The organism is Mesorhizobium sp. USDA 3734 (genome assembly GCF_056279665.1).
In genome coordinates, this window is record NZ_JBWCCW010000001.1 from 3,057,531 (window position 1) to 3,167,883 (window position 110,353).

A 110,353-nucleotide genomic window follows, 5' to 3' on the forward strand; every position below is an offset into this window, starting at 1 on the left:
ACGTTGGTCAGGAAGAACAGCGCGTAGAACTGGCCGTTGTACCAGACCACGGCCTGGCCGGCGGTGAGGCCGAGCAGCGCCAGGATGGCGATCTTGGCATTCTTCCACTGGCCAAAGGCTTCCGAAAGTGGCGCCTTGGAGCCCTTGCCTTCGTCCTTCATCTTCTGGAAGGTCGGGGACTCGGAGAGAGACAGCCGGATCCAGACTGAAACGGCGAGCAGCAGGAAGGAGACGATGAAAGGAATGCGCCAACCCCAGGCGGCGTAGCTTTCCTTGCTCAGTGATGCCTGCACGATCAGGATGACGATCAGTGACAGGAACAGGCCGAGCGTCGCCGTCGTCTGGATCCATGACGTGTAGAAGCCGCGGCGGTCGTTGGGAGCATGCTCTGCGACATAGGTCGCCGCGCCACCATATTCACCACCGAGCGCCAGGCCCTGCAGCATGCGCAGGATAATCAGGATCACGGGAGCAGCGATGCCCAAGGTCGCATAACCAGGCAGCAAGCCGACCAGGAAGGTCGACAGGCCCATGATCGTCATGGTGACGAGGAAGGTATATTTACGGCCGACAAGGTCGCCGATGCGGCCGAACAGCAGCGCGCCGAACGGACGCACCAGGAAGCCTGCGGCGAAAGCCAGCAGCGCGAAGATGTTGCGAGTCGCTTCCGGGATGGTTGGACTGAAAAACGTCGAACCAATGAACACTGCCAGCGAGCCGTAGAGATAGAAATCATACCATTCGAAAACGGTGCCGAGCGAGGAAGCGAAGATGACTTTCTTCTCCTCCCGCGTCATGCCGCGGCTTGCTCCGCCGGCGGTCGATGCGATTGCCATTGAGTTGTCCTCCCGTGAGACCCTTGTCCTCGATGCTGCGGGTCAATGTCCGTGTTCTCCTCCGAACGCGGACTCAAGCAGCCATCACGGAAAAAATGACAGAAAGCGCCCGGCAAAGGCAGCGCGTCTTTGGGATTATGACTTTGGTATTAGGTGCGCTGCGGGATGAAGCGAGCGAGCGGCAAAACCCGTCAGCCCTTGAGCGCTTCGAGCACGCCGATGGCGGCCATCATGTCGCGCTTGCGAGCCGCGCGGCGCGCGACGGCCTCGGCGTCCTGCCCCCAATGCTCGATCTGCCAGTCCTCGTCGACATGAGCAGCGGCCCAGGCAACCTCAACGTCGAGTTCGCCAAAATCGACAGCCAGCGCCAGCAGCGCCGAGCCGGTCAGCGAGGTCATCACATGGATGGCGGCGAGCCGAAGCGGGTCGGCGCGCTGGGCAAGATGGCTGCCCAGCACGGCGATGCTTTCGCGTGGCTGCTCGACATGGATGATCCCCTCGGCGAGATTGAAGCGAGCCCCGAGCGCCGCCCTCGCCCAGTCGATCACCGGGTCCCAATGCTGGTTCTGCCGCTCCACCAGCCCCTGCGGCGCGTCGGCGCGGTAACAGAGCAGATCGGATGAGGCGAAGCGCAGAATGTCTTCCAGCACCGCCTGCGGGTCGCTGGCGACGCCATCGATGGCGGTGTTCACAAGCCGCATCACCGGCATGGTCACCGGATCAATGGTCTCGCCCTGTGCGGCGAACTCGTCGGCGACGAGCGCTGCCGCAGCCTCGGTCGGCAGTGCCAGCAGCGCCTTGCCCGGCGTGCGCACCGGCTTGCCGTCGAGATGCACGGCAAAGCCATCGTCCACCGGCGCGACCGAGACGGTCTTGTAGAAGCGCTTAGGCAGATGCGTCTTCATCTGGATCTGGGCGCGACGCACCGGATCCGGATCGGAAAGATATTTGCCCGCTTCGAGGTCGTTGAGGATATCACGCATAAAAGTCTCTCTCACACCGGCGTCAGCTTGCGCACCGGCCGGTTGACGATGATCAGGCCGGCGGCAATCAGTCCAAGTGCCAGAAAAATGCGCATGGTCAGTGGCTCATTCAAGAACATGGCGCCGCACAAAACGCCGAAAACCGGCGACAGGAAGGTGAAACTGGACAGGCCTGACGCCGGATAGCGCCGCAGCAGCCAGAACCACAGCACATAGGTGAAGGCGACAATGTAGACCGCCTGGAAAAGCAGAGCCAAAGTCGGCAGCACGGTCGGGTCGCGAACAGGCGGACCGGCGAGAGGCAGCACCAATATGCCGACGATTGCAGCACCGGCGAGCTGATAGAGCAGAAGTTTTTCAGCACTCGCCTCGACCAGCTTCGAGCGCTTGATGAGAATGTTGGTCAAGGCCCAGAAAAATCCGGAGCCAAGACTCAGGAGATCGCCGAACAACATGTCTCCGCCACCACCGAGCTTGTCGGAAAAAACCGCGGCAAGGCCGGCAAACGCCAGCAGCAGGCCAAGGAACTTGCGCAGGGTGATCTGCTCGCCGAGCAGGAAATGGCCGCCGAGCAGCATCCAGAACGGCATTGTGTTGACCAGCAGCGTGTTGCGGGCAACGGTGGTGTGCTCCAGACCGACATAAAGGCAAAGGAACTCGATGCCGAAAAGCGCGCCCACCACGATGCCGGCGAGCAATGTTCCATCACGGGTGAAAAGCGCTATGCCGCGCCACCGGCACCAGCCGAAGACGCAAAGACCGCCGATGATCGAGCGCGCGATCGACAGGAAGACCGGATCGTAGCCGGCGTAGGAGATCTTGGCGGCGACGTAGTTCAGCCCCCAGGAAAAGGTCAGGCCGACCATGATGGCGGCGGCCGCCAGGTCAACCGTGTCGCGGCGATCAAGCGTATCGGTGGCGAGCGTGTCGGCGACGCCGCTCACGATCAATCCTCCGCGCTGGCGTCGTCGAAGCCGATCAGGTTCCAGCTCTGGCGCATATGCGGCGGCATTGGCGCGGTGACATCGATGACGCCCTTGTCGGGATGCGGAATGATGATGCGGCGCGCATGCAGGTGCAGGCGGTTTTGAATGCCGCCGGGGAAATCCCAGTTGGTGTCGGCCTCGAAATACTTCGGATCGCCCAGGATCGGGCAGCCGATGTAAGCGGCATGGACACGAAGCTGGTGCGTGCGGCCCGTGTAGGGCTCCATTTCCAGCCAGGTCATCGTCTGCGCCGCCTGTTCGATGATACGGTAATAGGAGACGGCGTGGTCGGCGCCCTTTTCGCCATGCGCGGCGACACGGACGCGGTCACCGTCTGGCGTCGGCTCCTTGATCAGCCAGGTCGAGATCTTGTCCTCGCGCTTGGGCGGCACGCCTTTTACCAGCGCCCAGTAGGTCTTCTTGGTCTCGCGGGCGCGAAACGCTTCCGAGAGCTTCATGGCGGCCAGCCTGGTGCGAGCAACGACCAGCACGCCCGAAGTGTCGCGATCGAGGCGGTGGACCAGCCGCGGCTTCTCGCCCTTCTGGTTGCGCCAGGCTTCCAGCATGTCGTCGACATTGCGGGTGACGCCCGAGCCGCCCTGCACCGCAAGGCCCGCCGGCTTGTTGAAGACGAAAACCTTGGGATCTTCGTGGATCAGCATTTTCGCCAGGACGTCGGCATCGCCCTGGTTGCGGATCGAGTGGCCGGTCAGCGCGCTCTCGCCCTTCTTGTCCACCTCGAGCGGCGGAACGCGGACCATCTGGCCCGGCTCGACGCGGGTGTCGGCCTTGACCCGGCCGCCGTCGACGCGGATCTGGCCGGAGCGCAGCAGCTTTTGCAGATGGCCAAAACCAAGGCCCGGGAAGTGGGTCTTGAACCAGCGATCGAGCCGCATGCCCGCCTCGCCGGCCTCCACCGTAATCTGTTCAACGCCTGCCATATCTTTTCGCTTATCCGTTTCCGGCAGGCTCGGCCTGCTCTCGGCGCGGCAATAGCACTATGAAACGGTTCTTGCGAGCCAAAGTCCCAGAAACAGGGCGATAATGGCGCCAATGACGCTGGCAAGGGCATATCCAAACGCCGGCAGCGTGGCTCCCCGCTCCCAAAGCGTCGCGAAATCGAGCGAGAATGCGGAAAAGGTAGTGAAGCCGCCGAGGATGCCGGTGGCAACGAACAGCCTAAGCTCGTTCGATCCGCCGCGGCGCGCCAAAATGGCGATGAACAGGCCCATGGCAAAGGAACCGACGATGTTGATGGCCATCGTGCCCCAGGGATAGTTGGAGCCGACAAGGCGCAGCGCGCCTATGTTGGTCAGGTGGCGGATACCGGCGCCGATGCCGCCACCGACCACAACGAGAAGCAGATTGAACATGACCGTTTCTGCCCCTGCCGGGGTGGCGAGGTCAATCCCCTGTGTGCGTAGGTGCTGGCACCGCGCAAACAGTTGAACGCGTCAGGAACCGCCTCTCACGCCCGTTGTCGAGCGAGAACATGCCGCCCCTGCCTGGCACGACGTCGATGATGAGATCGGTGTGCTTCCACACCTCATATTGTGAAGCGCTGATGTAGACAGGCGTCTCGCCGATCTCGCCGAGCATGACGTCGTTGTCGCCGACGATGAAATCCCCTAGCGGATAGCACATGGGCGATGATCCGTCGCAGCAGCCCCCGGACTGGTGAAACAGCACCGGACCGCACTCGGCGACGATTTCGGCCAGGAAGCTCCTGGCCTCCGGCGTGGCCAAGACTTTTCCCATCGACACCTTATCGAGCATGACAATCCTCCCAAAGGCCAATGCGGCGGCGCGGCCTGTTGGCCGCACCGCCTGGGATAGCGCCTTTGCGGGCGATCAGAAGAAGCCGAGTTTCTTCGGGCTGTAGCTGACCAGCATGTTCTTGGTCTGCTGATAGTGGTCGAGCATCATCTTGTGGTTCTCGCGGCCGATGCCCGACTGCTTGTAACCGCCGAACGCGGCGTGCGCCGGATAGGCATGGTAGCAGTTGGTCCAGACGCGTCCGGCCTGGATGGCGCGGCCGAAACGGTAACAGCGGTTCGCGTCGCGGCTCCAGATGCCGGCGCCGAGGCCGTAGAGCGTGTCATTGGCGATCGACAGCGCTTCGTCATCATCCTTGAAGGTGGTGACAGAAACCACCGGCCCAAAGATCTCCTCCTGGAAGACGCGCATCTTGTTGTGGCCCCTGAACACGGTCGGCTTGACGTAATAGCCGCCCGCCAGATCGCCTGGCAGATGGTTCTGTTCGCCACCGATCAGCACTTCGGCTCCTTCCTGCCGGCCGATGTCGAAATAGCTCAGGATCTTTTCCAGCTGTTCGCTCGACGCCTGCGCGCCGATCATCGTTGCCGGATCGAGCGGATCGCCCTGGACGATTGCCTCGACCCGCTTCAGAGCCTTTTCCATGAACTTGTCGTAGATCTTCTCATGCACCAGCGCCCGGCTCGGACAGGTGCAGACCTCGCCCTGATTGAGCGCGAACATGACGAAGCCTTCGATCGCCTTGTCGAAGAAGTCGTCATCCTCCGATGTCACGTCCTGGAAGAAGATGTTGGGCGACTTGCCGCCGAGCTCGAGCGTCACCGGGATGAGGTTCTGGCTCGCATATTGCGAGATCAGCCGGCCGGTCGTCGTCTCGCCAGTGAAGGCGATCTTGGCGATGCGGTTCGACGAAGCGAGCGGCTTGCCGGCCTCGAGGCCAAAGCCGTTGACGATGTTGAGCACGCCGTCGGGCAAGAGGTCACCAACAAGGTCAGCCCACAGCATGATGGTGGCGGGCGTCTGTTCGGCCGGCTTCAGCACGACGCAGTTGCCGGCGGCAAGTGCCGGCGCCAACTTCCACACCGCCATCAGCAGCGGGAAGTTCCAGGGAATGATCTGACCCACGACTCCGAGCGGTTCGTGGAAATGGTAGGCGACCGTGTCATGGTCGATCTCGGAGATGCCGCCTTCCTGGCTGCGCACGGCGCCAGCAAAATAGCGGAAATGATCGATGGCCAGCGGCAGATCGGCGGCGGTCGTCTCGCGGATCGGCTTGCCATTGTCCCAGGTCTCGCCGAGGGCCAGCAGATCGAGATTGTCCTCCATACGGTCGGCGATGCGGTTGAGGATCAGCGCGCGGGCGGCGGCACTTGTCCTGCCCCAGGCATCCTTGGCCTTGTGCGCGGCGTCGAGCGCTGCCTCGATGTCCCTGGCGTCGGACCGAGCGACCTCGCCCAGCGGCCGGCCGTTCACCGGCGAGATGTTCTCGAAATATTTTCCGGACAGCGGTGCCACCCATTTGCCGCCGATAAAGTTGTCATAGCGCTTGGCGAAGGGAACCTTGGCCGTGCGGGAAAATTCCACCTTGTTCATTGTCTTCCTCCCAGTATGCAGCGCCACGGGATGTGACGTGTCACTGGGAAGAGTTGCGGATGGGGTCGGACTTGTCAGCCCATGCCCAGCATTCGACCGGTGCCGAGTGTCGCAGATCTGCGACAGCTCTGCCCCTCAAAGCTCAGTGCGGACGGCGGATGCCGAAGCGGGCCAGCTTGCGATGCAAGGTGGCCCGAGAAATTCCAAGATTGCTGGCGGCGGCCGAAACATTGCCTTCGGCGCGCGCGATGGCGCGCTGCACCACGCCGCGCTCTGCTTCGCCCAGGTCCTCAGCGGCCCCCGCCGGGCCGCCAAGAATGTCGGCGGCCGGCAACCCCTTGGCCAAGGTCTGTTGGGTGATGCCGAGAGCCAGGCGCGCCGAGCGCGTCGCGCCCACCACCAGATCGTCGGCATCGACAGCAATCAGCGCGCCGGCGCTGCGCTCGGCGACCGGCGCCAGCAAGATACGGGCATTGGAAAACGCCAGACGGAAATTCTCGGCCTCGATGCGGCGCGCGGCATCGCCAACGGCGATGGCGATCAGGTTGACAAAGCCTTCGGTCAGGTCCGACCGGCATGACGAGACATCGAGTGCCGCCGCCAGATTGCCTTCGTGGTCGAAGATCGGCGCGGTGGTGCAGCTGAGCAGTGTGTTGCGCGCGAAGAAATGCTGGTCGCGATGAATGGTGAGCGCGCGCTGATCGGCAAGGCATGTGCCGATGCCGTTGGTGCCCTCGGAGTCCTCACTCCAGACGGTGCCCGTCCACAGTCCCCACTCGTCGAACGTGTCGTCGTCGGCGACAGCGCCGCGGCGGTCGACAGGGATGCCTTCACTGTCGGCAAGCAGCACGCAGCAACCAACCCCGCCGACAGCCATGTATAGCCGGTCGAGGCTGGCATCGGCGGCACGGCGCAACGGTTCCATACGCTGCCTGGCTTGCCTCAGTTCGCCTTCGGTCAAGCGTCGTGGCGCCTGGCGCTCGGCCGGATCGAGACCGTGCAATGTGAGCGAACGCCGCCATGAGGCGACCAACGCCGAGCGTGCCGCATCGTTGCTGGCGATTGAGGCCTGGATAAAATCCGAATGATGACCGATCGGCTGCCGTCCGCTCACCTTATCCTCCCAAGGCGACTGTCGCTTCCAACTCAACAGCAGCGTTATATCCTCCCAGATATATCCGCTGCATCAAGTTGTAGAGGAACGAGGCTCGACGACGCTATAGGACGATGGTGTAACAACAGCCGTGCAGAGTAGCTGGGAGCCCCGCCCAAACGCTGTCGTCACCACTCAGGTGTTGTCCAGCCCGGGTATTTCTTCCTGAGTTCGGTGTAGAGGCCATCTATTTCCGTTTTGCTGACCGGGCGCACCTGTTCGTAGAGATAGCCCATGACGCTGCCGGACAACTGATATGCCGCAATGCGCTTATAGGCTGCGCCGATGCCTTTGCCTTCGACAATATATTGGTCCGGTATCGTGACACAGAGCTGCGCACCCGACTGCAAATGGGTGACAGGCGGATCGGTTACGACGACATATCTGGATTTCAACGCTCCCGGTCTGAATTGATCGCGACTGTCGACCTGACAGGTCCACTCGATGCGAGCGTAAAGGTCTTTATCCATTTCATACAACAACGAGTCGCTCATGACCGCGCCGGAGGCAAACACCGAAAACCGGTCCTCGGCTCCCATCTTGGCAACGAGATCATCGATAAGGCGTCTGTATTCAGGAAGATTGTCGAGGTGAAGAGGGAGCGTAGCTTCCCTGGCAAAGACGTAGCTGATCGGTGACAGCACCTGGCGGCCAATCGGAAAAAAGGTGCCCCAAAAAGCAAACCCAGCGGCAACGGCTATCGCGGCTGTCGACCATCGCGATCTCAGCGCCGGCATAGAAACGATCGCAACGATTGCCTGGGCATATGCGGGAAAGAGCCAAAGAAACATCGGCATCGAATGATGACGGTCCGGATCCTGCGTCCGGGTAAAGAGGAAAAAGGTGAGTGCCGAGGCAACGGCACAGAACAAGGAAAATCTGTTCCGGCGTACAACAGAGATATAAAGGCCAGACATGATCAACAGCCAGTTCACATAGCTGAGCCGGGATCCTACCTGGTCGATCTGCGAAACGAAGTTCGTCTTGTATCCACTGTAAATGTCGCCATAGCTGGTTCCCAGTATCTTGAGGACCAGGGGTTGCTGGAGGGCCAATGCAGCCCCGGCAACAACGAGAATCGCACACACACCCCCGATGACGGCATTGCGGAGTGCCGGAAAGTCCCGGTCTTTGGCGACCTGCAACAAGCAAAAGAAGGCCGCGGAGAGCCCGAGCCCTATGACGGGATAGGCATACCAGCGGCGTAGCACGAACGCCAACCACAGGCATACGCCGACGCGTATTCCGCCGATCACCGGCTCATGGGTCAGGAACCTCGATTTCCAAAGAAAATAGGTTGCCGCGGAAAGCGCGAGGCAGCCGGCAATATCAGGCAATCCACGAAGCGTCGCCGCCCAGAACGGCGTGTAGAGAAAGGCCGCAATCCAGACAGCGAGCCAGCTTCGCGATGACGATGTCTCGGTGGCCGCCTCCAGATAGCTCATTCTGCCTATGAAAAGAGCGGTCGGGATCAGGTAAACCGCGACTATCCCGGCGGTGTATGAAAGCCTCGAATCGCCAAAAAGGATGTGAAACGGCATCAGGGGCACAAGAATTGCCACACTGTAATCATCCGTTGCGATTGAGGTCCTCAATTGGCCGAGCCACTGGAGAGGGCTCTCGGCCAAGAGCGCGCCCTGCCGATTGAACGTGTCGAAATAGGCAGCGAAGTCCCAATAGTAGACTGGCTCTTCAAGGCTTATGTAGATGACTGCAAGAGCAACTCCCAGCAAGACGGTGCACAGATACGCCCCTGTCCAGAATCCGAGAGATTTGTTGTTCGTCACTTGAGGCCGCCAGGAGGAGAAGAGGCAGAACTGTCGAAGCCAACCCGGGACTGCCGTTTATGCAGCCAAAGAGCCGTTCCGGCACATGAGCGGCCAACAAACATGGCCAAGTCTCACACACGCAGAGCACCCAGATGCTGCCGGCAGAACCGGCAGCCCTGACCTTAAAGCTCAGGTCGTCCCGGCCTTCTTCGGCTTGGTCGAACCAATCATCTTCCAGTTCTTGTAGAACATGGAATTGATGCGCTCGACGCTCACCGAGACGACGGCAAGCATGCCCGCGATCAGCCCCGGAACCGGGGACGGACGGATGATGTCCATGAACACGCAGTAGCGGCGACCGTCATACTCGTTGACCGAGCGATGCAGCAGCGTGTCGTCGAAGATGAACAGCGGATTGTCGTACCAGTAATTCTTGACGTTGCCGCACTCGACGAAAATCTCCGATTTCACCGGGATCAGGTTGTAGAGAATGCGCAGGCTGAGCCGCAGCGGGCCGAAGTGCCAGGAGGTCGATTCGCGCTTGCTGAACACGGAAACGGCGATGGTCTTGATGTATTTGAAATCCTTGTTGAACTCGGCGACGTTGTCGATCTTGTGCTTGCCGTACCACTGGTAGACATACATGCCGCGCCGGCCGGCGCCGAAATTGGCGTCGATGTCGGCAATGATCTCGTCCTTGCGCGCCTTGAAGATGTCCAGGACCTCATTGACCTCGCGCTGATAGTCGGCGGGAAACTGCTCCAGCTTCCAGACGCCAGGATTTCTGTAGCACAGCAGGTCGACCAGCAGATTGAACGGCGAAAGCAGCCAGGTGAACAGGCCGTTGCCGAGGAAATACCCGCTGAACAGTGACAGATCCTTGCGGTCGTTGCGCAGCACGTCGATCAAGCCGCAAACAATGAAGATCGTCGTCAGGATGGGGATGAAATAGAAGCCAAGAGCAAGAAGCGGGATGGCAATGGCGAATTTGCGAAGGGATTTGCGAAGGGTTTTTGTCATTTTTCCACGCGCGAAGCGCGATCCTGTTGCGAATGAGGTGCCCAAATCACGGCAACGACCACCGCCCGGCCGTGCGCCTTGATAAGGTTTTTTGGGTCACCACACAACGGCCGCGGTATCGCGGCCGGCTGGCTGCCTGATGAAGCCTGCCGGTCTTAGTCAATGCACCGCCGGCAGGCCAAGCTCGTCCCATTTTTCCCTGGGAACCAGATCCCCAACCAGAAATTCGAAGCCGACGACGCTTTCGCCGTCGCCAGCCAGTTGGCACCTGAATTTCAGACCATACCAGTTTCTGCGACTGCGGAAAGCAGCACCATTCGCGGCGATCATCGTTCCAGTGATTTTTTCCTGCGCCGTTGCGTAGGGTACGACCCGCTCCGGCTGATAATCCGTGTGCCATCGGCGGATCTGATCCATCGCTTCGAGATTGCACAATTGCACCATGCGCTCGTCGGACGCGAAGGTGGCGAGATCGGCGCGTGCCTGCCGGCTGCGCGGATCGGCCAGCGTCTTGGCCGACAGCATTTCGGTCGGCCGGATCATGACCGGCGCGGTGGGCGGTTGGGGTACGGGCGGGCTCGCAGCGGGCGGTGGCACCGCTGCCGGCGCCTCCTCTGGCAGTGCTGGCGGCACGAGAGCAGGTGGCGGCCTGGTTGAGGCCTCGAACTGTTGCCGCGTCAGGATATCGACCGACACCCGCTCCTCCTCCAGCCGTTTCGGCGGCTTCGGTGACGGCATCAAGGCCAGTGTGGCAGCCAGCAGCGCGTGGAGAACGACCGCGGCGGAAATGCCCCAAGGCGAAGCCTCGTTTCGAAGCGTGACGACGACCGGGTCACGCAAGCCTGCTATTCCCGCTCTTTGCGCAGCTTCGCCCAATAATCGAGCCGCTTCCTGATGTCGCGCTCGAAGCCGCGCTCGGGCGGATCATAGAAGGTCTGGCGGCCCATCTTCTCGGGAAAATAATCCTGCCCAGAAAAGGCATCCGGCTCGTCATGGTCGTAACGATAGCCGGCGCCGTAATCCTCCTCTTTCATCAGCTTGGTCGGCGCGTTGAGGATGTGCTTGGGCGGCAGCAGCGAGCCATGTTCTTTCGCGGCACGGGTGGCCGCTTTGAAAGCATTGTAGACAGCGTTGGATTTGGGCGCGGTGGCGAGATAGACGGTGGCCTCGGCAAAGGCGAGTTCGCCCTCGGGCGAACCCAGATAGTCGTAAGCATCCTTGGCGGCGTTGGCGACGACCAGCGCCTGCGGGTCGGCAAGGCCGATGTCCTCCATTGCCATGCGCACCAGCCGGCGGCCGAGATAGAGCGGATCCTCGCCGGCATCGAACATGCGCGCAAGATAGTAGAGAGCCGCATCGGGGTCAGAACCACGCACCGATTTGTGCAGCGCCGAGATCAGGTTGTAGTGGCCGTCCTGGCCCTTGTCGTAGATTGGCGCGCGGCGCTGGACGATGCGCTGCAGTCCCTCCTGATCGAAGACCTCGCCGGGCTTTGCTGCCCGCCAGACTTCCTCCGCGAGGGTAAGAGACGCGCGGCCGTCGCCATCGCTCATGCGGATCAGCATGGCCCGCGCCTCGTCGTCGAGCGGCAGCGCCCTGCCCTCGGTCTCCTCCGCCCGCGCCATCAGCTTGGCGATGCTTTCCTCGCCCAGCGAGTGGAAGACCAGAACGCGCGCGCGCGACAGCAAAGCAGCATTCAGTTCGAAGGACGGGTTTTCGGTTGTGGCACCAACCAGCACGACGGTTCCGTCCTCCATGACAGGGAGGAAACTGTCCTGCTGGGCGCGGTTGAAGCGATGGATCTCGTCGACGAACAGCAAGGTCTGGCGGCCATTGGCGCGGCGCAATTTGGCTGCCTCGAACACCTTCTTCAGATCGGCGACGCCGGAAAAGACAGCCGATATCTGCTCGAAGGCCAGGCTGGTTTCGCCGGCGAGCAGCCGCGCCACCGTGGTCTTGCCGGTGCCAGGCGGGCCCCAGAAGATCATCGAGCCGAGCGAACCGGAACCGATCAGCCGGGTCAGCGCGCCGTCAGGGCCGGTCAGATGCTCCTGGCCGACGACCTCGCCAAGATTCTTCGGCCGCAGCCTGTCGGCCAGCGGCCGCCCGGGCGGCGCCTTTTCCGGTTCATCGACGCTGAACAGATCGGCCATGCACTTCTTTTTCGTTGGAGCATGAGCCCGTTTGCGCGGGGCCGTACTCTAATAACGCAACACTTGGCGCAGTATCTGCCCGCCACGCTCGACGGTAAAGCGCCACCAGCGTGTATCCGTCTTGGCCGCCTGCTCCAGGGTCGCGGCGGTATCGATGGCGGTGCCGTTCACCTCGCGCACGATATCGCCCGGCTGGAAACCGAAATCGGCGGCCGGCGAATCGCGATTGATGTCGACCACGGTGACCCCCTTGATGTCGGTGCGCAGGCCAAGCCGCTGCGCGAGCCGTGGCGACAGTTCCGCTACTTTGGCGCCTGAGAACGGGCTGCGGCCGTGCAGCGTCACTTCGGCAGCCTTCATGCCTTCCGGAGCGCGCTCCAGTGCGATGTCCATCGCCGCTTGCTGGCCTTTGGTCAGAACCGCGAAATTCGCGGTGGTGCCGATCGACAGCGTCGCCATCCGGTAGTCCAGCGCTTCGATGCTCTCGACCGGCTTGCCGTTGAGCTGCAGAACGACGTCGCCGGGCTTGAGCCCTGCCTTGGCGGCCGGTCCTGTCGCCTCGACCGACGAGACCAGCGCACCGGTCGGCTTCTCCATGCCGAGCGACTCGGCGATCTGCGGCGTCACCGCTTCGAATTCGGCGCCGATATAGGGCCGTTCGAAGAAGTCGAGCCCGGCCTTGGCCGCATCGGCAAAGGCGCGAACCATGTTCGAGGGAATGGCGAAGCCAATGCCGATCGAGCCGCCGCTGCGGCTGTAGATGGCGGTGTTGATGCCGACCAGCTGGCCGCCCATGTTGATCAGCGCCCCACCCGAATTGCCGGGATTGATGGCGGCATCGGTCTGGATGAAGAAGCTTGAGTCGGAAACGCCGATATGGCTGCGGGCAAGTGCCGAGACGATGCCGCTGGTGGTGGTCTGGCCGACGCCGAAGGGGTTGCCGATGGCCAGCAGCAGATCGCCGACCTCGAGCGCGTCGGAATCGCCTATGGCAATGACCGGAAACGGCTTGTCCGAGGTGATCTTGAGCACGGCAAGGTCGAGCGTCTCGTCCTTGAGCAGCACCTTGCTGTCGAACTCACGCCCGTCCGCGGTCGCCACCTTGACCTGATCGGCATCCTTGATGACGTGGTAATTGGTGACCACGACGCCGGTCGGGTCGACCAGCACACCGGAGCCGAGAGACGACTGCGCCCGTGGCTGCGAACGACCGAAGAATTCCTCGAAGAAGGGATCGCCATCGAAGGGCGACGTCACCTTGGCGGTCTGCGAGGCATAGACGTTGACCACGGCCGGCGCCGTCTGCTTGACCAGCGGCGCGAACGAGAGCTGCACCTCCTCGCGGCCGAAGGGTACGCGCTTGTCGGGACCGGAGGTGGCGTTCTCGCCTTCCACGCCATGCAGCAGGTCGGTCAGCACATCGGACAGGCCGGGATCGGTCTTGGTCTCCTCGGCCAATGCCTGCCTGACCACCGGTGCGGCCGCAAACGCCATCATGGCGAAGAGCAGAACAAGGGACAGTCGGTTGGCGCGCATTCGCGAATCCTCCAAGGCAAGTTCGGGGGCATTGTCCCGACGATTGTGCAAAATGAAAGGCTAAGCCGCTGAAATCCGATTATTTTGGGCAAACACCGTTGGTTCTGGCCGGAAGATCGGCTTTGGCCGCAATTTACTGCTTCCAGAAAACAAAAAGGGGCCCGCAGGCCCCTTTGAATTCAATCCGGAAAACCGAGCCTTATGCGGCTGCGGCGTCCGCGTCGGTGCTTTCGGCTTCGATGCGAGCGCGGTCGCCGGCGCCCTTGGCCGAGGTGTCGCGATCGACGAACTCGATGACGGCCATCGCGGCGTTGTCACCGTGGCGGAAGCCTGCCTTCATGATGCGCAGATAGCCGCCGTTGCGGGTGGCGTAGCGCGGGGGCGATGGTGTCGAACAGGCGCTTGACGACGCCTTCATTGCCGATCTGCGCGATCACCTGGCGGCGGGCGTGCAGGTCGCCGCGCTTGCCGAGCGTCACCAGCTTCTCGACGATCGGACGCAAATCCTTCGCCTTCGGCAGGGTGGTGACGATCTGCTCATGCTCGAGCAGCGACACGGCGAGGTTGGCGAACATCGACTTGCGATGGCTAATGCTTCGGGCGAAGCGACGGCCTTTGAAACCGTGGCGCATGGCTCTTTTCCTTCTTCAGTTGTTCAAGAGGCCGCGGCCTCTGATGGTTTTCCGCATGACCGTCGGATCGAGCGGCCCACGCCGCCGATCCTTGGAATTCATGCTCAATATTGATCTTCGTAACGCTTGGCGAGGTCTTCGATGTTTTCCGGCGGCCAGTCCGGCACTTCCATGCCGAGGTGCAGGCCCATCGCCGCCAGGACTTCCTTGATCTCGTTCAGCGACTTGCGGCCGAAGTTCGGGGTGCGCAGCATCTCGGCTTCGGTCTTCTGGATCAGGTCGCCGATATAGACGATGTTGTCGTTCTTCAGGCAGTTGGCCGAACGCACCGAAAGCTCGAGTTCGTCGACCTTCTTGAGCAGCGCCGGGTTGAAGGCAAGCTCGGTGACGGCTTCGGCGGCGACTTCCTTCTGCGGCTCGTCAAAGTTGACGAACAGGCCGAGCTGGTCCTGCAGGATGCGGGCGGCGAAAGCCACCGCGTCCTCGCCGGTGATCGAACCATCGGTCTCGATCGTCATGGTCAGCTTGTCATAGTCGAGAACCTGGCCCTCACGGGTGTTTTCGACCTTGTAGGAGACCTTCTTGACCGGCGAATAGAGGCTGTCGACCGGGATGAGGCCGATCGGCGCGTCTTCAGCGCGGTTGCGGTCGGCCGGCACGTAACCCTTGCCGGTGTCGACGGTGAATTCCATGCGGATTTCAGCGCCTTCGTCCAGCGTGCAGATGACGTGGTCGGGGTTGAGGATCTCGACGTCGCCAACCGTCTGGATGTCGCCGGCAAGAACCGCACCAGGTCCCTGCTTGCGAACGACCATGCGCTTGGGGCCATCGCCTTCCATGCGGATGGCGATTTCCTTGATATTCAAGACGATGTCGGTCACGTCCTCGCGCACACCGGCGATGGACGAGAATTCATGCAGAACGCCGTCGATCTGCACGGCGGTAACAGCCGCACCGCGCAGCGAAGACAGAAGCACGCGGCGCAGCGCGTTGCCCAGCGTCAGGCCAAAGCCACGCTCGAGTGGCTCGGCGACCAGCGTGGTCAGCGTCTTCTTCTTCGACGAGAACTCGATCTTGTTCGGCTTGATCAGTTCCTGCCAATTTTTCTGGATCATGATGCTTTCCTTCCGTTGACCCGCCACCATCCAATCGTGGCGGGCGACCTGGAATGCCGTGGAGGAGCGCCCCTAAGGGCGCTCGCGCGACGTTCGGTAAATTGCTTAGACGCGACGCTTCTTGCGCGGGCGGCAGCCATTGTGCGGGATCGGCGTCACATCACGGATCGAGGTGATGGTGAAGCCGGCCGCCTGAAGGGCGCGCAGTGCCGATTCACGACCGGAGCCTGGTCCGCAGACCTCGACTTCGAGCATGCGCATGCCGTGTTCCTGGGCCTTCTTGGCAACATCCTCGGCAGCCATCTGGGCAGCGAACGGGGTCGACTTGCGCGACCCCTTGAAGCCCTGGGCACCGGCCGACGACCAGGCAATCGAATTGCCCTGCGCGTCGGTGATGGTGATCATCGTGTTGTTGAAGGTCGAATTGACGTGGGCAACGCCCGACGAGATGTTCTTGCGTTCGCGACGGCGAACACGAGCGGCTTCCTTGGCCATGATAGTCCTTTCAGTTGATCTCTACACCGCCGTAATGCCAGCGGCTCCACCAGGGAGAAGGCAGTAAGGGAATATGGCAGTAGGGCAGTATGTCTGCCGATCCTATTGCCTTACTGCCCTACTCCCTTACTGCCCTAAGTTACTTCTTCTTGCCGGCGATCGACTTGGCCGGGCCCTTGCGGGTGCGCGCATTGGTATGCGTGCGCTGGCCGCGGACCGGCAGCGAGCGGCGGTGACGCAGGCCGCGGTAGCAGCCGAGGTCCATGAGCCGCTTGATGTTCATCGAGACTTCGCGACGCAGGTCGCCTTCGACCTGGTAGTCGCGGTCGATGGTCTCGCGGATCTGCAGCACTTCCGCGTCGGTCAGCTGGTTGACGCGACGCTCGGCCGGGATGCCGACCTTGTCGACGATCTCCTGGGCGAACTTCTTGCCAATGCCGTGAATGTACTGAAGCGCAATGACAACGCGCTTGTTGGTCGGAATGTTGACGCCGGCTATACGAGCCATGTTCTTCCCTTCTCCATGTGGGCCGGCCAATCCTCAAAAACAAGGCAGGCACGGCGCTATCTTAAGTTGCCCCGCGTCCGGTGGAGGCCGGCCCATGCGGGAGTTTCCAGTTCAAAGCGGCTGCCTTGCCCTTGCGGACAAGCAAAGCCCATGCCTGATAGGAAGACGGGCCGCCATACCGCAGCGAACCGCTTCCGTCAAGTGCAATCGTTAATTTCCCCGCACTGCGTCCTTGAGCACCGCTTCGATCTGCTCCGTCACGGCATCGATATCGGCCATGCCGTCGACACTCCGGAGTTTGCCCTTGGCGTAGTAGTAGCCAATCAGCGGCGACGTCTTCTTGTAGTATTCCCTCAGACGCTCCTCGAACACGATCGGATTGTCGTCCTTGCGAACGGGCAGGCCGGCGGCCTGTGCCTCGTTGGCGCGCTTGACTATACGCCCAACCAGCGCCTTGTCGTCGACGACAAGTTCAATGACGGCATCGAGGCCCTGGGAGCGATCCGAAAGCATCTGCTCGACCGCGTCCGCCTGCACCAGGGTCCGCGGATATCCGTCGAGGATGAACCCCTTGGCGCAATCCGCCTGATCGATACGCTCGGCGACGATCGCATTGACGATGGCGTCGGACACCAGCTCACCGGCATCCATCACCGCCTTGGCACGCTTGCCGACTTCGGTGCCTGCCTGGACGGCAGCACGCAGCATATCGCCCGTCGAAAGCTGGGGTATGCCGTGTTCTTCTACCAGTCTTTGTGCTTGTGTCCCCTTGCCCGCTCCTGGCGGCCCAAGCAATATCAACCTCATCTGGCTTTCTTCCCCCCGCGCAGCTTCGACTTCTTGATCAGGCCTTCATACTGGTGCGCAATCAGGTGACCCTGAATCTGCGCAACCGTATCGAGCGTGACACTGACCACGATCAGAAGCGATGTGCCACCAAGGTAGAATGGTACGCCAGTCGCCGAGATCAGGAACTCCGGCAGCAGGCACACCAGCACCAGATAGATGGCGCCGACGACGGTGATGCGGGTGAGAACGTAATCGATGTAATCGGCGGTGCGCTCGCCCGGACGATAGCCCGGGATGAAGCCCGAATGCTTCTTGAGCTGGTCGGCGGTGTCCTTCGGGTTGAAGACAATCGCGGTGTAGAAGAAGGCGAAGAACACGATCATCGCAGCATAAAACAGCATGTAGAGCGGCTGGCCGTGGCCGAGCGAGGCGAGCACGGTGCTTGCCCAGGCCGGCATGTTGGTCGTCTGCGAGAAGCCGGCGACGGTGGCCGGCAGCAATAGCAGCGACGAGGCGAAGATCGGCGGAATGACGCCCGACGTGTTGAGCTTCAGCGGCAGGTGCGAGGTATCGCCCTGGAACATGCGGTTGCCGACCTGGCGCTTCGGATACTGGATCAGCAAGCGGCGCTGGGCGCGCTCGAAGAACACGATGAGCGCAATGACGACGATGGCCAGCACGATGATCGCCAGGATCAGGCCGGTCGACAGCGCGCCGGTGCGGCCAAGTTCCAGCGTGCCGGAGATGGCGTGCGGCAGGCCGGCGACGATGCCGGAGAAGATGATCAGCGAAATGCCGTTGCCGATGCCGCGGGCGGTGATCTGCTCGCCCAGCCACATCAGGAACATGGTGCCGCCGACCAGCGTGACGACGGTCGAGATGCGGAAGAACATGCCGGGGTCGCTGACGATGCCATTGCCGCCTTCGAGGCCGACCGAAATACCATAGGCCTGAACCAGCGCCAAAAGCACGGTGCCGTAGCGCGTGTACTGGTTGATGACCTTGCGGCCCTGTTCGCCTTCCTTCTTCAGCGCTTCCAGCGACGGGATGACCGAGGTCATCAGCTGCATGATGATGGAGGCGGAGATGTAGGGCATGATGCCGAGCGCAAAGATCGCCATGCGCTGCACGGCGCCGCCGGCGAACATGTTGAACATGCCGAGCACGCCCTTGCTCTGCGAGGAGAAGGCCTGGGCGAAGGCGTCGGGATTGATGCCGGGAAGCGGGATGTAGGTGCCGAGGCGGTAGACGAGCAGCGCGCCGATCGTGAACCAGATGCGTTTCTTCAGATCCTCCGCCTTGGCGAAGGCCGAGAAATTCAGATTCGAGGCTAATTGTTCAGCAGCCGAAGCCATGCCTGATTCTCCGCTTGGTAACGCTTGATGGCCCTTGAGGTCAGGCGGCGCGTTTCACCGAAGCTCACGAGATAAGCTCCGGGCTCTAAACATGCAAGCGGCCGCGTTGACGCGGCCGCCTCGTCGAGCAGATCAAAGCGCAATCGTGAGCAAAAACGGATCCCACTCTTGCCGATCGCGCTTCAAATTGCCGTTACTCGGCAGCTGCCTTTTCCTGCGGCAGCTTGACCGAACCGCCGGCCTTTTCGATCTTCTCGATCGCGGCCTTGGAGGCGCCGGCAACGTCAAAGGCGAGCTTCGCCTTGATCTCGCCGTCCGAGAGGATGCGCACGCCGTCCTTGACGCGGCGGATGACGCCGGCGGCAACGAGCGATTCAGCCGTCACGGTTGCCTTGGCGTCGAGCTTCTTGGCGTCGATGGCCACCTGGATGCGGGCCAGCGACACGACGGTGAAGCTCTTGGCGAAGATGTTGTTGAAGCCACGCTTCGGCAGGCGCCGGTAGAGCGGCATCTGGCCACCCTCGAAGCCGTTGATGGCGACGCCGGAGCGTGCCTTCTGGCCCTTGACGCCGCGACCGCCGGTCTTGCCGGAGCCGGAGCCGATACCACGGCCGAGACGCTTCTTGGAGTGCGTCGCGCCGTCCTTGTCACGCAGATCGTTGAGTTTCATCTGAGTTCTCCTGCGCTCTGGCTCAGCCCTCGTCCACGACGCGGACGAGATGCTGGACGGCAGCGATCATGCCGCGCACGGAGGGCGTATCTTCCAGCGTGCGCTGCTTGTGCATCTTGTTGAGGCCGAGGCCGACCAGCGTCGCGCGCTGTTCCTTCGGGCGGCGGATCGGCGAACCGATCTGCTCAACGGTGATGGTCTTGGTTGCTTTCTTGGCCATGGTCAAAATCCCTGGTCAGATCGACTATTCTTCAGCCGCAACGGCGGTGCCGCGGCGGGCCTGAAGGGTCGAATACTTGATGCCACGAGCAGCAGCCACATCCTTGGGATGCATCTGGCTCTTCAGCGCGTCGAAGGTGGCGCGAACCATGTTGTATGGGTTCGACGAACCCATCGACTTGGCGACCACGTCATGCATGCCGAGCGTCTCGAAGACAGCGCGCATCGGGCCACCGGCGATAATGCCGGTACCTTGCTTGGCAGCGCGCAGCAGCACGCGTCCGGCGCCCCAGCGTCCTTCGACGTCGTGATGCAGCGTACGACCCGAGCGCAGCGGCACGAAGATCATGTCGCGCTTGGCCGATTCAGTTGCCTTGCGGATAGCTTCCGGCACTTCACGCGCCTTGCCGTGACCAAAGCCGACGCGGCCCTTCTGGTCGCCGACGACGACGAGTGCTGCAAAACCGAAGCGACGGCCGCCCTTGACGACCTTGGCGACGCGGTTGATGTGGACGAGCTTGTCCACCATGCCGTCATCGCGTTCTTCACGATCGCGGCCGCGGCCGCCATCCCTACGTTCCTGTGCCATATCCTGTTCCTTGTTTTTTTCCGGAAGCACGGTTGCTGATAAGATCCGGCGCCTCTGTGGGTCACCGGGGGCGAAATCATTTCCTTCGCATAATCTTTATCCGAAAAGTCTGCAACTTTTCGGGATCATGCTTAGAAGCTCAAGCCACCTTCGCGGGCAGCCTCGGCAAGCGCCTTGACGCGGCCGTGATAGATGTAGGCGCCGCGGTCGAAGACGACTTCCTTGACGCCAGCCTTGGTGGCGCGCTCGGCGATCAGCTTGCCGATCGCGGCGGCGGCGGCGGTGTCGGCGCCGGTCTTGAGCGAACCCTTGAGGTCCTTCTCGAGCGTCGAAGCGGCGGCGATGGTGTGGCCCTTGGCGTCGTCGATGACCTGCACGTAGATGTTCTTCGACGTGCGGTGAACCGACAGACGCGGACGCTCGCCGGCGACCTTCTTGATCTGACGACGGACGCGCTGCGCGCGGCGCTGCGTGGATTCCTTGGTACCCATGATGGTCTTCCTTGCCTTCAAAAAACGGGGGCCGCCATATGCGGTAGGCGAAAGCGCCTCCCGCGACCGCTCCCCGCGGCGTTACACTTCTTTGCCTTGGCCCTTTCCGAAAAGTCTGCGACTTTTCGGGGCCAGGCCCACTACTTCTTCTTGCCTTCCTTGCGGACGATCTTCTCGCCAGCATAGCGGACGCCCTTGCCCTTGTAGGGCTCGGGACCACGATACTCGCGGATCTCGGCCGCAACCTGGCCAACCTGCTGCTTGTCGATGCCGGCCACGGTGATTTCAGTCGGCTTCGGCACCGTGATGGTGATGCCCTGCGGCGTCTCGTAGACGACGTCGTGGCTGAAGCCAAGTGCCAGCTGCAGGTTCTTGCCCTGAAGTGCCGCACGATAGCCGACGCCGGTGATCTCGAGCTTCTTTTCGAAACCGTCCTTGACGCCCTGCAGGATGTTGACGATCTGCGTGCGCGACATGCCCCACTTGGAGCGGGCGGTCTTGGTCTGGTCGCGCGGCTGGACAGCGATCTCGCTGCCTTCCATCTTGACCAGGACTTCGTCGTTCACCACGAACTTCAGCTCACCCTTGGGGCCCTTCGCCGTCACGGTCTGGCCGTTGACGGTCGCGGTCACGCCCTGCGGCAGCGAAACGGGTTTCTTTCCAATACGAGACATTTTGTTGTCCTCGTCACTTCTCTTGTTTCAGGTCTCTGTCTTCGGGAACGATCCGAAGACCGGATTCCACTTTGCGGTCAACTGCCAGATCAGAAGATCTGGCAGAGGATTTCACCGCCGACGTTCTGTTCACGTGCTTCGTGGTCGGCCATCACGCCCTTCGGTGTCGAAAGGATGGCGATGCCGAGGCCGTTGGCGACCTGCGGAATCGACTTGGCCGAAACATAGACGCGGCGGCCTGGCTTCGAGACGCGGGCGATTTCGCGCACGACCGGCGCGCCGTCGAAATACTTCAGCTCGATCTCGATTTCGGACTTGCCGTTGTCGAAGTCGGTCTGGCTGTAATCGCGGATATAGCCTTCAGCCTTCAGCACGTCGAGGACGCGGGTGCGCAGACGCGAAGCCGGCGTCGAAACGCTCGACTTCTTGCGGCCATACGCGTTGCGGATGCGGGTCAGCATATCGCCGAGAGGATCGCTCAATGACATGTTATGTCCTCCTTACCAGCTCGACTTGACCAGGCCCGGGATCTGGCCGTTATTGCCGAGATCACGAAGCGCGATGCGCGATACTTTGAGCTTGCGATAGTAGGCGCGCGGACGGCCGGTGACTTCGCAGCGGTTGCGGATGCGGATCTTGGCCGAGTTGCGCGGCATGGCAGCAAGCTTGAGCTGAGCGCGGAAGCGCTCTTCCATCGGCTTGGACTGATCCATGATGATCGCCTTCAGGGCAGCGCGCTTGGGACCGTACTGGTCGGCAAGCTTGCGGCGCCTGTTGTTCTTCTCGACTGAGCTGGTCTTTGCCATTTCAGATTTTTCCTTTTCTCGCTGCCGTTACTGGCGGAAGGGGAAGTTGAAGGCCTTGAGCAATGCCCTGGCTTCGTCGTCCGTCTTCGCAGTCGTACAAACGATGACGTCCATGCCCCAGATCTGATCAACCTTGTCGTAGTTGATCTCCGGGAACACGATGTGTTCCTTGATGCCCATGGCGTAGTTGCCACGGCCATCGAAGCTCTTCGGATTCAGTCCGCGAAAGTCGCGGACGCGCGGCAGTGCGATGTTCACGAGGCGGTCGAGGAACTCGTACATGCGTTCCTTGCGCAGCGTGACCTTGGCGCCGATCGGCATCTTCTCGCGGACCTTGAAGCCGGCAATCGAATTGCGCGCGCGGGTGACGACGGCCTTCTGGCCGGCGATCATCGCCAGGTCTTCGGCCGCGATCGAAGGCTTCTTCGAATCGGCGGTCGCTTCGCCGACGCCCATGTTCAGCACGATCTTGTCGATGCGCGGAACCTGCATCTCGTTGTCGTAGCCGAACTGTTCCTGCAGCGCCTTGCGGATGGTCTCGTTGTAGACCTGCTTGAGGCGCGGCGTGTTCTGAGCCTTGGACTGTTTGCTTTCAGCCTTGGGCTTCGTGGTTTGAGCCTTAGCCATTGATGACTTCTCCCGAGCGCTTGGCGACGCGCACCTTCTTGCCGTCCTTCTGGAAGATGAAACCGACGCGGGTCGGCTTGCCATCCTTGGGGTCGGCCAGCGCGATGTTCGACAGCTGGATCGGCGCTTCCTTGGTGATGATCCCGCCCTCTTGGGACTGGGACTGCTTCTGGTGACGACGGATCATGTTGACGCCGCGCACCAGCGCGGTGTCTTCCTTCGGCTGTACCGAGAGGACTTCGCCCGAACGGCCCTTGTCCTTGCCGGCCAGCACGACGACCTTGTCGCCTTTTCTAATCTTTTGCATTGGTCCGGCTCCTTACAGCACTTCAGGCGCGAGCGAGATGATCTTCATGTGGTTCTTGGCGCGGAGTTCGCGCGGAACCGGTCCGAAGATACGCGTGCCGATCGGCTCTTTCTTGTTGTCGACGAGAACGGCCGCGTTCTTGTCGAAACGGATCACGCTGCCGTCCGGGCGGCGGATGTCCTTGGCCGTGCGAACCACGACCGCCTTCATCACATCGCCCTTCTTCACGCGGCCGCGCGGAATGGCTTCCTTGATCGACACCACGATGATGTCGCCCACGGAAGCGTATTTCCGCTTCGAGCCGCCCAGCACCTTGATGCACATGACACGACGGGCGCCGGAATTATCCGCGACGTCGAGGTTTGTTTGCATCTGAATCATGACTGGCCGCCTTCTTCTTTTCTAACGGGATGGGCTCAAAGCCCCTCCCCGGTCTGTCCAAAATTCGTTGTTTACGCCTGGTCCGAAGACACGACGATCCAGCGCTTATCCTTGGAAATCGGCTTCGATTCCTGGATGAACACCTGATCGCCTACCTTGTGGGCGTTGTTCTCGTCGTGCGCCTTGTACTTCTTGGTCATGCGCACGGTCTTCTTCATCACGGGATGCGTGAAGCGCCGTTCGACCTTGACGACAACCGTCTTCTCGTTCTTGTCGCTGACGACGGTGCCCTGCAGAATGCGCTTTGGCATGGTTTTCGTCCTTAAGCCTTCTTAGCCGCGGACTTTTCCGCAGCGATGGTCTTGATACGCGCAATGTCCTTACGGACCTGTCTCACGCGCGCGGTCTTCTCGAGCTGGCCGGTGGCCTTCTGGAAGCGCAGGTTGAACTGCTCCTTCTTCAGGCTGGCCAGGTCGTCGGTCAGCTGGTCCTGGGTCTTGGTCCGGATGTCTTCGGCTTTCATGATCAGCCCGTCCTTATTCTGCGATGCGCTGCACGAAGCGCGTCTTGACCGAGAGCTTGGCCGCGCCGAGACGCAGTGCCTCACGGGCGGTTTCTTCATTGACGCCGTCGATCTCGAACATGATGCGGCCCGGCTTGACGCGCGCCGCCCAGTAATCGACCGCGCCCTTGCCCTTACCCATGCGGACTTCGGTCGGCTTCGAAGTGACCGGCACGTCCGGGAAAATACGGATCCAGACGCGACCGGCGCGCTTCATTTCACGCGTGATCGCGCGGCGGGCCGCCTCGATCTCACGTGCGGTGACGCGGTTCGGCTCAAGCGCCTTCAGCCCGAAACCACCGAAATCCAGGTTGGTGCCGCCCTTTGCGGTACCATGGATACGGCCCTTGAACTGCTTGCGGAACTTTGTGCGCTTTGGCTGCAGCATCGTTCTAACTCCAAATTCCTAAATGTCTCAGGCGTTTTCGCGACGACGACCGCGTTCGCGATCACCACCACCGCCATGCGCTGCATCGCTTTCGCTGGCCCGACGCTCCGAAGCCATCGGGTCATGCTCAAGGATCTCGCCCTTGAACACCCAGACCTTGACGCCGCAGATGCCATAAGCGGTGTGCGCTTCGGCCGTGCCGTAGTCGACGTCCGCACGCAGCGTATGCAGCGGCACGCGGCCTTCGCGATACCATTCCATGCGCGCGATCTCGGCGCCGCCGAGACGGCCGGCGCAGTTGATGCGGATGCCTTCGGCACCGAGGCGCATCGCCGACTGAACGGCACGCTTCATGGCGCGGCGGAACGCGATACGACGCTCGAGCTGCTGGGCGATCGACTGAGCGACCAGGGTCGCGTCGATTTCCGGCTTGCGCACTTCAACGATGTTGAGGTGCGTCTCGGACTTCGTCATCTCCATCAGCTTCTTGCGAAGCTTCTCGATGTCGGCGCCCTTCTTGCCGATGATCAGACCCGGGCGCGCGGCGTGGATGGTGACGCGGCACTTCTTGTGCGGACGCTCGATCACGACCTTCGAGATGGCAGCCTGCTTGAGTTCCTTCTCGAGATACTTGCGGATCTTGATGTCCTCATGCAGCAGCTTGCCGTACTCGCCGGTGTTCGCGAACCAGCGCGAATCCCAGGTGCGGTTGATGCCGAGGCGAAGACCGATCGGATTGACTTTCTGGCCCATTATGCGGCCTCCCCTTTTTCTTCGACTTCACGAACAACGATCGTGAGGTGCGAGAACGGCTTCTCGATACGGCTGGCGCGACCACGGCCACGGGCATGGAACCGCTTCATGACGATCGACTTGCCGACATAGGCTTCCGCCACGATCAGTGCATCGACATCCAGGTCGTGGTTGTTTTCAGCGTTGGCGATTGCCGATTCCAGCGTCTTCTTGACCGTGCCGGAAATCCGCTTGGCCGAGAATTCGAGATCGGAAAGCGCTGTCGCGACCTTCTTGCCGCGGATCAGCGCGGCAACCAGGTTCAGCTTCTGCGGGCTGATACGGATCGTGCGCAATACGGCGCGCGCTTCGTTATCAGCAAGCCTGCGCGGAGCTTTGGCCTTGCCCATGATTATTTCCTCTTCGCCTTCTTATCCGCGCCGTGACCGTAATAGGTCCGGGTCGGAGCGAATTCACCGAACTTGTGACCGACCATGTCCTCGTTCACCGAGACGGGAACATGCTTCTGGCCGTTGTAGACACCGAAGGTGAAGCCGACGAACTGCGGCAGGATGGTGGAACGACGGCTCCACATCTTGATCACCTCATTGCGACCACCTTCACGAACCTTGTCCACCTTCTTGAGAAGGTAGCCGTCAATGAAGGGGCCTTTCCAAATCGAACGAGTCACTTGGCGTTACCTCTTCTTAGCTCTTGCGCTGATGGCGCGAGCGCAGGATGAACTTGTCGGTCGCCTTGTTGGACCGCGTCTTCTTGCCCTTGGTCGGCTTGCCCCAGGGCGAAACCGGATGGCGGCCACCCGAGGTGCGGCCTTCGCCGCCGCCGTGCGGATGGTCGACCGGGTTCATGGTCACGCCGCGATTGTGCGGGCGCTTGCCACGCCAAACCGTGCGACCGGCCTTGCCGTCATTGATGTTGCCGTGGTCCGGATTGGACACGGCGCCGACAGTAGCCATGCAGGAGCCGTGAACGACACGCTGCTCGCCCGAGTTGAGGCGCAAGATCGCCATGCCCTGGTCACGACCGACCAACTGACCATAACCACCTGCCGAACGGGCGACCTGAGCGCCCTTGCCCGGCTTCAGCTCAATGTTGTGGACGATGGTGCCGACCGGCATCGAAGCCAGCGGCATCGCATTGCCCGGCTTCACGTCGACCGATTCACCGGACACGATCTTGTCGCCGGGAGCCAGCCGCTGCGGAGCAATGATGTAGGACAGCTCGCCATCGTCATACTTGATCAGCGCGATGAAGGCGGTGCGGTTCGGATCGTATTCGATGCGCTCGACCGTGCCGACGACGTCGAACTTGCGGCGCTTGAAGTCGATGATGCGGTACGAACGCTTATGACCACCGCCGATGAAGCGGGCGGTGATGCGGCCGTGGTTGTTGCGGCCGCCCGACTTGGTCAGGCCTTCGGTCAGACCCTTGACGGGCTTGCCCTTGTAGAGGCCCGAGCGGTCGACGATGACCAGCTGACGGGTGCTGGGCGTTACCGGGTTGAATTTTTTCAGTGCCATGTTTCTGTCCTCGCGGCCTTGCTCAGAGACCCGTCGCGACGTCGATCGACTGGCCATCGGCCAGCGTCACAATCGCCTTCTTGACGTCGCTCTGGCGGCCAACCGTGCCACGGAAGCGCTTGATCTTGCCCTTGCGGACAAGCGTGTTCACGGCCATCACCTTGACGCCGAACAGCGCTTCGACGGCGGCCTTGATTTCCGGCTTCGACGCCTTCTTGGCGACGTTGAAGACGACCTGGTTCTGCTCGGAGGCCATGGTCGACTTTTCGGTGATCGCCGGCGAGACGATCACGTCGTAGTGACGAAGGTCGGTCATTTAAAGCGCTCCTCGAGAGCCTCGACGGCGGCCTTCGAAAGGACCAGCGTGCCGCGGCGAAGAATGTCGTAGACGTTGATGCCCTGGATGGGCAGCACGTCGATGTTGGGGATGTTCGTCGCCGCCAGCTTGAAGTTCTTGTCAAGCTCGGCGCCGCCGATCAACAGGGCGTTGGTCAGGCCCAGCGTCGCGAAATTCGCGATCAGCGCCTTCGTCTTGGCCTCGGTCAGCTTCAGCTCGTCGATGATGATGATCGACGCGCTCTTGGCCTTGGCCGAGAGAGCATGCTTGAGGCCGAGCGCACGAACCTTCTTCGGCAGTTCGTGCTCGTGGCTGCGAACGACCGGGCCGTGGGCCTTGCCGCCGCCGCGGAACTGCGGAGCGCGTGCCGAATGGTGACGGGCGCGGCCCGTACCCTTCTGCTTGTACATCTTGGCGCCGGTGCGCGCGATCTCGGCGCGGCCCTTGGCCTTGTGCGTGCCCTGCTGCTTCTTGGCAAGCTGCCAGCGCACGACGCGCTGCAGGATGTCTTCGCGCGGATCAAGGCCGAAAATCTCGTCGGAGAGTTCCACCTTGCCGGCGTCCTTGCCGCCCAGCGTTGTGATCTTGAGATCCATTATTCCGCTCCCTCTGTGGCCGGAGCCTCGTTCTTGGCGCCACTTTCGGCAGCAACGGCGCGGATCGCGGCAGGCTTCGGCGCATTGGCCGGCAGTGCCACCTTGGCCGCATCGCGGACCAGGATCCAGGCGCCCTTCGATCCGGGAACCGCACCGCGGATCAGGATCAGGCCGCGGTCGGCGTCGGTCGATACGATCTCGACATTCTGCGTGGTGACGCGGGTGTCGCCCATGTGGCCAGCCATATGCTTGCCCTTGAACACCTTGCCCGGGTCCTGGCGCTGGCCGGTCGAACCGTGCGTACGGTGCGAAACCGAGTTACCGTGCGTTGCACGGCCACCGCCCATGTGGTGGCGCTTGATGACGCCCTGGAAACCCTTGCCGATCGTCGTGCCCGTCACATCGACCTTCTGGCCGGGGACGAAGTGCTCGACGGTGATCTCGGCGCCGACATCGATCATGTTGTCGGCGGAGACGCGGAACTCGGCGACCTTCGCCTTCGGCTCGACGGAAGCGGTCGCGAAATGGCCGCGCATCGCCTTCGACGTGTTCTTCACCTTGGCAAGGCCAACGCCGAGCTGAACGGCAGTGTAGCCATTCTTCTCTTGCGTGCGCTGGGCCACGACCTGGCAGTTCTCCATCTGGAGAACGGTGACGGGAACATGTTCCCCGGCATCGTTGTAGATGCGGGTCATTCCCACCTTCTTTGCAATCACACCTGAACGCATCGGTTCAATTCCTTTAGAGTTCCGGGCCAGGGGCACCGCCCCTTACCGCGCTCTCATTCCCTTAGAGCTTGATCTCGACGTCGACGCCGGCGGCCAGATCGAGCTTCATCAAAGCATCGACCGTCTGCGGGGTCGGATCGACGATGTCGAGCAGACGCTTGTGCGTGCGCATCTCGAACTGCTCGCGGCTCTTCTTGTCGACGTGAGGCGACCGGTTGACCGTAAACTTTTCGATCCGCGTCGGCAGCGGAATGGGGCCGCGGACGTTGGCACCGGTACGCTTGGCCGTCGACACGATTTCCTTCGTCGAGGCGTCGAGCACGCGGTGGTCAAACGCCTTCAGGCGGATGCGGATATTCTGTCCGTTCATGCGTCACTTCCTTGTTCTGGCGCGGCGCGGGCAACTCCCGCGCCCGCGACAGATCGGTTTAAGTCCAAATTACTCTTTGATGGTGACGACGATGCCGGCACCGACGGTGCGGCCGCCTTCACGGATAGCAAAGCGCAGCTTCTCTTCCATGGCGATCGGCACGATCAGCTCGACATCGACGGTGATGTTGTCGCCCGGCATCACCATCTCGGTGCCTTCCGGCAGCGACACGATGCCGGTCACGTCGGTCGTGCGGAAGTAGAACTGCGGACGGTAGTTGGTGAAGAACGGCGTGTGACGGCCACCTTCGTCCTTGGTCAGGATGTAGGCTTCAGCCACGAACTTCTTGTGCGGCTTCACCGTGCCGGGCTTGGCCAGAACCTGGCCGCGCTCGACACCTTCACGATCAACGCCGCGCAGCAGCGCGCCGATGTTGTCGCCAGCCTGGCCCTGATCGAGCAGCTTGCGGAACATCTCGACGCCCGTGCAGGTCGTCTTGGTCGTCGGACGGATGCCGATGATCTCCAGCTCCTCGCCGACCTTGACCACGCCGCGCTCGACGCGACCCGTGACGACCGTGCCGCGGCCCGAGATCGAGAACACGTCTTCGATCGGCATCAGGAACGGCTTGTCGAGCGGACGAACCGGCGTCGGGATGTAGGCATCGACCGCAGCCATCAGCTCGCGGATCGCGTCTTCACCGATCTTCTTGTCCGAGTCTTCGAGAGCAGCCAGAGCCGAACCCTTGACGATCGGAATGTCGTCGCCGGGGAACTCGTTCTTGGTCAGAAGCTCGCGAACCTCAAGCTCGACCAGTTCGAGCAGCTCGGCGTCGTCGACCTGGTCGACCTTGTTCAAAAACACCACGATCGACGGCACGCCGACCTGACGGGCAAGCAGGATGTGCTCGCGGGTCTGCGGCATCGGGCCGTCGGCAGCCGACACGACCAGGATCGCGCCGTCCATCTGCGCGGCACCGGTGATCATGTTCTTAACATAGTCGGCGTGGCCGGGGCAGTCGACGTGAGCATAGTGGCGGTTGGCCGTCTCGTATTCGACATGCGCCGTCGAGATCGTGATGCCGCGCGCCTTTTCCTCAGGGGCAGCGTCGATCTGGTCGTAGCGCTTGTATTCGCCAAAATACTTGGTGATCGCCGCCGTCAGCGACGTCTTGCCATGGTCGACGTGGCCAATCGTGCCGATGTTAACGTGAGGCTTGTTACGCTCGAATTTACCTTTGGCCATAATCGTTCTCCGTCTATTCTACCCGCTTGGGGGAAATTGTTATTCGCTCTTCAGATCCGGCACCGCGCAAGGAGCGCGACCCGGTGGCTAAGGAACCCTTACGCGTATTTCTTCTGGACTTCCTGGGCCACCGCCGTAGGGACCGGCTCGTAGTGATCGAACTGCATCGTGTAGGCCGCACGGCCCTGGCTCATCGAGCGCAGGTTGTCGACGTACTTGAACATGTTGGCGAGCGGCACCATCGCGTTGATGACCACTGCAACGCCACGCGCTTCCTGGCCCTGGATCTGGCCACGACGACCGTTCAGATCGCCGATGACGCTGCCAACGTAGTCTTCCGGCGTCACGACTTCGACCTTCATGATCGGCTCGAGCAGCTGCACGCCAAGCTTGGGTGCGGCTTCACGGAAGCAGGCGCGGCCGGCGATTTCGAAGGCCAGAACGCTGGAGTCGACATCGTGGTAGGCGCCATCGATCAGCGTCGCCTTAACGCCGATCATCGGGAAGCCCGCGAACGGACCCGAGGTCATGACGCTGTTGATGCCCTTTTCGACACCCGGGATGTATTCCTTCGGCACGGCGCCGCCGACGATCTTGGTATCGAACTCGAACTCGCTGCTGTCCGGGTTCGGCTCGAAGACGATCTTGACGCGAGCGAACTGACCCGTACCGCCGGTCTGCTTCTTGTGCGTGTAATCCTGCTCGTGCCTGCGGGTGATCGTCTCGCGATAGGCCACCTGCGGCGCGCCGACATTGGCCTCGACCTTGAACTCGCGACGCATGCGGTCGACGATAATGTCCAGGTGAAGTTCGCCCATGCCGGAAATGATGGTCTGGCCGCTTTCCTCGTCGGTCTTGACGCGGAAGGACGGATCCTCGGCGGCTAGGCGGTGAAGGGCGAGGCCCATCTTTTCCTGGTCGTTCTTGGTCTTCGGCTCGATGGCGATCTGGATGACCGGATCGGGGAACTCCATGCGCTCGAGGATGACCGGATGCAGCGGATCACTGAGCGTGTCGCCGGTGGTCGTGTCCTTGAGGCCGGCAAGAGCAACGATGTCGCCGGCAAAAGCCTCTTCGACGTCGGCGCGCGAGTTCGCATGCATCTGCAGCATGCGGCCGATGCGCTCTTTCTTGCCCTTCACGGTGTTGTCGACCGAGATGCCCTTGGTGAGCTTGCCCGAATAGATGCGGGCAAAGGTCAGCGAACCGACGAACGGGTCGTTCATGATCTTGAAGGCGAGCATCGACAGCGGCTCGTTGTCGTCGGCATGACGCTCGATCTCGGCGTCGGTCTTGGCATCGACGCCCTTGATGGCCGGAACATCGGCCGGCGACGGCAGATATTCGACGACGGCGTCGAGCAGCGGCTGCACGCCCTTGTTCTTGAAGGCCGAGCCGCAGAACATCGGGTAGAACTTGACCGCGATGGTGCCCTTGCGGATCAGCGCGCGGATCTCGTCATTCGACGGCATCTTGCCTTCGAGGTAATTCTCAAGCGCCGTCTCGTCCATTTCGACGGCGGCCTCGATCATCTTCTCGCGGTATTCTTCGGCACGAGCCTTGAGGTCGTCCGGGATCTCGACGATGTCCCAGGCAGCGCCCAGCGTCTCGTCGCGCCAGACCAGCGCGTTCATCTCGACGAGGTCGACAACGCCCTTGAACTCGGTCTCGGCGCCGATCGGCAGCTGCATGACAACGGCATGCGCACCGAGGCGCGAACCGATCATCTCGACCGAGCGGTAGAAGTCAGCGCCGATCTTGTCCATCTTGTTGCAGAAGATCATGCGCGGAACGCGATACTTGTCGGCCTGACGCCAGACGGTTTCCGTCTGCGGCTCGACACCGGCATTGGCATCGAGCAGCGCGATGGCGCCGTCGAGAACGCGCAGCGAACGCTCGACTTCGATGGTGAAGTCGACGTGGCCGGGGGTGTCGATGATGTTGAAGCGGTACATCTTGCCGCTGCGACCCTTCCAGAAGGTCGTGGTCGCGGCGGACGTGATGGTGATGCCGCGCTCCTGCTCCTGCTCCATCCAATCCATGGTGGCAGCGCCGTCGTGGACTTCGCCGATCTTGTGCGACTTGCCCGTGTAATAGAGGACGCGCTCGGTGGTCGTCGTCTTGCCGGCGTCAATATGCGCCATGATACCGAAATTGCGGTAGTCTTCGATTTTGTATTCGCGGGCCATCGTAGCTGCCTCTCAGTCTCGTTCGCGCTTTACCAGCGGTAGTGCGCGAAAGCGCGGTTGGCTTCAGCCATTTTGTGGGTGTCTTCACGCTTCTTGACGGCCGTGCCGCGGTTGTTGGCCGCGTCCATCAGCTCGCCGGAGAGGCGGTCGACCATCGTGGTCTCGTTGCGGTTGCGGGCCGCGGCGATCAGCCAGCGAATGGCCAATGCCTGACGGCGCTCGGGGCGCACGTCGACCGGAACCTGATAGGTGGCGCCGCCGACACGACGCGAACGCACTTCCACATGCGGCGCGACATTGTCGAGCGCCTGATGGAAGACGGTGACCGGCTCCTGCTTGGTCTTCGACTGAACCTGGTCGAGCGCGCCGTAGACGATGGTCTCGGCGACCGACTTCTTGCCGTCATACATGACGGCGTTCATGAACTTGGTGACGATCAGATCGCCGAACTTCGGGTCCGGATTGATCTCACGCTTTTCTGCACTGTGACGACGCGACATGGCTTTTGTCTCTCAATCTCATAACCCGACGCACTCAAGGAGCGCCAAGGCCGGAAAATCTTACTTCGGACGCTTGGCGCCGTACTTCGAACGGCGCTGCTTGCGGTTCTTCACACCCTGCGTGTCGAGCACGCCGCGGATGATGTGGTAGCGAACGCCCGGAAGATCCTTGACGCGGCCGCCGCGGATCATCACCACGGAGTGTTCCTGAAGGTTGTGGCCTTCGCCGGGGATGTACCCGATCACTTCAAAACCATTGGTCAGGCGGATCTTGGCCACCTTGCGCAGCGCCGAGTTCGGCTTCTTCGGCGTCGTTGTATAGACGCGCGTGCAGACACCCCGCTTCTGCGGGTTCTGCTGCATGGCCGGGACCTTGTTGCGCTTCACCGGCGCAATGCGCGGCTTGCGGATCAGCTGGTTGACGGTAGGCATTAAACCCTCTTGTCTCTCAATTCCGTGTCTCGCCCGGTCAGGGCCGCTCAAAGCGTCATTTCCATACGCAAAGTCGGGCCACAAACCGCGCCTCGCGGTCTTGCCCGAACAAATGGCAGAGGAAGCGGAAGCCGCTTCGTGCACGCCGGAAATGTCTTTTCGCTCGTAAAACGAACCCTGTTTGAGGCAAACTCCAAAGCGTGTCGCTTCGGAAGGGAGAGCCTCACATCGGTTCTGACTGGCCGGCTTCTACTAGCAAGCCCGCGAACCGTCAACCCCGGCACGGCAAATATTGCATTGAAGCCGGGGCTTGGCAGCCATGCGAAAACCGCATGTAATTTTCTTTCGCCATTTTGCAAGGGCGAGGAAGAAAGTGCCAAGCCTTTTAGCGAAGTGAATGGCTTTACGCTGTTGCGCTGCAAGGCTTCGTGCGAAAAGGCGGCATGAACAGTGCAAATCCCTCGCCCACCCCAGTCTTTCTGCCAAAAGGAATACACCCGTGAACGACAATGAGGAGCGCCCCGTCACCATCATCACCGGCCGGGTGTGGAAGAAGAAGGGCGGCAAACCGGAAGGCGTCCACGTCATGCTGGTCGCGCCCGACGACGATTCGGCGGTGCGCCGCGTGCTCGAATCGCTTGCCGCGGAGGGCTATGCCGAGGCCGAGCTCGACCAGATCGGCGATATGGAAGGCATACCTGACGAAGAGCCTCATCTGTCGGCCTTCCAGGGCGCGCTCGAAGGCGAAGTGTCGATCGTCACCTTCGACGTGCCGATCTGAAACCAGGGCGCCGATCATGGCAGGATCAAGAGCTGATGGACCTGCATCCCGGGACTGGGCCGACCGGGCGGTCGCCGCGATCGAAGCCGACCAGCACCGCTCGGCCGATACGCACCTGTGGAAGCTGGATCTGCCGGCACTGGCCGGCATCGACTTCTACCTCAAGGACGAATCCACCCATCCGACCGGCAGCCTGAAACATCGGCTGGCGCGTTCGCTGTTTCTCTATGCGCTGTGCAACGGCCTCATCCGTGAAGGCTCGCCGGTGATCGAAGCGTCGTCGGGCTCGACGGCGGTGTCGGAAGCCTATTTCGCCCGCATGATCGGCGTGCCGTTCTATGCCGTGATGCCGCGATCGACCTCGCGCGAAAAGATCACCGCGATCGAGCACTATGGCGGCAAGTGCCACTTCATCGACGACGGCCGGCGCATCTATGCCGAGTCGGCTGAACTGGCGGCGCGGCTTGGCGGTCATTTCATGGACCAGTTCACCCATGCCGAACGCGCCACCGACTGGCGCGGCAACAACAACATTGCCGATTCCATCTTCGGGCAGATGCGCGAGGAGCAGCATCCTATCCCGGCCTGGATCGTCATGAGCGCCGGCACCGGCGGCACCACCGCCACGATCGGCCGCTACCTGCGCTACAAGCGGCATGCGACGCGGCTGTCGGTCGCCGACGTCGAGCGTTCGGCCTTCTTCGACAGCTTTGCCACGCATGACCGTGAGTGTCGCTGCGAGCAGCCGTCGCGCATCGAGGGCATCGGCCGGCCGCGCGTCGAACCATCCTTCGTGCCTGGCGTCATCGATCACATGCTGCGCGTGCCGGACGCGGTGTCGCTGGCGGCGATGCGGGTGCTGTCGCGCCGGCTCGGCCGCCGTGTCGGCGGGTCGACCGGCACCAACTTCGTCGCCATGTGTTTTCTGGCAGCGCGCATGGTCGAGGCGAGGAAGGCCGGCTCGCTGGTGACGCTGATCTGCGATTCCGGCGACCGCTACGCCAACACCTATTATTCCGACGACTGGCTGGGCGCGAACGGCCTCGACCCCTCACCTTTCGAAGCAGCCATCGAGACCTTTCTGGCCGGCGAAGGGCTGGCGCTGCAGTTCGAGGAAAGCTGGGGCTGACCTTTCGACTTCAGCTTGCCGGCTCCGGCTTGCCCGGGGCAAGTGTTCTGATAAGAAACGCTCTTCATCACTCAACAGACGGAGCGGCCGTGTCCCAGCCCATCAAGATAGGCATCGTCGGCGTCGGCAAGATCGTCCGCGACCAGCACCTGCCCGCCCTGGCGAAAGACCAGAACTATCGCCTGATCGCGGCGGCCAGCCGGCATGGCAAGGTGGAAAACATCCCGAACTTCCCCACCATCGAAGCCATGCTCGACGCCGCACCCGACCTCGAGGCCGTATCGCTCTGCATGCCGCCGCAGTTCCGCTACGACGCTGCACGGACGGCGCTGATGGCCAAGAAGCATGTCTTCCTGGAGAAGCCGCCAGGCGCCACCGTCAGCGAGGTCGAAGACCTCAAGGCATTGGCCGCGCAGAACGGCGTCTCGCTGTTCGCCAGCTGGCACTCGCGCTATGCGCCGGCGGTCGAAGCCGCGCGCGCCTTCCTGAACTCGACCATGATCAAGTCGGCCGCCATCAACTGGAAGGAAGACGTGCGCCGCTGGCATCCGAACCAGGAGTGGATCTGGGCCCCCGGCGGCTTCGGCGTCTTCGATCCCGGCATCAATGCGCTGTCGATTGCCACCCATATCCTGCCGGCGATGTTCATCACTTCGGCCGTGCTCGACTTTCCCGAAAACCGCGCATCCCCGGTTGCCGCACGCGTCGCCTTCCGCACCTCGAATGGCTTGCCGGTGACGATGGACCTCGACTGGCTGCAGACAGGCCCGCAAAGCTGGGACATCCTGGCCGACACCGACAAGGGCGCAATGGTGCTGTCGGGCGGTGGCACCAAGCTCGCCGTTGACGGCCGTGTCATCCACGATGAACCGGAGGCGGAATACCCGATGCTCTACAGGCGCTTCGCGGACATTGTCCGCGCGGGCGTTTCCGATGTCGATCTGGCGCCTCTGCAGCACGTCGCCGACGCCTTCATGCTCGGCAAGCGCAACGTGGTCGAAGCGTTTTTCGACTGACGATGGAGCTGAGAGGAGTGACCATCACTCCAATCCTCAGTTCTCAGATCATCGAGGGACGCGCAGCGCCAAGCCGGCAGAACAAGGCACCGGACGAACGCTCGTCGCTCCGTCGCCACTGCCACAAGTCGCGGCTCCAATGCACAAAGAAATAGGCCGCCGGGTTGCCCCGACGGCCTTGTTGCCTGAGATCGCTGCCGCCGCGCTTACTGCGCGGCGGTTGTCATGTCCGCAAGCATCGGCTCGGCGACCTCCACACCGGAGGCCTTGCGGCGCTCGTCGATGATCAGTTCGTCGCGCGAGGTGGCGATGCGCCGGATCTGGCTCATCGTGCCGCCGGTGCCGGCCGGGATCAGCCGGCCGACGATGACGTTTTCCTTCAGTCCCTGCAGCATGTCGGTCTTGCCGGCAACGGCGGCTTCCGTCAGCACTCGGGTCGTCTCCTGGAAGGAGGCGGCCGAGATGAAGGACGGCGTCTGCAGCGATGCCTTGGTGATGCCGAGCAGCACCGGCAGGCCTTCGGCCGGCTTCTTGCCGTCCTCGACCAGACGCTCGTTGACCTCTTCCAGTTCGATCACGTCGACATGATCGCCCGGGATGTAGGTCGAGTCGCCCTGCACCGTGATCTCGACCTTCTGCAGCATCTGGCGAACGATCACCTCGATGTGCTTGTCGTTGATCGACACGCCCTGCAGACGATAGACTTCCTGGATCTCGTTGACGAGGTAGGAAGCAAGTGCCTCCACGCCCTTGATCGCCAGGATGTCGTGCGGCGCCGGATTGCCGTCGAGGATGTAGTCGCCCTTCTCGATGACGTCGCCGTCCTGGAGATGGAACGGCTTGCCCTTCGGGATCAGGTATTCGACCGGCTCAAGCGTCGAGTCATGCGGCTCGATGATGATGCGACGCTTGTTCTTGTAGTCGCGGCCGAAGCGGATCGTGCCGTCGATCTCGGCGATGATGGCGTGATCCTTCGGACGACGTGCCTCGAACAGTTCGGCAACACGCGGCAGACCGCCGGTGATGTCCTTGGTCTTGGCGCTTTCCATGGGAATACGCGCCAGCACGTCGCCGGGACGAACCTGCGAGCCCGGCTCGACCGAAAGAATGGCCTCGACCGAGAGCAGGAAGCGGGCGTCGCCTCCCTTCGACAGCTTGCCGACCTTGCCCTTGGAGTCCTGGATGGCAATCGCCGGCTTCAGATCGTTGCCGCGTGGCGTCGAGCGCCAGTCGATGACCTCACGCTTGGTGATGCCGGTCGACTCGTCGGCCGTTTCCTGAACGGAAATGCCGTCGACCAGATCCTCGTACGACACCCTGCCCTCGATTTCGGTGAGGACTGGACGCGTGTAGGGATCCCACTCGGCGATACGCTGGCCGCGCTTCACCTTGTCGCCATCGTCCACGAAGATGCGCGAACCATAGGTGAGACGATGCGAGGCGCGCTCCTTGCCGGCTTCGTCGAGGATCAGCACCGCCATGTTGCGGCCCATGACCATCTGCTGGCCGTCGGAGTTGCGCACCACGTTGCGGTTGCGGATCTCGACCTTGCCCTCATAAGAGGCTTCAAGGAACGAGCTGTCCACCACCTGCGCGGTACCGCCCATGTGGAAGGTACGCATGGTGAGCTGCGTGCCCGGCTCGCCGATCGACTGCGCCGCGATGACGCCGACAGCTTCACCCTGGTTGACCGGGGTGCCGCGGGCAAGATCGCGACCGTAGCAGACCGCGCAGACGCCAACCCTGACTTCGCAAGTCAGTGCCGAGCGGATGCGAACCGACTGGACGCCAGCCTTTTCGATCTGTTCCACGTCACGCTCGTCCATCAGCGTTCCGGCCTTGACCAGGATCTCGCCCGACACCGGATGGGTGATGTCGTCGAGCGACGTACGACCCAGCACGCGCTGGCCGACCGAAGCGACGACCTGACCGGCATCGACGATCGGCTGCATGGTGAGGCCCTTGTCGGTGCCGCAGTCGACGGAGTTGACGATGCAGTCCTGCGCCACGTCGACCAGACGACGGGTGAGGTAACCCGAGTTCGCCGTCTTCAAGGCGGTGTCGGCCAGACCCTTGCGGGCGCCGTGGGTCGAGTTGAAGTACTCGAGCACGGTCAGGCCTTCCTTGAAGTTCGAGATGATCGGCGTCTCGATGATTTCACCCGACGGCTTGGCCATAAGGCCGCGCATGCCGGCGAGCTGACGCATCTGGGTGGGCGAGCCACGCGCACCGGAGTGCGACATCATGTAGATCGAGTTCATCGGCTTCTGACGGCCATTGTCCTCGAACTCGACCGCCTTGATGCGGGCCATCATTTCGTCGGCGACCTTTTCCGAGCACTTGGCCCAGGCGTCGACGACCTTGTTGTACTTCTCGCCCTGCGTGATCAGGCCGTCATTGTACTGCTGCTCGTATTCCTTGGCCAAAGCCTCGGTGTCGGAGACCAGCTTGATCTTGGCGTCCGGGATCAGCATGTCGTCCTTGCCGAACGAAATGCCGGCGCGGCAGGCATGGCTGAAGCCGAGTGCCATGATGCGGTCGCAGAAAATGACCGTCTCCTTCTGACCGCAGTGGCGGTAGACGGTGTCGATCATCTTGGAGATGTTCTTCTTGGTCATCTCCTGGTTGGCGGTCTCGTAAGGCACGTTGACGTTCTTCGGCAGAAGCTCGCCGATGATCATACGGCCAGGGGTGGTGTCATGGATCTTCGACACGACCTTGCCTTCGGCGTCGACCGTACGGAAACGACCCTTGATCTTCGAGTGCAGCGTCACCGCCTTGGTCTCGAGCGCGTGCTGGAGTTCGCCCATGTCGGCAAACACCATGCCTTCGCCCGGCTCGTTCTGGTTGACGATCGAGAGATAGTAGAGACCCAGAACCATGTCCTGCGACGGCACGATGATCGGTGCGCCGGAAGCCGGGTGCAGGATGTTGTTGGTCGACATCATCAGCACGCGGGCTTCAAGCTGCGCTTCCAGCGACAGCGGCACGTGAACGGCCATCTGGTCACCGTCGAAGTCGGCGTTGAAGGCCGTGCAGAACAGCGGATGCAACTGGATCGCCTTGCCTTCGATCAGGATAGGCTCGAACGCCTGGATGCCGAGACGGTGCAGCGTCGGCGCACGGTTCAACAGCACCGGATGCTCGCGGATGACCTCGTCGAGGATATCCCAGACTTCCGGACGCTCCTTCTCGACCAGCTTCTTCGCCTGCTTGACGGTCGAGGAGTAACCCTTGGCGTCGAGACGGGCGTAGATGAAGGGCTTGAACAGTTCGAGCGCCATCTTCTTGGGCAGGCCGCACTGGTGCAACTTGAGCTCCGGACCGGTCACGATGACCGAGCGGCCGGAATAGTCGACGCGCTTGCCGAGCAGGTTCTGGCGGAACCGGCCCTGCTTGCCCTTGAGCATGTCGGACAGCGACTTCAGCGGGCGCTTGTTGGCGCCGGTGATGACGCGGCCGCGACGGCCGTTGTCGAACAGCGCATCGACGGCTTCCTGCAGCATGCGCTTTTCATTGCGCACGATGATGCCGGGGGCGCGCAGCTCGATCAGCCGCTTCAGACGGTTGTTGCGGTTGATGACGCGGCGATAGAGGTCGTTCAGATCCGACGTGGCGAAGCGGCCGCCGTCCAGCGGGACGAGCGGGCGCAGGTCCGGCGGGATCACCGGAACCACCTTCATGATCATCCATTCCGGACGGTTGCCGGATTCCATGAAGTTCTCGACGACCTTGAGGCGCTTCAGATACTTCTTCTGCTTCAGTTCGGAGGTGGTCGAAGCCAGTTCCGAACGCAGGTCGCCAGCGATCTTCTCCAGGTCCATGCCGGCCAGGAGGTCATGAATGGCCTCTGCGCCGATCATGGCGGTGAAGCTATCCTCGCCGTACTCGTCGACGGCGATCATGTACTCTTCCTCGCTGAGCAGCTGGTGCTCCTTCAGCGCGGTGAGGCCGGGTTCGGTGACGATGTAGTTCTCGAAGTAGAGGACGCGCTCGATGTCCTTCAGGGTCATGTCGAGCAGCGTGCCGATGCGCGACGGCAGCGACTTCAGGAACCAGATATGGGCGACCGGTGCGGCGAGCTCGATATGGCCCATGCGCTCGCGGCGGACGCGCGACAGCGTGACTTCGACGCCGCACTTCTCGCAGATGACGCCCTTGTACTTCATGCGCTTGTACTTGCCGCACAGGCACTCATAGTCCTTGATCGGGCCAAAAATGCGCGCGCAGAACAGACCGTCACGCTCCGGCTTGAAGGTGCGGTAGTTGATGGTCTCCGGCTTCTTGATCTCGCCGAAAGACCAGGACAGAATCTTCTCAGGGCTGGCAAGCGATATCCGGATGGAATCGAACACCTGCGCAGGCGCCTGCGGATTGAAGAGATTCATGACCTCTTGGTTCATGCCGTTCTCCTTTTCGGGGTCCTCGAAAACCCCTTACATCTAGCGCGGGCCAAACGCCCGCCGTCTTGTGTCGGCCACCGGCCGAAGAATTCGTAGGCGCGCCGCGACTTTGCGCGGCGCGCCGTTGCCTTACTCGGCCGCGTCGGGCAGCCGGATCGGGTTGTCGTCGAGCTTGGTGTTCTCCAGCTCGACATTGAGGCCGAGAGACCGCATTTCCTTGACGAGAACGTTGAAGCTCTCGGGAATGCCGGCCTCGAAGGTGTCGTCGCCGCGGACGATCGCCTCGTAGACCTTGGTGCGGCCGGCGACGTCGTCCGACTTCACCGTCAGCATTTCCTGCAGCGTGTAGGCGGCGCCATATGCTTCGAGCGCCCAGACCTCCATCTCGCCGAAGCGCTGGCCACCGAACTGCGCCTTGCCGCCCAGCGGCTGCTGGGTGACGAGCGAGTACGGACCGATCGAACGCGCGTGGATCTTGTCGTCCACGAGATGGTGAAGCTTGAGCATATAAATATAGCCCATCGTCACCTTGCGATCGAACGGCTCGCCCGTGCGTCCGTCATAGAGCTGCGACTGACCGCTGGTGTGCAGGCCCGCCTGCTCCAGCATGATGTTGATGTCAGCCTCATGCGCGCCGTCGAACACCGGGGTCGCGATCGAGACGCCGCGGCGCATCTGCTCGCTGAGGCGAACAATGCTCTCGTCGTCATACTCGCGAACCGGCTCGTTGCGGTCGTTGGCCGGGATGAAGCTTTCGAGCGTCTTGCGCAGCGGTTTGATGTCGCCCGCCACTTTGTACGCGTCGATCAGCTCGCCGATCTTCTTGCCCATGCCCGCGCATGCCCAGCCCAGATGCGTTTCCAGGATCTGGCCGACATTCATGCGGCTCGGCACACCCAGCGGGTTGAGCACGATATCGGCATGCGTGCCGTCCTCGAGGAAAGGCATGTCCTCGACCGGAACGATCCGCGACACGACACCCTTGTTGCCGTGACGGCCGGCCATCTTGTCGCCGGGCTGCATCTTGCGCTTCACGGCCACGAAGACCTTGACCATCTTCATGACGCCCGGAGGCATTTCGTCGCCGCGCTGGACCTTCTCGACCTTGTCCATGAAACGCTGTTCGAGCGCCTTCTTGGAGTCGTCGTACTGGCCACGCAGGGCTTCCAGTTCACTCTGGAGCTTTTCGTTCTCCACGGCAAACTGCCACCACTGCGAACGCGGATACTCGTCGAGCGTATCCTTGGACAGTGTCGAGCCCTTCTTGAAGCCCTTCGGTCCAGCGATCGCTTCCTTGCCGACGAGCACGTCAGAAAGACGCGCGTAGACGTTACGGTCCAGAATGGCCTGCTCGTCGTCACGGTCCTTGGCGAGGCGTTCGATCTCCTCGCGCTCGATCGCCATGGCGCGCTCGTCCTTCTCCACACCGTGGCGATTGAAGACGCGCACCTCGACGACGGTGCCGAAAGTGCCCGGAGGCATGCGCATCGAGGTGTCACGCACATCGGATGCCTTTTCGCCGAAGATGGCGCGCAGAAGCTTCTCTTCCGGCGTCATCGGGCTTTCGCCCTTCGGCGTGATCTTGCCGACCAGGATGTCACCCGGCTGAACCTCCGCACCGATATAGACGATGCCGGCTTCGTCGAGGTTCTTCAGCGCTTCTTCCGAGACGTTCGGGATATCGCGCGTGATTTCCTCCGGGCCGAGCTTGGTATCGCGCGCCATGACCTCGAACTCCTCGATGTGGATCGAGGTGAAGACGTCGTCGGCGACGATGCGTTCGGACAGGAGGATCGAGTCCTCGTAGTTGTAGCCGTTCCACGGCATGAACGCGACCAGCACGTTGCGGCCGAGCGCCAGATCACCGAGCTCGGTCGACGGACCGTCGGCGATGATGTCGCCCTTGTTGACCCGGTCGCCCATGCGAACCAGCGGACGCTGGTTGATGCAGGTGTTCTGGTTCGAACGCTGGAACTTCATCAACCGGTAGATATCGACGCCGGACTTGCCCGGATCGAGATCTTCGGTAGCGCGGATAACGATACGCGTCGCGTCCACCTGGTCGACGATGCCGCCGCGGCGGGCGCCGATGGCGGCGCCCGAGTCACGAGCGACGATCGGCTCCATGCCGGTGCCGACGAACGGCGCCTCGGCGCGCACCAGCGGCACGGCCTGACGCTGCATGTTCGAGCCCATCAGAGCGCGGTTGGCGTCGTCGTTTTCCAGGAACGGGATCAGGGCCGCGGCCACCGACACCATCTGCTTGGGCGAAACGTCCATCAGATCGACGTTTTCGCGCGGCGCCATCATCACTTCGCCGGCGCTGCGGCAAATGACGAATTCGTCGACGAAACCACCGTTCTTGTCGAGCTCGGCATTGGCCTGCGCGACGTGGTGCTTGGCCTCTTCCATCGCCGAGAGATAGACGACGTCATTGGTCAGCTTGCCGTCGACGATCTTGCGGTACGGGCTCTCGATGAAGCCGTACTTGTTGACGCGCGCAAAAGTGGCCAGCGAGTTGATCAGACCGATATTCGGGCCTTCAGGCGTCTCGATCGGGCAGATACGGCCGTAATGCGTCGGGTGCACGTCGCGCACCTCGAAGCCGGCGCGCTCGCGGGTCAGACCGCCCGGTCCAAGCGCCGAGAGACGACGCTTGTGGGTGATCTCCGACAGCGGGTTGGTCTGGTCCATGAACTGCGAGAGCTGCGAGGAACCAAAGAACTCGCGCACGGCGGCAGCCGCCGGCTTGGCGTTGATCAGGTCCTGCGGCATGACCGTGTCGATCTCGATCGAGGACATACGCTCCTTGATCGCGCGCTCCATGCGCAGCAGGCCGACGCGGTACTGGTTTTCCATCAGCTCGCCGACCGAACGCACGCGGCGGTTGCCGAGATTGTCGATGTCGTCGATTTCGCCCTTGCCGTCACGCAGTTCGACCAGCGTCCTGACCACGGCCAGGATGTCGTCCTTGCGCAGCACGCGCACGGTGTCCTCGGCCTTGAGCTCGAGACGCATGTTCATCTTGACGCGGCCAACGGCCGACAGATCGTAGCGCTCACTGTCGAAGAACAGCGAGTTGAACATGGCTTCGGCGGTTTCGAGCGTCGGCGGCTCGCCGGGGCGCATGACACGATAGATGTCGAACAGCGCGTCCTGGCGGCTCTCGTTCTTGTCGACGTTGAGCGTGTTGCGGATATAGGCGCCGACATTGACGTGGTCGATGTCGAGAACCTTGATCTCGTCTTCGCCGGTGCCGAGCAGAACCTTCAGCGTCTTCTCGTCGATCTCGTCGCCGGCCTCGAGGAAGATCTCGCCGGTGCCGTAGTTGACGATGTCCTCGGCGAGATAGTTGCCGAGCAGATCCTCGTCGGTCGCCTTGATCGCCTTCAGACCCTTTTCGCCAAGCGCCCTTGCCTGGCGTGCGGTGATCTTCTTGCCGGCTTCGACAACGACTTCACCGGTATCGGCATCGACCAGGTCGCCGACAGCCTTGAGGCCGCGGAAACGCTCGACGTTGAACGGAATGCGCCAATGGTCGCCAGCGCGCTTGTAGGTGATCTTGTTGTAGAAGGTCGACAGGATCTCTTCGCCGTCCATGCCGAGCGCCATCAGCAGCGACGTCACTGGAATCTTGCGGCGACGATCGATGCGGGCGTGCACGACGTCCTTGGAATCGAACTCGATGTCGAGCCACGAACCGCGATAGGGAATGACGCGCGCGGCAAACAGAAGCTTGCCCGACGAGTGCGACTTGCCCTTGTCATGGTCGAAGAAGACGCCCGGGGAACGGTGCATCTGCGAAACGATGACGCGCTCGGTGCCGTTGACGATGAAGGTGCCGTTCAAGGTCATGAGCGGCATGTCGCCCATGTAGACGTCCTGCTCCTTGATGTCCTTGATGGACTTGGCGCCGGTATCCTCGTCGATATCGAACACGATGAGGCGCAGCGTCACCTTGAGTGGCGCGGCATAGGTCAGGTCGCGCTGACGGCATTCGTCAACGTCGAATTTCGGTCCTTCGAACTCGTACTTCACGAACTCCAACATCGAGGAGCCGGAAAAATCGGAGATCGGGAAGACCGACTTGAAAACGGCCTGCAGTCCCTCGTCCGGACGCCCACCCTTGGGCTCCGCCACCATCAGGAACTGGTCATAGGATGCCTTCTGAACCTCGATCAGGTTCGGCATCTCCGCAACTTCCGGGATCTTTCCGAAGAACTTGCGTACGCGTCTGCGGCCATTGAAAGTCTGGGTCTGGGCCATCGTCGCTCCTTAGCTCTAAACTCGGGACGAGCCTCGCCGCGGCTCGCCTTGCATTCTGGGCCACCTTGGCGGCAACCCTCTGTCTGTTTTCCCGGCGCCTGTCGGCGGCCGGCTAGAACGGGAGAAAACCCGTTTCCTGAAGGCCGGTTTGCGGCCCTCAGGAAAGAGGTTCTCGTACGTCTCGCGCTACGCGTGCTCCCTCCAGGCGAAGGGAGTGGCGGACGGCGCGAGGCCGCCCGCCGCTTTTACGCTTACTTCAGTTCGACCTTGGCGCCGGCTGCTTCCAGCTGGGCCTTGAACTTGTCAGCGTCGGCCTTGGAAACGGCTTCCTTGACCGGCTTCGGAGCCGCTTCGACCAGATCCTTGGCTTCCTTGAGGCCAAGACCGGTGATGGCGCGGACTTCCTTGATGACGTTGATCTTCTGAGCGCCTGCCTCGGTGAGGACGACGTCGAATTCCGTCTTTTCCTCGGCCGGAGCAGCAGCGGCCGCAGCGCCGCCAGCAGCGGCAACCGCAACCGGAGCAGCAGCGGAAACGCCCCACTTTTCTTCCAGAAGCTTCGACAGCTCGGCCGCCTCGAGGACGGTCAGCTTCGAAAGGTCGTCTACGATCTTTGCGAGATCAGCCATTGTTGTATTCCTTCATAAGGTTCGAACGTGTGTTTGTGATAGCGAGGAACGGCCTCATGCCGCCTCGTCCTTCCGGGCGTAAGCGCCGATGACGCGCGCGACCGAGGCCGCTGGCGCATTGACGATCTGGGCGATCCGGGTTGCCGGCGTGGCGATCATGCCAACCAGCCTGGCGCGCAGCTCATCGAGCGACGGAAGTGTGGCGAGTGCCTTCACACCGTCGGCGTTGAGCGAGGTGGTGCCCATTGCGCCACCGAGAATGACGAGCTTGTCATTTCCCTTGGCGAAATCGGACGCGACCTTCGGCGCCGCAATCGGATCCTCCGAATAAGCAATCAGCGTCTGTCCCTTGAACAGCTCGATGATCGATGCGGAGTCCGTGCCCTGAAGAGCGATTTTGGCGAGACGGTTCTTCGCGACTTTGACGGTGCCACCGGCGGCGCGCATTTTCGACCGAAGGTCGTTCATTTGCGCGACGGTGATACCGGCGTAGTGGGCCACGACCACTGAACCTGCGTTCGAGAACGCACCGTTCAGGCCCGTGACGAGTTCGCGTTTTTCCGCTCTGTCCACTGCCTATCTCCAGTTGACCCCTGCCCCATTAACGGGGACAGGCGTCGGGTTGCCTTTGTCGGCCGGGCCATCCAGTAACGGATCTCCCGAACGACGCTCGAGGATCCTGCCCCCTTTCGCCACATCGACAGTCAAGCCGGCGATGCGCAGACAAAAGGCAAACACGGTTCGAACCTTTCATTGGAGCAATCGCTCCGTTGTCCGGTCTTCACCCGTCTCATGCAGGCCCAAATCGAATTAAGGCTTCTGGGCCGCCTGCAATCTCGGACAGGATGTCCGGAAACCTCTCGGCTTCCGGTACCGGGCCGCCGACAAGTCGGAGGCCCGGAATTCACTTGCGGATCAGCCCTTTAGCGGCCGATCCAAATGTTCGTATCAGGACGCTGTGAGCGTCGCGACGTCGAGCTTGAGGCCCGGACCCATCGTCGAGGTGACCGACACCTTCTTGACGTAGTTGCCCTTGGCGCCAGCCGGCTTTGCCTTGGTCACGGCATCGGTGAAGGCGCGGATGTTCTCTTCCAGAGCCTTGACCTCGAACGAGACCTTGCCGACGCCGGCATGAACGATGCCGGCCTTCTCGACGCGGAACTCGACGGCGCCGCCCTTCGATGCCTTGACGGCGGCGGCAACGTCGGTGGTGACGGTGCCGACCTTCGGGTTCGGCATCATGCCGCGCGGGCCGAGCACCTTGCCGAGACGGCCGACCAGCGGCATCATGTCCGGCGTGGCGATGCAGCGATCGAAATCGATCGTGCCCTTCTGGACGATGTCGACCAGATCCTCGGCACCAACGATGTCGGCGCCGGCGGCGCGCGCTTCGTCAGCCTTGTCGCCGCGTGCGAACACGGCGACACGCACCGAGCGGCCGGTGCCGTTCGGCAGGTTGACCACGCCGCGGACCATCTGGTCGGCATGGCGCGGGTCGACGCCGAGGTTCATGGCGACTTCGATGGTCTCGTCGAACTTGACCGAGGAACGGTCCTTGAGCAGCTTCAGCGCATCACCCAGGGCATAAGCCTTGTTGGGATCGATGCCTTCGCGGGTCTTCGATACACGCTTTGCAATCTTTGCCATGATCTTAGCCCACCACTTCCAGACCCATCGAGCGGGCGGAGCCCTCGACCATGCGCATGGCCGCTTCGACGTCGTTTGCGTTCAGATCCTTCATCTTCGCGGTGGCGATCTCGCGGACCTTTTCACGCGAAACCGTACCGGCCTTGACCTTGCCCGGCTCCTTGGAACCAGACGTCAGGTTCGCCGCCTTCTTCAGGAAGTAGCTCACCGGCGCCGTCTTCATGACGAAGGTGAAGGACTTGTCCTGATAGTAGGTGATGACGACCGGAACCGGCGATCCCTTTTCCATTTCCTGGGTCTGCGCGTTGAACGCCTTGCAGAATTCCATGATGTTGATGCCACGCTGACCAAGCGCCGGGCCGATCGGGGGAGACGGCGTGGCCGATCCCGCTTTCACCTGGAGCTTGAGCTGGCCTGCAATTTTCTTAGCCATCTCTTTTCCTGCCTTTGTCTATGCCAGCCCCCACTGTCTGGGAAACCCCGGCGGTTGCAGTCTGGTGGTGCGATCCATGCGGCCGGCTAAAGCCGCATTCGTCTCCCACCGTTCTCAAGAGCCGCGCGATCTCCGCGCCGCTCTTCCCCTGCCGCGCTTGGCGACAGGGATTTCGGATCAGCCCTTTTCGACCTGTCCGAATTCCAGATCGACAGGCACGGCGCGCCCGAAGATCGAAACTTCCACCTTGAGCCGTGCCCGCTCCTCGTCCACTTCCTGGACGAAACCGTTGAACGACGCGAAGGGACCATCCGAAACGCGGATCGCTTCGCCGATCTCGAACGTGACCGAGGGCTTGGGCCGCTCGACGCCTTCCTGAACCTGGTTCAGGATGCGCTGGGCTTCCGCCTCGGTGATCGGCACCGGCTTGGAGTCGCCCAGGAAGCCGGTGACCTTCGGCGTGTTCTTGACCAGCGAGAACACAGCGTCGGTCAGGTTGGCCTTCAGGAGCACATAGCCCGGGAAGAACTTGCGCTCGGCATCGACCTTGCGGCCGCGACGAACTTCGACGACCTTCTCGGTCGGAACCACGATCTGATGGATATCGGCGGACAGGCCCTTCTGCTTGGCCTTGTTCTCGATATCCTCGGCGACCTTCTTTTCAAAGTTCGAATAGGCGTGGACGATGTACCAGCGCGCGGTCATTTCAAGACTTCTCCGTAATCGCCGGACTTAGCGTCCGATGCCCAGAATCTGTTCGACCGCAAGGCCCATGAGCTGATCAGCGGTGAAGAAAAAGATCATCGCGATCACTGCGAAGGCCAGAACCATCACCGTCGAGATCATCGTTTCGCGCCGCGACGGCCAAGTCACCTTGGCGGTCTCCGCGCGGACCTGCTGGAGAAAGACGAAAGGATTTGTGGTTTTCGAAGCCATATGCCGCTCTGTCTTCAAGACCCGTTGGCCGGGTCTCCTGGATGATCCCGCTGGCCGGGACGTGCCGCCTGAGCCCAACCTCGCGCCGAATCAGCGCAATCATTTCGCCCATGCAAATCAGACGCGTAAAGCCGGCTTCCCAGCTCCACGCGTCGCGTGTCTGTTTCGTCTACATAAAACCGATTCTTGATCCACGCAAGTGGCAAGTGTCCGCTTTATGACCAAACGCCGCCTCGGAACCATCCAGTCGTTCCGTCCCGGCTATGGCGCTCTTATGCCCCAAGAGCGTCAATATGGCAAGCGGGTCGCCGATTTTCAAAGGGCAGGCCGTAGAAATATCGTTTTGAAACGCCATTTCGAGAAATGGTGAAATATCGCGTCGAGCGCCATTTCAAGAAATGGCACGGGCAGCAGGGCTCGAACCTACGACCTGCGGTTTTGGAGACCGCCGCTCTACCAACTGAGCTATGCCCGTATCGTGCGCATGTCGGCGCAGCAGGCGCTTCCTAAAAGCTTCCGCACGCTCTGTAAAGAGTGGTTTGCAAGCAAACGCGCCTTAACCCCTGCGCCGGAAATCAGGATGGCTGACAACCAGCCATCGGGATGGCTGACAACCAGCCCGTTACGGTCGATCGCATGTTCCCGCCTGAAACCGCTGACGCGCGATTCAGAGATATCGCCTGCCCTCTTCGCGCACCTCCCGATGGGACGGCCGGAGCTATTTGGCATCCGGCACTCGATAGGGGCCGCCCAGCACGCCCCAGCCCCATGCCGGCATCGGTTCCGTCTCGGGATCGCAGGTCTCGCCGAGATTGGAATTCATCTTGGCCAGCCGCGATCCCCATTCGACATAGCCCATGAAGGCCGAACGGAATTCCGGATCGTCGGGCAGGCCGACCGCGTCGGCGGCATCGGCCAGGAGGTTGATCCAGCGGCGGCGCTGCTCCTCGCTCAGATGCTTGCCCAGATGGTGCATGACCATCTCGCGGTGGCCGCCAAATTGCTCGCTGTAGGTTTTCGGTCCACCGAAAACCTCGCCGATAAAGGCCGCGACATGGGCGGGGTGATCCGGCGACATGGTCTTGAACACCGGCCCGACAATCGGGTCCTGCGCCACCTTGTCGTAGAAAGTCTGGGTCAGCCGGTTCAAGGCCTCGCTGCCGCCGGCCCATTCGTAGAGTGTCGGGATATCCTGGCTCATTCTCGATCCTCCGCCAGCCCCGGCGCCGCCGGCAGCGACGATAGCGGAAAAATCGAGAGTGTCTCAACCTGCCACGATGGCCAGTTTTCCAAGGTCGCCACGCTCTACAATTTGGCGGGCGCGTCAGCCTCGGCATTGGTAGAAGGCCGGATCCGGCAATTCTCAGGTTTCGGGAGAGCCTCGCAGATGGTGGCGCCGGTCAGCGTGTCGACCGATTGCAGGCTCGTCGTCAGCCCGACCTTCAGCATCATCTCGGGTTCAAGCTGGCGCTCGACCGAGCGCTGCTCGATCGCTGTGAACAGGGCGGGATCGATCGCTGTGAACAGGGCGGGATCGATCGCCATCTCCTCTAGATAGGCCTTGACCATCTGCTTTTGCCCCATCGGGTACAGGCTAAGCTGCGCGCGGGGACCGACAAGCCGCCTGACGCCACCGGCAAGCATGAGCGCGCAGGCCGAATCGCACTCCACGCCCGCATCGGTGCTCAGCCCGGCATAGGCGCCCTCCTTGGCCAGGCAACTCCACTCTGCCGGATCACAGCCGACGAAATCGGTGCGGCCAACGGCGACGTCGAGCTTCTTTTCATGGATAAGCCGTCCCGCCGCCAGGGCGCTGAACAGGTCGCCGCCCGTCGAACTGATCACCACCGGCAGTCGCCGGTTGCCGAGCGTGGCGAGCATCTGGCGCAGCTTCTGCGGGGTCTGAGGTGTGATCGCGCCTTGCGCCGAAATCCATTCCGGGCAGTCGGGATTGCAGAGCGGGTTGCTGCCGCGAACCACGACAAAGCGCATGTCTTCATCGCGCTGCACGCCCTCGGGCTCCACTGGCAGCGGGGTGGGCTTGGCTGCGGCCGTCAGGCCATCGGCTGGCTTGTCCCCCGGTATTTCGAGGCAATTCGAGGCCAAGCGGCCCGGCTCGCACAGGCTTGCGGCGGTCAACAGGTCTACAGCGTCCGCACTGGTGACCAACTTCATCGCCAGCATGTCGTCGAGGGCGATCTGGTGGATATCGCTGGCCGGGGTGCCCTTCATCGTCTCGAGCACGCTTCGTTCGATGCCCATCTGGTTGAGATAGGCCGCCAGCTTTTTCTCCACCGACTTGCTCATCTCGAAGGTCTTGTAGCTGCCGGCGTTCTTGCGGCTGACGATCTTTGTGTTGAGGACCTTCTTCTTGCCTCCCACGATGCGGTAGGTGGTCCGGTACTGCAATTTCGTGCGGATGTAGGTCGTGGTGATCTGATGGACGCCGAGATAGGCCCATTCGCCTGCTACACGCCTGATACCGCCGGCAAACATCAACGGACAGGCGGAATTGCACATGGCGCCATAGTCAATGACATCGCCGAAGTAGCGGGCGCCATTCTTGTCACGGCCCTGGCAACCCTTCGCGTCGGGCTGGCAACCGGAGAACACCGTCTTGCCAATGGCGATATCGAGCTTGTTCTTGCGGATCAGCCGGCCAAGCGCCAGAGCCGCCTCGACATTGCCGCCGGGAGAATTGACGACGATCGGCAGCTTTCGCCCGCCAACCGTCTTCAGCATGCGTTTGAGCAGAGCCGGCGTTCCAGCTTCTATCGAGCCTTCTGCCGAGATCCACTCCGGGCAGATCGGCTCGCACCCCGGTGCATTGCTGCGGACAATGCCAAACTGCATCGTCGGACCGAGATCCGGGGCCGTATCCGTCGCAAAGGCACGTCCCGTGACAAGCAACGCCAGCAGACAGATCAGCCGTAGCGACCACAATGCCTGACGATGGAAAAGGTGCCCTGGAACCATTTGGAAAAAGCCCCTTGATGCAACCTATACTAGACGAGGTCCAAAGGCTTGCAACAGGGTCTGGGCGACATCGCGGGGCACCGACCTCTTGGGCAAAAGAAAAGGGCGGCCTCAAGGACCGCCCTTTCCGTTTCGAACCTGACCGGCCCAGGCCGGCGTCGGTTATTCCTTGATGGTGACGACGATGCCGGCACCGACGGTGCGGCCGCCTTCACGGATGGCGAAGCGCAGCTTCTCTTCCATGGCGATCGGCACGATCAGTTCGACATCGACCGTGATGTTGTCGCCCGGCATCACCATCTCGGTGCCTTCCGGCAGCGACACGATGCCGGTCACGTCGGTCGTGCGGAAGTAGAACTGCGGACGGTAGTTGGTGAAGAACGGCGTGTGACGGCCACCTTCGTCCTTGGTCAGGATGTAGGCTTCAGCCACGAACTTCTTGTGCGGCTTCACCGTGCCGGGCTTGGCCAGAACCTGGCCGCGCTCGACACCTTCACGATCAACGCCGCGCAGCAGCGCGCCGATGTTGTCGCCAGCCTGGCCCTGATCGAGCAGCTTGCGGAACATCTCGACGCCCGTGCAGGTCGTCTTGGTCGTCGGACGGATGCCGATGATCTCCAGCTCCTCGCCGACCTTGACCACGCCGCGCTCGACGCGACCCGTGACGACCGTGCCGCGGCCCGAGATCGAGAACACGTCTTCGATCGGCATCAGGAACGGCTTGTCGAGCGGACGAACCGGCGTCGGGATGTAGGCATCGACCGCAGCCATCAGCTCGCGGATCGCGTCTTCACCGATCTTCTTGTCCGAGTCTTCGAGAGCAGCCAGAGCCGAACCCTTGACGATCGGAATGTCGTCGCCGGGGAACTCGTTCTTGGTCAGAAGCTCGCGAACCTCAAGCTCGACCAGTTCGAGCAGCTCGGCGTCGTCGACCTGGTCGACCTTGTTCAAAAACACCACGATCGACGGCACGCCGACCTGACGGGCAAGCAGGATGTGCTCGCGGGTCTGCGGCATCGGGCCGTCGGCAGCCGACACGACCAGGATCGCGCCGTCCATCTGCGCGGCACCGGTGATCATGTTCTTAACATAGTCGGCGTGGCCGGGGCAGTCGACGTGAGCATAGTGGCGGTTGGCCGTCTCGTATTCGACATGCGCCGTCGAGATCGTGATGCCGCGCGCCTTTTCCTCAGGGGCAGCGTCGATCTGGTCGTAGCGCTTGTATTCGCCAAAATACTTGGTGATCGCCGCCGTCAGCGACGTCTTGCCATGGTCGACGTGGCCAATCGTGCCAATGTTAACGTGAGGCTTGTTACGCTCGAATTTACCTTTTGCCATAGTCTCTTTCCTTGGACGGCCTGGACCTTCAGTTCAGTCGAATGCGGGGCGATTAGCGACAAAGGCCAAAAAACACAAGCGTCTTTTGGCTGGGTGCCGTCTCACTCAGTCCGAACCATCGATCCGATTGCGGGATGTGACGCTGATATAGGAAGGCCGGAGACGAAATGAAATGGGTGAAAGCTCACTTCGCCAACGGCCCCGCGGGGGTTGGCCCGCCTTCCACGCCGCTATTCAGATGTCACACTCCACCCGATCAGTCGAAGGGGCCATTGTCCGTTTCCAGGATGATTGTGGCGATGAGTTCGGCCAGTTGCTCGATCTCTCCGGTCGATCCCGGCAGCAGTCCTGTATTGACGGCTATGTGGGGAGCCTCCCGGCCGATAAAAAAGCGACTGCCTTGTCCAACAAGGACGCTCTTCTCCGCAAGCGCGGTGGCAACCCGCGTTTCGTTGTCCACGGGCAGCCAAAGCAGCAATCCTTCGCCACCGTCAGGGACATTCAAACCCCTGCGGTTCAGCCCGACCGTCAACAGAGATCGCCTGTGGGCATATTCTTTCCGCGCCTTGACCAAGCACTCGTTCGAAACGGGATCCACAAGCAGATGATTCAGCGCGCCCTGCAGAATGCGGCTGATCATGCCCACCCCGTGCGACCGCTGCTGGCGAATGGCTGCCACGTGTTTCGCATTCCCACCGATGATGCTCGATCGCAAGTCGAGGCCGAAGGCCTTGCAGAAAGACCTGACCAGCACTGTTTGACCGGGCAGCCATCGTCCAATGCTTGCAGCCGGCGTGCTGCAGAGCGGTCCCAGTGGATCATCCTCGATGATACTGACTTCGGGATGGTGCCGTAGGGCTTCGGCCAGGTCATGGCAGCGATCCCATGTCAGGGCGATCCCGAGCGGCAAATGTGCCCGCGGCTGGTAAATGAAGGCTGCGGGATTCCGCTTGAGTGCGTCCCTCAAGGAAACAACGATGGGACCGCTGGCATCCCAGTCCACCCCGATGGCTTCGATGCCGAGAAGAGCGAGAATCCGTAGCAAACGCGGCGTCGTCGGCTGTTCGACGGCGACCACGCTGCCCGGCTCCGCCGCCGCGGCCACGGCAAGCAGCATGCTTTCCGAACTGGCACCGGCGACCATCCACTGCTCGGCCTCGAATGGCCACTCCTTCATGGCCGTCTGCTTCAGAGGCTCTATTATGTATTCCAGGTCAGGTCCGTGCAGCTTCGGCACACGAAGTCCTGCCAAGAGGGCGGATTCCAGTTCGGGTTGAAGAATGGGGTCGGCCGATGCCTGCGAAAGATCGAGCAGACCCGGCGCCACCCACGGTAAGGGCGGCTCCGCCAGTTTTTCCGTCACATAAGTTCCGCCGCGCCGCCGCGTCTCCACGAATCCATCGCTGCGAAGCCTCGACCAGACAGCCGCGACGGTGCTCGGACTTACATCGAGCCTAGCAGCCATCGCCCGGACAGTGGGCAGTCGGATACCTGGAGGCAACTCGCGAAGTTCGATCTTTCTAACGATTTCGGCGGCAATTCCGTTCGGCTCACGGGCCAAACAGGCGGTAGCCAGCCAATCGGCGTCGACAGACGCTGCCTCACTCTCCGAACTCGTATTCTTCAACACGCCACGTCTCCAATAAGGCCACCAACGCTCGAAACTCTTGTAGGGCCGATACGGCCGGCAAGAAATGGTCGACCAATTTCAAGGCATCATGAATATGATTTTTCCGCGATGATCACAATAATAAACATAAAAAAATGTTCAAACATAAACTCGCAATGCCTACCATTTGTTTCGAGGTCAGGCGTCACCACCTGCCTACGAATGTCTTCCCAAGGAGCTAAATGATGGGCCGTGTGATTGCGCAGGTTAACTACAGCAGTGATTTCAAACCGGAAGTGTCGCGCGAGGAAAAGCGTCGGACCGCCGAGAGCCGCAAGACCATCCCGGGCTTCATCTGGAAGGTCTGGCTGCGCAATGAAGCGACAGGGCGCGGCGGCGGTCTGTTCCTGTTCGAAGATCGTCCTTCGGCGGAGGCTTGGCTCGCGGCGCGCGCAAATCGCAAATTCTCGCCTTCCACAAGCAATATCACGGTCGAACTCTTCGACGTCGACGAAGAGCTGAGCCGCATTTCCCAGGCCCCGATCGATCTCATTGCCGAGGAAGCGCAATGACGGGGATCGAGATATTCGGCCATCTGACCCACCGCGACGAATCCGAGGTCCACCTGTCACGCGGTGCCAGCCTTGATCGTGACTACATCACGCGGCAGGCACGGGAGCATGAATATGCCGGTTTCGACGGTGTTCTGGTCGGAGGTGGCGGTGACGGCCCAGACAGCCTGCAAATTGCCGCCCATGCCATCGCACACACGCAAAGGCTCAATTATCTGATCGCCTACCGGCCGGGACTGATCTCGCCGACCCTGGCGGCCCGCGCCTATGCGACGCTTGATCACATCAGCGAAGGGCGCGTCCGCCTGCACGCCATTACCGGCCGCGACAGCGATGGGCAGAAGAAATATGGCGACCCGCTGGAAAAGAAGAATCGCTACGAAAGAACCCGGGAATTCATCCAGGTACTGAAAAAATCCTGGACCGAGCCGGACGGGTTCGATTTTCCAGGCCAGCACTATGCGATCGAAGGCTTTGCCGCGAGCATATTTCCCCACCAGACGCCACGGATACCGATCTATTTCGCCGGAAATTCCGAAGAGGCGTTTGCCGTTGGGGCAGCCGAGGCGGATGGCTATGCGCTCTACGCACAGCCGCTGGATCTGCTCAAGAGCGACATCGCTCGTATCCATTCGGAAGCGAGAGCGGCAGGGCGCAAGGATCTGCCGCGCATCATCGTGCTCGTGCGGTTGATCATCGGGGCAACCGATGAACTCGCGTGGAAACGGGCCGAGGAGTTGCGGGCAGCCGCGATCGAGCAGACGAAGAACGTCGCGCCCAAGCTGACGCGCTGGGTTCCCGCCAAGGATGGTCGTGAGGCGAGCGCCGGCGACCGCAAGCAGGTCGAGGTGAACCGCCGCGGCGAGCGGCACGATAGCGCCCTGTGGACCGGCCTTTCCGGCATCACCCAGCGCGGCAAGTCGACGGCGCTTGTGGGTTCGCCGGACACCATCGTCTCCGCCTTGCTTGAGTATGTCGATGCCGGCGTTTCGACTTTCATCCTGGATGGGTTCAACCGGCTTCGCGATGTTCCCGAAATTGGAAGCTACATCCTGCCGGATTTGCGTCGACGCTTCGCTGAACATCGATCCCCATCATCATCCATCTCGGCGGTCGCCTGACACAGTATCTTAGGGGGTGTTTCAATGTCATTCTTCGACAGAAGGACGGGCCTGGTCGCGCTCAAGGCCTATGCGGTCATCGCGTTGCTCGGTGGTAGAGCCGTGGCAGAGGAGCCGCTGCCGATTTTCAAGATTGCGGCGATCACCAATGCCGATCCGTCGGTTTGGGCGATCCAGCTGATCAAGGAAAAACAGATCGATCATAAACTTGGCTTCGACCTTCAATTCAATCTCAAGCCGGTATCGGTCGCCTACAGCGAATTCATAAACGGCACGGACCAGGTCTGCCTGTGCCTGACCATCGCCACCGCCGCGCGGTTCGCGCTCAAGGGCGTCGATGTCTCATTGGTCTCCACCTACAACAACTATGGCAATGCCTATCTGGTTACGGAGAACCCCGATATTCAGAAGCCGGCGGACATAGTCGGGCATTCGCTGGCCGGTTCGACCGGATCCGGCTCATGGGTGTTCCAGCAGTATTTCCTGCGCGAGCACCAGAATGTCGACCTCACGAAAGTCGACATCCCTTCGATCGTGGCCTCGGCCCAGGCGACCAATCTCATCGCAAAGCGGGTGGACGCGATCACGGCGTTTGACGACACGCGCCTCAAGCTGGAGGCGGCCCAACCCGGCCGGTTCCGCTTCATCCCGACTTTCGACAAGGCGAAATGGGAATCCCTGACCGGGGTCGACTACGTCCCCATGTTCCTTCTTGGCGTGCGCACGGGGTGGTACGAGAAACCTGAAAACCGCGAGCTCTTGCAGAAGTTCGAAGCGGCCTACAAGGAGGCGATAGACGACGTCATCGCCCATCCAGAGGCAACGGCCGACTTGCTTGGCGAAGAGCGCACGCTGGCACCCAAGTCCTTCGTCGTCGACTTCCTCACACGATATCCCGAAGCCGGACGGGTCGTTCGGGCGTCTGATCTGCGACCTGCCATCACGGTGCTGACGCAGAAAGTGCTGCCCGAGACCGGATTGATCGACCGTCCTCTCACCGATGAGGAAGTTGACAGGCTCATCGTCGCTGCGCCCCGCATTGGACAAGGCGGCGGGTGAACGACATGGCTTACCCAGCCACGGACCAGGCATCCCTCCCGGACGGTGGCCGTGAACGCGCCCGCCGCTGGAACCTGGAGGGCTGGATCGCAGTCGTCGCGATCCTGATAGCTTGGCAGATCGCTTCCTCGCAGCTTCCGACCATTCTCTTTCCTCCTCTCGAGGATATCGCCGCACGCTTCATGAAACTCCTTCGCGACGGCAGCCTGATCGGTACGACGGCCCACACCTATCTTCGGATAGTCGTGGCACTTTCCATATCATTTCTGGTTTCGACCGCACTTGGCGTTGCTGGTGGGCTTTACCGTTCGGTTGATCGGCTGATCTCGCCGCTCGTGCAGATCAAACAGGGCGTGCCAAGTGTCTGCTGGATCATTTTCTCCATCATCTGGTTCAAGGACGTGGAGGTCCGGAATGCCTTCATCGTCATTATCAGCACGCTGCCGAGCTTTTACTATCTGACTCGCGACGGGGTGCGAGCCATTCCATTGGACCTTTGGGAAATGGTCAGGGCGTGGCGGCCTAGCGGCAGCCAGACACTATTCAAGCTGGTAATCCCTGCAATCCTGCCCAATCTCATAACCGGTCTTCGGGTCAACATAGGTGCCGCGGCAAAGGTGGCGGTGTTTGCCGAGTTGCTCGGCGGGGTGAGCGGTGTCGGCTATCAGCTCCGGATCGCCGAGGAGCAATTCCGCATGGACGATGTCCTCGCCTGGACTGTTGTTCTTGTCTTGTGGATCCTGATTTCCGACAAGCTTCTGCAGCTCCTGGAAGAGCGGCTGCTCCGCTCCCGCGGCCGAAAGGATTGAAGCATGGATGACGCAATCCGTTTCGAGGGCGTCGGCAAGCAATTCAGCCGTGCCGGTCACAGGACGCCGGCTATCGAGGATCTCACATTTTCCGTGAGGAGTGGCGAGTATCTGTGCGTGCTTGGACGCTCCGGCTGCGGTAAGTCGACATCGATCAATCTCTTGCTGGGATTGCTGCGACCCGATCGCGGCAGAGTACTCGTGCATGGCCTCGAACCCTATGCCGATTTCAACGCGCTGAAGGGAAGGATCGGCTGCGTTTTTCAGAACGACCGGCTGCTTCCCTGGAGGTCCGCCATCGACAATGTCTTGCTACCGAGAGAAATTCTCGGCAACCGCAACCGAGAGGCATATCAAGCCGCAAAGGATCTGCTTGCAAGGTTCGGTCTCGAAGGGGTTGAGAATGCCCGGCCGGGCGAGCTTTCGGGCGGGATGAGACAGCGTGTGGCAGTGGCAAGGGCGCTGGCCAGCGATCCCGACATCCTCCTTGCCGACGAAGCCTTCGGACACCTTGACGAGGCGACAGGCAACCGCCTGCGTCTGGATTTCAAGACAGCCGCAACGCAGGGCGGAAAGACTGTCCTGCATGTTACCCATTCCATCGACGAAGCGCTGGATCTCAGCGACCGGATCATCGTGCTTGGGCGGCCCGGCCGGGTCCTGGCCGTCCTCGACGATTTTGGCAACAGCGAGTCGAGCCGCGGTGCCGCCCGGACGCGGATACGCGACTGCCTGCAACTTGGCGATTGGGACAACGAGAATGCATTGCCAAGCGCCTGGGATTTGTCGGTCAACGGCGTAAGCCGTGCCTGAATGCATGAACCATCATGTCTGGCTGGCCCATTGCCGCGACGGCGCCGGTCTGATTTTCTGGGCCTATGCATTTCATCCCTGCCTCCATCCGCGGCCCGCTGTTCATGATCGTCTCGACGGGGTCGTATCTCGTCAACGACACGATGATGAAGCTCGCGACGGCGGGCCTGCCGTCCTATGAAGTGCTGTTCCTGCGCGGCGTGGCGGCAGCGCTCTGGGGCTTCCCGCTGCTGTTCGCGCTCGGCTACCGCAAGCAGATCCCGCTGATCTTCGACGGCCAAGTGCTGCGCAGGAACCTGCTCGAGATGGCGGCGATCCTTTGTTATGTCGTGGCGCTCGCCAACATGCAGATCGCCGATTCCACCGCGCTCGGACAGATCACGCCGCTCTTGATGCTGGTCGGCTCCTCGATCCTGTTTGGTGAACGGATCGGCGGCCGGCGCATGGCGCTGATCGGGCTCGGCTTCATCGGCGCCCTGATGGTGGCGCAGCCGACCATGCAAGGCATTTCGGTCTACGCGCTGCTGGCGCTCGGCAACGCCGCGCTTGCGGCAGCGCGCGACCTTGCCGGCAGGCGGGTCGCGGCCGAGGTGCCGGGGATGATCGTGGCGATTTCCGCCGTCGTGGTGGTGCTGATCGGCGCCGGTGCCGCGCATCTGGTTTCCGAGCGCTGGGTCATGCCCGGGACGCACCACCTGCTGCTGATGGCAGGTGCTGGATTTTTCCTGATCTTCGGCCACTTCTTCATCTTCATGGCCTATCGCGTCGGACCGACCAGCGCCGTGGCGCCGTTCTACTATTGCTTCACCGTCTGGGCGGTCATTTCAGGCCTTGTGGTGTTCGGGCAATTCCCCAACGCGCTGGCGGTCTGCGGCATCCTGCTGGTTGTTGGCAGCGGGCTGACCATCGTGTCGCTGGATCAGCGCCAGCGCAGGCTGGCCGTCGTGGCATAACCTCGGCATCCAGGCAGGTGCTCATGCACAAGCTGTTGCCGAGCCGAAAAAGATCGTCTAATCGGCGAAGACCCGTCCGATCGACGACGACATGATCAATCAGCCAAGGGAGTTCCCTGTGACCGATTTTGACCAGAACAAGAACTCCGACGCCGAGCACAAGGCCGCCATCCGCAAGTCGCTCGTCGGCTGGGCGGTGTTCATCGCGGGAACGCTGATCTTCTTTGCCGCCGCCGACGCAGTGTTGATGCCATAGGCGAGCCGCTGCTGGGTCTATCGGCCCTAGGCCGTTCTCCTCGCCTCCCAGCAGTCGAAACTTCAGACAGTTCGAAACTTCAGACGATCCGCCTGACGCCTAAAGCGTCCGCTTGGCGCTGAACTGATGGTAGGCCCACAGGACGACCACCGCGCCAACCACCGCGACGATCAGGCTGGAGATGTTGAGACCGGTGACACCCACGCCGAAGATTTGGCTGCAGATCACGCCGCCGACGATGGCGCCGACGATGCCGAGCACGATATCCATGATCAGGCCCTGGCCGGTCTTGTTGACGATCTTGCTGCCCAGGAAGCCAGCGATGGCGCCGAGAATGATCCAGCTGATGATACCCATTTTTTTCCTCTCCATCCCCCGCCTACCGGACATTTTCATAGGATTGTAAAAACCTCAAGCCAACTTGAAATTCCGCCCGAATGCTCCATTGTTGAGGAGGACTCGGGCTTGGTCGCTATGGAGGATCCACTATGGGACTTTTTGACAACGCCGTTCCCGGCGGCAACATCACCAAACCGCTGATGATCGCGCTCGGCGCATTGCTGGTCGGAAAAATGCTGAGCGGCAGAAATGCCGAACAGCCCGAGCAGTCTCCCGCTCCTGCTCCAACCGGCCCTGCCCCTACCGAAACCACGTCCGCCGACGGCGGCCTGCTCGGCGGACTGGGCGGCCTGCTCGACAAGCTCAGGGACGCCGGCCATGGCAATGCCGCGGACTCCTGGGTCGGCACCGGGCAGAACCAGCCGATCAACGCCAATGATCTCGGCTCCGCGATCGGACCGCAGATCATTCGCGAGATCGCGCAACGGACCGGAATGGACGAGCAGGAACTGCTCAAGCAACTGTCCACGGCCTTGCCCGGCATCGTAGACAAGCTGACGCCGAACGGCCAGGTGCCGCAGCAGCACCAGGTCGCATCCGCGTTCAATAGCTAGCGCGTCGCAGCCACGACAATTGGAGCGCTGCGCCTGGTGCGCAGTGTTTCGACTTGGAGGTCGCCGGGATTGAGTGTCTGGAGCGGGTAGCGGGAATCGAACCCGCATATTCAGCTTGGAAGGCTGCTGCTCTACCACTGAGCTATACCCGCGCCGTTCCTGAAGTACCGGATTCACCCGAAAAGCGCCATGCACTTTTCGGTCCGATTCTTTTCGCGTTTCAGGGCTTCCGGGCCGGCAGTGGTGGAGAGGGTTGGATTCGAACCAACGTAAGCTAAGCTAACGGATTTACAGTCCGTCCCCTTTAACCACTCGGGCACCTCTCCAGTCTGCCGCCGGAGCCATGCAACGAGGCATTCACGCCAATCCGGACCCGAGTAATGTCTTCTCCGAAACCAGCGCAGCGCCTTATGGCGGCAAGCCCATTGGGTGTCAACCGCGCAGCCAGGGTTTTTCGATGTTGTTCGCCGGCTGCGGCGACGGGCCATATCCTTGGCCGGAGGACACGGCTATAGAAGCCAGCCATGAGCGATAAAACCAACACACCCAAAGACACCCATTACGCCAAGCTGCGCCGCGCCTATCGCGACGAGAAAAGCGGCGGCGCGCCGGCGTTCAGGCCTCGACAGCCGGTTCCGCCGGGCGAAAATGCCGCGGACGGCCTTGTGCGGCTCTATGGCCTGCACACGGTGCGCGCCGCACTCGACAACCCGCGCCGCAAGATCAGAAGGATGCTGGTGACGCGCAACGCGGCCGAGCGCCTGGAAATCGCCGATCTCGCCGCCCTGCCTTTCAAGACTGAACTGGTCGAACCCAGGGACATCGACAAGATCACCGGGTCGGACGCCGTGCATCAGGGCGTGCTGATCGAGGCCGAGCCGCTGAAACCGAAGCGGCTCGATGCACTTGGCGACGCAAAGCTGGTGCTGGTGCTCGACCAGATCACCGACCCGCACAATGTCGGCGCCATCCTGCGCTCGGCGGTCGCCTTCGGCGCCGGCGCGCTGATCACCACCGCCCGCCACAGCCCGCAGGAATCGGGCGTGCTGGCGAAATCCGCCTCCGGCGCGCTGGAGCACATCGACCAGATCGAGGTGAAGAACCTCGCCGACGCGCTCGGCCAGCTGCACGAGGCGGGCTTCCGCACCATCGGACTTGATTCGGACGCGCCGGCCGAACTCGAGAAGAGCTTTGCCGGAGAAAAGATCGCGCTGGTGCTGGGCGCCGAAGGCAAGGGCCTGCGCCAGAAGACGCGCGAGACGGTGACCACGCTTGCGCGACTCGACATGCCCGGCGCCATCCATTCGCTCAACGTTTCGAATGCCGCGGCGATCAGCCTCTACGTGGCGCGGGCATTTTTGAAGCGCAGCTAGAAACGGCAGGCCGCCTGCCAGGAACCATCTCGAAACGAGAAACGGGTTCCGGCGATAGACGCCGGAACCCGTTCTTCGATGGGCCAAGAGTTGGCGACTTGGGAACGTTGCGCCGCCCTCTCCTGACCTATGCCGCTTTGCCCCGGGTGCCGGCAGCCTCGGCGCCGACCTCGAAATTGGCCATCCGCTCCAGCGCCCTGACCAGAGCCGAATGATCTTCCTTGGCGCCGCCATTGGCCGCGCAGGAATTGAACAGTTGCTGCGTGGTGGACGTATTGGGCAGCGACACGCCGAGCGCCTTCGCGCCCTCCAGCGCGAGGTTCAGATCCTTCTGGTGCAGTTCGATCCGAAAACCCGGCGCGAAGGTGCGCTTGACCATGCGCTCGCCATGCACTTCCAGGATGCGCGAAGCCGCCAGCCCGCCCATCAGCGCCTGCCTGACCTTCGCCGGGTCGGCGCCGGCTTTCGACGCAAAAACAAGCGCTTCGGCGACGGCTTCAATGGTCAGCGCGACGACGATCTGGTTGGCCACCTTGGTGGTCTGGCCAACGCCGTTCGGCCCGACCAGGGTGATATTCTTGCCCATCTTCTCGAAGACGGGTTTTGCGCGCTCGAAGGGTTTTTCCTCGCCGCCCACCATGATGGTCAGCGACGCCGCCTTGGCACCGACCTCACCGCCCGAGACCGGTGCGTCGAGATAGTCGCAGCCCAGCTCGTTGATCTTGTTGGCAAAGGTCTTGGTCTCGATCGGCGAGATCGAGCTCATGTCTATGACCAGCTTGCCCTTCGAAAGACCGGACGCAACGCCATTCTCGCCGAACAGCACATCGGCCACCTGCGGGGTGTCGGGCACCATCAGGATGATGATGTCGGCTGCCTTGGCCACGGACGCATGGCCGGTGACTGTTTTCAGGCCTTTGGCGACGAGATCGGCCGGCGACTTGGAGCGATGGTCGCTGGCGATGACATGATAGCCCGCGTCCAGCAGATGCCCCGCCATCGGTGCGCCCATGATGCCGAGGCCGATGAAGCCGATGGTTTCCATTGTGGTTCTCCAAATGACTGTCTGAAACGCCCCCTCATCCGGCCCTTCGGGCCACCTTTTCCCCGAGGGGAGAAGAGGTCGCCGACGGCGGTGCCTGTCTCTTCTCCCCACCGGGGAGAAGGTGGCCGCGCAGCGGCCGGATGAGGGGGCCTCTAGTGCTTAAGCCGCAGCACTGCCCTGCCCGGCCAGCTCCCGAAACCACCCCAGCCCAGCCTCGGTGCCGGCCTTCGGCTTGTATTCCGCCCCAATCCAGCCGGAATAGCCGATGCGGTCGATGTGCTCGTAGAGGAAGGGGTAGTTGATCTCGCCCGTCCCCGGCTCATGACGGCCGGGATTGTCCGCAAGCTGGATATGCGCGATGCGGCCGAGGTTTGCCTCGATTTTACGGGCGAGATCCCCCTCCATGATTTGCATGTGATAGATGTCGTATTGCAGGAACAGGTTTTTTGAGCCGACACGGTCGATCAGCGCCAGCGCCTGGTCCGAATAATTAAGGAAGAAGCCCGGGATATCGCGCGTGTTGATCGGCTCGATCAGCAGCCTGATGCCGGCCTGCTCCAGCTTCTCCGCAGCAAAAGCGAGGTTTTCGGCAAAGACATCCTCCAGCACCTTGCGCTCAGTGCCGGCGGGCGCGATGCCGGCCAGGCAATTGACCTGCTGGCAGCCGAGCGCCTGCGCATAGGTGATCGCCTTGGCGATGCCCTGGCGGAATTCCGGCACGCGGTCCGGCAACACCGCAATGCCGCGCTCGCCCTTGCCCCAGTCGCCCGGCGGCAGGTTGAACAGCACCTGGGTCAGGCCATTCTTCTTCAGCCGGGCAGCGACAACATCGGGCGCATGGTCATACGGGCCGATATATTCGACGCCCTTGAAGCCGGCGCGAGCGGCGGCATCGAAACGGTCGAGGAAATCATGCTCGCCAAAGAGCATCGACAGATTGGCTGAAAAACGCGGCATTCTTTTTCTCCTTACTGTCAGTCGAGCATCACGATTGCGGTCGGCGCGTCTTCCTGATGTTCGGCAAGGTCCTCGAATTCGGTGATCTTGTCGATCTCGGTGCCCATCGAGATGTTGGTGACGCGTTCGAGGATGAATTCGAGCACGACCGGCACCTGATGCTCCTTCATCAGCCGCTGTGCCTCCTTGAAGGCACCGGCGAACTCTTCCGGCTTGCGCACCCTGACCGCCTTGCAGCCCATCGCCTCGGCGACGGCAATATGGTCGACGCCGTAGCCGGCCTCGGGATCGCCCGAACGGTTGATGTTCTCGAAGGCGAGGCTGACCTCGAAATCCATCGAAAAGCCGCGCTGCGCCTGGCGGATCAGGCCGAGATAGGCATTGTTCACGACGACATGCAGATAGGGCAATTTGTGCTGTGCGCCGACCGCCAGCTCCTCGATCATGAACTGGAAGTCGTAGTCGCCAGACAGCGCCACGATGGTGCGGTCGGGATCGGCGGCGCGAACGCCAAGCGCTGCCGGTAAGGTCCAGCCGAGCGGGCCGGCCTGGCCGCAATTGATCCAGTTGCGCGGCTTGTAGACATGCAGGAACTGCGCCCCGGCGATCTGCGACAGGCCGATCGTGGTGACATAGGTGACGTCGCGGCCGAACGCCTTGTTCATCTCCTCATAGACACGCTGCGGCTTCAGCGGCACCTGGTCGAAATGCGTCTTGCGCTTCATCGTCTTCTTGCGGCCCTGGCACTCCTTCGCCCAGCCGGACCAGTCGCGCAGTCTGCCCGCCGTCTTCCACTCGGTGGCGACGTCGAGCAGCACCTTCAATGCCGCCCCCGCATCCGACACGACGCCGAGGTCCGGCGCGAAGACACGGCCGATCTGCGTCGGCTCGATATCGACATGGATGAATTTTTTTCCCTTGGTGTAGACATCGACGGAGCCGGTGTGACGGTTGGCCCAGCGGTTGCCGATGCCGAAGACGAAGTCGGCTTCCAGCATCGTCGCATTGCCATAGCGATGCGAGGTCTGCAGCCCACACATGCCGGCCATCAGCCGGTGGTCGTCAGGGATCGCGCCCCAGCCCATCAAAGTCGGGATAACCGGCACGCCCGAAATTTCGGCGAATTCGATGAGCAGATCCGACGCATCGGCGTTGATGATGCCACCGCCGGCGACGATCAGCGGCTTTTCGGCCGCGTTGAGCATGGTCAATGCCTTTTCGGCCTGGGCGCGCGTCATGGCAGGCTTGAACGGCGTCAGCGGCTCATAGGCATCGATGTCGAACTCGATCTCGGCCAGCTGGACGTCGACCGGCAGGTCGATCAGCACCGGACCCGGCCGTGACGAGCGCATAAGATGAAATGCCTTCTGCAGCGCCATCGGCACCAGATAGGGCTCCATGACGGTGACCGCCCATTTGGCGACCGGCGCGGCAATGGCTGATATGTCGACGGCCTGGAAATCCTCCTTGTTGAGCCGCGCGCGCGGCGCCTGGCCGGTGATGCACAGGATCGGAATGGAATCCGCCGCCGCCGAATAAAGCCCGGTGATCATGTCGGTGCCGGCCGGGCCCGAGGTGCCGATGCACAGGCCGATATTGCCTGCCTTGGCGCGGGTATAGCCTTCCGCCATGTGCGAAGCGGCCTCGACGTGACGGGCAAGGACGTGGCGGATGGTGCCCCTCGCCTTCAGCGCCGAATAGAACGGATTGATCGCCGCGCCCGGAACGCCGAACGCGCAGGAAATGCCTTCCTTTTCGAGAACGAGAACCGCGGCATCGACAGCGCGCATCCTGGCCATTTCCAGCCCTCCACGGGGTTTGTCATTGTTGGATGGCTGAGGATGTCAGCAAGCCGGCCATTTTTCAATTTTTTCAGAATATTTTTTCATTTCTAGAAAACGGTGCCTGTATATTGATTTTATTGGATTTTCTGTTTTCCAAGAATTCACTCCGGCGTAAGAGTGAAAAACTTTTTCATTGCCTGTTCGGCGAAATCGGCCAGAATGGCGCCATGGAAACCACCGAAAAACGCCAGCGCGGCCGGCCGCGCGCTTTCAACGGGCCGTCCGAGGCCAGTTCGGTGCAGTCGCTCGACCGGGCGCTGCGCATCCTGGCCATTGTCGCGGAAGGAAGCGGCCTGTCGCTGAGCGAGATATCAGCGCAGAGCGGCCTTGCCGCCTCCACCGCCTACCGCATGCTGACGACGCTGCAAAACCACGGCATGGTCGAATTCGACACCAGCGACCAGCTGTGGTCGATCGGCGTCGAGACCTACCGCATGGGCGCGGCCTTCCTGCGCCGCCGAAAACTGGTCGACCGTGCCCGCGTGGTCATGCAGGAGTTGATGGAAAGAACCGGCGAGACCGCCAATCTCGGTGTCGCCGAGGATGATTGCGTGGTCTTCGTCAGCCAGGTCGAGACGCATCAGGCGATCCGCGCCTTCTTCCGGCCGGGCACGCGCAGCCCCTTCCATGCATCCGGCATCGGCAAGGCGGTGCTGGCGCATCTCGAGCCGGAGCGCGTCGGAACCATCCTGCGCAAGGCCGGCCTGCAGCGCTTCACCGACAGGACGCTTTCCGACATTTCGGCGCTTGCCCACGACCTGGCGAGAATCAAGCTGCGCGGCTGGTCGGTCGACGACGAGGAGCGGCACCCCGGCATGCGCTGCGTGGCGGCCGCCATCTTCAACGAATTCGGCGAGCCGATCGGCGGCGTCTCGGTGTCGGGACCAACGGTGCGGGTGACGCCGGAGCGGCTGGCCGAGATCGGCCCGCTGGTGCGCGATGCCGCCGCCGAGGTGACCAGGATGATCGGCGGCGTCAGCTCGGCCTGAGATCATGCGGACAGCAAAAGGGGCGGTGGGGCGCCCCTCTTTTCAGTTGATTGAAACGCAACCTCCTCTCAGAGCCGGCAGTAGTGACGATAGCCGTCGTGGCCGATATAGGTGTCGGAGTCGACGTCGTAGCTCGCGTAGCGATCGTAGCAGCGGCGGACATGCCACGAACCGCCGTCTTCATCGACATAGACGGTACGGGGCTGTTGGGAGAGCAGGCTGCCCAGGACGAAGCCGCCGACGCCGGCAGCAATGCCGATACCGATTTCGCGGTTGTGGTGATGGCTGTGAGCGGCCGATGGCTGGACGGTGCCGACCAGCGCGGTGGCAGCGACGGCGGTGGCGATGAGGCCGGAAACGAGTGTGTTCTTGAACATGATGATCTCCTTGCTTCGTTGACCGAGGCGATCCATCCGCCTCTTGATCATCAGTCGTTGCGGCCAGGAAAAAGGTTCGGATCTTTTTTCGATTTTTCTGGAGCCGGGGAAATTAGCCGCAGGAGGTTGCTTGTCGCGATTCCCTTCGGACCGCGCGTCGCGCTGGAATTTGAACCTTGATGTTGACCTGCGGGCGGGGCTTCCGACACCAAACGCAAAAAGGGCGGCCGAAGCCGCCCTCTTGGAAGAATGGGTCCCTCCATCAAAGGAAAATGATCACCCTGCCGTGCCTGTGGTGATGGTTGTGGTGGTGGTTGTAGTGCTTCCACCAGAACTTCTTGAAGTGCTTCTTGTGATGGTTGTGGTGGTGATGATGATGGCCGTGCATGCCGTGGGCTGACGACGTGCCGACAGTGCCGGCGAGCGCGCCGGTGGCGACGAAGATGGCGACGAGGCCTGAGGTAAGAGTGCGCTTGAACATGATGATCTCCTGGATCTTTTGATCGAGGCGACCCATTCGCCTCTGACCATCAGTCGGCGCGGCGCGGGAAAAGGTTCGATAGGTTTGGAGATTTTCTAGAGGGGGCAGTAGGCAGTAGCGAAGAGCACCACGCGCATACGAGCGATGCACCCCCCTATTGCCTATTGCCTATTGCCTCATCCCATTCCCGTGACATGGCGGAGCCAGAAGGCGAGCGCGATGAAGCCGATGATGGTGGTGACGCCGGTCCAGTCGACATTGGCCTTCTTCACATCGCTGATGATCTTCACCAGCAGCATCCAGGCCACGAAGATGATTGGGAGAATGATGACAAATCTGATCATGCGAAACCCCTGCTCGAAGCGATTGCACCTTCGCTGGATGTAGGAAGCAATCCGGCGCTTTTCAGGATGCCCTCCCCGACAGCCGATATGGCATGCCGGGAAAAAACGGAGTTTTTGTCTTTACTGGCGCAACAAATATGCTAACCGGAGCGCCGTGCCCTTGTAGCTCAGCTGGTAGAGCAGCGGTTTTGTAAACCGAAGGTCGGCGGTTCGATTCCGTCCGGGGGCACCAGCAAAATCAATGCATTCGTTTTTGCCTTTGACGGATATCAGGGTCTGCACTTACGGGTAATCTCAGGGGTACGTATTGCCTTAGCTCAGTTGGTGGAATACTCGCCTTGTAGGCGGCAGGCCGGGGTTCGAGTCTCTCAGGCAGCGCCAGTCGGCGCGTTTTCGCGCAATTGCTCGACAACGTTACATTGGGTGGAAACCACTGCCTGAATGAAGTCCTGCAACCAATCGCGAAGCGCAAACTTATGCTCGGCACCCGGGGCCATATCCAACAAAGTCCGCATGGGCATTGTCGCCGTCACGTGGTGTATAAACAACATCTGTTGGGAAACCCGGCAATGGTGAGCTACCGTCCGTCCGCAGATTCTCAACGCTCTGGTACATCACACCGACAAAAGGCATCTTATCGCCACAGAATGCCCGTGCTTCGGCTTCAACGTCCCTGACTAGGGAAAGCAATCGTCCGGAAAACTCCAAAGTCCAAGCACGATCGTCCGGCTGACGAATCGCCTTACCCCCAAAGGCAGCATTGTGAACAGTGCCATCGGGCCTCAGGTATTCCTCATTTGTTAGTATGCGCAGCCAATAGTCACGGACATCCGCCCTATCCCCCCAATTCAGCGCCATTTAGCGGTTAAGCCTCCTCACGAGCCGCGCCAGATCAAATTTAAGACTTCCTAACTCGATATCCCGCGCATTCAGTACTCCGCTTTGACCATCTGCGCGCCGCCAGTAGCCCTTCCAAACTTTCCCCGGTCCGATATCGATAAAGAGCTTATGCAACTCGCCACTTTTCCAAATCCATTCAAGAGCAATTGCACCGTCCGTGCCGGGGGCAATTGCCGGCGTGGACAGTGGCATGGGCAAAGAATCCAAAAACTTTCTAGTAGCAGCTAAGGTTTCGGCCGTAATTGGATCAGCGTCGAATCCGTCCCAATTTTCAGCTTCATACTTCGTGTATGAAGCCAGCCGATCTTGGCGTCCCGGAACCCCGATACGACGGGCTGTTGTGATCTCTTGGGCGAATATAGCGGCCCACAGTTGCGCAAGCACGGCGTTACGCGGGCTCTCAGGGAATGGCCCTCCGTGGGCAAAATGCGGTAAAAACACGGCGTTAGGCGGGGGATTCTCGGGAAACGGCTCGCCGAGAGCAAAATAATGTGAAACGTCGCCCCCCCACTTCGTTCGCCAATAATCCGCGAAAAGAGCCTCGACTTTGGCGTTATGAGCATAACCGGAAACGTACCGACTTGCGGTGACATTAGCGCTCATAGGGCCGGACCCTTCCGGATACCCGGCTTCACCAGCCTGCAAGATGCCAATTGGATAGATTGGGGCTGTCGCGTTTGCCGCCGCAAAGGCATTCATGGGCATTCACCAGACTCGACATTTTCACGCGCTAGACGAAGTAGCTCTTCAAATATGGGTATCAAAAGTGATTTCTCAAACGGCGTCGTGTTTCCTGCAGGTGTGCTGTGATCAAGTTCGAGACGTACAGCAAAAATAGGATCGCCTATCGCAACTATACCGTCCTCAGGACCCATCCTAACCGCGCCATTCAGAATTCGCATCGCACCGAAAGAGGTTATTCGATTTATCTCGCTTCCAGTAACACTACTTTTGGTCGGCCAATTTGTGCGCAGCAAAAAGTCTTTGACCCGATCTTCGATTTTGGCTGTTCGAACGTACGTGGCCAAGATACGATTTGTATCCTCAACGCCTTCGGTTCTTTGAAGAACCACACAACCAAACGCAATGCGAACAATAGAATAGGGAGTGCTCTCCAGCCAACCCATTGCCGTCTCAACGAATGCCGGGAAGCTGTCGTCAAAACTTGCAAATGTTGGCAGATCGCTGACTGCTTCGGGCGATTGGTTTTGTGTTAGTACGATGTCAACTCGTGAAGCCTGGAATGAAAGAGTTAGACGTCCGGGACCATACTCCCCGGAGTAGACACGCCCTGCCGGAACGGTCTGCCTCAATTCCGCTTCGTCTTGACCAGTTAAAGTAGTCCATTCAGCTTCGGAGCCTTTGATTGGCTCGTTCGCAAAAACAGTGAGCCGCAGAATCTCTGTCTGCCACTTGCCCGCCATATCCCCCTCCTGTTTCACGAGGTTTAACATTGACGATCTTTCATTAATAGAGACGGAATCGTCACGGTTTTGCGCGAAAATTCAGTTCCTTGGCAGGGTGCTGAATTCGAGCCTACCGGCCGAAGTCAAGCATACGAGGTGTAAAGATGATATCGATCGCGAAAGATTGCGCGAACGACTTTGGCAACGCGTCCAAGAGCATGCCGGTAGGGGCTCCCAAGAGGATGAAGCGGTCGGCGACACGATGGGTAAAGCGGGGCCTGTCACCCATCTCTCGGCAAGGGCATCGACGATTACCCGGGAGCCAGAGTCCTCCGAGCGCCCCAACATCCCTATGAGGCGCTCGCGATTTGGGCAGACGCGTTCGTCCTAGTGAACGTATTTCTCACCCTCATCGACTTATAGACATAAGCGGTCCAGATGCCGGTCACTACAAACGAGGTTATGGGGGCCACCAGCGCATCGCCTGCTAGCACCTGGCTCACCGGAACGCCCAAAACTGACGCAATCCAGATCGTGTCCAGGACAAAAACGACAGGGATCGCCAGCCACTGGAGCAGAAACAATTGCGGAAAGCGGCGGCTCCGCCGCAGCATCGAAACAAGCACGACCAGCTGAAGCGCCAGAAACGCCAGATTGAGAGCAACCTCGCCATACACCGCCACGGGCCCATTCGAGAGGGTCATGAGTTGCTGGTAGCCATCGGTCGAATTGGCGAAGTCGGCGAGCGTGCGCAGCGGTGACAATGTCTGACCGATCGCCAGCAGCATCAGCCAGCCGCCGAAGCCTACAAGAGCCGCCGGATCCTGTGACGGCTTCGCAGCTGATCGAACAGCAAAGAAAAACAGGCACGCCGATCAACAGCAGCACTATCGCCCAATGCCAGATGGAAAACGCCCCCATTTACCCCTCCCCCTTATTTATGCCCTTATAAGTTGTATCAGATTTCAAACTCAACTCAAGAGATGAGCCCCGTCTGAAACCAGGTTTTATGCCGAAGCGACGATTTCTCCTGTCTGCTCCTGACTCCCTCACACCGCAATCGCCGCCACCAAAATCCGGTTCTGCCTCCGTATCGCCACCCGCAATTCCGGTATCTTCGCCGCGTCGCGCTTCACGAATTCGATGAACATCATGTTCATGTTGTTGAAGATCAGTTCGCCGAGCGCTGCCCCATCGATATCCTGCCGCACCAGGCCGAGCGTTTGCAGCCGGGCGATCAGTGCGCGGATCTGTTCGGTCAGCGCTCGGTCGAGCGCGGTGTAGGCCTGGCCGAACGGGCTGTCGGGCAGTTGCATCGAGATCGCCATCGCCTGCCGCCACATTTCCTTGCTGAGATAGTGCAGCGAGTGCTCGATATAGATGCCGATCAGTGTGTCCAGCGCGTCGCCGACATTGGCCGGCGGCCGGGCGACGACGCCTTGCCCGGCATTCAGCACTTCGTTGACCTCCAGCGAGACGATGGCGCCGAGGATGTCGCCCTTATTCTCATAGTAATTGTAGATGGTGCCGACCGAGACCTCGGCCTGCGCGGCGATCGCCTCGATCTTGGCGCCCTCATAGCCGGCCTCGCGAAACAGTTCCGCCGCCGCCTCGATGATGCGCCGGTGCCGGTCCGCCTTTTGCCTTGCCCGCAATCCGCTCATATCAGCCTCTTGCCATAAAAACAGAATTGACTCAATTTTAGAATTGGTTCAACTTTTTGCAAGAAGCCACAAAGGCAAGGGAGAAACACTCGATGTCCGCAAAATCCGCATCCAGGAATCCGCTTTCCATTCTCAAGAGCCATCTGTACGCCGCGTGCGCCGCCACGGCGCTGCTGTTTGGGGCCGGCAGCCTCGCCGAGGCCGCCGACCTCAACGCGCTGATCTGGTGCGATCATGCCGATCCGGCGTTGCTGCAGCCCTTCGAGGAGGCCAATGGCGTCAAGGTCAACGTCAAGGAATTCGAGGGCACCGGCGCCGGCCTCGCCATCGTCGAACAGTCGCAGCCCGGCGACTGGGACGTGATGGTGGTCGACTCGATCGACGTGCCGCGCGGTGTCGAAAAGGGCCTGTTCGAGCCATTGCCGGAAGACAAGCTGCCGCTGGCCGACCTGTTCCCGCAGGTGAAGATGGACGGCTCCACCGTCGTCGGCGGCAAGCGCTACGGCATCACCGAAAAGTTCGGCTACAACACGATCGGCTACAACAAGACCAAGGTCGATCCGGCCGACATGCAGTCGATGGCAGCACTCACCGGCGACAAATACAAGGGCAAGGTCGCCATCTACGACTATTACCTGCCGGTCATCGGCATGGCCGCGCTCGCCATCGGCAAGAAGACGGCCGAGCTGACCGAAGCCGACCTGCCCGCCCTCAAGGACGAGCTTCTCAAGATGAAGGCCAATGCCAAGCTGGTAGGCGAAGTGACCGCCAGCCAGACGGCGCTGGCGACCGGCGAGGTCGACATTCTGGTCGGCGGCGGCGAATGGGTGACGGCAGGGCTTGCGAAGGAAAACCCGGCGCTGGACTTCTCCATCCCGAAAGAAGGTGCGGTGCTGTGGTCGCAGTCGCTGGCCATGTTCAAGGATTCGAAGAACAAGGACATGGCGCTGAAATTCATCCAGTACATTATGAGCCCGGAAGGCCAGGCGCGGCTTGCCACCTCCTCCTGCTACTGGGGCATGCCGTCGAACACCAAGGCAGCACTCACCGACGACCAGAAGAAGGTCCTGCGTTTCGACGAGCAGCCGGGCTTCCTCGCCCGCGCCCAGGCCTATCCGGCGCCGAGTGCCGATCTCGACAAGAAGATGCAGGACATGTGGACCGAAATGCTGCAGGCAAAATGAGCAGATACCGCTCATGAGCAGCTCGGCAAAAAAAGGGCGTCTCCTGCCCCGGGCAGCCCTGCCCTGGGCGCTGGTCACGCCGGCGCTCGGCTGGACGCTGCTGTTCTTCGTCCTGCCCTTCATCGCCATGGGGTTTTCCAGCCTGACGGCGCATGAGGGCGGCGGCTTCACGGCGTCCAACTACAGCCAGTTCTTCACCAACCCCTCCTACTGGCAGGCGATGGTGAACTCGCTGCAGGTCACAGTGATCGTCACCGTGATCTCGGTGCTGCTCGCCTACCCCTTTGCCTGGATTCTCGCCGAACAGGTGCCGGAACGCTGGCAGCGGCTGGCGCTGATGCTGGCGGTGCTGCCGTTCTGGACCTCCTATGTCGTGCGCTCCTACTCCTGGCTGCTGGTGCTGGCGCAGAACGGCGTCGTCAACCGGGCGCTGACCGGCTCGGGCCTGTTCAGCGAGCCGCTGCAGCTCGCCAACACGCGTTTCGCCACCATCACCGGCTTCGTGCATTTCTTCGTCATGCTGTTGACCCTGACGATCTTCGCCAACCTCAAGCAGCTGAGCCCAAGCTACCGCAAGGCCGCCGCCGACCTCGGCGCCGGGCCGGTGCGCACCTTCCTGCATGTCGTGCTGCCGCTGACCTTGCCCGGCATCATGGTCGGCGCCTTCCTCACCTTCGTGCTGTGCATCGGCGACTACATCACGCCGCAGATCCTGGGCGGCAACAACGAGCTTCTGATGCCGCAATTGGTGATGATGCAGATCGGCCGGCGCGGCGACTTTCCGTTGGCCTCGGCGCTCTCGATCATCCTGATGGCGGTGGTCACCATTGCCTACCTCGCCTGCGCGCGCTGGCTCAAGATCGAGCGGGCCTGAGATGCGCCAGCTCGTCCGCATCGCCTCCTGGCTCTACGCGATCGCCGTCTACGGCTTCATCTTCCTGCCCGTGGTGGTGCTGGTGCTGTTTTCGCTGCAGGCGACGTCGTTCCCGATCCCGCCCTTCACCGGCCCGTCGCTGCGCTGGTACGAGGCGGTGCTCTCCGACGTCAGGCTGACCTCGGCGCTGGTCAATTCGCTGCTGGTCGCCTCCATCTCGTCGCTCGCCGCCGTTACGCTCGGTTTCCTTTCCGCCTGGGGCTTTGCCCGTTTCGTCCTGCCCGGCTCCGGCCTGCTGCGCGGGCTGATCACGCTGCCGTTGACGGTCAGCTATCTCATCATCGGCATGGGGCTGCTGGTGCTGTTCAACTGGGCCGGCATGCCGAAATCGCTGCTCGCCGCCGGCATCGGCCATGTCGTGATCAACCTGCCGCTGTGCTTCGCCATCATCTACAGCCAGATGGGCGACCACCAGATCAACATCGAACGGGCCGCGCGCGACCTCGGCGCGCCGGAATGGAAGGTGCTGCTGTTGATCACCGTGCCGGTCATGGCGCCGGCCATCTTCGCCAGTTTTTTCCTGTCGATGACCTTCTCCTGGGACGAGTTCGTGATCTCCTTCCTGCTGACCCGCTTCGACACCACGCTGCCGGTCGAAATCTGGAACCTCCTGCGTTCCGGCCTCAATCCCAAGACCAACGCCGTCGGCTCGCTGGTCTTTGCCGTCTCCATCGTGCTGGTGGTGCTGTTCGAACTGACATTGCTGCGTAGGAGAAAGGCATGACCGCGCCTTTGGTCGATATCCGTTCCGTCTCGCACCGCTTCGGCCAGCACACTGTTCTGAAGAACGTTTCGCTGCAGATCGAGCCCGGCAGCTATACGATCCTGCTCGGGCCCTCGGGGTCCGGCAAAACGACGCTCCTGTCCATTCTGGGCGGCTTCGTCACCCCCAGCGAAGGCAAGGTGTTCATCCGTGGCGAGGACTGCACCTCGGTGCCGCCGGCGAAACGGCCGACAACGACGGTGTTCCAGGACTATGCGCTGTTTCCGCATATGAGCGTCGGCAGCAATGTCGGCTTCGGCCTGCGCATGCAGGGTGTCGACGGCGCCACCCGGGCGGCAAAGGCGCGCGAGGCGCTGGCGCTGGTTGGCCTCGACGCCGCCTTCGACAAGAAGCCGCACCAGCTCTCCGGCGGCCAGCGGCAGCGCGTGGCGCTGGCGCGGGCCTTGGTGATCGAGCCGGCGGTGCTGTTGCTCGACGAGCCGCTCGGCGCGCTCGACCTCAAATTGCGCCGGCAGATGCAGGACGAGTTGAAAGCGATCCAGAAGCGCGTCGGCACTGCCTTCATCCATGTCACCCACGACCAGGAAGAGGCAATGGCGCTGGCCGACCACTGCGTGGTGATGAATGACGGGCGTATCGAGGACGAAGGTCCGCCCGAGCGCGTCTACGCGCGGCCGGCGACGCGCTTTTCCGCGACCTTCATGGGCGAGAGTACGATCCTTGCCGGCACAGTCACGGAAACGAAGGGCAGGACAAGCACCGTCGCGACGCCGGTCGGGCCGGTTTCACTGCCCAGCGCGTTGCCGGTGGGCTCCGCCGTTGCACTGGCCATACGGCCGGAGCATCTTGTCCTCGGCACGACCGCAGGCGGTGTCAAGCTCGGCACGGCCGGGGTGAGTGACGTCGTCTTCCAGGGCAGCTTCAAGCGCGTGCTTGCGGTTTCCATCGAATATCCTTCGATGCAGTTCATCGCCAAACTGCCCGCGACGGCGACCGTCCAGCCGGGCGACACGGTCGCGATTTCCTGCGATACCGGCCAGATCATCCTGCTGACGGATTGAACATGGCAACACTTCCCCTCATCGAAGCACCAGACTGGTACGAGACCATCCGCATGAGCGATGGCGTGACCTTGATCCATGAGCCATGGATAAAACCGTTCTTCCGCTGCAACATGTGGCATGTGCGCGGCCGCGACCGCGATCTCCTGTTCGACACCGGGCTTGGCCATTTCAGCCTCCGGCGTCATGTGCCGCTGGTAAGCGAGCGCAAGCTCATTTGCGTTGCCAGCCACACGCATTTCGACCATATCGGCTGCCACCACGAATTTCCCGACCGCTGCGTGCACGCGGCCGAGGCCGGGATCCTCGCCGATCCGCGCAACGAATGGACGGCTGCCGGCACCTATGCGACCGACGAGATGTTCGACGGTATGCCGCAAGGCTGGGACACGGCGCGCTATGGCATTCTTCCCGCACCTGCCGGCCGCCTGCTCGCACAGGGCGATATCGTCGACCTCGGCGACCGTGCCTTCGAGGTGATCCATACGCCCGGCCATTCACCCGGCGGCATCGCGCTCTACGAAAACAGGACGGGCATCCTGTTATCCGGCGACATCATCTATGATGGCCCGCTGATCGACGATGTCTACCACTCGGACATATCAGACTACATGGCCACGCTGCTGAGCCTGCGCGACCTCGATGTCTCGGTCGTGCATGGCGGCCATTTTCCGAGTTTCGGCAAGGTGCGCTACCGCCAGCTTGTCGACGAGTATCTGGAACAGAAGCGGCAAGCCGGCTGCCACCTGCGGCAACCCTGAAAGCGGGTTAGCGCATCAGTTCAAAATGCCGCGGAAACGCCTGATGCAGCAGGAGCAGCATGGTCTTGCGCAGCACGTTGGTGTCACGGCCGCGAGGGTTCAGGTGATCCCAATACCAGGCGCCATGAACCAGATAATTCAGGCTCTCTGACAGGGTGTCTATGTCGACGCCGGTGTAACCGCCGCTGCGCGAAATCTCGACCAGCAGTTCGCGCGCCTCGGCGGTGTAGGCAAGGTCGCTCGGCAGGCCAATTTCATTGTAGATCTGCATGCTCTTGCGGTCGCTGGAGAACACGACAAAGACCGAAACCCATTTCGGATGCTGCCGGGCGAAATTTTGCGCGCAGTTGACAGCGCCTAGCAGGCGCTCAACCGGCGACAGGCCGGGCGCCCGCACCAGAGTCACCCACAGCTCATCGTATCGATCGCTGAGATACTGCAGGACGGCCCGGAACAGGTTCTCCTTGCTGCGAAAATGGAAGACAACCAAGGCATTGGACGAGCCGACATGCTCGGCGATGCGCTGCATGGTGACGCTTGCCAGCCCCTCCTCCGCGATGAGCTCGATGGTGGCGTCTATGATCCGCTGCACGCTGGCTTCGCCGCGCTCGCGCCGACGGTCCTTGGGCGGCGCGGCATCGTTTGCCGAAACCCCATCCTTGGCCATTGCGCCTTTGTGTTTTGCCGCCGTAGCCTTGCGTTGCGCCATCTTCGTCCAGTTCCTTTCGAACCTTGTGGCGGCGATCGCCGGCGCCGCCACAGATCCGTCTATTCGAGGTGTCCGGCGTCGGCTCACCATAACGCAAGCCGGAGATCAAGCACCATCGCGGCAAGAGCCGCATCGCCCGATCAGAGCGACGGGCGCGTTTCGGTGTTTGTGTACCACTGCCCCTTGGCCGTCTCATAGGCCATGGCCGCCCGGAAAACATCGGCATCGCAATAGGTGCGGCCGACAATCTGGATGCCTGTCGGCACGCCGCTTGCCGCCCGGCCCGATGGCACGGACAGAACCGGACAACGGCTCATCATGTTGAACGGCGTCGTCATCACCCAGCCCAGCGACGGGTTTACCTGCTTGCCGTTGATCTCGACGGTACCGGTGGTCTGATCGAACTCCGCCGGCACGGAGGGAAGCGCGTTGGTCGGGCAGATCAGCACATCATAGGTTTCCAGCAGCGGGCCTAGCGTCTGGTACATCCTGGCCGCCACATCGAGGGTTCCGACAAAATCCACGGCTTTGGACTTCTGCCCATCCTCGGCGAACTGCCGCGCATAGGTCGTCATGTCCTTGCCATGCTCCTTGGGCAGTTGCGACAGCGAGGCGCCGAAGAGATGTTCGAGATAGGCCATGCCGGCCTTCAGTACTTCATCGCCCCAGCCCAAATCGACTTCCTCGACCGTCGCGCCAAGCGAGCGGAACACATCGCAGGCGGCGAGTGTGTTCTTGCGCACGTCCGGGTCGACTTCAAAGGAGCCGAGGTCCATCGAGAACGCGATCTTCCAGCCCTTGATCGGCTTGTAGTCGAGCGGCAGGCGCAGTTTTGGGCGCAGCGTGGCGATGTCGAGCGGGCTCGGCCCCGCCATGACATTCTGCAGCAGGATCGCATCCCCAACGTTTCGCGCCAGCGGTCCGGTATGGCAGTAAAAGTCGAGGTTGAAGGGCGGCTCGTCCGGGTTGCGGCCATAGGGCGGCTTGAAGCCGACAAGACCGCAGGCCGACGCGGGAATGCGAATCGACCCGGCAATGTCAGAGCCGGTGGCGATCGACGACGTGCCGGAAGCCAGCGTCGCCGCCGCACCACCGGACGAACCGCCCGGCGTAAAATCCGGATTCCACGGGTTGCGCGTCACGCCCCAGCGTCTCGACCAGGTATAGCCGGCGCAGCTGAATTCAGGCGTCGCCGTGCGGGCATGGACGATGCCTCCGGCCTTGATGATGCGTTCATTCATCGTCGAGGTATGGCCGCCAATGGCATCCTTCGACAGCAGCGAGCCATGCGATGTCGGCTTGCCCTTGATGTAGCTCTCGTCCTTGATGCCGATGGGCAGCCCCTCGAGCGCCCCGGTCCGGGCGCCCCTGGCGTATTTCGCCTCGGCTTTCCTGGCCAGATCCATAGCCTCGTCGAAATGCGTGAAGGTGAAGCAGTTGATCGTCGGCTTGGTGGCCTCGGCGCGCCGGATGGTGGCCTGCATCAGATCGACGGGCGAAAGCTTCTTCGCCTTGAACAGCCGCAGCGCCTCGCTGGCCGGCATATAGCAAAGGTCGAGATCGGTGGTCATGGAAAGTCTCCTGCGATCGCCGGATCGCGTTTGGCATGGACGGGAGGTGGCCGCGCCGCGTGTCGCGGCGCGGAGAAGCCGGATCAGTCTATTTCTGAAGGTCGGTCCAGATTTTCGTGTAGAGCGCCTGGACGTCAGGCGGACAGGCCTGCATGAACTGGCCCTTGGCGGCGAATTGCGCGGGAACATCGACTTCCGGCGCGCCTTTCATGTCCGCGGGCATGAAGGCTTCCGAGCCCTTGATGCCGTTGGCATAGCGGGCAAAGGCCGAGATCAGCGCGGCATTTTGCGGATCCATGACGAAGTTCTGGAAGAGCTTGGCATTCTCGACGTTTTTGGCGTCCTTCAGCACCGCGACATTGTCCATCCAGATCGGGTAGCCTTCCCTGGGATAGCCGTAGACGATCTTGTCGTTCTGCATCCGCTGGCGCAGCGAAATGCCGTTCCAGTTCACGCCGGCGGCGATGTCGCCCTTGCCCAGGCCGTCGACGGCGCCATAGTCGAAGGATAGCCATTTCGCCTTGGCCTCGACCAGCTTGTCGCGCACCTTCTTCAGCAGCACTTTGTCGGCCGTGCAGTACTGGCCGCCTTCATAGGCAATGGCGAGGAACATGATGTCACCCATTTCGGGGACGACATTGATCTTGCCGACGAGTTCGGGCGGCGGGTCGAGGAAGATCGCTGATGTGTTGATGTCGCCGGAATAGACCGACTTGTTGACCGACACGCCTGTCGTGCCCCACTGCCATGGAACCGTGTATTTGCGGCCCGGATCGAATGGCACATCGACCCATTTCGGGTCCATATTCTTGAAGTTCTCCATCTTGTTGGGATCGGTCTCCAGCAGCAGGCCTTCGCTGATCCAGATCGGGACGACGCTGGCCGAAGGCACGACGATGTCGAAACCCGCGCCGCCCTGGCGGATCTTGGCCAGTGCGGTGTCGTTGGAATCGAAGTCGGTGACGGTGACCTTGACCTTGTAGGTCTCCTCGAACTTCTTGATCAGGTCGGGGCTGGTGTAATTGCCCCAATTGTAGATGTTGAGTTCGCCCTCGGCACGGGCCACGCCCGTGACAGTCAGCAGCGACAACCCGATGGCCGTCGCGGTCAATTTCCAGTTCATGCTGCATGCTCCCATTGTTGGGACCGGCGGCAAAGCTGCCTCAGGTCCGTTTCCGGCTGACGAAAAAGAAGGCGGTGACGATGCCGATCGACAGCACCAGGAAGGCCGTCGAGATCGCATTGATCTCGGGGGTAACGCCGCGGCGGATCTGGCCGAGCATGTAGGTGGGCAGCGTGTCCTGGCCGCCGGATTTGACGAATTCGGTGATGACGACGTCATCCAGCGAGACGACGAAGGCGAGCATCAGCCCGGCCAGAATGCCCGGCCAAAGCAGCGGCAAGGTCACGTGCCAAAACGTCTTCCATTTGGCCGCGTAGAGGTCGGCGGCAGCGGTTTCGAGCGCCAGGTCCATGCTTTCGAGCCGCGCCCGGATCGGCAGATAGGCAAAGGGCACGCAGAAAGCGGTGTGCGCGGCGACGAGGTAGCCGAGGCCGGAATAGCCGGTCCAGATCTTGATGCGCGAGAACACGATCAGCAGCGCCACCGCGGTGACGATCTCCGGCACCATCAGCGGCTGGTTGATGAAGGCGTATTTGAAGGTCAGTCCGCGATAGGGTTTGGTCCGGGTCGTCGCCAGAGCCGCCATGGTCGCCGAGATCGTCGCCAGCAACGCAGCGACGGCCGCGATCTGGAACGAGCGGATCGACGATTCGATCACCAGCCCGTTGTTCCAGGCCACATGGAACCAGCGCAGCGAGAAGCCCTTCCAGATCGCCAGGGAATCGTTGTCGTTGAAGGCGTAGACCACCAGCGTGGCGATCGGCAGGTAGAGCAGGAAGAAACACAGTATCGCCAGGCTGACGAAGCCGTTCTGCCGCCGGACGTCGAAGCGCTTAGCCATGGAGGCCATCCGACCTGGTCGTGTTTCTGGTATAAAACAGCAGCGCCACCATCACGATCACCATCAAGGTAATCGACAGCGCGGCGCCAAGCGGCCAGTTGCGACCTGCCCCGAACTGCAGCTCGATCAGATTGCCGATCATCAGGTTGGTGCCGCCGCCCAGCACGCGCGGCGTCACATAGGCGCCAAGCGAAGGAATGAAGACGAGGATCGAGCCGGCGACGATGCCCGGCGTGACCAGCGGGATGATGATGCGCCTCAACACCTCGAACCGCGTCGCGTAGAGATCATAGCCCGCCTCGACAAGGCGGAAGTCGATCTTCTCCATGCTGGCGTAGAGCGGCAGCACCATCAGCGGCAGGAAGACGTAGACCATGCCGGCCAGGACGGCGAAATTGGTATACATGAGCTGGACGGGATGGTCGGTGATGCCAAGCGCTTGCAGCGCTGAATTGATGATGCCGTCATTGCGCAGCACTTCCTGCATGGCGAAGGTGCGGATCAGAAGGTTCGTCCAGAACGGTATGGTGATCAGGAACAGCCAAATGTCGCGCCGGTGATCCGGCCGCGTGGCGATGAAATATGCGGTGGGAAAGCCCAGGATGAGGGTCAGCACGGTGGTTGCCAGCGACAGTGACACCGAGCGCCAGAAGATCGACAGATAGGCAGTGGCCAAGGACAGCGTGTCGTCGAAGACATCGCGCTCGAACAGCACGCTCACCCAGGCGTCGGTCGAGAACTGCCATTTCACATCGCCGTAATTGCCTGGCGTCAGGAAGGAATAGACGACCACGATCAGCAGCGGCCCAAGCGCCGCGAGGAAGACGATCAGAAGCGCCGGGGCCGATAGCAGCCAGCGCAACCGGATATCGTCACGTTCAGCCTGTTCGGCGACCTCACTCGCGGTTGCCATGGCCTCTAATCCTTCAGCAACTGCGCGGCATTGTCGCCGATCTGAATGCCGACCCTGGCGCCGTTTTCGAAACCGCAGCCGGCGCTGCGCGAATTCTGCTGGCGCACCATGAAGACATCGCCTTCGTCCAGCCGGACATGGATATGCGTGTCGGTGCCGAAATAGACGATGTTCTCGATCGTGCCGCCCAGATCGCCGCGACCCTTGACGAGCTTCGCATGTTCGGGCCGGACCATCAGTGTTGCGTTGCCGCCGGCGCGGAAGTCCACGGCGGCGGTCACGCGGATCTTCGCCCCCGAGCGCAAGGCGACCTGCGCCTGGCCATTGCCCGCGCTTTCGACCACGCCGGTCAGGAAGTTCGTCTCGCCGATGAAATCCGCGACGAACCGCTCCGCCGGGTGGTCATAGACATCCCATGGCGTGCCGACCTGCAGGATGTTGCCCGACGACATCACCGCGATGCGGTCCGACATGGTCAGCGCTTCCTCCTAATCGTGGGTGACGAAGATGAAGGTGATGCCGGTCTCATGCTGCAGCCGTTTCAGCTCGATCTGCATCTCCTTGCGCAGCTTGTAGTCGAGCGCCGACAAAGGTTCGTCGAGCAGCAGCACCTTCGGCTGCGGCGCGAGCGCCCGGGCCAGCGCCACGCGCTGCTGCTGACCGCCGGAGATCTGGCTGGTGCGCCGGTTCTTCAAGTCCTGCATGTGGACGAGTTTCAGCATCGCGTCGACACGCGCCGCGATTTCGGCCTTCGGCCTGCCCAGCATCTTCAGGCCGAAGCCGATATTGTCGGCGACCGTCATGTGCGGGAATAGCGCATAGGACTGAAAGACGGTGTTGACCGGCCGCTTGAAGGGCGGCAGCGGCGCGATGTCCTGCCCATACAGCAGGATCTCGCCGTCGGTCGGGAAGTCGAAGCCGGCAATCAGCCTGAGCAGCGTCGTCTTTCCGCAGCCGGAGGGCCCGAGCAGCGTGAAGAATTCATTTTCGCGGATCGCGACGGAGACATTGTCGAGCGCTCTGACCGAATCCTGGCCGGTTCCCCGAAAGACCCTGGTGACGCCCTTCGCCTCAACGGCGGGCCGCATGGCTGTCAAGATATTCCCCTCTCCCTGGTGTCCATTCACCGGCAACGCCGGCTGGCCATCCTCAACATCACGAATAACTATGACTAAACATACAGTCAATATCTTTTTGCCAGACGCGGCTATACCCTCGGCATGACCGACGCGGTGGCAACCAGCGAGTGATGACTAAGACGGAGCCGGAGTGGCGATGGCGGTGCGTCAGGCCGTTGAGGCCAAAATGCCCGCGGCCGCGATCTGGTGGCGAAACCACTCGAACGTGCGCTCGATACCTTCCCGATAACCAGTTTTCGCTTCCCAACCGGGAAGGACATGCCCCGCCAAAGTCAGATCCGGGCATCGGTTGGTTGGATCCTGGGGAGCCGGAGGATGGTGCTCGATGCGGCAGCCAGGGACGAGCGAACTGACGAACTCGGCGATGTGCAGAACCGAAACCTCGTGATCGTTGCCGATGTTGAGAGGACCACGGTGCGAGATGCTGTCGCGCCAGAAGAAACGTTCCAATCCCTCGACGATGTCGTCGACATAACCCCAGCTGCGCGATTGAGAGCCATCGCCGTGAACAGTCAGGACCCCAGTTGTCAGGGCCTGGATGACAAAGTTCGAAATGGCGCGGCCGTCATCCATGCGGGTTCGCGGCCCATATGTGTTGAAAATCCTGACGACACGAACGTCGAGCCCGCTGACGCGCTGCTCTTCGAACAGCAATGCCTCGGTGCAGCGCTTGCTTTCATCATAGGAGGCCCTGGGGCCGGTGCAGTCCACCGATCCCCTGTAACTCTCTGGTTGCGGGGAAACCAGGGGATCGCCATAGACTTCCGAGGTCGAGGCGAAGCAGAAACGACCACCGGGTTTGAGCAGGGTCAAAAGATTGAGCGCGCCGCCGATGTTGGCCTTTATCGTGCGTGCCGGCTCTCGCATGTACCATACCGGCGAAGCGGGCGACGCGAGATGGATGATCTCGTCGAAGCGCTGACTGGATGAAAAGCTTTCGGCATCGGCAATCCGCAGGCCGAAACGCGGATCGGTGACATGCGCAATGTTGTCTCGCGTCCCGGTCCATAGATTATCGACGACGACCAGCTTTTCCAGATCGCTACGCCGCAACAGACGGTCGACCAGATGTGAGCCCAGAAAACCGCAGCCACCAGAGATCAACACGCTGCGCGACATGGGAAATTCCCCCTCCAGACACCCGGCCAGTCGACGAGCCGCAGGGCTTGCTTTCCGAAAACAGCGGATACGTGGCACCGCCGACGAACCCAAAGCCCGTCCGCCGATCAATGCTCTGGTCTACGCCGCGAAGTGCCGCAAGCGCAATGAGCAAGCCCTGGACCCGCAGCGGTCTGCCGGTCTCGACTAAAACTGCGGAGTGATGTCATGTATCGAGGCGGGAGGCCGATGCTCATTGGTGCGGATGATCAGCATCCGCTCGCGCTTTACAGCGCCCTTTGCGGGCATGGCGCTCCGGCGGCGTCACCACAGCGCGACGCCGTGGGCTGTGGCCGGAAGCTCGTCTCTTCGGACTGGCGTACCAGTTCGGCAAAGAGAAGCGCGAAGCTTCCCAGCATCAGGAAGACGATGATCAGGCGTGTTACCGGCAATATGTCGGCCTCTACTGGCTAGGCCCCACGCCACCCGTCCACTGTCGGCTAACATGACCGATCCGGCTTTACGAGAGTTTAAGCCCGGTCTTAACCATCACATTCGCGTAGCCTTTGACATGATGCGCGAACGGCAAGTCCGCATTCCACCGTTAGCGGTCGCCTTGCCATCCGATGGCCCTGCCATCCGGGATGGCGGCTCCCTTTGCAGACATGCCCCGCCCATGCTACCCCGGCGCTGGCGCGGCCCAGCAACTCGCCGCTGCCAACCGGTCGTCATCGGAGAGCCATGAGCAAAGCCGCCAGCCGCATCGCCTTCGTCTCTTCCGACACCGCTGACGCCAAGACGGCGCTGGAAAGCCTGTCGGCGCGCTATGGCCAGTCCTCCGTCGAGGATGCCGGGATCGTCGTTGCGCTTGGTGGTGACGGCTTCCTGCTGCAGACCCTGCGCGACACGATGGGGACCGGCAAGAAGGTCTACGGCATGAACCGTGGCACCATCGGCTTCCTGATGAACGAATACCGGTCCGGTGGCCTCACCGAGCGTATCGCGGCCGCCGTCGCCGAAACGATCCGCCCGCTCGAGATGCTGGCCGTCACCTCGGAAGGCGAAACGGTTTCGGCGCTGGCGATCAACGAGGTGGCGCTGTGGCGCCAATCCTACCAGACAGCCAAGATTCGCATCACCGTCGACGAGCAGGTCCGGCTCGAGGAACTGAGCTGCGACGGCGTGATGATCGCGACGCCTGCCGGATCCACCGCCTACAATCTTTCGGCGCACGGGCCGATCCTGCCGCTCGATGCGCCGCTGCTGGCGCTGACCCCGGTCAGCCCGTTTCGCCCGCGCCGCTGGCGCGGCGCGCTGCTCTCCAACAAGGCGACAGTGCGCTTCGACATTCTCGAGCCAGAAAAGCGCCCCGTGAACGCCGCCGCCGACCATACCGAGGTCAAGGCGGTGACCTCGGTGACGGTCAGGGAATCACCAACGGCGACAGCAACGTTGCTGTTCGATCCCAATCATTCCTGGAACGAGCGCATTCTCGCCGAGCAGTTCCGCTATTGAGCCGGCGCAGTGACCAACACCTCGATTAAGCATCCCGATTAAGGTTACAACTTCACAATCGCGCCAATGCCGCCCGTTTCTGTTGACAAATCGCGGGCTTGCGCCTAATCGCAATACCAATCTTGCAGGCGCGTGGCGCTTGCCGCGACAGACGCCGTTGCGCTTCCCCGAACCAGCCAAAGACAACAACACTTGTCCTCAGACACCACGACCGCTCAAGAAGCGTTGACCTTCGCAGACCTCGGCCTGTCGCCGAAGGTCCTTTCCGCAGTCACCGACGCCGGCTACACCCAGCCGACGCCGATCCAGGCTGGTGCCATTCCGCACGCCCTGCTCGGCAAGGATATTCTGGGCATCGCCCAGACCGGCACCGGCAAAACGGCTTCCTTTGTGCTGCCAATGCTCACCCGCCTCGAAAAGGGCCGGGCTCGTGCCCGCATGCCGCGCACGCTGATCCTGGAACCGACGCGCGAGCTCGCCGCACAGGTCGAAGAGAATTTCATCCGATACGGCAAGAACCACAAGCTCAACATCGCACTTCTGATCGGCGGCGTATCGTTCGACGAACAGGACAAGAAGCTGGAGCGCGGCGCCGACGTGCTGATCGCGACGCCGGGCCGCCTGCTCGACCACCGCGAGCGCGGCAAGCTGTTGCTCAACGGCGTCGAAATCCTCGTCATCGACGAAGCGGACCGCATGCTCGACATGGGCTTCATCCCCGACATCGAGCGCATCTGCGAGATGATCCCGTTCACCAGGCAGACGCTGTTCTTCTCGGCAACGATGCCGCCGGAGATCACCAAGCTCACCGAGAAATTCCTGCATGCGCCGGTGCGCGTCGAGGTCTCGAAGGCCGCGTCGGCGGCGACCAACATCATCCAGCGCCTGGTCAAGTCCGGCTCCAAGCCATGGGACAAGCGCGAGACACTGCGCAACCTGATCAAGGCTGAAGACGCCGAGCTGAAGAACGCCATCATCTTCTGCAACCGCAAGGTCGAGGTGTCGGAGCTGTTCCGCTCGCTGCTGAAGTATGATTTCGACGCCGGCGCATTGCATGGCGACATGGACCAGCGCGCGCGCATGCAGATGCTGGCCAATTTCCGCGACGGCAAGCTGCGCTACCTCGTCGCTTCCGACGTCGCCGCGCGCGGCCTCGACATCCCCGATGTTAGCCACGTCTTCAACTACGATGTGCCAATCCATGCCGAGGATTATGTCCACCGCATCGGCCGTACCGGCCGCGCCGGACGCTCTGGCAAGTCCTTCACCATCGCGACCAAGTCGGACACCAAATATATCGACGCCATCGAACGGCTGATCGGCAACAAGATCGAGTGGCATGACGGCGACCTGTCGACAGTGGTCGCCAGCGAAGGCGAAGACGACGCTCCGCGCCGTGGCAAGGGCGCGCCGCGCCGCGCCGGTCGCAAGGACGACGACCGCAAGGACCGGGGCGAACGCAAACCACGCGAACGCCACGCCAAGCCAAGCGAAGATGCGGCACCGGCAACGGTACGCGAGGAGCAGCCGGATGTAGCCGAGACCGCGGTCGCCGAAATCGGCGAACGGCGCTCGCGCAAGGAAGCGATCCGTTCGGAAAACACCGAGCGCAAATCATCCGATCGCAACGAACAGCGCGCGCCGGAGCGCGGCGACACCAGGCCGCAGCGCGACAGCAACCGCCCTGCCCGCCAACGCCACCAGGAAGACAACGATTCCACTGTCGGCTTCGGCGATGACATGCCGGCCTTCATGCGGATCGTCGCCAAGGTCTGATCCCCGACCACTTTCGAAGGCAAGCCGGTCATCCGGCTTGCCTTCTCCGCTCCTCCTCGCCGTTACATCGGCCCGGGCATCATCTTGGTCGGCTTTTCCAGCATCGGAAACTCGGCCTTGTTGCATTTCACGTTCGGGTTCGTCGGACTGAACATGCCGTTCGGATTGTCCCCGAGCCAGGCGTGAAGATCATAGTGGACGAACTCCTTCGGGATGAGCGGATAGTGCCCCTCCATCGGGCCCATGAAGGTTTGGCCAAACAGCTTCGGCGGCGCCTTGATGTCCGGCGTCAGCGGCACCAGCCACTCCACGCCCACCAGCCGCAACCCCTTCTTGGTCGGTTCGTAGATCAGCACATTGGGGTGCATCGGGTCGAGTTTCTGGCCGACACTCGGAACATTGACGAAATGGATACCCATGGCGCCTTTCGGGTAATCCATCGCGCCCGGTATCTTTTCTCCGCTGTAATAGACGCAACCGACTGTCGACAGATAAAGGTCGCGGACGGCGGCGGTGTAGTCCTCATATTTGGCGAGCGATTTTTTCAAGGCATCGATGTCGGCCTTGTTGGCGTCCTCGGCCCGAGCCGTAGCGACGTTCAACAATGCGCCTACCAGACTTGTTAAAGCGAGGACGCCGCAGCGCCCAAGGCTGGTTGTTCTTGTCATGCATTCCTCCCAGACTTCTGATCTGGCCGTGCAAGACCGAGGCGGAAAAATGCTGATTGCGCGGCCAGTTGTACCGCCTCATCCCCTCCGGAACAGCGATGATGCTATTCCTTTCCATGGCTGCGGGAAAGCTGTATTTTAGGACAGACTAATACGCAGACGCGCCACTCTGAGGTGCGCGATATCAGTTCAAACAAAAACGGCCCCAGTGAGGGGCCGTTTCGCATTCGCTTGCCGAACAGATCAGGTGAGCGGCGACAACTGGATCTCGACGCGGCGGTTCTGGGCGCGGCCTTCGGCTGTCGCATTGGATGCGACGGGACGCGTCTTGCCGAAACCGGTGACGGCGAAGCGGCGTTGATCGACGCCCTGCCCGGACAGATAGTTGGCGACGGCCAGAGCGCGGCGCTGCGACAGGTCGAAATTGTGCTGGTCACCGCCGGTCGAATCGGTGTGGCCGAAGACGTCCACCGTGGTCTGCTTGAATTTCTTCAGCACCAGCGCGACCGAGTTCAGCACCTGGTAGAAGCCCGGCTTCACCGCGTCCTGATCCGAGTTGAAGGTGATGTCCGACGGCATGTTGAGGATGATCTGGTCGCCGCTGCGGGTGACGCTGACACCGGTGCCCTCGAGCTGCCGGCGCAGTTCGGCTTCGTTCTGGTCCATGGTGGCGCCGATGGCGCCGCCTGCGAGCGCGCCGATACCGGCGCCGATCAGTGCGTTGCGGCGGTCATTGCCGCCGGCAAGCAGGCCAAGGCTGGCACCCGCCAGGGCGCCAAGGCCGGCGCCGGCCGCCGTGTTGGAAATCTTCTGGTCGCCGGTATACGGATCGGTGGTGGTGCAGGCACTCACGAGCACAGCCGTCGCCACGACGACGAGCACAGTCTTTTTCATAGGATCGTCCCTCTCCAAGTCACGCCTTGCGGTGGCGCCAAATCAGCCCTTCTGGCGACTTGTACCATGAAATGCGGCGAAAAGCGGAACGGCAAAACGCCGCCCACGGTCTTTTCCCGAGGGACCAATATCCGGCGATAGCGCCGCATCGCCGTGCCCGAATTGTCTGGATTGCGCTACCAGAGATTCTTGCCGTCGATGACCACCACTTCGACCTGGTCGAGATCGAAATCATCGAACAGCCGCGAATTGACGCTGATCCTGGGATTGTCGAAATCCGGCTTGCCGGTCGACCAGTCCGGCGTTTCGGTAAAGGTGCCGCAGCCGCAGTTGGCGCAAAACCCGTGCTTTACGGTTTTCGATCCCCAGCGATAGAAAGAAACGTTCTCCATCGGACTGGTGAGCTTGAATTGCGATGGGACGTAATAGGCCCAGAGCGAACCGCGTTTCGAGCAGAACGAACAGGTGCATTGCGTCACCGTCTGCGGTGCCTGCGAAACCTCGAATGTCGTCGCCTTGCAATGACAGCTTGCCTTGATGGTCATCAACGAACTCCTCCTGTCGCCCGCGGCCCTGTGCGGCAAAGGCAGCATAAAGAGGTACTCCTGACAACTGTCTGTCAGCAGGCGTCCGCCGAACCGCGGAAACCCAGCCTGCGGCCCCCGTCACACGCGACCGCTGACGTCCTCCCCCGTCCGTCGTCAATAAGAGCGCGGCGGCACGAACAGGCAGATCGTCTTGCCGGCGTCGAGACCGGCCTGATGCGCGCACCAGTGGAACTCGCCGTCCGGGCTGTCCTTGACGCGCTTGTCGCTCATCGGAACGACCTCACCCGTCCCGGCGATGACATAGCCCTCAGGTTTCTCCAGCACTTCGCCGGTATGGGTGGTGCGACAGTCATAGTTGGCGCAGCATGCGAAGGGGTAACTCCAGCCTTGTGGCTTTGCCGCCGTGGGCGTGGCGTCATGCGCGAAGGCAGGTGCCGTCAGCATTGCGGTCGCGACGATTGCAAACAGGGAAAACAAGAGTCGGCCAGCCGGTTGAACGGCATTGGCCGATCTGGATGTGGCAGCAGACATGGAAACGTTCCTTTCAAACGAGCGTCAAGCGTTTCGCTTGCCCGTTCCCGGAACGTGTCTTCCCAGCGGCCAGATCGTCAGCTTGCAGATATGCCGCGACCGGCCATAAATGCTTTTTCTCTCCCAGCCTTTCGATGCTGGGCTGATTCCTTGGTCGGCGCAAGAAATTGCTGCACTCACAACATCGCTGTGCAGACGTCAGATATCCGCGACCGCTGACGAGTTTGAGGCCAAGGTAACTCCGGCAAACGGCCGTCGAATAAACGGGATTGGCCCGCTGTGGTTCCAGCCTATGGCTGCTCAGAGCCGGCGGTCACGTGCTGTTGATATTGCGGCAGGTCGTCGGTGATGGTGAACCAGCCGGCCTTCGAGCCGACGAAAATGTGCGCGGTTGGACGGATGGCCGGATTGTCGACGAGGGTTCCCAGGGCGACATGGACATAGGCGCCGTCGCGCACGAGCGAATAAAGCAAGGAGCCGCACCGGCCGCAATGCGCGTCATGGCCGCTTTCGTCGCCGAAGATCAGGAGCTTGTCATGCCCGGCGATGAGGGCAAACTTGCCGCGTTCGATGCCCGCGAAAGGCTTGAAGGCCGAGCCGGTGGTGCGCCGGCAGTTCGAACAATGACAATTCGCGGCATAGACGAATTCGTCCGCGACCTCGTAGTGAACCGCGCCGCAAAAGCACTTTCCAGTGAGCTTGCTGAGCACTCTCTCCTCCGTCGCTGCGGTGCGCAGGGTATGTCTAGATTCAGGTCAAGGCCGGCCTCACCTGAATATGGACATACACTAGTCCAGGTCCGCCACGGCTTCGCCGGCACCGCCTTCGATGCGCTGTGACAACGAGGCTTCCATGAAATCGTCGAGGTCGCCATCGAGCACGCTCGACGGGCTGGTGCTCTCGACCCCGGTGCGGAGATCCTTCACCAACTGATAGGGCTGCAGCACATAGGAGCGGATCTGGTGGCCCCAGCCGATATCGCTTTTCGACGCTTCGGTAGCGTTTGCAACCGCCTCGCGCTTCTTCAGCTCTTCCTCATAGAGGCGCGAGCGCAGCATTTCCCAGGCCTTGGCCTTGTTCTTGTGCTGCGAACGCTCGGCCTGGCAGGCGACAGCGATGCCGGTGGCCAGATGCGTGATGCGCACCGCCGAATCGGTGGTGTTGACGTGCTGGCCGCCCGAGCCGGACGAGCGATAGGTGTCGATGCGGACATCGGATTCGGAAACGTCGATCTCGATCGTGTCGTCGATGACCGGATAGACCCAGATGCTGGCGAAAGAGGTGTGGCGGCGCGCATTGCTGTCATAGGGCGAAATGCGCACCAGGCGATGGACGCCCGATTCCGTCTTCAGCCAGCCATAGGCGTTGTGGCCCTTGATGAGCAGCGTGGCGGACTTGATGCCGGCTTCTTCGCCGTCATGCATTTCCAGCACCTCTACCTTGAAGCGCCGCCGCTCGGCCCAGCGCGTGTACATGCGCAGCAGCATCGAGGCCCAGTCCTGGCTTTCGGTGCCGCCGGCGCCGGCATGGACTTCGAGGTAGGTGTCATTTGAATCGGCTTCACCCGACAGCAGCGTCTCGACCTGGCGGGCCTTCGCTTCGCCCTGCATCGAACGGATCGCGGCTTCGGCCTCGGCGATGACGCCCTCGTCGCGTTCTTCCTCGCCGAGCTCGATCAGGCCGATATTGTCTTCCAGCGCCTGCGTCAGACCTTTCACCGAGGCGATGCCTTCTTCGAGACCCTGGCGTTCGCGCATCAGCTTCTGCGCTTCCAGCGGTTCGTTCCAGAGGCTGGCGTCCTCGGCGCGCACATTGAGGTATTCAAGCCGCTTTATGGCCTGATCCCAGTCAAAGATGCCTCCTCAGCAGGGTTATCGCCTGCCTGATCTCATCGACAATATTCTGCGTTTCCGCGCGCATGGCTGGCTGTTCTGTCCTGTTTGCTGAAATCGGTCGGCGCGATACATAGGGAGGCCGCCGCCGGCTGTAAAGCAAAATGGGCTGGCGCAAGGCCAGCCCATCCGCTCATGAAAATCGTCAGTAGAGGCCGCCGCCGCCGGACTGGATGGCTTGATTGGCCTGCGGCGACAGCGCGCCACCGGTGGCATTGGAGCCGTCGGCGCCCATGCCGATCACCCAATAGCTGTCGGCGGGACCGGTACCGGGCTTGAAGGCTTCGATGATGGTGCCCGGATCGCCCGATGCGGCACGCATGCCGGTCTTGCGGTTGATGGCGACCAGGTTCATGCCTTCCGGCACCTTGAAATCGACATTGGGCGTACCGTCCAGCGCCACGCGCATGAAGTCCTTGAAGATAGGTGCCGCCAGACCGCCGCCGGTGGCGCCATGGCCAAGGCCGCGCGGCGTGTCGTAGCCCATGTAGAGGCCGACGACGAGGTTGGGCGTGTAACCGATGAACCAGGCGTCCTTTTCGTCGTTCGTCGTTCCGGTCTTGCCGGCGATGTGGCGGCCGAGTTCGCCGATGGTGGCGCCGGTGCCGCGCTGCACGACACCTTCCATCATCGAGGTGATCTGATAGGCGGTCATCGGATCGAGCACCTGCTCGGAATTGTCGACCAGTTCCGGCTCCGGCTGGTTCTGCCATTCGGGCGCATTGCAGCCCTGGCAGCCACGTTCGTCCTGCTTGAACACCGTCTTGCCGTAGCGGTCCTGGATGCGGTCGATGAGCGACGGCTTGATCGACTTGCCGCCATTGGCCATGATCGAATAGGCCGACACCATGCGCATCACGGTCGTTTCGCCGGAGCCCAGCGCCATCGGCAGATAGGGCGCCAGGTGGTCGTAGACGCCAAAGCGCTCGGCATATTCGACGACCAGCTTCATGCCCATGTCATTGGCGAGCCGCACCGTCATCAGGTTGCGCGACTTCTCGATGCCGGAGCGCAGGGTCGCTGGACCAGCGACGGTGCCGTCGTAGTTCTTCGGCGTCCAGGTCGTGTTGCCGCTCTGGATGGTGATCGGCCCGTCCATGATCACCGAGGCCGGCGTATAGCCATTGTCGAGCGCCGCCGAATAGACGATCGGCTTGAACGAGGAGCCCGGCTGGCGCATGGCTTGCGTCGCGCGGTTGAATTCGGACTGCGCGTAGGAGAAGCCGCCGACCATGGCCAGCACGCGCCCGGTATGCGGATCCATGGCGATCAGGCCACCCTCCACCTCGGGAACCTGGCGCAGGCTGTAGGCATTGTCGGAGCCATCGTTCTTCTGCACAAAGATGACGTCGCCCGGCTTCAACACTTCCGCCGGCGACTTGGCCTTGACGGTCTTGCCGTCGACCACATGGCGCATGGCAAAACCCATGTCCTCCTTGCTGACGGTGCCTTCGACGCGTTCCTTGACGATGTCGCCGGATGCCTGGCGCGCGGGCTGCAGGCCGATCGACAGGCCGGTCGCCGAACTGTCGAGCACGACGGCGAGCGACCATTCGGGAACATCCTCCAGCCCCTTGACGTTGCCCAGCGGCACGCCCCAGTCGCCGGACACGTCGATCGATTTCACCGGCCCGCGATAGCCGCGCAGCGTGTCGTATTTCATCAACCCGTTCTGCATCGCCTTGCGGGCAATGAGCTGGATCTTCGGATCGAGTGTGGTGCGGACGGAAAGGCCGCCTTCGTAAAGCGCATTCTCGCCGTAACGGGCGATGATCTGGCGGCGCACTTCTTCGGTGAAGTACTCGCCGGCGAACAGATAGGTGCCGCTGCGGCGCGGCGTCACGCCCAGCGGCTCGGCCTTGGCCTTGTCGCCTTCCTCACGCGTGACGTAGCCATTCTCGACCATCTGGTCGATGACCCAGTTGCGGCGCTCGATCGCCCGATCGGCATGCTTGAAGGGGTGGTAGTTGTTTGGTCCCTTCGGCAGGGAGGCCAGATACGCTGCCTCGGCCACGGACAATTCGTTGACCGACTTGTCGAAATAGGTCAGCGCCGCACCGGCGACGCCATAGGCGCCGAAGCCGAAGAAGATCTCGTTGAGATAGAGCTCGAGAATACGATCCTTGGGATAGGCCTGCTCGATGCGGAAGGCGAGGATCATCTCCTTGATCTTGCGCTCGTAGGTCTGATCCGAGGACAACAGGAAGTTCTTCGCCACCTGCTGGGTGATCGTCGAGGCGCCGACCTGACGCCGGCCCGAGCCGAGATTCTGCAGGTTGACGATGATGGCGCGGCCAAGGCCGGTCACATCGATGCCGGGATGGTTGTAGAAGTTCTTGTCTTCCGCCGACAGGAAGGCAGCCTTGACGCGGTCCGGTATGGCCTGGATCGGCAAATACAGGCGCCGTTCGCGCGCATATTCGGCCATCAGCGCGCCGTCGGACGCATGGATGCGGGTGGTCACCGGCGGCTCGTATTTGGCCAGCACCTCGTAGTCGGGCAGATCCTTCGACAAATGGCCGATATAGATGGCAACGCCCGCCGCGACCAGAAGGGCCAGCGTCGTGCCGATGCCGAAAAAATAGCCAATGAGACGAATCATACCCGCTCCAGTCCTTGGTTCGGGAATTTCCTAAACGAAGCCGCCTTTCGCGCAAGCTTTCGAGCCGGTCCCAATCCGTAATCGAAAACCCTTGTCGCCACCATGTGGACAAAATACGGCAATGCCGGAATTCGCGGCCGCGAGCCGGAAATAAAAGCACCGGGTGTTGTCGTCGCGCAACGCCGCCTCTGGTTGCAGGCGCCGCATGTCAGCCTCCGGTTCCCGGTCCGGCCTTGGCTGAAGCGAAAAGCGCGACCGCATTGGTAATGCTCTGGGCGGCCTTGCCCCGCCAGTCGGCGTTGAGCAACTGCGCCTCGTCCTTGGCATTGGAGAGGTAACCGAGTTCAACCAGCACGGATGGCACATCGGGTGCCTTGAGCACCTTGAAGCCCGCCGAACGCTGCGGATTGTTGATAAGGCCGACGCTGGTCGACAACTGGCCGACCAGTGTGTGGGCGAAACTCATCGAGAAATTGTGCGTTTCGCGGCGGATCAGGTCGATCAGGATGTCGGTGACTTCCTTGTTGTCGTTCTTGATCTCCATGCCGGCGAACTGGTCGGAGAGGTTTTCCCGGTCGGCAAGCGCCTGCGCCTCGGGATCCGAAGCCTTGTCGGAGACGGTGTAGACAGTGGCGCCGCGAATGCCCTTGACGCTGATCGTGTCGGCATGGATGGAAATCAGCAGGTCGGCCTCATGCTGCCGGGCAATGCGCACGCGGTCGTCCAAACGCAGGAATTCGTCCGTGTCGCGCGTCATGAACACATCGTAATTGCCGACGGCTGCGAGTTTGTCGCGCAGCTCCGTGGCGAAGGCCAGCGTGACGTTCTTCTCGATGGTGCCGTTCAGGCCCTCGGCGCCGCCGTCGATGCCACCATGGCCGGGGTCGATGACGACAGTGAAGCGGTGGCCCGGATTGGAGACCGGTCCGGTGCCGACCCGCCCTCCCTTATCGGTCGAAACCGTCGATCCGGTGGTCAGCGCCTGATTGGCGAGCGCGGCGTCGAATTCCCGCGCCGAGGCCGCCGACATGTCGATGGCGATTCGGTAGCCGGTTCCGTCCTCGTTCTTGAGCACATCGAGCCTGTCGACGGCGAACGGTCCCTTGCCAGTGAGGACCAGCCGCGAAACGCCCTCGCCGAGCTGGCCCAGGCGCACGCCCTTGACCAGGCCGCGCGCCTTCAAATCCTTGGCGTCAATGGCGAATCTCGTATTGGCCAGATCGATGACAAGGCGGTTGGGACCGCGCAGCAGGAACCATTTGATATCGGGTTCGCGATCGAAATCCATGACGATGCGCATCTTGGTGGCATCGCCGGCCATTTTGTAGCCTTTTGCCACCAGCGGAGCGTCGGCGGCATTGGCAATCGAGGAAAAGGCGGAACAGATCGCCAGCAGCAGCAAGAGGCAGAAGGCGCAGAGAATCCGGCCGCCAACACGACATCCCTTGTCTGTGAAGCCTGCCAGTCCCATCTCTCTTCCAGTCGCTCCCGGTTTGGCGCCAGGCGCCCGGTCGTTTCGTCGAAATGCCGGTTAGGCGCGAACTCGATTAACGATTGGTATCCAGAGAAGGTTAACCAAGCCTTTTCATGCAAGTCGCAACCCAGGCTTACGCTACGGAACTGCTTTTTGCCGGCATCGGAAATCGGGGTTGCCTTCCACCCCGCCAAATCATAAAAGCGATGGTGGATCACTGCAATCCTGGAACCGCCCTCCTCCGCAGCTTCCTGCTACAGGGTCAGATGAAAAAGGCGGCTCCTTTCGCTTCACGCGAAAAGGGTTCAGGTGATCGCGACGAATTTCGCAGGTGTGCGCCCGTGGCGGGGGAATCGCCTGCGTGAGGAAAACGGCCGGGTTTGTTCCCGCGCCGGCTCTGTATGAGCAAACAAGCTGGTCCGGTTCGTCCGGGCTTTGGTTCAAAAAGGTTCTGCTGGTGACGATGGCTTCAAGCGCAATCATGGAAAGGTCCGCATCAAACCGCGCCATTGTGGCTGCGGGCGGCACCGCCATGGCGCTCAAGCGGCGGCCGGCGGACGTTAAGATATCCGGCACCCACACTTCAGACACGCAGCAGCAGGCTTTGCCTCGCAAGCTGCGGCTGACGGCTGCCGGGGGGAAACGAAATAATGCCCAACAAAATGCTGATAGACGCCTCCCACCCGGAGGAAACACGCGTTGTCGTCGTTCGCGGTAACCGTATTGAAGAATTCGACTTTGAATCCCAGGACAAGAAGCAGCTCAAAGGAAACATCTACCTAGCCCGCGTAACGCGCGTAGAGCCCTCCCTCCAGGCAGCCTTTGTCGAATATGGCGGCAACCGTCACGGTTTTCTCGCCTTCAGTGAAATACACCCCGACTACTACCAGATCCCGGTCGCCGATCGTCAGGCACTGCTGCGCGCGGAAGCGCAAGAGGCAGAAGACGAGGAGAACGAGGACGGCGACGGCGATGATCGCCAGAGCCGCGATCGTGGACGGCGCGGCCGCAGGCGCGGCGGCAAGACCCGCGACCGCGGTGAGCACAAGCGCGATGCGACCGATTCCGACGAGGCTAGCGAAGGCTCCGGCGAGTCAAGCGAAGGCAGCGACAATGGCGACATCGTTGTCGAGGAAATCTCCCACACCTCCGAGATCATCGAACACGCAGCCGATACATCAGAACATTCAGATAGCTCGGGGCATGCCGATGCGTCCGAGCATGGCGAGGATTCCGCCGATCAGGATGAAGCCGAGCCCCGCGAAGGCGGCCCGACATCGATCGCCGCCGCCGTCGAAGGCGATGTAATCTCCGAAGCCGCTCCCCAAGCGGAACAGGGCAGCGAAGCGACGTCAGGCGACAATGATCGCGGCATGCTCGAGGAAGTGCAGTCCTCGCATCCGGACGATCACGAGGTCGAATCGGTCGGTGCCGAGGATGCGCTGGAAGAAGTGCGCAACCGCCGCAAGCCGGTGCGCCGCCAGTACAAGATCCAGGAAGTGATCAAGCGCCGGCAGATCCTGCTGGTGCAGGTCGTCAAGGAAGAGCGCGGCAACAAGGGTGCGGCCCTCACCACCTACCTGTCGCTTGCCGGTCGCTATTCGGTGCTGATGCCGAACACGGCGCGCGGCGGCGGCATTTCGCGCAAGATCACCAGCGCGGTCGACCGCAAGCGCCTGAAGGAGGTCGTTGCCGATCTCGAAGTGCCGCAAGGCATGGGCGTCATCCTGCGCACCGCCGGCGAGAGCCGCACCAAGGCCGAGATCAAGCGCGACTACGAATATCTGATGCGGCTTTGGGAAAATGTCCGCAATCTCACCTTGCAATCCACGGCCCCTGCCCTGGTCTATGAGGAAGGCAGCCTGATCAAGCGCTCGGTGCGCGACCTCTACAACAAGGATATCGACGAGATTCTTGTCTCCGGCGAGGAAGGCTATCGCGAGGCCAAGGACTTCATGCGCATGCTGATGCCGAGCCACGCCAAGGTGGTTCAGCCGTTCCGCGACACGACGCCGATCTTCGTGCGCAACGGCATCGAGGCGCAGCTCGACCGCATGCTGCAGCCGCAGGTGACGCTGAAGAGCGGCGGCTACATCATCATCAACCAGACCGAGGCGCTGGTTGCCATCGACGTCAATTCGGGCCGCTCCACCAAGGAGCACTCGATCGAGGACACCGCGCTCCACACCAATCTGGAAGCGGCCGAGGAAGTCGCGCGTCAGCTCAGGCTGCGCGATCTCGCCGGCCTGATCGTGATCGACTTCATCGACATGGAGGAGAACCGCAACAACCGCTCCGTCGAGAAGCGGCTGAAGGATCACCTCAAGAACGATCGCGCGCGCATCCAGGTCGGCCGTATCTCGCATTTCGGCCTGATGGAGATGTCACGCCAGCGCATCCGCGCCAGCGTGCTGGAATCGACGATGAAGCCCTGCCCGCATTGTGGCGGCACCGGCCATGTGCGCTCCGATTCGTCGGTCGCGCTGATGGTGGTGCGGGCGATCGAGGAATTCCTGCTCAAGGATTCGCGCAGCCACATCACGGTGCGGACGCCGGCGGCGACCGCACTCTACGTGCTCAACCACAAGCGCGGCACGCTGGTGGAACTCGAAAGCCGCTTTGGGCTGACGATCACCGTCGAGGCCGACGATTCGGTCGGTTCGCAGCACTATGCGATCTTCCGCGGCGCGCTGGCTGAAAAGCCGGAAGGCTTTGTCGAGGCGCGCAGCTTCCCGGCCTATGTCGAGCCGGAAGAGCCCGAGGACGAGATTGTCATCGTCGAGGAAGACGATGAGGCGCCGGTGCAGGCCGAACAGCCACGCCAGCAGCCGCAGCAACAACAGCCCCGGCCTGCTGCCGGGGGTGAAGAAGGCGAAGGCCGTGATCGCAAGCGCCGCAAGCGTCGGCGTCGTCGCGGTGGCAAGGATCGCGACCGCGAACATGGCGCGCCCACGGACGGGACTTCCGTCTCCACACCGGCCGACGAGTTCTCCGACTCGGCCGCCAGCGATAGCGACGCGGAAGCGGACGACAACGCCCTTGTAGGTGTTGCCGAAACTTCGGAAACGGTTGAGGCGTCCGACGAAAGCCAGGGCACTTCGGATGAAGGCCCGGGCAAGAAGCGCCGGCGCGGCAAGCGCGGCGGCAAACGCAATCGCCGCGAAGACGGTGAAGGCGAGGCCGAGGCAAGTGCTGGCGAAACAGCCGACGTGTCTGAAGTCGAAGTCTCGGCAACCGAGGTGATCGCCAGCGAACCGGTAATCGCCGCACCAACCGAAGAGCCGGTGGCGCTTGCTCCGGCCAATGACGACGCGCCGGCAACAGAGAAGCCGAAGAAGCCGCGTCGTGCCGCCAAGCCGAAGAAGGCAGCGGCCGAGGTCGTCGCCGAGGAGCCGGCTGCCGAAACGGTCGCGGAAGCACCGGTCGAGACACCGGTCACCGCATCCGACGAGGCAGCCATCGCTTCTGTCAAGGAGGCGCCGAAGGCCCGCCCGTCACGGCGCAAGCCGGCGGCCGTCGATGCACCGGTCGTGCCGGTGGTGTCTTCGACCGTTGCGGAAGAGCCCGCGGCCAAGACCGAGGACAAGCCGAAGCGCGCCGGCTGGTGGCAGCGGAAAGGCTTTTTCTAAGCCTTTCAGTCACTTGAACTGATTTTTTGACAAAAAGAATCCCGCGCCATCGAAAGAAGGCGCGGGATTTTTCATATCTGGCGTTCCGATGGGCCGCGAAGCGCTTTACGGCGCGAAGATCGACCAGTTCATCATCCTGGCCAGCTTTTCCAGCGCGATCGAACCCAGCTTGGAATTGCCGTTGGCATTGAGGCCCGGCGACCAGACGGCAAGCGACGCCACGCCCGGCACGATGCCCAGTATGCCGCCGCCGACGCCGCTCTTGCCGGGAATGCCGACGCGGAAGGCAAAATCGCCGGAGCCGTCATAGTGGCCGCAGGTCAGCATCATCGCGCCGATGCGCCGTGCCCGCTCGGCCGACACCACGGAATGTCCGGTCGCCGGGTTCTTGCCGCCATTGGCGAGGAAGCGGCCGGCGAGCGCCAGTTGCCGGCAGCTCATGGCGATGGCGCAATGGTGGAAGTAGACGCCCAGCGCCAACTCCGGCGCATGGTGGAGATTGCCGAAGGATTTCATGTAGTTGGCAAGCGCGAAGTTGCGATAGCCGGTGGCCCGTTCGGACGCCGCGACCTCGCGGTCGATGATAACAGTTTCGTCGTCGGCCAGAAACTGGATGAAGCGCAGGATTTCGCCGATCGCCTCGCGCGGCTGGTGGCCGGCAAGCAGGATGTCGGAAATGACGATGGCACCGGCATTGATGAACGGATTGCGCGGAATGCCGTTCTCATGCTCGAGTTGAACAATCGAGTTGAACGGATTGCCTGACGGTTCGCGCCCGACCCGCTGCCACAGCGCGTCGCCGACATTGCCGAGCGCCAGTGTCAGGGTGAACACTTTCGAGATGCTCTGGATCGAAAAGGCCTGTTCGGCGTCACCCGCCGTCAGCACGCGGCCGTCATTGGTGACGGCGGCGATGCCGAACTTCTTCGGATCGACCTTGCCCAGCTGCGGAATGTAGGTGGCGACATCACCGCGATCAGTGCGATCGGCCATTTCGGCTGCGACTTCGGCCAATGCCTGATCAAGTTTGGGGGCCTGTTCGAGTTCCGGCATGGTGCTACCTCAACCAGCGTTCGATGCGCGCCATTGCCTCGACCATGTCGTCGTGGCTGCCGGCGTAGGAGAAACGCATGGTCCGGTGTCCCGCCTGGGTGTCGAAGTCGCGGCCGGGCGTTGCCGCCACATGCGCCTCGGCCAGCATCTTCCGCGCGAAGGCCATGCTGTCGTTGGTATGCCTGGTGACATCGCAGAAGGCATAGAAGGCGCCGTCCATGGGCGCGGCCAGTGGAAAGCCGAGTTCCGGCAGGCGCTTCATCAAGAGCTCGCGATTCCAGGCGTAGCGGCCTTTCACCGCCTCCAGCTCCTCAGTCGCCCTGAACGCCTCGATCGCGGCAATCTGCGACAGTTCCGGCGGCGAGATGTAGAGGCTCTGGGCGACGCGCTCGACCGGCCGCACCAGGTCTTGCGGCAGCACCATCCAGCCGATGCGCCAGCCGGTCATGCAATAGTATTTCGAGAACGAGTTGATCACCGTCACGTCGCCGCCATAGGCGAGCGCCGTGGTGTCGGGGGCGGCATAGGCCAGCCGGTGATAGATCTCGTCGGAGATGACGGCGATGCCGAGTTCTTGTGCCGTCCTCACCAGGGCCGCCAGTTCATCGGCCGGTATGACCGCGCCGGTCGGATTGGCCGGACTGGCGAACAGAACGCCTTTCAGCGGCTTTTCCCGATGCGCGGTCTCGAGATGGCCGGCATGCAGGTAGGCGGCGTCGCCAAGCTCGATCTCGACCACATCGATGCCGAGTGCGGCCATGATGTTGCGATAGGCGGGATAGCCGGGCGCCGCGATGGCGACGCGGTCACCCGGATCGAACATCGCCAGGAAGGCGAGATTGAAGGCCGCCGACGACCCGGTGGTCACCGCGATCCGGCCGGGTTCGATATCAAGCCCATAGTGATCGGCGTAGTGTCCGGCGATCGCCTTGCGCAGGGCGGCGAGGCCGAGCGCGTCGGTGTAGCCGATGCGTCCGTCCTGCAGCGCCTTGGCTGCTGCCGAGCGAACCAGAACCGGTGCGGGATCGGAGGGCTGGCCGACGGCCATGGAAATGACCGGCACACCTCCAGCCTTCAGCCGGTTTGCCTCTGCCAGAATGTCCATCGCATGGAAGGGCTCGACATTGCCACGGCGTGAAAGTGAAACGACCATTTTATCCCTATCCCGAAGATCAAGCGCGCCAAGCCCCTGATGCATGCGCCGCACAAATGCCCGATTGATGTGAGGATCACAAGTTGAGGAAGTTTTCGGCGCCGACTTTTCATCTTTCGCCCGCTCGTCTACCAGTGGACACATCATGTTGAGCCGACCCAGATCGACGATTGCCCAGGCAGCGCGCGTCTTCGCGACGCTTTCGCTTGGCGTAGCCGTTGCAATGGCGAGTTCAGTCTGCGCCTTTGCCCAAAACGTGCCGGTGGTGCGCGACGCCGAGATCGAGGCGCTGGTGCGCGATTACGCGCGGCCGATCTTCAGGGCGGCGGGCCTGGCGAATGACGGCATCGACATCGTGCTGGTCAACGACCAGAGTTTCAACGCCTTTGTCACCGGGCGCCGGCTGTTCATCAACACCGGCGCGCTGATGACGGCCGAAACCCCCAACGAGATCATCGGCGTCATTGCCCACGAAGTCGGCCATATCGCCGGCGGCCACCAGCAGAAACTACGCGACCAGCTCGAACGCGCCAAGACGATGGCCATCATCGCGACATTGCTTGGCGCCGGCGCCATCGTTGCCGGTGCGACCACCAACAGCCGAGGCCTCGCCGGCGCCGGCATGGGCGTGGCTGCCGGTGGCGGCGAGATGGCACAGCGCAGCATCCTCGCCTATCAGCGCACCGAGGAGATGACCGCGGACCGCTCGGCGATCACCTATCTCAACGCCACCGGCCAATCCGGCATGGGCATGCTGAAGACGTTCCATCGCTTCCAGACGGCACTGTCGCTGTCGGGCGCGCAGGTCGATCCCTACCGGATCAGCCATCCGATGCCGCAGGACCGCATCGCCAATCTTGAAGTGCTGGTGAAACAGAGCCCCAATGTCGACAAGCTCGACCCGCCCGCGCTGCAGCAGCGTCATGACATGATGCGGGTGAAGATCGCCGTCTACATGGAAGGCCAGGCCGCCGCGTCGCGTTTGATGCGCAAGATGCAAGGGACCCTCGCCGCGCAATATGGCGATGCCCAGTCGACCTACCTGTTCGGCAGTATCGCCGCCGCCCTCGCCAAGACCAATGCACTGATCAAGGCGCAGCCGAAGAACGCCTATTTCCAGGAATTGCGCGGCGATATCCTGATGAAGGCGAACAAGCCCAAGGATGCCGCGGACGCCTATGCCAAGGCGGTCAGCCTCGATCCGGCGCGGTCCGGATTGCTGCCTGTCTCGCTTGGCCAGGCGCTGATGGCCGTCGGCACGCCCGACTCCCTGAAAAAAGCCGTCGTGCAGATCAACAATGGCCTCGGACGCGACAAGGAAAATTCAGCCGGATATCGCTATCTGGCACAGGCCTATGGCGAGTTGGGCGACATACCTGGCGCCGAACTTGCCACCGCCGAAGGCCATTTCTATTCCGGCAACTACAAGGATGCGAAGATTTTCGCCATGCGGGCGCAACAGCAGATGAAACGCGGCGAGCCGCGCTGGCTTCGCGCTCAGGATATCATAAACTACAGGCCATCAACCAAGATCAAGTGAACCTTCCGGTCACGCGCTGCGACATAGCCAGACCGGAAAACAGGTAGAAGGAACAGGAACGATGAAAAAGGCACTGCTGCTGGGCACCACGGGGGTTGCGGTCGCCCTGGCCATGCTGGCTTTCGGATTCGTGGCCGGAAGCCCACAGATTGCCAGGGCTGGAACGGCGCAGCCCGTCGAGACGGCAGCGGCCGACACCAAGATCGACCGCGCCGAGGTCGAAGGCATCATCCGCGACTATCTCTTGAAGAACCCGGAAGTCCTTCTGGAGGTCCAGGACGCGCTTGAGGCCAAGCAGAAGGAAGAGCAGCGCATCGCTCATCTCGGCGTGATCAAGAATGCCAAGGACCAGATCTTCAATTCCGCCTTCGACGGCGTCGTCGGCAATCCGAACGGCAAGGTCACCATCGTCGAGTTCTACGACTACAATTGCGGCTTCTGCAAACGCGCCATCGACGACATGCAGGCGCTGACCAAGACCGATCCGGACCTGCGCTTCGTGCTCAAGGAATTCCCCATCCTCGGACCGGACTCGCAGAAGGCGAGCGTCGTCTCGATGGCCTTCCACCTCATGCACCCGGAAAAGTACGGCGAGTTCCACAATGCGCTGCTCGGCGGCCAGGGACGCGCCACCGAGGCGGCGGCCATCAAGGTCGCGCTGTCGCTAGGTGCCGACGAAGCGGCGCTGCGCGAGAAGATGAAGGACCCGACAATCAACGAGGCCCTCGCCAAGACCTACGATCTTGCCAACAAGCTGGCGATCACCGGAACGCCGTCCTATGTCGTCGGCAACGAGGTGGTGTTCGGGGCGCTTGGGCAGGAAGTGCTGGCTGAAAAGATCGAGGCAGCGAAAGCCGCGCTTTGATTTTGCTCACCGGCATATTTCTCACGGCCACATTTCCGCCGGTTGTGGACAGTGAAAGAACGCACTTGCGCTCTTTCCGCGGGCGGCTATGCCCATTATAGAGGGCCCAGCGCGCCGGCTTGATGCCGGCGCCGGGAAAGGTCGGCTTTTTTGAAAACGGTTTTCGTCCTGAACGGTCCCAATCTCAACGCGCTCGGCAAGCGCGAGCCGGGCATCTATGGCGGCAAGACGCTTGCCGCCATCGCCGACGATTGCAAGCAGGCCGGCACGGCGCTCGGGCTCGAGATCGATTTCCGCCAGTCGAACCATGAGGGCGACCTTGTCGACTGGATCCAGGAAGCCGGCGACAAGGCTGTCGGCATCGTCATTAATCCAGGCGCCTACAGCCACACCTCGATCGCCATCCACGACGCCATCCGCGCCATAGCGCCGCTGCCCGTCGCCGAAGTTCATCTTTCCAACATCCATGCGCGGGAACCATTCCGCCACGTCTCCATGGTCGCGCCGGTCGCCGTCGGCATGATCTGTGGCTTTGGGCCGCTCGGCTACACGCTGGCATTGCAGGCGCTGGCAGCACGCCTATGACCGGCCAACAAACAGAAGGCTCGAAAATGTCGATAAAGAAGACCGGTGTTGACCAGCAGCTGATCCGCGATCTGGCGGGCATACTGAACGACACCAACCTGACCGAGATCGAGGTCGAACTGGGCGACCTGAAGGTGCGCGTCTCGCGCCAGGCACCGGCCGTTCATGCGATCGCAGCGCCGCAGCCGGCCTATGCCCCGGCAGCAGCGCAAGCTGCCGCCGTTGCCGTGCCCGTTGTAGCCGACCTTTCCAAGAATGCGGTCACCTCACCGATGGTCGGCACCGCCTATCTGGCGCCGTCGCCGGATGCCAAGGCGTTCATCGAGGTCGGCCAGAAGGTCAAGGAAGGCCAGACGCTGCTGATCATCGAAGCGATGAAGACGATGAACCAGATCCCCTCGCCGCGCGCCGGTACCGTGACGGCGATCCTGTTCGAGGATTCGCAGCCGGTCGAATATGGCATGCCGCTCGTCGTGATCGAGTAGAGCGGGCCTGATGTTCCAGAAGATCCTCATCGCCAATCGCGGCGAAATCGCCCTCCGGGTCCTGCGCGCTTGCAAGGAACTCGGCATCCAGACGGTGGTGGTGCATTCGACCGCCGACGCCGACGCCATGCATGTGCGGCTCGCCGACGAGAGCGTTTGCATCGGACCGCCGCCATCGCGCGACAGCTACCTCAACATCCATCAGATCGTAGCCGCCTGTGAAATCACCGGCGCCGATGCCGTGCATCCGGGCTACGGCTTCCTATCGGAGAACGCCAAGTTCGCCGACATACTGGCCGCCCACAACATCACCTTCATCGGCCCGTCCGGCGACCATATCCGCATCATGGGCGACAAGATCGAGGCCAAGCGCACGGCAAAGCGCCTCGGCATTCCGGTGGTGCCCGGTTCGGACGGCGCCGTCACCGATCAAAAGGAAGCCAGGCGCATTGCCGCCGAGATCGGCTATCCCGTGATCATCAAGGCCTCGGCCGGCGGTGGCGGGCGCGGTATGAAGGTCGCCCTTACCGAGGCTGATCTTGAGATCGCCTTGCAGACAGCAAGCACGGAAGCCGGTGCGGCCTTCGGCGACGATGCCGTCTACATCGAGAAATACCTGGAAAAGCCGCGCCACATCGAGGTGCAAGTGTTCGGCGACGGCTTTGGGCGCGGCGTGCATTTCGGCGAGCGCGACTGTTCCTTGCAGCGCCGCCACCAGAAGGTCTGGGAAGAGGCGCCCTCGCCGGCCCTCAATGCCGAAGAACGCGCCCGTATCGGCGGCATCTGCGCCAAGGCGATCGCCGATCTCGGCTATTCCGGCGCCGGCACGATCGAATTCCTCTACGAGAATGGCGAGTTCTATTTCATCGAGATGAACACGCGCCTGCAGGTCGAGCATCCGGTGACGGAAGCGATCACCGGCATCGATCTTGTGCACGAGCAGATCCGCGTCGCCTCCGGCGGCGGCCTCTCGGTGAAGCAAGAGGACATCAAGTTCAACGGCCATGCCATCGAATGCCGCATCAATGCCGAGGACCCGCGCACCTTCACCCCCTCGCCCGGCACGATCACCCATTTCCACACGCCGGGCGGTCTCGGCATCCGCGTCGATTCCGGCGTCTATTCCGGCTACAAGATCCCGCCCTATTACGACAGCCTGATCGGCAAGCTGATCGTGCATGGGCGCAACCGCGTCGAGTGCATGATGAGGCTGCGCCGGGCGCTCGATGAGTTCGTCGTCGACGGTATCAAGACGACGCTGCCGCTGTTTCGCGATCTCGTCGGCAATGCCGACATCGCCAATGGCGACTATGACATCCACTGGCTGGAAAAATATCTGGCCAAGGAAGAGTAGCGCGGGAACGCGATGACCCGTCCCTACGCGCCCGGCTATCGCATCCCCACCGACCTTTTGCTCAAGGCCTATGCCTCGGGTGTCTTCCCGATGGCTGAAAGTGCCGGCGACCCAGAGGTGTTCTGGGTGCGGCCGGAGACGCGCGGCATCATTCCGCTCGATGGTTTTCACGCGCCGAAGAGCCTGAGGAAAACGATCAAGAAACATCCTTTCGACATCCGTTTCGATTTCGATTTCGAAGCCACGATCGACGGTTGCGCGGAAAAACGCGCGGAACGGCGGTCGACCTGGATCAACGCGCCGATCCGCGAAGCCTATGTCGAACTGCATCGGATAGGGCATTGCCATTCGGTCGAGGCGTGGCGCGAGGACCGGCTGGTTGGCGGCCTCTACGGCGTGTCGCTCGGCCGGGTGTTTTTTGGAGAAAGCATGTTCGCCAGGGAGACGGACGCCTCCAAGACCTGCCTCTACTATCTCGTCGAGCGGTTGAAGGCGCGAGGCTTCGCCCTGCTTGATACGCAATTCACCACCGAGCACCTCAAGCGCTTCGGCGCGGTCGACGTGCCGCGCGGTAAATATGAGAAGATGCTGGCCGACGCACTGAAGGGCGAGGCCGTATTCTATCCCTGAAGATTTAGCCTTACTTCACGGCCGCAGCGTCCAGCGGCGTCTGCGAGTGGAACATCATCTTCCAGCCGTTGACGCGATGGACATAGCCGGTGCTGACCAGTGCGGCGTAGGGTTCACCGTTCTCGCGTGTCGCATGCGCCTCGTAGGTCAGCATGATGATGTCGCTGCCCGGCTCGATAATACCCTTGAGGTCGATCGTCAGGTCGCGCCAGCGGTTGGGCTTGGTTGCGGTCTTGGCGAGATCGGCATTGTCCATCGCCTGGGCCATCTGCGGGAATGCCACCAGGCATTCGGTGTCTGCATTGGCAGCATAATAGGCCGCGTCGCCTGTCCAGAACCCCTTTTCGAGTTCCAGCAATTCGGCCTTGCCGGCGGTGATCCGCTTGCTGTCTGACATCGGAAAATCCTCCTTACGCATAAATGCGCCATCGTCAGTGGCCCAACGCTCGGTGGCCAGGACGGTTCCGGAGGATCAGTTGGTGTCGGTCGTATCGGGTTCCGAAGCGTCCGGCTCGGTCACATCAGGCTCTGTCACGTCCGGAGTGGCTGCAGGCTTCGGTTTGGCCGCGGCGGGCTTGGGATCGTCGGCTTTGGCTGCGTCGGCCTTGGCGCTATCGGGCGCCGGCACATCCGACTTCTGCTTGCATTCCTTCAGCCAGACGTCATAGACGGCATGCTCGACGGCGTTGAGACCGGGGCTTTCAGCAAACATCCAGCCGGTGAAGATGCGGCGGATCTTGCGGTCGAGCGTGATCTCGTCGACCTCGACGAAGGAATCTGTCTTCGGCTCCTCGGTCTGCGGCCGCGAATAGCAGACGCGCGGCGTCACCTGCAAAGCGCCAAATTGGACCGTCTCGTCGATATAGACATCGAAGGTGATGATGCGGCCGGTGATCTTGTCGATGCCGGCAAACTCGGCGACGGGATTGGTGACCCGTTCTGCTCCCGCGGGCGGCGCTGGCGCCGGCGCGGCGGGTTCAGGCGAAGCCGCGAAGGCCGCGGTGCTGACGGCAAGGCCGGCGGCTACCATCAGGCCGCCCATCGATGTCAGGCTGAAAAAGCTCATATAGGGGTACCGGTGGTTCGCGCCCGGGTGATTCTGTCGATCGCCAAGGCTAGTCGCCGTTTTCTGATCAGCAAGCAGCTAAACACCAATTGTGGCGATAAAGGACCGGCTTGCACCTTGCGCCGTTACAGGCCGGGGCCGTTACGACCCGGGTGTCCAGGCGTCATAGTCGCCGGTGACCTGCGGGCGATGCTGATTGGTCAGCACCGAACCCTTCGGACGATAGGCTGCCGGAGTGCCGGTCAGATTGGGCTGATGTGGCTTCTGCCAGTCGCGCGACTTGTAGTCCTCGCCGGACGGCGCGACGTCGACCCGGTGATGAATCCAGCCGTGCCAGCCGGGCGGTATCGCGGAGGCTTCCGAATAGTTGCGGTAGATGACCCAGCGGCGCGTGCGGCCTTCCGAATCGATGCCGCCCTCATAATAGATGTTGCCCGTCTCGTCCTGGCCGACCTTCTTGCCATGCCGCCAGGTGTGCAGGCGCGTTCCCAGCGTCTGGCTGTTCCACCAGGTGAAAAACTGCGTAAGAAAAGTCTTCATCACAAACCCTCGCGCCGACAGCGCCCGTTTCCTGCTTATGGCGTCAGGCCTTGCCGAAGGCAAGGCTTTTGCCACGTGGAGCGCGCAAATGGCTTGCCGGAAACCCGACACAAGCCCGTGATCTTTCCGGACGGCAGGATGGGTGCTTGCCAAGCCATTGCGGTCTTTCTAAAGCTCTGCGCCATGCAGGGTATCCAACCCGGCTGCAGGCCGAAGGGGTGACGATTGGCCACGGAATTGCCGACCACCGACATCCGCATCGGCACTGAGGCGATTCGCCACCGCAAGGGCGGCACGCCGCTTGTCTGCCTGACCGCCTACACCTACCCCGTCGCCCGTCTGCTCGACGACCATGTCGACCTGCTTCTGGTCGGCGACAGCGTCGCCATGGTGCTGCATGGGCACAAGACGACGCTGGGCGCCTCGCTGGAGATGATGATCGCGCATGGGCAAGCGGTGATGCGCGGCTCGACCAGAGCCTGCGTCGTCGTCGACCTGCCGGCTGGCACCTATGAGGATTCGGCGACACAAGCCGTTGCCTCGGCGCGGCGGGTCGTCGACGAAACCAGCTGCCAGGCGGTGAAACTCGAAGGCGGCGCCGACATGATCCCGCAGATCGCGGCCATCGTCGCCGCCGGCATTCCGGTCATGGGGCATATCGGCCTGCAGCCGCAATCGGTCGAGAAGGACGGCGGCTACAAGATCAAGGGCCGCACCGAGGAGGCTGTTGCGGCTTTGCTTCGCGATGCGCTCGCCGTCGAGAACGCCGGGGCTTTCTCGGTGGTCATCGAAGGCACGGTCGAGACGGTCGCCGCCGATATCACCCGCCGCATCGCCATTCCAACCATCGGCATCGGTGCCAGCGGCGACTGCGACGGCCAGATCCTGGTCATCGACGACATGGTCGGGTTGACCGTCGACCGCGTGCCGAAATTCGTCAAGGAATACGCCGATCTGCGCAGCGTGATCTCGCATGCCGCAGAAACCTATGCAGCCGAGGTGCGAAGCCGGACATTCCCCGGCCCCGGCCATGTCTTTTCGGCGACAAAGAGCAGGGACGACGCATGAGCAAACTCGTTGTGGTCGACAGCGTTGCCGCATTGCGCGCGCAAATCCATGACTGGCGGCGCGATGGTCTCCGGGTCGCCATGGTGCCAACCATGGGCGCGTTGCATGATGGGCACATCTCGCTGGTCAGGATCGGACTCGAAAGAGCCGATCGCTGCGTCGTGTCGATCTTCGTCAACCCGACGCAATTCGCGCCGACCGAAGACCTCGACAAGTACCCGCGCCAGCTCGCCAGCGACCTCGACCGGCTGGGCGTGGCCAAGGC

The 110,353-nt window shown here is 61.9% G+C and carries 116 protein-coding genes, 4 tRNA genes and 2 pseudogenes (2 of these 122 only partly in view); 31 read left to right on the forward strand and 91 right to left on the reverse strand.

Going from position 1 to position 110,353, the window contains the following annotated elements; translation table 11 throughout:
* From ACZ89F_RS14675 to rpsL, 44 genes and pseudogenes are all read right to left on the reverse strand, one after another.
* On the reverse strand, positions 1-836 hold the 5' portion of the coding sequence (locus ACZ89F_RS14675) for an MFS transporter (RefSeq protein WP_476092599.1). It extends 1,054 nt beyond the left edge of the window; the window shows 836 of its 1,890 coding nt (coding positions 1-836); it begins with the start codon at positions 834-836; the stop codon falls past the left edge of the window.
* A 191-nt stretch (positions 837-1,027) separates the two neighbouring features.
* Entirely contained in the window at positions 1,028-1,819 is a 792-nt protein-coding gene (locus ACZ89F_RS14680) for an ATP12 family chaperone protein (RefSeq protein ID WP_476092601.1), read from the reverse strand.
* An 11-nt stretch (positions 1,820-1,830) separates the two neighbouring features.
* Positions 1,831-2,685 (reverse strand): DMT family transporter, encoded by an 855-nt coding sequence (locus ACZ89F_RS14685; RefSeq protein WP_476097289.1) that lies wholly within the window; start codon positions 2,683-2,685, stop codon positions 1,831-1,833.
* Positions 2,686-2,765: 80 nt separating this feature from the next.
* A complete protein-coding gene (locus tag ACZ89F_RS14690) occupies positions 2,766-3,746 on the reverse strand; it encodes an RluA family pseudouridine synthase (RefSeq protein ID WP_109672261.1) in 981 nt (326 codons plus the stop codon).
* A 57-nt stretch (positions 3,747-3,803) separates the two neighbouring features.
* Positions 3,804-4,178 carry a fluoride efflux transporter CrcB gene (gene crcB, locus ACZ89F_RS14695; protein ID WP_476092603.1) on the reverse strand — a complete coding sequence of 125 codons (375 nt, stop codon included), beginning with the start codon at positions 4,176-4,178 and terminating at the stop codon, positions 3,804-3,806.
* 31 nt (positions 4,179-4,209) lie between these two features.
* Positions 4,210-4,581, reverse strand: coding sequence for a DUF779 domain-containing protein (locus ACZ89F_RS14700; RefSeq protein WP_476092605.1), 372 nt, complete (start codon positions 4,579-4,581; stop codon positions 4,210-4,212).
* Positions 4,582-4,656: 75 nt separating this feature from the next.
* Positions 4,657-6,174 (reverse strand): aldehyde dehydrogenase, encoded by a 1,518-nt coding sequence (adh, locus tag ACZ89F_RS14705; RefSeq protein ID WP_476092606.1) that lies wholly within the window; start codon positions 6,172-6,174, stop codon positions 4,657-4,659.
* A gap of 142 nt (positions 6,175-6,316) precedes the next feature.
* A complete protein-coding gene (locus tag ACZ89F_RS14710) occupies positions 6,317-7,288 on the reverse strand; it encodes a GAF domain-containing protein (RefSeq protein WP_476092608.1) in 972 nt (323 codons plus the stop codon).
* A 167-nt stretch (positions 7,289-7,455) separates the two neighbouring features.
* Positions 7,456-9,114 carry a hypothetical protein gene (locus tag ACZ89F_RS14715; protein ID WP_476092609.1) on the reverse strand — a complete coding sequence of 553 codons (1,659 nt, stop codon included), beginning with the start codon at positions 9,112-9,114 and terminating at the stop codon, positions 7,456-7,458.
* A 171-nt stretch (positions 9,115-9,285) separates the two neighbouring features.
* On the reverse strand, positions 9,286-10,116 hold the full coding sequence (locus tag ACZ89F_RS14720) for an aspartyl/asparaginyl beta-hydroxylase domain-containing protein (protein WP_476092611.1): 831 nt from the start codon (positions 10,114-10,116) through the stop codon (positions 9,286-9,288).
* 159 nt (positions 10,117-10,275) lie between these two features.
* Positions 10,276-10,956, reverse strand: coding sequence for a DUF930 domain-containing protein (locus ACZ89F_RS14725; protein ID WP_476092613.1), 681 nt, complete (start codon positions 10,954-10,956; stop codon positions 10,276-10,278).
* Between the two features lie 5 nt (positions 10,957-10,961).
* Positions 10,962-12,269, reverse strand: coding sequence for a replication-associated recombination protein A (locus ACZ89F_RS14730; RefSeq protein ID WP_476092615.1), 1,308 nt, complete (start codon positions 12,267-12,269; stop codon positions 10,962-10,964).
* 48 nt (positions 12,270-12,317) lie between these two features.
* Positions 12,318-13,805, reverse strand: coding sequence for a DegQ family serine endoprotease (locus ACZ89F_RS14735; RefSeq protein WP_476092616.1), 1,488 nt, complete (start codon positions 13,803-13,805; stop codon positions 12,318-12,320).
* Between the two features lie 199 nt (positions 13,806-14,004).
* Positions 14,005-14,437: pseudogene (rplQ, locus tag ACZ89F_RS14740) on the reverse strand (50S ribosomal protein L17).
* A gap of 104 nt (positions 14,438-14,541) precedes the next feature.
* Complete coding sequence (locus ACZ89F_RS14745; protein WP_013531438.1) at positions 14,542-15,552, reverse strand: DNA-directed RNA polymerase subunit alpha; 1,011 nt, start codon at positions 15,550-15,552, stop codon at positions 14,542-14,544.
* Between the two features lie 105 nt (positions 15,553-15,657).
* Positions 15,658-16,047, reverse strand: a complete 390-nt coding sequence (gene rpsK / locus ACZ89F_RS14750) for a 30S ribosomal protein S11 (protein ID WP_006205444.1) — start codon at positions 16,045-16,047, stop codon at positions 15,658-15,660.
* Between the two features lie 139 nt (positions 16,048-16,186).
* Complete coding sequence (gene rpsM / locus ACZ89F_RS14755; RefSeq protein ID WP_006205445.1) at positions 16,187-16,555, reverse strand: 30S ribosomal protein S13; 369 nt, start codon at positions 16,553-16,555, stop codon at positions 16,187-16,189.
* 210 nt (positions 16,556-16,765) lie between these two features.
* Positions 16,766-17,362, reverse strand: a complete 597-nt coding sequence (locus ACZ89F_RS14760) for an adenylate kinase (protein WP_476092617.1) — start codon at positions 17,360-17,362, stop codon at positions 16,766-16,768.
* On the reverse strand, positions 17,359-18,699 hold the full coding sequence (secY, locus tag ACZ89F_RS14765; protein ID WP_056588610.1) for a preprotein translocase subunit SecY: 1,341 nt from the start codon (positions 18,697-18,699) through the stop codon (positions 17,359-17,361). The genes ACZ89F_RS14760 and secY overlap by 4 nt, the downstream gene beginning before the upstream one ends.
* 193 nt (positions 18,700-18,892) lie before the next feature.
* The gene (gene rplO / locus ACZ89F_RS14770; protein ID WP_013531434.1) at positions 18,893-19,369 is read right to left on the reverse strand and encodes a 50S ribosomal protein L15; all 477 of its coding nucleotides are present in this window, start codon (positions 19,367-19,369) and stop codon (positions 18,893-18,895) included.
* Between the two features lie 22 nt (positions 19,370-19,391).
* On the reverse strand, positions 19,392-19,589 hold the full coding sequence (gene rpmD / locus ACZ89F_RS14775; protein ID WP_006205449.1) for a 50S ribosomal protein L30: 198 nt from the start codon (positions 19,587-19,589) through the stop codon (positions 19,392-19,394).
* Positions 19,590-19,613: 24 nt separating this feature from the next.
* On the reverse strand, positions 19,614-20,177 hold the full coding sequence (gene rpsE / locus ACZ89F_RS14780; protein WP_006333394.1) for a 30S ribosomal protein S5: 564 nt from the start codon (positions 20,175-20,177) through the stop codon (positions 19,614-19,616).
* A gap of 131 nt (positions 20,178-20,308) precedes the next feature.
* On the reverse strand, positions 20,309-20,668 hold the full coding sequence (gene rplR, locus ACZ89F_RS14785) for a 50S ribosomal protein L18 (protein ID WP_027038735.1): 360 nt from the start codon (positions 20,666-20,668) through the stop codon (positions 20,309-20,311).
* A gap of 140 nt (positions 20,669-20,808) precedes the next feature.
* Entirely contained in the window at positions 20,809-21,342 is a 534-nt protein-coding gene (gene rplF, locus ACZ89F_RS14790; RefSeq protein ID WP_013531432.1) for a 50S ribosomal protein L6, read from the reverse strand.
* Between the two features lie 89 nt (positions 21,343-21,431).
* Positions 21,432-21,830, reverse strand: a complete 399-nt coding sequence (gene rpsH / locus ACZ89F_RS14795) for a 30S ribosomal protein S8 (RefSeq protein WP_013531431.1) — start codon at positions 21,828-21,830, stop codon at positions 21,432-21,434.
* 12 nt (positions 21,831-21,842) lie between these two features.
* A complete protein-coding gene (gene rpsN / locus ACZ89F_RS14800; RefSeq protein ID WP_013895695.1) occupies positions 21,843-22,148 on the reverse strand; it encodes a 30S ribosomal protein S14 in 306 nt (101 codons plus the stop codon).
* A gap of 27 nt (positions 22,149-22,175) precedes the next feature.
* A complete protein-coding gene (rplE, locus tag ACZ89F_RS14805; protein WP_013531429.1) occupies positions 22,176-22,775 on the reverse strand; it encodes a 50S ribosomal protein L5 in 600 nt (199 codons plus the stop codon).
* A complete protein-coding gene (gene rplX / locus ACZ89F_RS14810; protein ID WP_013531428.1) occupies positions 22,768-23,082 on the reverse strand; it encodes a 50S ribosomal protein L24 in 315 nt (104 codons plus the stop codon). The genes rplE and rplX overlap by 8 nt, the downstream gene beginning before the upstream one ends.
* Positions 23,083-23,094: 12 nt before the next feature.
* Positions 23,095-23,463 (reverse strand): 50S ribosomal protein L14, encoded by a 369-nt coding sequence (rplN, locus tag ACZ89F_RS14815; protein WP_006205457.1) that lies wholly within the window; start codon positions 23,461-23,463, stop codon positions 23,095-23,097.
* A gap of 71 nt (positions 23,464-23,534) precedes the next feature.
* Entirely contained in the window at positions 23,535-23,774 is a 240-nt protein-coding gene (gene rpsQ / locus ACZ89F_RS14820; protein WP_010909280.1) for a 30S ribosomal protein S17, read from the reverse strand.
* 11 nt (positions 23,775-23,785) lie between these two features.
* Complete coding sequence (gene rpmC / locus ACZ89F_RS14825) at positions 23,786-23,986, reverse strand: 50S ribosomal protein L29 (protein ID WP_006205459.1); 201 nt, start codon at positions 23,984-23,986, stop codon at positions 23,786-23,788.
* Between the two features lie 13 nt (positions 23,987-23,999).
* Positions 24,000-24,413 (reverse strand): 50S ribosomal protein L16, encoded by a 414-nt coding sequence (gene rplP, locus ACZ89F_RS14830; RefSeq protein WP_013531427.1) that lies wholly within the window; start codon positions 24,411-24,413, stop codon positions 24,000-24,002.
* 27 nt (positions 24,414-24,440) lie between these two features.
* Positions 24,441-25,166: a 30S ribosomal protein S3 gene (gene rpsC, locus ACZ89F_RS14835; protein ID WP_013531426.1), complete on the reverse strand. Its 726-nt coding sequence runs from the start codon at positions 25,164-25,166 to the stop codon at positions 24,441-24,443.
* Positions 25,166-25,555 carry a 50S ribosomal protein L22 gene (gene rplV, locus ACZ89F_RS14840; RefSeq protein ID WP_006205462.1) on the reverse strand — a complete coding sequence of 130 codons (390 nt, stop codon included), beginning with the start codon at positions 25,553-25,555 and terminating at the stop codon, positions 25,166-25,168. The genes rpsC and rplV overlap by 1 nt, the downstream gene beginning before the upstream one ends.
* Before the next feature lie 2 nt (positions 25,556-25,557).
* Positions 25,558-25,836: a 30S ribosomal protein S19 gene (gene rpsS, locus ACZ89F_RS14845; RefSeq protein ID WP_006205463.1), complete on the reverse strand. Its 279-nt coding sequence runs from the start codon at positions 25,834-25,836 to the stop codon at positions 25,558-25,560.
* Positions 25,837-25,852: 16 nt separating this feature from the next.
* On the reverse strand, positions 25,853-26,686 hold the full coding sequence (rplB, locus tag ACZ89F_RS14850; protein ID WP_024505067.1) for a 50S ribosomal protein L2: 834 nt from the start codon (positions 26,684-26,686) through the stop codon (positions 25,853-25,855).
* 22 nt (positions 26,687-26,708) lie between these two features.
* Complete coding sequence (locus ACZ89F_RS14855) at positions 26,709-27,002, reverse strand: 50S ribosomal protein L23 (protein ID WP_023757976.1); 294 nt, start codon at positions 27,000-27,002, stop codon at positions 26,709-26,711.
* Positions 26,999-27,619, reverse strand: a complete 621-nt coding sequence (gene rplD / locus ACZ89F_RS14860; protein ID WP_056588603.1) for a 50S ribosomal protein L4 — start codon at positions 27,617-27,619, stop codon at positions 26,999-27,001. Before rplD ends, ACZ89F_RS14855 begins: the two co-directional genes overlap by 4 nt.
* Positions 27,619-28,347, reverse strand: a complete 729-nt coding sequence (gene rplC / locus ACZ89F_RS14865; RefSeq protein WP_476092619.1) for a 50S ribosomal protein L3 — start codon at positions 28,345-28,347, stop codon at positions 27,619-27,621. Before rplC ends, rplD begins: the two co-directional genes overlap by 1 nt.
* A gap of 61 nt (positions 28,348-28,408) precedes the next feature.
* Positions 28,409-28,717, reverse strand: a complete 309-nt coding sequence (gene rpsJ, locus ACZ89F_RS14870; protein ID WP_010909272.1) for a 30S ribosomal protein S10 — start codon at positions 28,715-28,717, stop codon at positions 28,409-28,411.
* 69 nt (positions 28,718-28,786) lie between these two features.
* Complete coding sequence (gene tuf / locus ACZ89F_RS14875) at positions 28,787-29,962, reverse strand: elongation factor Tu (protein ID WP_013531404.1); 1,176 nt, start codon at positions 29,960-29,962, stop codon at positions 28,787-28,789.
* Positions 29,963-30,060: 98 nt separating this feature from the next.
* Positions 30,061-32,151, reverse strand: a complete 2,091-nt coding sequence (fusA, locus tag ACZ89F_RS14880) for an elongation factor G (protein ID WP_109672628.1) — start codon at positions 32,149-32,151, stop codon at positions 30,061-30,063.
* A 29-nt stretch (positions 32,152-32,180) separates the two neighbouring features.
* Positions 32,181-32,651: a 30S ribosomal protein S7 gene (rpsG, locus tag ACZ89F_RS14885; RefSeq protein WP_008875664.1), complete on the reverse strand. Its 471-nt coding sequence runs from the start codon at positions 32,649-32,651 to the stop codon at positions 32,181-32,183.
* A 60-nt stretch (positions 32,652-32,711) separates the two neighbouring features.
* Positions 32,712-33,083, reverse strand: a complete 372-nt coding sequence (rpsL, locus tag ACZ89F_RS14890; RefSeq protein WP_006333356.1) for a 30S ribosomal protein S12 — start codon at positions 33,081-33,083, stop codon at positions 32,712-32,714.
* A 138-nt stretch (positions 33,084-33,221) separates the two neighbouring features.
* Between rpsL and ACZ89F_RS14895 the strand changes: the two genes are divergently transcribed.
* The 4 genes from ACZ89F_RS14895 to ACZ89F_RS14910 all read left to right on the forward strand — a co-directional run bounded on the left by ACZ89F_RS14895 (position 33,222) and on the right by ACZ89F_RS14910 (position 36,009).
* A complete protein-coding gene (locus ACZ89F_RS14895; RefSeq protein ID WP_476092621.1) occupies positions 33,222-33,530 on the forward strand; it encodes a hypothetical protein in 309 nt (102 codons plus the stop codon).
* A 52-nt stretch (positions 33,531-33,582) separates the two neighbouring features.
* Positions 33,583-33,864: a transcriptional regulator gene (locus tag ACZ89F_RS14900; RefSeq protein WP_476092623.1), complete on the forward strand. Its 282-nt coding sequence runs from the start codon at positions 33,583-33,585 to the stop codon at positions 33,862-33,864.
* A gap of 16 nt (positions 33,865-33,880) precedes the next feature.
* Positions 33,881-34,993 carry a PLP-dependent cysteine synthase family protein gene (locus tag ACZ89F_RS14905; protein ID WP_476092625.1) on the forward strand — a complete coding sequence of 371 codons (1,113 nt, stop codon included), beginning with the start codon at positions 33,881-33,883 and terminating at the stop codon, positions 34,991-34,993.
* An 89-nt stretch (positions 34,994-35,082) separates the two neighbouring features.
* Positions 35,083-36,009, forward strand: a complete 927-nt coding sequence (locus tag ACZ89F_RS14910; protein WP_476092627.1) for a Gfo/Idh/MocA family protein — start codon at positions 35,083-35,085, stop codon at positions 36,007-36,009.
* Positions 36,010-36,215: 206 nt separating this feature from the next.
* On the opposite strand, the gene rpoC is transcribed toward ACZ89F_RS14910, so the two are convergent.
* From rpoC to ACZ89F_RS14975, 13 genes are all read right to left on the reverse strand, one after another.
* Positions 36,216-40,412, reverse strand: a complete 4,197-nt coding sequence (gene rpoC, locus ACZ89F_RS14915; protein WP_476092629.1) for a DNA-directed RNA polymerase subunit beta' — start codon at positions 40,410-40,412, stop codon at positions 36,216-36,218.
* Positions 40,413-40,541: 129 nt separating this feature from the next.
* On the reverse strand, positions 40,542-44,678 hold the full coding sequence (gene rpoB / locus ACZ89F_RS14920) for a DNA-directed RNA polymerase subunit beta (RefSeq protein WP_056590924.1): 4,137 nt from the start codon (positions 44,676-44,678) through the stop codon (positions 40,542-40,544).
* Between the two features lie 251 nt (positions 44,679-44,929).
* Positions 44,930-45,307, reverse strand: coding sequence for a 50S ribosomal protein L7/L12 (rplL, locus tag ACZ89F_RS14925; protein WP_126069215.1), 378 nt, complete (start codon positions 45,305-45,307; stop codon positions 44,930-44,932).
* Positions 45,308-45,361: 54 nt separating this feature from the next.
* A complete protein-coding gene (rplJ, locus tag ACZ89F_RS14930) occupies positions 45,362-45,880 on the reverse strand; it encodes a 50S ribosomal protein L10 (protein ID WP_013531412.1) in 519 nt (172 codons plus the stop codon).
* Between the two features lie 375 nt (positions 45,881-46,255).
* Positions 46,256-46,954, reverse strand: a complete 699-nt coding sequence (gene rplA, locus ACZ89F_RS14935; protein WP_476092631.1) for a 50S ribosomal protein L1 — start codon at positions 46,952-46,954, stop codon at positions 46,256-46,258.
* A 4-nt stretch (positions 46,955-46,958) separates the two neighbouring features.
* Entirely contained in the window at positions 46,959-47,387 is a 429-nt protein-coding gene (gene rplK, locus ACZ89F_RS14940; protein ID WP_056590915.1) for a 50S ribosomal protein L11, read from the reverse strand.
* A gap of 177 nt (positions 47,388-47,564) precedes the next feature.
* Positions 47,565-48,092 carry a transcription termination/antitermination protein NusG gene (nusG, locus tag ACZ89F_RS14945; RefSeq protein ID WP_013531409.1) on the reverse strand — a complete coding sequence of 176 codons (528 nt, stop codon included), beginning with the start codon at positions 48,090-48,092 and terminating at the stop codon, positions 47,565-47,567.
* Positions 48,093-48,119: 27 nt separating this feature from the next.
* The gene (secE, locus tag ACZ89F_RS14950; RefSeq protein ID WP_013531408.1) at positions 48,120-48,323 is read right to left on the reverse strand and encodes a preprotein translocase subunit SecE; all 204 of its coding nucleotides are present in this window, start codon (positions 48,321-48,323) and stop codon (positions 48,120-48,122) included.
* A 399-nt stretch (positions 48,324-48,722) separates the two neighbouring features.
* A tRNA-Trp gene (locus tag ACZ89F_RS14955) sits at positions 48,723-48,798 on the reverse strand.
* Positions 48,799-49,041: 243 nt separating this feature from the next.
* Positions 49,042-49,524 (reverse strand): group II truncated hemoglobin, encoded by a 483-nt coding sequence (locus ACZ89F_RS14960; RefSeq protein ID WP_476092633.1) that lies wholly within the window; start codon positions 49,522-49,524, stop codon positions 49,042-49,044.
* 104 nt (positions 49,525-49,628) lie between these two features.
* Complete coding sequence (locus ACZ89F_RS14965) at positions 49,629-51,299, reverse strand: COG3904 family protein (RefSeq protein WP_476092634.1); 1,671 nt, start codon at positions 51,297-51,299, stop codon at positions 49,629-49,631.
* 162 nt (positions 51,300-51,461) lie between these two features.
* The gene (gene tuf / locus ACZ89F_RS14970) at positions 51,462-52,637 is read right to left on the reverse strand and encodes an elongation factor Tu (RefSeq protein ID WP_013531404.1); all 1,176 of its coding nucleotides are present in this window, start codon (positions 52,635-52,637) and stop codon (positions 51,462-51,464) included.
* A 256-nt stretch (positions 52,638-52,893) separates the two neighbouring features.
* The gene (locus tag ACZ89F_RS14975) at positions 52,894-54,267 is read right to left on the reverse strand and encodes an aminotransferase-like domain-containing protein (protein ID WP_476092635.1); all 1,374 of its coding nucleotides are present in this window, start codon (positions 54,265-54,267) and stop codon (positions 52,894-52,896) included.
* Between the two features lie 224 nt (positions 54,268-54,491).
* On the opposite strand from ACZ89F_RS14975, the gene ACZ89F_RS14980 reads away from it, so the two are divergent.
* From ACZ89F_RS14980 to ACZ89F_RS15010, 7 genes are all read left to right on the forward strand, one after another.
* Positions 54,492-54,818 carry a YdhR family protein gene (locus ACZ89F_RS14980; protein WP_476092636.1) on the forward strand — a complete coding sequence of 109 codons (327 nt, stop codon included), beginning with the start codon at positions 54,492-54,494 and terminating at the stop codon, positions 54,816-54,818.
* Positions 54,815-55,939, forward strand: coding sequence for an LLM class flavin-dependent oxidoreductase (locus tag ACZ89F_RS14985; protein ID WP_476092638.1), 1,125 nt, complete (start codon positions 54,815-54,817; stop codon positions 55,937-55,939). The genes ACZ89F_RS14980 and ACZ89F_RS14985 overlap by 4 nt, the downstream gene beginning before the upstream one ends.
* 24 nt (positions 55,940-55,963) lie before the next feature.
* Complete coding sequence (locus ACZ89F_RS14990; protein ID WP_476092640.1) at positions 55,964-56,998, forward strand: ABC transporter substrate-binding protein; 1,035 nt, start codon at positions 55,964-55,966, stop codon at positions 56,996-56,998.
* 5 nt (positions 56,999-57,003) lie between these two features.
* A complete protein-coding gene (locus ACZ89F_RS14995) occupies positions 57,004-57,807 on the forward strand; it encodes an ABC transporter permease (RefSeq protein ID WP_476097290.1) in 804 nt (267 codons plus the stop codon).
* A 3-nt stretch (positions 57,808-57,810) separates the two neighbouring features.
* On the forward strand, positions 57,811-58,620 hold the full coding sequence (locus tag ACZ89F_RS15000) for an ABC transporter ATP-binding protein (RefSeq protein WP_476092641.1): 810 nt from the start codon (positions 57,811-57,813) through the stop codon (positions 58,618-58,620).
* 65 nt (positions 58,621-58,685) lie between these two features.
* Positions 58,686-59,573: a DMT family transporter gene (locus ACZ89F_RS15005; protein WP_476092642.1), complete on the forward strand. Its 888-nt coding sequence runs from the start codon at positions 58,686-58,688 to the stop codon at positions 59,571-59,573.
* Between the two features lie 118 nt (positions 59,574-59,691).
* Positions 59,692-59,829, forward strand: coding sequence for a hypothetical protein (locus ACZ89F_RS15010; protein ID WP_164548697.1), 138 nt, complete (start codon positions 59,692-59,694; stop codon positions 59,827-59,829).
* 99 nt (positions 59,830-59,928) lie between these two features.
* On the opposite strand, the gene ACZ89F_RS15015 is transcribed toward ACZ89F_RS15010, so the two are convergent.
* Positions 59,929-60,186, reverse strand: a complete 258-nt coding sequence (locus tag ACZ89F_RS15015; protein ID WP_476092644.1) for a GlsB/YeaQ/YmgE family stress response membrane protein — start codon at positions 60,184-60,186, stop codon at positions 59,929-59,931.
* A 131-nt stretch (positions 60,187-60,317) separates the two neighbouring features.
* Here ACZ89F_RS15015 and ACZ89F_RS15020 point away from each other — a divergent pair, with 131 nt between their 5' ends.
* Positions 60,318-60,782, forward strand: coding sequence for a YidB family protein (locus tag ACZ89F_RS15020; protein WP_476092646.1), 465 nt, complete (start codon positions 60,318-60,320; stop codon positions 60,780-60,782).
* 78 nt (positions 60,783-60,860) lie between these two features.
* Here the strand turns inward: ACZ89F_RS15020 and ACZ89F_RS15025 are convergent.
* Together ACZ89F_RS15025 and ACZ89F_RS15030 are read right to left on the reverse strand one after the other, a co-directional pair.
* A tRNA-Gly gene (locus ACZ89F_RS15025) sits at positions 60,861-60,934 on the reverse strand.
* Between the two features lie 89 nt (positions 60,935-61,023).
* A tRNA-Tyr gene (locus ACZ89F_RS15030) sits at positions 61,024-61,108 on the reverse strand.
* 198 nt (positions 61,109-61,306) lie between these two features.
* Here ACZ89F_RS15030 and rlmB point away from each other — a divergent pair.
* Positions 61,307-62,155, forward strand: a complete 849-nt coding sequence (rlmB, locus tag ACZ89F_RS15035; protein ID WP_476092647.1) for a 23S rRNA (guanosine(2251)-2'-O)-methyltransferase RlmB — start codon at positions 61,307-61,309, stop codon at positions 62,153-62,155.
* Between the two features lie 127 nt (positions 62,156-62,282).
* Here rlmB and ACZ89F_RS15040 read toward each other — a convergent pair whose 3' ends face one another.
* The 3 genes from ACZ89F_RS15040 to gcl form a co-directional block, all read right to left on the reverse strand.
* On the reverse strand, positions 62,283-63,215 hold the full coding sequence (locus ACZ89F_RS15040) for a 2-hydroxy-3-oxopropionate reductase (protein ID WP_476097291.1): 933 nt from the start codon (positions 63,213-63,215) through the stop codon (positions 62,283-62,285).
* A 144-nt stretch (positions 63,216-63,359) separates the two neighbouring features.
* The gene (otnI, locus tag ACZ89F_RS15045) at positions 63,360-64,157 is read right to left on the reverse strand and encodes a 2-oxo-tetronate isomerase (RefSeq protein ID WP_476092649.1); all 798 of its coding nucleotides are present in this window, start codon (positions 64,155-64,157) and stop codon (positions 63,360-63,362) included.
* A gap of 17 nt (positions 64,158-64,174) precedes the next feature.
* Entirely contained in the window at positions 64,175-65,956 is a 1,782-nt protein-coding gene (gene gcl, locus ACZ89F_RS15050; RefSeq protein ID WP_476092651.1) for a glyoxylate carboligase, read from the reverse strand.
* A gap of 212 nt (positions 65,957-66,168) precedes the next feature.
* Between gcl and bhcR the strand changes: the two genes are divergently transcribed.
* The gene (gene bhcR, locus ACZ89F_RS15055) at positions 66,169-66,990 is read left to right on the forward strand and encodes an HTH-type transcriptional regulator BhcR (RefSeq protein WP_476092653.1); all 822 of its coding nucleotides are present in this window, start codon (positions 66,169-66,171) and stop codon (positions 66,988-66,990) included.
* A 68-nt stretch (positions 66,991-67,058) separates the two neighbouring features.
* Here bhcR and ACZ89F_RS15060 read toward each other — a convergent pair whose 3' ends face one another.
* From ACZ89F_RS15060 to ACZ89F_RS15070, 3 genes are all read right to left on the reverse strand, one after another.
* Positions 67,059-67,367, reverse strand: a complete 309-nt coding sequence (locus ACZ89F_RS15060; RefSeq protein WP_476092655.1) for a BA14K family protein — start codon at positions 67,365-67,367, stop codon at positions 67,059-67,061.
* A 262-nt stretch (positions 67,368-67,629) separates the two neighbouring features.
* Positions 67,630-67,848, reverse strand: a complete 219-nt coding sequence (locus tag ACZ89F_RS15065) for a hypothetical protein (protein WP_013531393.1) — start codon at positions 67,846-67,848, stop codon at positions 67,630-67,632.
* A 176-nt stretch (positions 67,849-68,024) separates the two neighbouring features.
* Positions 68,025-68,192: a hypothetical protein gene (locus tag ACZ89F_RS15070; protein WP_013531392.1), complete on the reverse strand. Its 168-nt coding sequence runs from the start codon at positions 68,190-68,192 to the stop codon at positions 68,025-68,027.
* A gap of 156 nt (positions 68,193-68,348) precedes the next feature.
* On the opposite strand from ACZ89F_RS15070, the gene ACZ89F_RS15075 reads away from it, so the two are divergent.
* Positions 68,349-68,424, forward strand: a tRNA-Thr gene (locus ACZ89F_RS15075).
* Positions 68,425-69,050: 626 nt separating this feature from the next.
* On the opposite strand, the gene ACZ89F_RS15080 is transcribed toward ACZ89F_RS15075, so the two are convergent.
* From ACZ89F_RS15080 to ACZ89F_RS15095, 4 genes are all read right to left on the reverse strand, one after another.
* Positions 69,051-69,791 (reverse strand): hypothetical protein, encoded by a 741-nt coding sequence (locus ACZ89F_RS15080; RefSeq protein WP_476092657.1) that lies wholly within the window; start codon positions 69,789-69,791, stop codon positions 69,051-69,053.
* Positions 69,788-70,516 (reverse strand): hypothetical protein, encoded by a 729-nt coding sequence (locus ACZ89F_RS15085; protein WP_476092658.1) that lies wholly within the window; start codon positions 70,514-70,516, stop codon positions 69,788-69,790. Before ACZ89F_RS15085 ends, ACZ89F_RS15080 begins: the two co-directional genes overlap by 4 nt.
* A 332-nt stretch (positions 70,517-70,848) precedes the next feature.
* Entirely contained in the window at positions 70,849-71,286 is a 438-nt protein-coding gene (locus ACZ89F_RS15090; RefSeq protein ID WP_476092659.1) for a DUF2569 family protein, read from the reverse strand.
* 261 nt (positions 71,287-71,547) lie between these two features.
* A complete protein-coding gene (locus ACZ89F_RS15095; RefSeq protein WP_476092660.1) occupies positions 71,548-72,162 on the reverse strand; it encodes a TetR/AcrR family transcriptional regulator in 615 nt (204 codons plus the stop codon).
* 92 nt (positions 72,163-72,254) lie between these two features.
* On the opposite strand from ACZ89F_RS15095, the gene ACZ89F_RS15100 reads away from it, so the two are divergent.
* The 5 genes from ACZ89F_RS15100 to ACZ89F_RS15120 are packed head-to-tail and all read left to right on the forward strand — an operon-like array spanning position 72,255 to position 76,826.
* Positions 72,255-73,346 (forward strand): polyamine ABC transporter substrate-binding protein, encoded by a 1,092-nt coding sequence (locus ACZ89F_RS15100; protein WP_476092661.1) that lies wholly within the window; start codon positions 72,255-72,257, stop codon positions 73,344-73,346.
* A gap of 13 nt (positions 73,347-73,359) precedes the next feature.
* Positions 73,360-74,220 carry an ABC transporter permease gene (locus tag ACZ89F_RS15105; RefSeq protein WP_476092663.1) on the forward strand — a complete coding sequence of 287 codons (861 nt, stop codon included), beginning with the start codon at positions 73,360-73,362 and terminating at the stop codon, positions 74,218-74,220.
* 1 nt (position 74,221) lies between these two features.
* On the forward strand, positions 74,222-75,004 hold the full coding sequence (locus ACZ89F_RS15110; RefSeq protein WP_476092664.1) for an ABC transporter permease: 783 nt from the start codon (positions 74,222-74,224) through the stop codon (positions 75,002-75,004).
* On the forward strand, positions 75,001-76,065 hold the full coding sequence (locus tag ACZ89F_RS15115) for an ABC transporter ATP-binding protein (protein WP_476092665.1): 1,065 nt from the start codon (positions 75,001-75,003) through the stop codon (positions 76,063-76,065). The genes ACZ89F_RS15110 and ACZ89F_RS15115 overlap by 4 nt, the downstream gene beginning before the upstream one ends.
* 2 nt (positions 76,066-76,067) lie before the next feature.
* Positions 76,068-76,826 (forward strand): MBL fold metallo-hydrolase, encoded by a 759-nt coding sequence (locus ACZ89F_RS15120; protein ID WP_476092667.1) that lies wholly within the window; start codon positions 76,068-76,070, stop codon positions 76,824-76,826.
* A 7-nt stretch (positions 76,827-76,833) separates the two neighbouring features.
* On the opposite strand, the gene ACZ89F_RS15125 is transcribed toward ACZ89F_RS15120, so the two are convergent.
* From ACZ89F_RS15125 to ACZ89F_RS15155, 7 genes and pseudogenes are all read right to left on the reverse strand, one after another.
* Positions 76,834-77,535: a TetR/AcrR family transcriptional regulator gene (locus tag ACZ89F_RS15125; RefSeq protein ID WP_476092668.1), complete on the reverse strand. Its 702-nt coding sequence runs from the start codon at positions 77,533-77,535 to the stop codon at positions 76,834-76,836.
* Between the two features lie 140 nt (positions 77,536-77,675).
* The gene (locus tag ACZ89F_RS15130; protein WP_476092670.1) at positions 77,676-79,106 is read right to left on the reverse strand and encodes an amidase; all 1,431 of its coding nucleotides are present in this window, start codon (positions 79,104-79,106) and stop codon (positions 77,676-77,678) included.
* 88 nt (positions 79,107-79,194) lie between these two features.
* Positions 79,195-80,229, reverse strand: a complete 1,035-nt coding sequence (locus ACZ89F_RS15135; protein WP_476092672.1) for an extracellular solute-binding protein — start codon at positions 80,227-80,229, stop codon at positions 79,195-79,197.
* 40 nt (positions 80,230-80,269) lie between these two features.
* The gene (locus ACZ89F_RS15140; RefSeq protein ID WP_476092673.1) at positions 80,270-81,070 is read right to left on the reverse strand and encodes an ABC transporter permease; all 801 of its coding nucleotides are present in this window, start codon (positions 81,068-81,070) and stop codon (positions 80,270-80,272) included.
* Complete coding sequence (locus ACZ89F_RS15145) at positions 81,063-81,983, reverse strand: ABC transporter permease (protein WP_476092674.1); 921 nt, start codon at positions 81,981-81,983, stop codon at positions 81,063-81,065. Before ACZ89F_RS15145 ends, ACZ89F_RS15140 begins: the two co-directional genes overlap by 8 nt.
* A 5-nt stretch (positions 81,984-81,988) precedes the next feature.
* Positions 81,989-83,071 (reverse strand): annotated as a pseudogene (locus tag ACZ89F_RS15150) (ABC transporter ATP-binding protein).
* A gap of 198 nt (positions 83,072-83,269) precedes the next feature.
* A complete protein-coding gene (locus ACZ89F_RS15155; RefSeq protein WP_476092675.1) occupies positions 83,270-84,241 on the reverse strand; it encodes an NAD-dependent epimerase/dehydratase family protein in 972 nt (323 codons plus the stop codon).
* 720 nt (positions 84,242-84,961) lie between these two features.
* Here ACZ89F_RS15155 and ACZ89F_RS15160 point away from each other — a divergent pair.
* Positions 84,962-85,735, forward strand: coding sequence for an NAD kinase (locus ACZ89F_RS15160; protein WP_476092677.1), 774 nt, complete (start codon positions 84,962-84,964; stop codon positions 85,733-85,735).
* Between the two features lie 192 nt (positions 85,736-85,927).
* A complete protein-coding gene (locus ACZ89F_RS15165; RefSeq protein ID WP_476092679.1) occupies positions 85,928-87,511 on the forward strand; it encodes a DEAD/DEAH box helicase in 1,584 nt (527 codons plus the stop codon).
* A 62-nt stretch (positions 87,512-87,573) separates the two neighbouring features.
* Here ACZ89F_RS15165 and ACZ89F_RS15170 read toward each other — a convergent pair whose 3' ends face one another.
* The 9 genes from ACZ89F_RS15170 to ACZ89F_RS15210 form a co-directional block, all read right to left on the reverse strand.
* Positions 87,574-88,179, reverse strand: a complete 606-nt coding sequence (locus tag ACZ89F_RS15170) for a hypothetical protein (protein WP_476092680.1) — start codon at positions 88,177-88,179, stop codon at positions 87,574-87,576.
* A 243-nt stretch (positions 88,180-88,422) separates the two neighbouring features.
* Positions 88,423-89,073: a YiaD family glycine zipper/OmpA-like lipoprotein gene (locus ACZ89F_RS15175; RefSeq protein WP_013531371.1), complete on the reverse strand. Its 651-nt coding sequence runs from the start codon at positions 89,071-89,073 to the stop codon at positions 88,423-88,425.
* 176 nt (positions 89,074-89,249) lie between these two features.
* Entirely contained in the window at positions 89,250-89,618 is a 369-nt protein-coding gene (locus ACZ89F_RS15180) for a GFA family protein (RefSeq protein ID WP_476092681.1), read from the reverse strand.
* A gap of 156 nt (positions 89,619-89,774) precedes the next feature.
* Complete coding sequence (locus ACZ89F_RS15185; RefSeq protein ID WP_476092682.1) at positions 89,775-90,152, reverse strand: hypothetical protein; 378 nt, start codon at positions 90,150-90,152, stop codon at positions 89,775-89,777.
* A gap of 290 nt (positions 90,153-90,442) precedes the next feature.
* The gene (locus ACZ89F_RS15190) at positions 90,443-90,862 is read right to left on the reverse strand and encodes a GFA family protein (protein WP_476092683.1); all 420 of its coding nucleotides are present in this window, start codon (positions 90,860-90,862) and stop codon (positions 90,443-90,445) included.
* Between the two features lie 78 nt (positions 90,863-90,940).
* Positions 90,941-92,072 (reverse strand): peptide chain release factor 2 gene (gene prfB, locus ACZ89F_RS15195; RefSeq protein ID WP_136621259.1). Its coding sequence is split into 2 segments (ribosomal slippage): positions 90,941-92,005 and positions 92,007-92,072, totalling 1,131 coding nucleotides; the frame shifts between segments, so codons are not numbered across the junction.
* Between the two features lie 117 nt (positions 92,073-92,189).
* Positions 92,190-94,646 (reverse strand): penicillin-binding protein 1A, encoded by a 2,457-nt coding sequence (locus ACZ89F_RS15200; RefSeq protein ID WP_476092684.1) that lies wholly within the window; start codon positions 94,644-94,646, stop codon positions 92,190-92,192.
* 30 nt (positions 94,647-94,676) lie between these two features.
* The gene (locus ACZ89F_RS15205) at positions 94,677-94,853 is read right to left on the reverse strand and encodes a hypothetical protein (protein ID WP_476092685.1); all 177 of its coding nucleotides are present in this window, start codon (positions 94,851-94,853) and stop codon (positions 94,677-94,679) included.
* Position 94,854: 1 nt separating this feature from the next.
* Positions 94,855-96,117: an N-acetylmuramoyl-L-alanine amidase gene (locus tag ACZ89F_RS15210; protein WP_476092686.1), complete on the reverse strand. Its 1,263-nt coding sequence runs from the start codon at positions 96,115-96,117 to the stop codon at positions 94,855-94,857.
* Between the two features lie 653 nt (positions 96,118-96,770).
* Here ACZ89F_RS15210 and ACZ89F_RS15215 point away from each other — a divergent pair.
* Positions 96,771-99,749: an Rne/Rng family ribonuclease gene (locus tag ACZ89F_RS15215; RefSeq protein WP_476092688.1), complete on the forward strand. Its 2,979-nt coding sequence runs from the start codon at positions 96,771-96,773 to the stop codon at positions 99,747-99,749.
* Between the two features lie 105 nt (positions 99,750-99,854).
* Here the strand turns inward: ACZ89F_RS15215 and ACZ89F_RS15220 are convergent, their stop codons facing one another.
* Entirely contained in the window at positions 99,855-100,802 is a 948-nt protein-coding gene (locus tag ACZ89F_RS15220) for a glutaminase (protein ID WP_476092689.1), read from the reverse strand.
* Between the two features lie 4 nt (positions 100,803-100,806).
* A complete protein-coding gene (locus tag ACZ89F_RS15225) occupies positions 100,807-101,955 on the reverse strand; it encodes a pyridoxal phosphate-dependent aminotransferase (protein ID WP_476092691.1) in 1,149 nt (382 codons plus the stop codon).
* Positions 101,956-102,100: 145 nt separating this feature from the next.
* Between ACZ89F_RS15225 and ACZ89F_RS15230 the strand changes: the two genes are divergently transcribed.
* The 6 genes from ACZ89F_RS15230 to aat all read left to right on the forward strand — a co-directional run bounded on the left by ACZ89F_RS15230 (position 102,101) and on the right by aat (position 107,414).
* Positions 102,101-103,495, forward strand: a complete 1,395-nt coding sequence (locus ACZ89F_RS15230) for a M48 family metalloprotease (RefSeq protein WP_476092692.1) — start codon at positions 102,101-102,103, stop codon at positions 103,493-103,495.
* Between the two features lie 61 nt (positions 103,496-103,556).
* On the forward strand, positions 103,557-104,360 hold the full coding sequence (locus tag ACZ89F_RS15235) for a DsbA family protein (protein WP_476092693.1): 804 nt from the start codon (positions 103,557-103,559) through the stop codon (positions 104,358-104,360).
* Between the two features lie 150 nt (positions 104,361-104,510).
* Positions 104,511-104,945 carry a type II 3-dehydroquinate dehydratase gene (aroQ, locus tag ACZ89F_RS15240; protein ID WP_057145774.1) on the forward strand — a complete coding sequence of 145 codons (435 nt, stop codon included), beginning with the start codon at positions 104,511-104,513 and terminating at the stop codon, positions 104,943-104,945.
* Positions 104,946-104,971: 26 nt separating this feature from the next.
* Positions 104,972-105,430, forward strand: coding sequence for an acetyl-CoA carboxylase biotin carboxyl carrier protein (accB, locus tag ACZ89F_RS15245; RefSeq protein WP_013531358.1), 459 nt, complete (start codon positions 104,972-104,974; stop codon positions 105,428-105,430).
* Between the two features lie 10 nt (positions 105,431-105,440).
* Positions 105,441-106,784 carry an acetyl-CoA carboxylase biotin carboxylase subunit gene (accC, locus tag ACZ89F_RS15250; RefSeq protein WP_023812133.1) on the forward strand — a complete coding sequence of 448 codons (1,344 nt, stop codon included), beginning with the start codon at positions 105,441-105,443 and terminating at the stop codon, positions 106,782-106,784.
* 12 nt (positions 106,785-106,796) lie between these two features.
* Entirely contained in the window at positions 106,797-107,414 is a 618-nt protein-coding gene (gene aat / locus ACZ89F_RS15255) for a leucyl/phenylalanyl-tRNA--protein transferase (protein WP_183452866.1), read from the forward strand.
* A 10-nt stretch (positions 107,415-107,424) separates the two neighbouring features.
* On the opposite strand, the gene ACZ89F_RS15260 is transcribed toward aat, so the two are convergent.
* The 3 genes from ACZ89F_RS15260 to ACZ89F_RS15270 form a co-directional block, all read right to left on the reverse strand.
* A complete protein-coding gene (locus ACZ89F_RS15260; protein WP_476092695.1) occupies positions 107,425-107,811 on the reverse strand; it encodes a hypothetical protein in 387 nt (128 codons plus the stop codon).
* 75 nt (positions 107,812-107,886) lie between these two features.
* Positions 107,887-108,480: a DUF2155 domain-containing protein gene (locus ACZ89F_RS15265; RefSeq protein WP_476092696.1), complete on the reverse strand. Its 594-nt coding sequence runs from the start codon at positions 108,478-108,480 to the stop codon at positions 107,887-107,889.
* A gap of 141 nt (positions 108,481-108,621) precedes the next feature.
* Entirely contained in the window at positions 108,622-109,020 is a 399-nt protein-coding gene (locus ACZ89F_RS15270; RefSeq protein WP_476092697.1) for an NADH:ubiquinone oxidoreductase subunit NDUFA12, read from the reverse strand.
* 225 nt (positions 109,021-109,245) lie between these two features.
* Here ACZ89F_RS15270 and panB point away from each other — a divergent pair, with 225 nt between their 5' ends.
* Positions 109,246-110,088 (forward strand): 3-methyl-2-oxobutanoate hydroxymethyltransferase, encoded by an 843-nt coding sequence (gene panB, locus ACZ89F_RS15275; protein ID WP_476092699.1) that lies wholly within the window; start codon positions 109,246-109,248, stop codon positions 110,086-110,088.
* Positions 110,085-110,353, forward strand: the start of a protein-coding gene (gene panC / locus ACZ89F_RS15280; protein WP_476092700.1) for a pantoate--beta-alanine ligase. 583 nt of this gene lie beyond the right edge of the window; 269 of the gene's 852 nt are visible here — the first part of the coding sequence; its start codon is at positions 110,085-110,087; its stop codon lies beyond the right edge, outside the window. Before panB ends, panC begins: the two co-directional genes overlap by 4 nt.

Excerpts from the sequence above, each read along its gene's own strand:
- ACZ89F_RS14680 (WP_476092601.1), bottom strand. The coding sequence starts at position 1,819 with ATGCGTGATATCCTCAACGACCTCGAAGCGGGCAAATATCTTTCCGAT.
- ACZ89F_RS14685 (WP_476097289.1), bottom strand. The coding sequence starts at position 2,685 with ATGGTCGGCCTGACCTTTTCCTGGGGGCTGAACTACGTCGCCGCCAAG.
- ACZ89F_RS14690 (WP_109672261.1), bottom strand. The coding sequence starts at position 3,746 with ATGGCAGGCGTTGAACAGATTACGGTGGAGGCCGGCGAGGCGGGCATG.
- crcB (WP_476092603.1), bottom strand. The coding sequence starts at position 4,178 with ATGTTCAATCTGCTTCTCGTTGTGGTCGGTGGCGGCATCGGCGCCGGT.
- ACZ89F_RS14700 (WP_476092605.1), bottom strand. The coding sequence starts at position 4,581 with ATGCTCGATAAGGTGTCGATGGGAAAAGTCTTGGCCACGCCGGAGGCC.
- adh (WP_476092606.1), bottom strand. The coding sequence starts at position 6,174 with ATGAACAAGGTGGAATTTTCCCGCACGGCCAAGGTTCCCTTCGCCAAG.
- ACZ89F_RS14720 (WP_476092611.1), bottom strand. The coding sequence starts at position 10,116 with ATGACAAAAACCCTTCGCAAATCCCTTCGCAAATTCGCCATTGCCATC.
- ACZ89F_RS14730 (WP_476092615.1), bottom strand. The coding sequence starts at position 12,269 with ATGGCCGATCTGTTCAGCGTCGATGAACCGGAAAAGGCGCCGCCCGGG.
- ACZ89F_RS14735 (WP_476092616.1), bottom strand. The coding sequence starts at position 13,805 with ATGCGCGCCAACCGACTGTCCCTTGTTCTGCTCTTCGCCATGATGGCG.
- ACZ89F_RS14745 (WP_013531438.1), bottom strand. The coding sequence starts at position 15,552 with ATGATCCAGAAAAATTGGCAGGAACTGATCAAGCCGAACAAGATCGAG.
- rpsK (WP_006205444.1), bottom strand. The coding sequence starts at position 16,047 with ATGGCCAAGGAAGCCGCTCGTGTTCGCCGTCGCGAACGCAAGAACATC.
- rpsM (WP_006205445.1), bottom strand. The coding sequence starts at position 16,555 with ATGGCTCGTATAGCCGGCGTCAACATTCCGACCAACAAGCGCGTTGTC.
- ACZ89F_RS14760 (WP_476092617.1), bottom strand. The coding sequence starts at position 17,362 with ATGAGGTTGATATTGCTTGGGCCGCCAGGAGCGGGCAAGGGGACACAA.
- secY (WP_056588610.1), bottom strand. The coding sequence starts at position 18,699 with ATGGCTTCGGCTGCTGAACAATTAGCCTCGAATCTGAATTTCTCGGCC.
- rplO (WP_013531434.1), bottom strand. The coding sequence starts at position 19,369 with ATGAAACTCAACGATCTGCGTGACAAGGACGGCGCGACGCACTCCAAG.
- rpmD (WP_006205449.1), bottom strand. The coding sequence starts at position 19,589 with ATGGCCAAGAAAGCAACCAAGACCATCACCGTTGAGCAGATCGGTTCG.
- rpsE (WP_006333394.1), bottom strand. The coding sequence starts at position 20,177 with ATGGCACAGGAACGTAGGGATGGCGGCCGCGGCCGCGATCGTGAAGAA.
- rplR (WP_027038735.1), bottom strand. The coding sequence starts at position 20,668 with ATGGGTACCAAGGAATCCACGCAGCGCCGCGCGCAGCGCGTCCGTCGT.
- rplF (WP_013531432.1), bottom strand. The coding sequence starts at position 21,342 with ATGTCTCGTATTGGAAAGAAACCCGTTTCGCTGCCGCAGGGCGTGACC.
- rpsH (WP_013531431.1), bottom strand. The coding sequence starts at position 21,830 with ATGTCATTGAGCGATCCTCTCGGCGATATGCTGACCCGCATCCGCAAC.
- rpsN (WP_013895695.1), bottom strand. The coding sequence starts at position 22,148 with ATGGCAAAGACCAGCTCAGTCGAGAAGAACAACAGGCGCCGCAAGCTT.
- rplE (WP_013531429.1), bottom strand. The coding sequence starts at position 22,775 with ATGGCTAAGGCTCAAACCACGAAGCCCAAGGCTGAAAGCAAACAGTCC.
- rplX (WP_013531428.1), bottom strand. The coding sequence starts at position 23,082 with ATGCAAAAGATTAGAAAAGGCGACAAGGTCGTCGTGCTGGCCGGCAAG.
- rplN (WP_006205457.1), bottom strand. The coding sequence starts at position 23,463 with ATGATTCAGATGCAAACAAACCTCGACGTCGCGGATAATTCCGGCGCC.
- rpsQ (WP_010909280.1), bottom strand. The coding sequence starts at position 23,774 with ATGCCAAAGCGCATTCTGCAGGGCACCGTCGTCAGCGACAAGAACGAG.
- rpmC (WP_006205459.1), bottom strand. The coding sequence starts at position 23,986 with ATGAAAGCCGAAGACATCCGGACCAAGACCCAGGACCAGCTGACCGAC.
- rplP (WP_013531427.1), bottom strand. The coding sequence starts at position 24,413 with ATGCTGCAGCCAAAGCGCACAAAGTTCCGCAAGCAGTTCAAGGGCCGT.
- rpsC (WP_013531426.1), bottom strand. The coding sequence starts at position 25,166 with ATGGGCCAGAAAGTCAATCCGATCGGTCTTCGCCTCGGCATCAACCGC.
- rplV (WP_006205462.1), bottom strand. The coding sequence starts at position 25,555 with ATGGGCAAGGCCAAAGCTCCGCGCAGGCTTGCTGATAACGAAGCGCGC.
- rplB (WP_024505067.1), bottom strand. The coding sequence starts at position 26,686 with ATGGCACTGAAAAAATTCAACCCGGTAACGCCCAGCACCCGTCAGCTG.
- ACZ89F_RS14855 (WP_023757976.1), bottom strand. The coding sequence starts at position 27,002 with ATGACCGACCTTCGTCACTACGACGTGATCGTCTCGCCGGCGATCACC.
- rplD (WP_056588603.1), bottom strand. The coding sequence starts at position 27,619 with ATGGATCTCAAGATCACAACGCTGGGCGGCAAGGACGCCGGCAAGGTG.
- rplC (WP_476092619.1), bottom strand. The coding sequence starts at position 28,347 with ATGCGTTCAGGTGTGATTGCAAAGAAGGTGGGAATGACCCGCATCTAC.
- rpsJ (WP_010909272.1), bottom strand. The coding sequence starts at position 28,717 with ATGAACGGACAGAATATCCGCATCCGCCTGAAGGCGTTTGACCACCGC.
- tuf (WP_013531404.1), bottom strand. The coding sequence starts at position 29,962 with ATGGCCAAAGGTAAATTCGAGCGTAACAAGCCTCACGTTAACATCGGC.
- fusA (WP_109672628.1), bottom strand. The coding sequence starts at position 32,151 with ATGGCCCGCGAATACAAAATCGAAGACTACCGCAATTTCGGTATCATG.
- rpsG (WP_008875664.1), bottom strand. The coding sequence starts at position 32,651 with ATGTCGCGTCGTCACAGTGCAGAAAAGCGTGAGATCAATCCGGACCCG.
- rpsL (WP_006333356.1), bottom strand. The coding sequence starts at position 33,083 with ATGCCTACCGTCAACCAGCTGATCCGCAAGCCGCGCATTGCGCCGGTG.
- ACZ89F_RS14905 (WP_476092625.1), top strand. The coding sequence starts at position 33,881 with ATGGCAGGATCAAGAGCTGATGGACCTGCATCCCGGGACTGGGCCGAC.
- rpoC (WP_476092629.1), bottom strand. The coding sequence starts at position 40,412 with ATGAACCAAGAGGTCATGAATCTCTTCAATCCGCAGGCGCCTGCGCAG.
- rpoB (WP_056590924.1), bottom strand. The coding sequence starts at position 44,678 with ATGGCCCAGACCCAGACTTTCAATGGCCGCAGACGCGTACGCAAGTTC.
- rplL (WP_126069215.1), bottom strand. The coding sequence starts at position 45,307 with ATGGCTGATCTCGCAAAGATCGTAGACGACCTTTCGAAGCTGACCGTC.
- rplA (WP_476092631.1), bottom strand. The coding sequence starts at position 46,954 with ATGGCAAAGATTGCAAAGCGTGTATCGAAGACCCGCGAAGGCATCGAT.
- rplK (WP_056590915.1), bottom strand. The coding sequence starts at position 47,387 with ATGGCTAAGAAAATTGCAGGCCAGCTCAAGCTCCAGGTGAAAGCGGGA.
- nusG (WP_013531409.1), bottom strand. The coding sequence starts at position 48,092 with ATGACCGCGCGCTGGTACATCGTCCACGCCTATTCGAACTTTGAAAAG.
- secE (WP_013531408.1), bottom strand. The coding sequence starts at position 48,323 with ATGGCTTCGAAAACCACAAATCCTTTCGTCTTTCTCCAGCAGGTCCGC.
- ACZ89F_RS14960 (WP_476092633.1), bottom strand. The coding sequence starts at position 49,524 with ATGAGCCAGGATATCCCGACACTCTACGAATGGGCCGGCGGCAGCGAG.
- ACZ89F_RS14965 (WP_476092634.1), bottom strand. The coding sequence starts at position 51,299 with ATGGTTCCAGGGCACCTTTTCCATCGTCAGGCATTGTGGTCGCTACGG.
- tuf (WP_013531404.1), bottom strand. The coding sequence starts at position 52,637 with ATGGCAAAAGGTAAATTCGAGCGTAACAAGCCTCACGTTAACATTGGC.
- ACZ89F_RS14980 (WP_476092636.1), top strand. The coding sequence starts at position 54,492 with ATGGGCCGTGTGATTGCGCAGGTTAACTACAGCAGTGATTTCAAACCG.
- ACZ89F_RS14985 (WP_476092638.1), top strand. The coding sequence starts at position 54,815 with ATGACGGGGATCGAGATATTCGGCCATCTGACCCACCGCGACGAATCC.
- ACZ89F_RS14990 (WP_476092640.1), top strand. The coding sequence starts at position 55,964 with ATGTCATTCTTCGACAGAAGGACGGGCCTGGTCGCGCTCAAGGCCTAT.
- ACZ89F_RS14995 (WP_476097290.1), top strand. The coding sequence starts at position 57,004 with ATGGCTTACCCAGCCACGGACCAGGCATCCCTCCCGGACGGTGGCCGT.
- ACZ89F_RS15000 (WP_476092641.1), top strand. The coding sequence starts at position 57,811 with ATGGATGACGCAATCCGTTTCGAGGGCGTCGGCAAGCAATTCAGCCGT.
- ACZ89F_RS15005 (WP_476092642.1), top strand. The coding sequence starts at position 58,686 with ATGCATTTCATCCCTGCCTCCATCCGCGGCCCGCTGTTCATGATCGTC.
- ACZ89F_RS15015 (WP_476092644.1), bottom strand. The coding sequence starts at position 60,186 with ATGGGTATCATCAGCTGGATCATTCTCGGCGCCATCGCTGGCTTCCTG.
- ACZ89F_RS15020 (WP_476092646.1), top strand. The coding sequence starts at position 60,318 with ATGGGACTTTTTGACAACGCCGTTCCCGGCGGCAACATCACCAAACCG.
- rlmB (WP_476092647.1), top strand. The coding sequence starts at position 61,307 with ATGAGCGATAAAACCAACACACCCAAAGACACCCATTACGCCAAGCTG.
- otnI (WP_476092649.1), bottom strand. The coding sequence starts at position 64,157 with ATGCCGCGTTTTTCAGCCAATCTGTCGATGCTCTTTGGCGAGCATGAT.
- gcl (WP_476092651.1), bottom strand. The coding sequence starts at position 65,956 with ATGGCCAGGATGCGCGCTGTCGATGCCGCGGTTCTCGTTCTCGAAAAG.
- bhcR (WP_476092653.1), top strand. The coding sequence starts at position 66,169 with ATGGAAACCACCGAAAAACGCCAGCGCGGCCGGCCGCGCGCTTTCAAC.
- ACZ89F_RS15060 (WP_476092655.1), bottom strand. The coding sequence starts at position 67,367 with ATGTTCAAGAACACACTCGTTTCCGGCCTCATCGCCACCGCCGTCGCT.
- ACZ89F_RS15065 (WP_013531393.1), bottom strand. The coding sequence starts at position 67,848 with ATGTTCAAGCGCACTCTTACCTCAGGCCTCGTCGCCATCTTCGTCGCC.
- ACZ89F_RS15070 (WP_013531392.1), bottom strand. The coding sequence starts at position 68,192 with ATGATCAGATTTGTCATCATTCTCCCAATCATCTTCGTGGCCTGGATG.
- ACZ89F_RS15080 (WP_476092657.1), bottom strand. The coding sequence starts at position 69,791 with ATGAATGCCTTTGCGGCGGCAAACGCGACAGCCCCAATCTATCCAATT.
- ACZ89F_RS15085 (WP_476092658.1), bottom strand. The coding sequence starts at position 70,516 with ATGGCGGGCAAGTGGCAGACAGAGATTCTGCGGCTCACTGTTTTTGCG.
- ACZ89F_RS15090 (WP_476092659.1), bottom strand. The coding sequence starts at position 71,286 with ATGCTGCTGGCGATCGGTCAGACATTGTCACCGCTGCGCACGCTCGCC.
- ACZ89F_RS15095 (WP_476092660.1), bottom strand. The coding sequence starts at position 72,162 with ATGAGCGGATTGCGGGCAAGGCAAAAGGCGGACCGGCACCGGCGCATC.
- ACZ89F_RS15100 (WP_476092661.1), top strand. The coding sequence starts at position 72,255 with ATGTCCGCAAAATCCGCATCCAGGAATCCGCTTTCCATTCTCAAGAGC.
- ACZ89F_RS15105 (WP_476092663.1), top strand. The coding sequence starts at position 73,360 with ATGAGCAGCTCGGCAAAAAAAGGGCGTCTCCTGCCCCGGGCAGCCCTG.
- ACZ89F_RS15110 (WP_476092664.1), top strand. The coding sequence starts at position 74,222 with ATGCGCCAGCTCGTCCGCATCGCCTCCTGGCTCTACGCGATCGCCGTC.
- ACZ89F_RS15115 (WP_476092665.1), top strand. The coding sequence starts at position 75,001 with ATGACCGCGCCTTTGGTCGATATCCGTTCCGTCTCGCACCGCTTCGGC.
- ACZ89F_RS15120 (WP_476092667.1), top strand. The coding sequence starts at position 76,068 with ATGGCAACACTTCCCCTCATCGAAGCACCAGACTGGTACGAGACCATC.
- ACZ89F_RS15125 (WP_476092668.1), bottom strand. The coding sequence starts at position 77,535 with ATGGCGCAACGCAAGGCTACGGCGGCAAAACACAAAGGCGCAATGGCC.
- ACZ89F_RS15130 (WP_476092670.1), bottom strand. The coding sequence starts at position 79,106 with ATGACCACCGATCTCGACCTTTGCTATATGCCGGCCAGCGAGGCGCTG.
- ACZ89F_RS15135 (WP_476092672.1), bottom strand. The coding sequence starts at position 80,229 with ATGAACTGGAAATTGACCGCGACGGCCATCGGGTTGTCGCTGCTGACT.
- ACZ89F_RS15140 (WP_476092673.1), bottom strand. The coding sequence starts at position 81,070 with ATGGCTAAGCGCTTCGACGTCCGGCGGCAGAACGGCTTCGTCAGCCTG.
- ACZ89F_RS15145 (WP_476092674.1), bottom strand. The coding sequence starts at position 81,983 with ATGGCAACCGCGAGTGAGGTCGCCGAACAGGCTGAACGTGACGATATC.
- ACZ89F_RS15155 (WP_476092675.1), bottom strand. The coding sequence starts at position 84,241 with ATGTCGCGCAGCGTGTTGATCTCTGGTGGCTGCGGTTTTCTGGGCTCA.
- ACZ89F_RS15160 (WP_476092677.1), top strand. The coding sequence starts at position 84,962 with ATGAGCAAAGCCGCCAGCCGCATCGCCTTCGTCTCTTCCGACACCGCT.
- ACZ89F_RS15170 (WP_476092680.1), bottom strand. The coding sequence starts at position 88,179 with ATGACAAGAACAACCAGCCTTGGGCGCTGCGGCGTCCTCGCTTTAACA.
- ACZ89F_RS15175 (WP_013531371.1), bottom strand. The coding sequence starts at position 89,073 with ATGAAAAAGACTGTGCTCGTCGTCGTGGCGACGGCTGTGCTCGTGAGT.
- ACZ89F_RS15180 (WP_476092681.1), bottom strand. The coding sequence starts at position 89,618 with ATGACCATCAAGGCAAGCTGTCATTGCAAGGCGACGACATTCGAGGTT.
- ACZ89F_RS15185 (WP_476092682.1), bottom strand. The coding sequence starts at position 90,152 with ATGTCTGCTGCCACATCCAGATCGGCCAATGCCGTTCAACCGGCTGGC.
- ACZ89F_RS15200 (WP_476092684.1), bottom strand. The coding sequence starts at position 94,646 with ATGATTCGTCTCATTGGCTATTTTTTCGGCATCGGCACGACGCTGGCC.
- ACZ89F_RS15205 (WP_476092685.1), bottom strand. The coding sequence starts at position 94,853 with ATGCGGCGCCTGCAACCAGAGGCGGCGTTGCGCGACGACAACACCCGG.
- ACZ89F_RS15210 (WP_476092686.1), bottom strand. The coding sequence starts at position 96,117 with ATGGGACTGGCAGGCTTCACAGACAAGGGATGTCGTGTTGGCGGCCGG.
- ACZ89F_RS15215 (WP_476092688.1), top strand. The coding sequence starts at position 96,771 with ATGCCCAACAAAATGCTGATAGACGCCTCCCACCCGGAGGAAACACGC.
- ACZ89F_RS15220 (WP_476092689.1), bottom strand. The coding sequence starts at position 100,802 with ATGCCGGAACTCGAACAGGCCCCCAAACTTGATCAGGCATTGGCCGAA.
- ACZ89F_RS15225 (WP_476092691.1), bottom strand. The coding sequence starts at position 101,955 with ATGGTCGTTTCACTTTCACGCCGTGGCAATGTCGAGCCCTTCCATGCG.
- ACZ89F_RS15230 (WP_476092692.1), top strand. The coding sequence starts at position 102,101 with ATGTTGAGCCGACCCAGATCGACGATTGCCCAGGCAGCGCGCGTCTTC.
- ACZ89F_RS15235 (WP_476092693.1), top strand. The coding sequence starts at position 103,557 with ATGAAAAAGGCACTGCTGCTGGGCACCACGGGGGTTGCGGTCGCCCTG.
- accB (WP_013531358.1), top strand. The coding sequence starts at position 104,972 with ATGTCGATAAAGAAGACCGGTGTTGACCAGCAGCTGATCCGCGATCTG.
- accC (WP_023812133.1), top strand. The coding sequence starts at position 105,441 with ATGTTCCAGAAGATCCTCATCGCCAATCGCGGCGAAATCGCCCTCCGG.
- aat (WP_183452866.1), top strand. The coding sequence starts at position 106,797 with ATGACCCGTCCCTACGCGCCCGGCTATCGCATCCCCACCGACCTTTTG.
- ACZ89F_RS15260 (WP_476092695.1), bottom strand. The coding sequence starts at position 107,811 with ATGTCAGACAGCAAGCGGATCACCGCCGGCAAGGCCGAATTGCTGGAA.
- ACZ89F_RS15265 (WP_476092696.1), bottom strand. The coding sequence starts at position 108,480 with ATGAGCTTTTTCAGCCTGACATCGATGGGCGGCCTGATGGTAGCCGCC.
- ACZ89F_RS15270 (WP_476092697.1), bottom strand. The coding sequence starts at position 109,020 with ATGAAGACTTTTCTTACGCAGTTTTTCACCTGGTGGAACAGCCAGACG.